This window comes from Streptomyces sp. NPDC017095, assembly GCF_044332325.1.
GTDB lineage: Bacteria > Actinomycetota > Actinomycetes > Streptomycetales > Streptomycetaceae > Streptomyces.
In genome coordinates this window covers 456,416-569,046 of the sequence record NZ_JBIROU010000003.1, presented here as the reverse complement: position 1 = coordinate 569,046, position 112,631 = coordinate 456,416, and the positions used below count along the sequence as shown (strand labels likewise).

102 protein-coding genes, 4 tRNA genes, 1 pseudogene and 1 riboswitch (2 of these 108 running past the window's edge) are annotated in these 112,631 nt (G+C 71.8%); of the genes and pseudogenes, 56 read left to right on the top strand and 51 right to left on the bottom strand.

Features of this window, described 5'->3' with window-relative positions; translation table 11 throughout:
* Positions 1–222, top strand: the 3' end of a protein-coding gene (locus tag ACH4OA_RS08720; RefSeq protein ID WP_365874149.1) for a YceI family protein. Its footprint begins 600 nt before the window's first position; only the last 222 of its 822 coding nucleotides appear in the window; its start codon lies off the left edge, out of view; its stop codon occupies positions 220–222.
* 49 nt (positions 223–271) lie between these two features.
* Complete coding sequence (locus tag ACH4OA_RS08715; RefSeq protein ID WP_397968285.1) at positions 272–742, top strand: PPOX class F420-dependent oxidoreductase; 471 nt, start codon at positions 272–274, stop codon at positions 740–742.
* Positions 743–758: 16 nt separating this feature from the next.
* On the opposite strand, the gene ACH4OA_RS08710 is transcribed toward ACH4OA_RS08715, so the two are convergent.
* From ACH4OA_RS08710 to ACH4OA_RS08670, 9 genes are all read right to left on the bottom strand, one after another.
* Positions 759–1,514, bottom strand: a complete 756-nt coding sequence (locus ACH4OA_RS08710) for a TetR/AcrR family transcriptional regulator (RefSeq protein WP_397968282.1) — start codon at positions 1,512–1,514, stop codon at positions 759–761.
* A gap of 95 nt (positions 1,515–1,609) precedes the next feature.
* Positions 1,610–2,995 (bottom strand): MFS transporter, encoded by a 1,386-nt coding sequence (locus tag ACH4OA_RS08705; protein ID WP_397968280.1) that lies wholly within the window; start codon positions 2,993–2,995, stop codon positions 1,610–1,612.
* A gap of 63 nt (positions 2,996–3,058) precedes the next feature.
* Positions 3,059–5,284 carry an ArnT family glycosyltransferase gene (locus ACH4OA_RS08700; protein WP_397968278.1) on the bottom strand — a complete coding sequence of 742 codons (2,226 nt, stop codon included), beginning with the start codon at positions 5,282–5,284 and terminating at the stop codon, positions 3,059–3,061.
* Positions 5,281–6,714: a glycosyltransferase gene (locus ACH4OA_RS08695; RefSeq protein WP_397968276.1), complete on the bottom strand. Its 1,434-nt coding sequence runs from the start codon at positions 6,712–6,714 to the stop codon at positions 5,281–5,283. The genes ACH4OA_RS08700 and ACH4OA_RS08695 overlap by 4 nt, the downstream gene beginning before the upstream one ends.
* Before the next feature lie 13 nt (positions 6,715–6,727).
* Entirely contained in the window at positions 6,728–8,410 is a 1,683-nt protein-coding gene (locus tag ACH4OA_RS08690; RefSeq protein WP_397968273.1) for an ATP-binding protein, read from the bottom strand.
* The gene (locus ACH4OA_RS08685) at positions 8,407–9,147 is read right to left on the bottom strand and encodes a response regulator transcription factor (protein WP_365883510.1); all 741 of its coding nucleotides are present in this window, start codon (positions 9,145–9,147) and stop codon (positions 8,407–8,409) included. Before ACH4OA_RS08685 ends, ACH4OA_RS08690 begins: the two co-directional genes overlap by 4 nt.
* 115 nt (positions 9,148–9,262) lie before the next feature.
* Complete coding sequence (locus tag ACH4OA_RS08680; protein WP_397968272.1) at positions 9,263–10,135, bottom strand: DUF2797 domain-containing protein; 873 nt, start codon at positions 10,133–10,135, stop codon at positions 9,263–9,265.
* A gap of 81 nt (positions 10,136–10,216) precedes the next feature.
* Complete coding sequence (locus tag ACH4OA_RS08675; RefSeq protein ID WP_397936785.1) at positions 10,217–10,351, bottom strand: PT domain-containing protein; 135 nt, start codon at positions 10,349–10,351, stop codon at positions 10,217–10,219.
* A gap of 127 nt (positions 10,352–10,478) precedes the next feature.
* A complete protein-coding gene (locus ACH4OA_RS08670) occupies positions 10,479–10,847 on the bottom strand; it encodes an HGxxPAAW family protein (RefSeq protein WP_397936687.1) in 369 nt (122 codons plus the stop codon).
* An 89-nt stretch (positions 10,848–10,936) separates the two neighbouring features.
* Between ACH4OA_RS08670 and ACH4OA_RS08665 the strand changes: the two genes are divergently transcribed.
* From ACH4OA_RS08665 to ACH4OA_RS08655, 3 genes are all read left to right on the top strand, one after another.
* Entirely contained in the window at positions 10,937–11,428 is a 492-nt protein-coding gene (locus tag ACH4OA_RS08665; RefSeq protein WP_397968269.1) for a MarR family winged helix-turn-helix transcriptional regulator, read from the top strand.
* 139 nt (positions 11,429–11,567) lie between these two features.
* A complete protein-coding gene (locus ACH4OA_RS08660) occupies positions 11,568–11,843 on the top strand; it encodes a hypothetical protein (protein WP_365941657.1) in 276 nt (91 codons plus the stop codon).
* Positions 11,844–11,855: 12 nt separating this feature from the next.
* Positions 11,856–12,731, top strand: a complete 876-nt coding sequence (locus ACH4OA_RS08655) for a DUF2637 domain-containing protein (protein ID WP_397936684.1) — start codon at positions 11,856–11,858, stop codon at positions 12,729–12,731.
* Here ACH4OA_RS08655 and ACH4OA_RS08650 read toward each other — a convergent pair.
* Together ACH4OA_RS08650 and ACH4OA_RS08645 are read right to left on the bottom strand one after the other, a co-directional pair.
* A complete protein-coding gene (locus ACH4OA_RS08650) occupies positions 12,710–13,042 on the bottom strand; it encodes an antibiotic biosynthesis monooxygenase family protein (protein WP_397936683.1) in 333 nt (110 codons plus the stop codon). The genes ACH4OA_RS08655 and ACH4OA_RS08650 overlap by 22 nt on opposite strands.
* Positions 13,043–13,195: 153 nt before the next feature.
* Positions 13,196–13,873, bottom strand: a complete 678-nt coding sequence (locus ACH4OA_RS08645) for a GAP family protein (RefSeq protein ID WP_397968268.1) — start codon at positions 13,871–13,873, stop codon at positions 13,196–13,198.
* Positions 13,874–14,314: 441 nt separating this feature from the next.
* Here ACH4OA_RS08645 and ACH4OA_RS08640 point away from each other — a divergent pair, with 441 nt between their 5' ends.
* From ACH4OA_RS08640 to ACH4OA_RS08620, 5 genes and pseudogenes are all read left to right on the top strand, one after another.
* Complete coding sequence (locus ACH4OA_RS08640) at positions 14,315–14,893, top strand: hypothetical protein (protein WP_397936680.1); 579 nt, start codon at positions 14,315–14,317, stop codon at positions 14,891–14,893.
* Between the two features lie 133 nt (positions 14,894–15,026).
* Positions 15,027–16,379, top strand: coding sequence for a Dyp-type peroxidase (locus tag ACH4OA_RS08635; protein ID WP_397968265.1), 1,353 nt, complete (start codon positions 15,027–15,029; stop codon positions 16,377–16,379).
* Positions 16,380–16,433: 54 nt separating this feature from the next.
* On the top strand, positions 16,434–17,564 hold the full coding sequence (locus tag ACH4OA_RS08630; RefSeq protein ID WP_397968263.1) for a catalase family protein: 1,131 nt from the start codon (positions 16,434–16,436) through the stop codon (positions 17,562–17,564).
* 353 nt (positions 17,565–17,917) lie between these two features.
* Positions 17,918–18,278, top strand: a pseudogene (ssb, locus tag ACH4OA_RS08625) (single-stranded DNA-binding protein); the annotation flags it as partial.
* A 51-nt stretch (positions 18,279–18,329) separates the two neighbouring features.
* Complete coding sequence (locus tag ACH4OA_RS08620; RefSeq protein ID WP_397968369.1) at positions 18,330–18,548, top strand: hypothetical protein; 219 nt, start codon at positions 18,330–18,332, stop codon at positions 18,546–18,548.
* Between the two features lie 1,017 nt (positions 18,549–19,565).
* Here the strand turns inward: ACH4OA_RS08620 and ACH4OA_RS08615 are convergent.
* The 4 genes from ACH4OA_RS08615 to ACH4OA_RS08600 all read right to left on the bottom strand — a co-directional run bounded on the left by ACH4OA_RS08615 (position 19,566) and on the right by ACH4OA_RS08600 (position 21,533).
* Positions 19,566–20,222 (bottom strand): class I SAM-dependent methyltransferase, encoded by a 657-nt coding sequence (locus ACH4OA_RS08615; RefSeq protein WP_397936675.1) that lies wholly within the window; start codon positions 20,220–20,222, stop codon positions 19,566–19,568.
* Positions 20,223–20,293: 71 nt separating this feature from the next.
* A complete protein-coding gene (locus tag ACH4OA_RS08610) occupies positions 20,294–20,794 on the bottom strand; it encodes a hypothetical protein (RefSeq protein ID WP_397936673.1) in 501 nt (166 codons plus the stop codon).
* 114 nt (positions 20,795–20,908) lie between these two features.
* Positions 20,909–21,130, bottom strand: coding sequence for a hypothetical protein (locus ACH4OA_RS08605; RefSeq protein ID WP_397936671.1), 222 nt, complete (start codon positions 21,128–21,130; stop codon positions 20,909–20,911).
* A 202-nt stretch (positions 21,131–21,332) separates the two neighbouring features.
* Positions 21,333–21,533 carry a hypothetical protein gene (locus ACH4OA_RS08600; protein ID WP_397968261.1) on the bottom strand — a complete coding sequence of 67 codons (201 nt, stop codon included), beginning with the start codon at positions 21,531–21,533 and terminating at the stop codon, positions 21,333–21,335.
* Between the two features lie 175 nt (positions 21,534–21,708).
* Here ACH4OA_RS08600 and ACH4OA_RS08595 point away from each other — a divergent pair, with 175 nt between their 5' ends.
* Both ACH4OA_RS08595 and ACH4OA_RS08590 read left to right on the top strand, forming a co-directional pair.
* Positions 21,709–22,461 carry a DUF6879 family protein gene (locus tag ACH4OA_RS08595; protein WP_397968258.1) on the top strand — a complete coding sequence of 251 codons (753 nt, stop codon included), beginning with the start codon at positions 21,709–21,711 and terminating at the stop codon, positions 22,459–22,461.
* Positions 22,462–22,473: 12 nt separating this feature from the next.
* On the top strand, positions 22,474–23,325 hold the full coding sequence (locus ACH4OA_RS08590) for a DUF5753 domain-containing protein (protein ID WP_397968256.1): 852 nt from the start codon (positions 22,474–22,476) through the stop codon (positions 23,323–23,325).
* Between the two features lie 86 nt (positions 23,326–23,411).
* Here the strand turns inward: ACH4OA_RS08590 and ACH4OA_RS08585 are convergent.
* Positions 23,412–23,484, bottom strand: a tRNA-Arg gene (locus ACH4OA_RS08585).
* A 200-nt stretch (positions 23,485–23,684) separates the two neighbouring features.
* Positions 23,685–23,775 (bottom strand) — tRNA-Ser (locus ACH4OA_RS08580).
* 166 nt (positions 23,776–23,941) lie between these two features.
* On the opposite strand from ACH4OA_RS08580, the gene ACH4OA_RS08575 reads away from it, so the two are divergent.
* Complete coding sequence (locus ACH4OA_RS08575) at positions 23,942–24,412, top strand: SSI family serine proteinase inhibitor (protein ID WP_397968254.1); 471 nt, start codon at positions 23,942–23,944, stop codon at positions 24,410–24,412.
* Between the two features lie 247 nt (positions 24,413–24,659).
* Positions 24,660–29,408, top strand: coding sequence for a PAS domain-containing protein (locus ACH4OA_RS08570; protein ID WP_397968252.1), 4,749 nt, complete (start codon positions 24,660–24,662; stop codon positions 29,406–29,408).
* Between the two features lie 128 nt (positions 29,409–29,536).
* Here ACH4OA_RS08570 and ACH4OA_RS08565 read toward each other — a convergent pair whose 3' ends face one another.
* Positions 29,537–30,118, bottom strand: coding sequence for a TetR family transcriptional regulator (locus tag ACH4OA_RS08565; RefSeq protein ID WP_365873231.1), 582 nt, complete (start codon positions 30,116–30,118; stop codon positions 29,537–29,539).
* Positions 30,119–30,253: 135 nt separating this feature from the next.
* Here ACH4OA_RS08565 and ACH4OA_RS08560 point away from each other — a divergent pair, with 135 nt between their 5' ends.
* A complete protein-coding gene (locus tag ACH4OA_RS08560; protein WP_365941774.1) occupies positions 30,254–31,489 on the top strand; it encodes an MFS transporter in 1,236 nt (411 codons plus the stop codon).
* Positions 31,490–31,735: 246 nt separating this feature from the next.
* Here the strand turns inward: ACH4OA_RS08560 and ACH4OA_RS08555 are convergent, their stop codons facing one another.
* The gene (locus ACH4OA_RS08555) at positions 31,736–33,391 is read right to left on the bottom strand and encodes a long-chain fatty acid--CoA ligase (protein WP_397968250.1); all 1,656 of its coding nucleotides are present in this window, start codon (positions 33,389–33,391) and stop codon (positions 31,736–31,738) included.
* An 87-nt stretch (positions 33,392–33,478) separates the two neighbouring features.
* On the bottom strand, positions 33,479–34,063 hold the full coding sequence (locus ACH4OA_RS08550) for a SigE family RNA polymerase sigma factor (protein WP_397936657.1): 585 nt from the start codon (positions 34,061–34,063) through the stop codon (positions 33,479–33,481).
* A gap of 244 nt (positions 34,064–34,307) precedes the next feature.
* On the opposite strand from ACH4OA_RS08550, the gene ACH4OA_RS08545 reads away from it, so the two are divergent.
* Positions 34,308–35,198, top strand: a complete 891-nt coding sequence (locus ACH4OA_RS08545) for a bifunctional DNA primase/polymerase (RefSeq protein ID WP_397945867.1) — start codon at positions 34,308–34,310, stop codon at positions 35,196–35,198.
* A gap of 45 nt (positions 35,199–35,243) precedes the next feature.
* Positions 35,244–35,486, top strand: a complete 243-nt coding sequence (locus tag ACH4OA_RS08540; protein ID WP_397936651.1) for a hypothetical protein — start codon at positions 35,244–35,246, stop codon at positions 35,484–35,486.
* A 100-nt stretch (positions 35,487–35,586) separates the two neighbouring features.
* On the opposite strand, the gene ACH4OA_RS08535 is transcribed toward ACH4OA_RS08540, so the two are convergent.
* Positions 35,587–35,673, bottom strand: a tRNA-Ser gene (locus ACH4OA_RS08535).
* Between the two features lie 69 nt (positions 35,674–35,742).
* Positions 35,743–37,236 (bottom strand): S1C family serine protease, encoded by a 1,494-nt coding sequence (locus tag ACH4OA_RS08530; RefSeq protein ID WP_397936645.1) that lies wholly within the window; start codon positions 37,234–37,236, stop codon positions 35,743–35,745.
* 238 nt (positions 37,237–37,474) lie between these two features.
* Here ACH4OA_RS08530 and ACH4OA_RS08525 point away from each other — a divergent pair, with 238 nt between their 5' ends.
* From ACH4OA_RS08525 to ACH4OA_RS08515, 3 genes are all read left to right on the top strand, one after another.
* Entirely contained in the window at positions 37,475–38,302 is an 828-nt protein-coding gene (locus ACH4OA_RS08525; protein WP_397936643.1) for a glycerophosphodiester phosphodiesterase, read from the top strand.
* 72 nt (positions 38,303–38,374) lie between these two features.
* Positions 38,375–39,067, top strand: a complete 693-nt coding sequence (locus tag ACH4OA_RS08520) for an ATP-binding protein (RefSeq protein WP_397945871.1) — start codon at positions 38,375–38,377, stop codon at positions 39,065–39,067.
* Positions 39,068–39,344: 277 nt separating this feature from the next.
* On the top strand, positions 39,345–40,307 hold the full coding sequence (locus ACH4OA_RS08515; RefSeq protein WP_365873256.1) for a DUF5926 family protein: 963 nt from the start codon (positions 39,345–39,347) through the stop codon (positions 40,305–40,307).
* A gap of 297 nt (positions 40,308–40,604) precedes the next feature.
* Here ACH4OA_RS08515 and ACH4OA_RS08510 read toward each other — a convergent pair whose 3' ends face one another.
* Entirely contained in the window at positions 40,605–41,309 is a 705-nt protein-coding gene (locus ACH4OA_RS08510; protein ID WP_397968248.1) for a hypothetical protein, read from the bottom strand.
* A gap of 55 nt (positions 41,310–41,364) precedes the next feature.
* Positions 41,365–42,030: a bifunctional DNA primase/polymerase gene (locus tag ACH4OA_RS08505; RefSeq protein WP_397968246.1), complete on the bottom strand. Its 666-nt coding sequence runs from the start codon at positions 42,028–42,030 to the stop codon at positions 41,365–41,367.
* Between the two features lie 502 nt (positions 42,031–42,532).
* Here ACH4OA_RS08505 and ACH4OA_RS08500 point away from each other — a divergent pair.
* Positions 42,533–44,059: a PP2C family protein-serine/threonine phosphatase gene (locus ACH4OA_RS08500; RefSeq protein ID WP_397936783.1), complete on the top strand. Its 1,527-nt coding sequence runs from the start codon at positions 42,533–42,535 to the stop codon at positions 44,057–44,059.
* Between the two features lie 156 nt (positions 44,060–44,215).
* Entirely contained in the window at positions 44,216–45,700 is a 1,485-nt protein-coding gene (locus tag ACH4OA_RS08495) for an aminopeptidase P family protein (protein ID WP_397936637.1), read from the top strand.
* Positions 45,701–45,777: 77 nt separating this feature from the next.
* Here ACH4OA_RS08495 and ACH4OA_RS08490 read toward each other — a convergent pair whose 3' ends face one another.
* A complete protein-coding gene (locus tag ACH4OA_RS08490) occupies positions 45,778–46,221 on the bottom strand; it encodes an ATP-binding protein (RefSeq protein ID WP_365873264.1) in 444 nt (147 codons plus the stop codon).
* A gap of 206 nt (positions 46,222–46,427) precedes the next feature.
* Here ACH4OA_RS08490 and ACH4OA_RS08485 point away from each other — a divergent pair, with 206 nt between their 5' ends.
* The 9 genes from ACH4OA_RS08485 to ACH4OA_RS08445 all read left to right on the top strand — a co-directional run bounded on the left by ACH4OA_RS08485 (position 46,428) and on the right by ACH4OA_RS08445 (position 56,400).
* On the top strand, positions 46,428–47,285 hold the full coding sequence (locus ACH4OA_RS08485) for a hypothetical protein (RefSeq protein WP_397936635.1): 858 nt from the start codon (positions 46,428–46,430) through the stop codon (positions 47,283–47,285).
* A 195-nt stretch (positions 47,286–47,480) separates the two neighbouring features.
* Positions 47,481–48,209: a YcnI family protein gene (locus tag ACH4OA_RS08480; RefSeq protein WP_397968244.1), complete on the top strand. Its 729-nt coding sequence runs from the start codon at positions 47,481–47,483 to the stop codon at positions 48,207–48,209.
* 104 nt (positions 48,210–48,313) lie between these two features.
* Positions 48,314–48,967, top strand: coding sequence for an SCO family protein (locus ACH4OA_RS08475; protein WP_397936631.1), 654 nt, complete (start codon positions 48,314–48,316; stop codon positions 48,965–48,967).
* Complete coding sequence (locus ACH4OA_RS08470; protein ID WP_397936629.1) at positions 48,964–49,431, top strand: copper chaperone PCu(A)C; 468 nt, start codon at positions 48,964–48,966, stop codon at positions 49,429–49,431. The genes ACH4OA_RS08475 and ACH4OA_RS08470 overlap by 4 nt, the downstream gene beginning before the upstream one ends.
* Before the next feature lie 13 nt (positions 49,432–49,444).
* A complete protein-coding gene (locus ACH4OA_RS08465; RefSeq protein ID WP_397968241.1) occupies positions 49,445–51,466 on the top strand; it encodes a copper resistance protein CopC in 2,022 nt (673 codons plus the stop codon).
* Positions 51,467–51,475: 9 nt separating this feature from the next.
* Positions 51,476–52,762 (top strand): iron uptake transporter deferrochelatase/peroxidase subunit, encoded by a 1,287-nt coding sequence (gene efeB, locus ACH4OA_RS08460; protein ID WP_365872889.1) that lies wholly within the window; start codon positions 51,476–51,478, stop codon positions 52,760–52,762.
* An 80-nt stretch (positions 52,763–52,842) separates the two neighbouring features.
* The gene (pheA, locus tag ACH4OA_RS08455; RefSeq protein WP_365872891.1) at positions 52,843–53,775 is read left to right on the top strand and encodes a prephenate dehydratase; all 933 of its coding nucleotides are present in this window, start codon (positions 52,843–52,845) and stop codon (positions 53,773–53,775) included.
* Between the two features lie 553 nt (positions 53,776–54,328).
* On the top strand, positions 54,329–55,606 hold the full coding sequence (serS, locus tag ACH4OA_RS08450; protein ID WP_365872893.1) for a serine--tRNA ligase: 1,278 nt from the start codon (positions 54,329–54,331) through the stop codon (positions 55,604–55,606).
* Positions 55,603–56,400 carry an HAD family hydrolase gene (locus tag ACH4OA_RS08445; protein ID WP_397936621.1) on the top strand — a complete coding sequence of 266 codons (798 nt, stop codon included), beginning with the start codon at positions 55,603–55,605 and terminating at the stop codon, positions 56,398–56,400. The genes serS and ACH4OA_RS08445 overlap by 4 nt, the downstream gene beginning before the upstream one ends.
* 75 nt (positions 56,401–56,475) lie before the next feature.
* On the opposite strand, the gene ACH4OA_RS08440 is transcribed toward ACH4OA_RS08445, so the two are convergent.
* The 5 genes from ACH4OA_RS08440 to ACH4OA_RS08420 all read right to left on the bottom strand — a co-directional run bounded on the left by ACH4OA_RS08440 (position 56,476) and on the right by ACH4OA_RS08420 (position 60,340).
* Positions 56,476–56,563 (bottom strand) — tRNA-Gly (locus ACH4OA_RS08440).
* Between the two features lie 278 nt (positions 56,564–56,841).
* Positions 56,842–57,561 carry an ABC transporter permease gene (locus ACH4OA_RS08435; RefSeq protein ID WP_365872897.1) on the bottom strand — a complete coding sequence of 240 codons (720 nt, stop codon included), beginning with the start codon at positions 57,559–57,561 and terminating at the stop codon, positions 56,842–56,844.
* 10 nt (positions 57,562–57,571) lie between these two features.
* Positions 57,572–58,483 (bottom strand): ABC transporter ATP-binding protein, encoded by a 912-nt coding sequence (locus tag ACH4OA_RS08430; RefSeq protein ID WP_365872899.1) that lies wholly within the window; start codon positions 58,481–58,483, stop codon positions 57,572–57,574.
* Positions 58,480–59,388: an ABC transporter permease gene (locus ACH4OA_RS08425; RefSeq protein ID WP_397936618.1), complete on the bottom strand. Its 909-nt coding sequence runs from the start codon at positions 59,386–59,388 to the stop codon at positions 58,480–58,482. The genes ACH4OA_RS08430 and ACH4OA_RS08425 overlap by 4 nt, the downstream gene beginning before the upstream one ends.
* Positions 59,378–60,340: an ABC transporter ATP-binding protein gene (locus tag ACH4OA_RS08420; protein ID WP_397936782.1), complete on the bottom strand. Its 963-nt coding sequence runs from the start codon at positions 60,338–60,340 to the stop codon at positions 59,378–59,380. Before ACH4OA_RS08420 ends, ACH4OA_RS08425 begins: the two co-directional genes overlap by 11 nt.
* Positions 60,341–60,580: 240 nt before the next feature.
* On the opposite strand from ACH4OA_RS08420, the gene ACH4OA_RS08415 reads away from it, so the two are divergent.
* The 4 genes from ACH4OA_RS08415 (at position 60,581) to ACH4OA_RS08400 (ending at position 65,319) form a co-directional block, all read left to right on the top strand.
* Positions 60,581–61,423 (top strand): M24 family metallopeptidase, encoded by an 843-nt coding sequence (locus ACH4OA_RS08415; RefSeq protein ID WP_397968237.1) that lies wholly within the window; start codon positions 60,581–60,583, stop codon positions 61,421–61,423.
* Complete coding sequence (locus ACH4OA_RS08410; protein WP_397968235.1) at positions 61,420–63,174, top strand: SDR family oxidoreductase; 1,755 nt, start codon at positions 61,420–61,422, stop codon at positions 63,172–63,174. Before ACH4OA_RS08415 ends, ACH4OA_RS08410 begins: the two co-directional genes overlap by 4 nt.
* Positions 63,175–63,374: 200 nt before the next feature.
* Positions 63,375–64,277, top strand: coding sequence for an LLM class flavin-dependent oxidoreductase (locus tag ACH4OA_RS08405; protein WP_397968232.1), 903 nt, complete (start codon positions 63,375–63,377; stop codon positions 64,275–64,277).
* A 169-nt stretch (positions 64,278–64,446) separates the two neighbouring features.
* Positions 64,447–65,319 (top strand): HAD-IIB family hydrolase, encoded by an 873-nt coding sequence (locus tag ACH4OA_RS08400; RefSeq protein ID WP_397936612.1) that lies wholly within the window; start codon positions 64,447–64,449, stop codon positions 65,317–65,319.
* Between the two features lie 154 nt (positions 65,320–65,473).
* Here ACH4OA_RS08400 and cydD read toward each other — a convergent pair whose 3' ends face one another.
* The 3 genes from cydD to ACH4OA_RS08385 are packed head-to-tail and all read right to left on the bottom strand — an operon-like array spanning position 65,474 to position 71,633.
* On the bottom strand, positions 65,474–69,028 hold the full coding sequence (cydD, locus tag ACH4OA_RS08395) for a thiol reductant ABC exporter subunit CydD (RefSeq protein WP_397968229.1): 3,555 nt from the start codon (positions 69,026–69,028) through the stop codon (positions 65,474–65,476).
* A gap of 59 nt (positions 69,029–69,087) precedes the next feature.
* The gene (gene cydB / locus ACH4OA_RS08390) at positions 69,088–70,107 is read right to left on the bottom strand and encodes a cytochrome d ubiquinol oxidase subunit II (RefSeq protein WP_397968227.1); all 1,020 of its coding nucleotides are present in this window, start codon (positions 70,105–70,107) and stop codon (positions 69,088–69,090) included.
* Positions 70,108–70,124: 17 nt separating this feature from the next.
* Complete coding sequence (locus tag ACH4OA_RS08385) at positions 70,125–71,633, bottom strand: cytochrome ubiquinol oxidase subunit I (protein ID WP_397968225.1); 1,509 nt, start codon at positions 71,631–71,633, stop codon at positions 70,125–70,127.
* 209 nt (positions 71,634–71,842) lie between these two features.
* On the opposite strand from ACH4OA_RS08385, the gene ACH4OA_RS08380 reads away from it, so the two are divergent.
* Positions 71,843–72,220, top strand: a complete 378-nt coding sequence (locus ACH4OA_RS08380; protein ID WP_397968222.1) for a cyclophilin-like fold protein — start codon at positions 71,843–71,845, stop codon at positions 72,218–72,220.
* A 109-nt stretch (positions 72,221–72,329) separates the two neighbouring features.
* Here ACH4OA_RS08380 and hisC read toward each other — a convergent pair whose 3' ends face one another.
* Entirely contained in the window at positions 72,330–73,409 is a 1,080-nt protein-coding gene (gene hisC, locus ACH4OA_RS08375) for a histidinol-phosphate transaminase (RefSeq protein WP_397936604.1), read from the bottom strand.
* Positions 73,410–73,864: 455 nt separating this feature from the next.
* On the opposite strand from hisC, the gene ACH4OA_RS08370 reads away from it, so the two are divergent.
* From ACH4OA_RS08370 to ACH4OA_RS08360, 3 genes are all read left to right on the top strand, one after another.
* On the top strand, positions 73,865–74,977 hold the full coding sequence (locus ACH4OA_RS08370) for a LacI family DNA-binding transcriptional regulator (protein WP_365872919.1): 1,113 nt from the start codon (positions 73,865–73,867) through the stop codon (positions 74,975–74,977).
* A gap of 304 nt (positions 74,978–75,281) precedes the next feature.
* The gene (locus ACH4OA_RS08365) at positions 75,282–76,361 is read left to right on the top strand and encodes a metallophosphoesterase (protein WP_365872921.1); all 1,080 of its coding nucleotides are present in this window, start codon (positions 75,282–75,284) and stop codon (positions 76,359–76,361) included.
* 182 nt (positions 76,362–76,543) lie between these two features.
* Positions 76,544–77,395 (top strand): hypothetical protein, encoded by an 852-nt coding sequence (locus tag ACH4OA_RS08360; RefSeq protein WP_397936600.1) that lies wholly within the window; start codon positions 76,544–76,546, stop codon positions 77,393–77,395.
* Between the two features lie 152 nt (positions 77,396–77,547).
* Here the strand turns inward: ACH4OA_RS08360 and thiC are convergent, their stop codons facing one another.
* Positions 77,548–79,332: a phosphomethylpyrimidine synthase ThiC gene (thiC, locus tag ACH4OA_RS08355; RefSeq protein ID WP_397968219.1), complete on the bottom strand. Its 1,785-nt coding sequence runs from the start codon at positions 79,330–79,332 to the stop codon at positions 77,548–77,550.
* Positions 79,325–79,502, bottom strand: a riboswitch (TPP riboswitch). It overlaps the preceding gene by 8 nt.
* Positions 79,503–79,583: 81 nt before the next feature.
* Between thiC and ACH4OA_RS08350 the strand changes: the two genes are divergently transcribed.
* A complete protein-coding gene (locus tag ACH4OA_RS08350) occupies positions 79,584–81,089 on the top strand; it encodes a YibE/F family protein (protein ID WP_397968365.1) in 1,506 nt (501 codons plus the stop codon).
* Between the two features lie 151 nt (positions 81,090–81,240).
* Here the strand turns inward: ACH4OA_RS08350 and ACH4OA_RS08345 are convergent, their stop codons facing one another.
* From ACH4OA_RS08345 to ACH4OA_RS08330, 4 genes are all read right to left on the bottom strand, one after another.
* Positions 81,241–81,678, bottom strand: a complete 438-nt coding sequence (locus ACH4OA_RS08345; RefSeq protein WP_365872927.1) for an SsgA family sporulation/cell division regulator — start codon at positions 81,676–81,678, stop codon at positions 81,241–81,243.
* A 99-nt stretch (positions 81,679–81,777) separates the two neighbouring features.
* Positions 81,778–82,569 (bottom strand): IclR family transcriptional regulator, encoded by a 792-nt coding sequence (locus ACH4OA_RS08340; RefSeq protein WP_397968363.1) that lies wholly within the window; start codon positions 82,567–82,569, stop codon positions 81,778–81,780.
* A gap of 365 nt (positions 82,570–82,934) precedes the next feature.
* The gene (locus ACH4OA_RS08335; protein ID WP_365872929.1) at positions 82,935–83,147 is read right to left on the bottom strand and encodes a DUF5326 family protein; all 213 of its coding nucleotides are present in this window, start codon (positions 83,145–83,147) and stop codon (positions 82,935–82,937) included.
* Between the two features lie 131 nt (positions 83,148–83,278).
* On the bottom strand, positions 83,279–83,596 hold the full coding sequence (locus ACH4OA_RS08330) for a cupin domain-containing protein (RefSeq protein WP_397936596.1): 318 nt from the start codon (positions 83,594–83,596) through the stop codon (positions 83,279–83,281).
* A 104-nt stretch (positions 83,597–83,700) separates the two neighbouring features.
* Between ACH4OA_RS08330 and ACH4OA_RS08325 the strand changes: the two genes are divergently transcribed.
* The 5 genes from ACH4OA_RS08325 (at position 83,701) to ACH4OA_RS08305 (ending at position 87,457) form a co-directional block, all read left to right on the top strand.
* Complete coding sequence (locus tag ACH4OA_RS08325) at positions 83,701–84,078, top strand: phage holin family protein (protein ID WP_365872933.1); 378 nt, start codon at positions 83,701–83,703, stop codon at positions 84,076–84,078.
* 6 nt (positions 84,079–84,084) lie between these two features.
* Positions 84,085–84,576: a low molecular weight protein-tyrosine-phosphatase gene (locus tag ACH4OA_RS08320; protein ID WP_365872935.1), complete on the top strand. Its 492-nt coding sequence runs from the start codon at positions 84,085–84,087 to the stop codon at positions 84,574–84,576.
* On the top strand, positions 84,573–85,721 hold the full coding sequence (locus ACH4OA_RS08315) for a cystathionine gamma-lyase (RefSeq protein WP_397968217.1): 1,149 nt from the start codon (positions 84,573–84,575) through the stop codon (positions 85,719–85,721). Before ACH4OA_RS08320 ends, ACH4OA_RS08315 begins: the two co-directional genes overlap by 4 nt.
* Before the next feature lie 195 nt (positions 85,722–85,916).
* On the top strand, positions 85,917–86,399 hold the full coding sequence (locus ACH4OA_RS08310; protein WP_365872939.1) for an NUDIX hydrolase: 483 nt from the start codon (positions 85,917–85,919) through the stop codon (positions 86,397–86,399).
* A gap of 191 nt (positions 86,400–86,590) precedes the next feature.
* Complete coding sequence (locus tag ACH4OA_RS08305; protein ID WP_397968215.1) at positions 86,591–87,457, top strand: GNAT family N-acetyltransferase; 867 nt, start codon at positions 86,591–86,593, stop codon at positions 87,455–87,457.
* 67 nt (positions 87,458–87,524) lie between these two features.
* On the opposite strand, the gene ACH4OA_RS08300 is transcribed toward ACH4OA_RS08305, so the two are convergent.
* Both ACH4OA_RS08300 and ACH4OA_RS08295 read right to left on the bottom strand, forming a co-directional pair.
* On the bottom strand, positions 87,525–87,944 hold the full coding sequence (locus ACH4OA_RS08300; protein ID WP_397968212.1) for a heme-binding protein: 420 nt from the start codon (positions 87,942–87,944) through the stop codon (positions 87,525–87,527).
* Positions 87,945–88,050: 106 nt separating this feature from the next.
* Positions 88,051–89,259, bottom strand: coding sequence for an MFS transporter (locus ACH4OA_RS08295; RefSeq protein ID WP_397945886.1), 1,209 nt, complete (start codon positions 89,257–89,259; stop codon positions 88,051–88,053).
* Positions 89,260–89,398: 139 nt separating this feature from the next.
* On the opposite strand from ACH4OA_RS08295, the gene ACH4OA_RS08290 reads away from it, so the two are divergent.
* Together ACH4OA_RS08290 and ACH4OA_RS08285 are read left to right on the top strand one after the other, a co-directional pair.
* Positions 89,399–89,857: a MarR family winged helix-turn-helix transcriptional regulator gene (locus tag ACH4OA_RS08290; protein ID WP_397968210.1), complete on the top strand. Its 459-nt coding sequence runs from the start codon at positions 89,399–89,401 to the stop codon at positions 89,855–89,857.
* Positions 89,858–89,866: 9 nt separating this feature from the next.
* Complete coding sequence (locus ACH4OA_RS08285) at positions 89,867–90,319, top strand: GNAT family N-acetyltransferase (protein WP_397968208.1); 453 nt, start codon at positions 89,867–89,869, stop codon at positions 90,317–90,319.
* Positions 90,320–90,379: 60 nt separating this feature from the next.
* On the opposite strand, the gene ACH4OA_RS08280 is transcribed toward ACH4OA_RS08285, so the two are convergent.
* Both ACH4OA_RS08280 and ACH4OA_RS08275 read right to left on the bottom strand, forming a co-directional pair.
* Positions 90,380–91,765, bottom strand: coding sequence for a serine hydrolase domain-containing protein (locus tag ACH4OA_RS08280; RefSeq protein WP_397968206.1), 1,386 nt, complete (start codon positions 91,763–91,765; stop codon positions 90,380–90,382).
* Positions 91,766–91,905: 140 nt separating this feature from the next.
* Positions 91,906–92,586, bottom strand: coding sequence for a TetR/AcrR family transcriptional regulator (locus tag ACH4OA_RS08275; protein WP_397968204.1), 681 nt, complete (start codon positions 92,584–92,586; stop codon positions 91,906–91,908).
* Between the two features lie 53 nt (positions 92,587–92,639).
* Between ACH4OA_RS08275 and ACH4OA_RS08270 the strand changes: the two genes are divergently transcribed.
* The gene (locus ACH4OA_RS08270; RefSeq protein WP_397968202.1) at positions 92,640–93,749 is read left to right on the top strand and encodes an FAD-dependent oxidoreductase; all 1,110 of its coding nucleotides are present in this window, start codon (positions 92,640–92,642) and stop codon (positions 93,747–93,749) included.
* Between the two features lie 49 nt (positions 93,750–93,798).
* Here ACH4OA_RS08270 and dnaB read toward each other — a convergent pair whose 3' ends face one another.
* Positions 93,799–95,277 (bottom strand): replicative DNA helicase, encoded by a 1,479-nt coding sequence (dnaB, locus tag ACH4OA_RS08265; protein ID WP_365877397.1) that lies wholly within the window; start codon positions 95,275–95,277, stop codon positions 93,799–93,801.
* 481 nt (positions 95,278–95,758) lie between these two features.
* On the opposite strand from dnaB, the gene ACH4OA_RS08260 reads away from it, so the two are divergent.
* Positions 95,759–97,096: an MATE family efflux transporter gene (locus tag ACH4OA_RS08260; RefSeq protein WP_365877399.1), complete on the top strand. Its 1,338-nt coding sequence runs from the start codon at positions 95,759–95,761 to the stop codon at positions 97,094–97,096.
* Positions 97,097–97,234: 138 nt separating this feature from the next.
* Here the strand turns inward: ACH4OA_RS08260 and rplI are convergent, their stop codons facing one another.
* From rplI to rpsF, 4 genes are all read right to left on the bottom strand, one after another.
* Positions 97,235–97,681 (bottom strand): 50S ribosomal protein L9, encoded by a 447-nt coding sequence (gene rplI / locus ACH4OA_RS08255; protein WP_365877401.1) that lies wholly within the window; start codon positions 97,679–97,681, stop codon positions 97,235–97,237.
* Between the two features lie 18 nt (positions 97,682–97,699).
* On the bottom strand, positions 97,700–97,936 hold the full coding sequence (gene rpsR / locus ACH4OA_RS08250) for a 30S ribosomal protein S18 (protein WP_003949403.1): 237 nt from the start codon (positions 97,934–97,936) through the stop codon (positions 97,700–97,702).
* 81 nt (positions 97,937–98,017) lie between these two features.
* On the bottom strand, positions 98,018–98,599 hold the full coding sequence (locus ACH4OA_RS08245) for a single-stranded DNA-binding protein (protein ID WP_397968199.1): 582 nt from the start codon (positions 98,597–98,599) through the stop codon (positions 98,018–98,020).
* 81 nt (positions 98,600–98,680) lie between these two features.
* Positions 98,681–98,971, bottom strand: a complete 291-nt coding sequence (gene rpsF, locus ACH4OA_RS08240) for a 30S ribosomal protein S6 (protein WP_365877405.1) — start codon at positions 98,969–98,971, stop codon at positions 98,681–98,683.
* A 275-nt stretch (positions 98,972–99,246) separates the two neighbouring features.
* Between rpsF and ACH4OA_RS08235 the strand changes: the two genes are divergently transcribed.
* From ACH4OA_RS08235 to ACH4OA_RS08225, 3 genes are all read left to right on the top strand, one after another.
* Positions 99,247–99,561 carry a hypothetical protein gene (locus ACH4OA_RS08235; protein WP_365877407.1) on the top strand — a complete coding sequence of 105 codons (315 nt, stop codon included), beginning with the start codon at positions 99,247–99,249 and terminating at the stop codon, positions 99,559–99,561.
* 119 nt (positions 99,562–99,680) lie between these two features.
* A complete protein-coding gene (locus tag ACH4OA_RS08230) occupies positions 99,681–100,799 on the top strand; it encodes a peptidoglycan bridge formation glycyltransferase FemA/FemB family protein (protein ID WP_365877409.1) in 1,119 nt (372 codons plus the stop codon).
* A gap of 86 nt (positions 100,800–100,885) precedes the next feature.
* Complete coding sequence (locus ACH4OA_RS08225) at positions 100,886–101,917, top strand: alanine racemase (RefSeq protein WP_365877411.1); 1,032 nt, start codon at positions 100,886–100,888, stop codon at positions 101,915–101,917.
* A 100-nt stretch (positions 101,918–102,017) separates the two neighbouring features.
* Here the strand turns inward: ACH4OA_RS08225 and ACH4OA_RS08220 are convergent, their stop codons facing one another.
* The gene (locus tag ACH4OA_RS08220; protein ID WP_397936572.1) at positions 102,018–103,574 is read right to left on the bottom strand and encodes a glycosyltransferase family 87 protein; all 1,557 of its coding nucleotides are present in this window, start codon (positions 103,572–103,574) and stop codon (positions 102,018–102,020) included.
* A gap of 153 nt (positions 103,575–103,727) precedes the next feature.
* Entirely contained in the window at positions 103,728–106,445 is a 2,718-nt protein-coding gene (locus ACH4OA_RS08215; protein ID WP_397936571.1) for a transglycosylase domain-containing protein, read from the bottom strand.
* 396 nt (positions 106,446–106,841) lie between these two features.
* Between ACH4OA_RS08215 and ACH4OA_RS08210 the strand changes: the two genes are divergently transcribed.
* The 3 genes from ACH4OA_RS08210 (at position 106,842) to ACH4OA_RS08200 (ending at position 110,035) form a co-directional block, all read left to right on the top strand.
* Positions 106,842–107,525 carry a helix-turn-helix transcriptional regulator gene (locus tag ACH4OA_RS08210; RefSeq protein WP_365877417.1) on the top strand — a complete coding sequence of 228 codons (684 nt, stop codon included), beginning with the start codon at positions 106,842–106,844 and terminating at the stop codon, positions 107,523–107,525.
* 44 nt (positions 107,526–107,569) lie between these two features.
* Entirely contained in the window at positions 107,570–108,652 is a 1,083-nt protein-coding gene (locus ACH4OA_RS08205) for an inositol-3-phosphate synthase (protein WP_397936568.1), read from the top strand.
* A 99-nt stretch (positions 108,653–108,751) separates the two neighbouring features.
* On the top strand, positions 108,752–110,035 hold the full coding sequence (locus ACH4OA_RS08200) for an MFS transporter (RefSeq protein WP_397968196.1): 1,284 nt from the start codon (positions 108,752–108,754) through the stop codon (positions 110,033–110,035).
* 68 nt (positions 110,036–110,103) lie between these two features.
* Here ACH4OA_RS08200 and ACH4OA_RS08195 read toward each other — a convergent pair whose 3' ends face one another.
* Positions 110,104–111,546 carry a CCA tRNA nucleotidyltransferase gene (locus ACH4OA_RS08195; RefSeq protein ID WP_397968193.1) on the bottom strand — a complete coding sequence of 481 codons (1,443 nt, stop codon included), beginning with the start codon at positions 111,544–111,546 and terminating at the stop codon, positions 110,104–110,106.
* 253 nt (positions 111,547–111,799) lie between these two features.
* Between ACH4OA_RS08195 and ACH4OA_RS08190 the strand changes: the two genes are divergently transcribed.
* On the top strand, positions 111,800–112,631 hold the beginning of the coding sequence (locus ACH4OA_RS08190; RefSeq protein ID WP_397968190.1) for a DUF6049 family protein. Its footprint extends 1,541 nt past the window's final position; the window shows 832 of its 2,373 coding nt (coding positions 1–832); the start codon lies at positions 111,800–111,802; its stop codon lies beyond the right edge, outside the window.

The following is a 112,631-nucleotide window of genomic DNA, read 5'->3' as shown; positions in this document are numbered from 1 at the left end:
GTCGTACGGCCGGTCGACCTGGACCTCGCCTACCTCGGCACCGGCGCCGACCCGTGGGGCGGCACCCGCGCCGCGTTCCGGGCCACCGCCGAACTGCGCCGCGAGGACTTCGCGATGAACTACAACCAGGTCCTCCAGGCGGGCATCGCCGCCATCGGCACCACGCTGAAGGTGGAGCTGGACATCCAGGCGGTGCAGGGCGACTCGCTGCCCCAGGCGTAGGCACAGCAGGGTCAGCCACGAGCGGGCCGGTTGCCCCTAGGGTGCTGGTATGGCACCGAACATCGCTACCACCACCCGAGTGTCGCCGGCCGAGCTGCTGGACTTCGTACGGCCCCGCCACCGGGCCCTGCTGATCACCCGCAGGGCCGACGGCTCCCCGCAGGCGTCCCCGCTGACCTGCGGGGTGGACGACTCCGGCCGGATCGTCGTCTCCACCTACCCGGAGCGGGCCAAGACCCGCAACGCCCGGCGCGATCCGCGGGTCGCCCTGGTCGTCCTCAGCGACGACTGGAACGGCCCGTGGGTGCAGATCGAGGGCACGGCCGAGGTCATCGACGCCCCCGACTCCGTGGAACCGCTGGTCGAGTACTACCGGAACATCGCCGGCGAGCACCCGGACTGGGACGAGTACCGCGCGGCCATGCTCCAGCAGGGCAAGTCCCTCATCCGGGTGCGGCCGGAGCGGTGGGGGCCGGTGGCGACCGGCGGCTTCCCGGCCCGGCTGGTGGCGGAGGAGTAGCCGGCCCGGGGCGCGGTCAGCCCCGGGCGACCATCGCCTCGATGCCGGCGACCAGCAGGTCCAGGGCGAAGGTGAAGTCGCGGTCCATCATCTCCGCGACCGTGTCACCGCCGCGGGCGTCCATGATCCGCTCGGATTCCTGGAGGTACGCCGCGGCCCCCGGGTCCTGCCGGACCGACCGCATCGCCTGCGCGTGGTACTCGTCCGGGGTCAGCCCCGAGTCCGTGATCCGGGACAGGAAGTGGGCCTCGATCGTGCCGTAGCCGTACACGAACTGAAAGACGGCCGAGATGGCGCTCATCACCCGCTTCTCCGGCAGCCCGGCCCGGCCGACGACCCGCTGCACCGTGCGGGAGAAGACCAGCGCGTGCGGCCCGATGTTGAGGTAGCGCCCGGCCAGCGGTGACAGCCAGGGGTGCCGCACCAGCAGCGCCCGGTACTCCGCGGCCAGCGCCCGCAACTGCTCCCGCCAGTCGGCGGTGTCCTCCTCGTCGGGCAGCCGCAGCTCGCCGAAGGCCGCGTCCAGGGCGAGTTCCAGCAGATCGTCCTTGGTGTCGACGTACCAGTACAGGGACATCGCCGTCACGTTCAGCTCGCCGGCCAGCCGGCGCATGGAGAACCTCGCCAGGCCCTCGGCGTCCAGCAGCCGCACCGACGCCTCGGTGATCCGCTCCCGGTCGAGCCCGGAGGGCTGCCCGCCGCGCCCGCCGCGCCCGCTCTTGCCCGACAGCCACACGCTGTCCCGCGCCGACCGGCCCGCTGCCTTCGTCACCGGCGCACCTTTCTCGATTCCGGCCACTGTCCCCGCCTGTTCCCGGCCACGGACCCAACTTAGGGCGTCCCGGCGGGAACGGGTGCCCAGGGTGGTCAGGCCGGCACCCGCTCCGCCCGCCGCAGCAGTCCCGCCGCCAGGAGACCGCCCAGCAGCACGGCCGCCGCGCCCACCAGCTGACCAGTGCCCAGCCCGTCGGCCAGGGACTTCCCCGACGCCACCGTAGAGCTGAGCACAGCACCGAGGACGGCGACACCAAGACCGTTCCCGAACTCGGCCAACGTTCCGTTGATGCCGGCGCCCACGCCCGCCTTCTCCGGCGGGATCGCGCTCATGATGGCGTGCGCCATCGCCGGATTCGCCACCGCGCACCCCGCGCCGATCAGCAGCAGCCCCAGCAGCGTGCCGGCATAGCCGTGGCCGCCGGTCTCGGCGATGGCCACCAGGCCCGCCGCCATCAGCGCCATCCCGAGCGCGATCGACACCGGGGTGCCCAGCCGCGTCGCCCACTTCGCCGAGACGCCCGTGAAGTTGAGCAGCACCACCGTCAGTGCCAGCGGGGCGGTCCGCAGACCCGCCTCCAGCGGGCCGTAGCCGAGCACGGACTGCAGGTGCTGGGTGAGCAGGAACAGCGCGCCGCCCATGCCGAACGTGATGAGCACCGCCCCGGCGACCGCGCCCGTGAACCGCCGGTCCCGGAAGAAGTACAGGTCGAGCATCGGCTCCCCGGCCCGGCTCTCCCACCAGGCGAAGGCGGCCAGCACCAGCACCGCGACGGCCGCCGTGGCGAGCACCCGCGCCGAGGTCCAGCCGTGGCCGGGGCCGGAGATGATCGCGTAGACGAGCGCGGCCATGCCGATGGTGGACAGCAGCGCGCCGGGCAGGTCGGGGCGGTCGCCGCGCGGGTTGCGGGACTCGGGCACCAGGGCGGCCACCGCGGCCAGGGCCAGCGCCACCACCGGGAGGTTGATCAGGAAGATCGCGCCCCACCAGAAGTGGTCGAGGACGAAGCCGCCGATCAGCGGGCCGCCGGCGAAGCCCAGCGCGTTGACCGCGCTCCACACGCCGATCGCCTTGGGCTGCTCATCGGGGGCGAAGATCTGCATCGCCACGGCCAGTGTGGTGGTCAGCAGCAGGGCACCGCCGATGCCCATGCCGGCCCGCGCGGCGACGAGCCGTCCGGTGCTGTCGGCGAGTCCGGCCACCAGGGAGCCGGCGCCGAACAGGGCGAGCCCGGTGAGCAGCATCTTCTTGCGGCCGTAGCGGTCGGCGGCGCTGCCCGCGGTGAGCAGCAGGCCCGACTGGACCAGGGAGTAGGCGTTGATCATCCACTGGATGTCGGAGGTCGTCGCGCGCAGCTCCCGGGTGAGCGAGGGGATGGCCACGTTCAGGACGGTGTTGTCGAGCAGCACGGTGAGCTGCGCGAGGCAGATGACGCCGAGGATCAGCCAGCGGCGGGGATGACCATGCGATACGGGCATGCCGTACACCGTATAGGGGTCGCTATACGGTGTACAGCATGTTTTCCGGACGGGAGGCCCGCGCTACTTCTTCTGCGTGAGGTCGTAGAAGGTCGCCGATCCCACCGTGACCTTCTTGAAGGTGTCCTGGACCCAGGAGCTGATCGCGGAGGCGGTGCCGCCCCCGCCCATGCCACCGCCGCCCATACCGCCGCCGGCGATGAAGTAGTGGATCCGGCCGTCCGCGACGTACTTCTTGAACCCGGTCAGGGTCGGGGACGGGTCGGTGCCGTTGAAGCCGCCGATCGCCATCACCGCCTTTCCGGTGGCGAGTTGGTAGCTGGCCGCGTTCTGCGAGCCGACGGAGGCCGCCGCCCAGGTGTAGTGCGAGGCGTTGCGGGCCAGCAGCCGCCGGGCCTCGGCCGACACGTCCGCGCCGTTCAGCAGGCCGCCGACACCGCCTCCGCCGCCCTCGCCCGCCCGGCCGCCGGGGAAGCCGAAGCCGCCGCCGTTCCGCTGGCCGGTCCCGTCGCTCCCGCCCTGGCCCGGCAGACCACCGCCGCCCGGGAAGCCGTTGCCCTGCGGGCTCTGACCGCTCTGACCCCCCTGACCCCCCTGTCCTCCCTGTCCGCCCTGCGGGTTCGGCTGCCCCTGCCCGGGCAGGCCGCCGCCGAAGCCGCCGCGCGGGCCCATGCCGCCGTCCCCGCCGGGACCGCCGGGGCCGCCCCGGCCGCCCATCCTGCTCGCGCCCGCCGGTCCCGCCGTGACGATCGACCCGGTGTGGCCCTGCCGGAGCGTGCTCAGGGTGTACGCCGCCGGTCCGGCCAGCGCGGCCACGAGGCCCGCCGCCGCCGCCGCGTGGGCCAGGCGTGGGGAGATCCGGCCGGCGAAGACCAGTCCGAGCGCCGCGGCCAGCCCGCCGGTCAGGACCAGCCACTTCAGCCACGGCAGGTAGTCGGGGGTGCGGTTGAGCAGGACGTAACCCCAGGCCGCCGCCGCGACCACGGCCGCGGCGAGCGTGACCGCCGCCCGCCAGTCCCGGCGCCGCTGCCACAGCAGCGCGGAGCCCATGCCGGTCACGGCCGCGAGGTAGGGCGCGAGGGCCACGGTGTAGTACTGGTGGAAGATGCCCGCCATGAAGCTGAAGACCGCCATCGTCATCAGCAGCGACCCGCCCCACACCAGGAACGAGGCCCGGGTGACGGACGTCCGGCGGGCCCTGCGCGTGGCCACCAGGCCGGCCGCCAGCAGGATCAGCGCGGCGGGCAGCAGCCAGGAGATCTGGCCGCCGATGTCGGAGCCGAACATCCGGTCCCAGCCGGTCTCGCCCCACATGCCGGTGCCGCCCGCCCTGCCACCGCCGCCGACGCTGCCGCTCTCCTCGCCGTTGAGCCGGCCGAGCCCGTTGTAGCCGAAGGTCAGCTCCAGGAAGCTGTTGTTCTGCGAGCCGCCGATGTACGGGCGGGAGGAGGCCGGCCACAGCTCGACCACGGCCACCCACCAGCCGCCCGAGACGACCAGCGCGAGCGTCGCCGCTGCCAGTTGCCCGAGCCGCTTGCGCAGCGGCACCGGCGCGCAGACCGCGTACACGGCCGCCAGGGCCGGCAGGATCAGGAACGCCTGGAGCGTCTTGGCGAGGAACGCGAAGCCGATCGCGACGCCGGCCCACACCAGCCACTTGGTCCGGCCGTCGGCCACGGCCCGGACGACGAGGTAGCAGGCCACCGTCATCAGCAGGGCCAGCAGGGCGTCGGGGTTGTCGAACCGGAACATCAGCGCGGCGACCGGGGTGAGCGCGAGGACCGCGCCCGCGATCAGGCCGGCCCCGGGGCCGAACCGGCGGCGCACGGCCGCGTGGACGACGGCGACGGTCGCCACGCCCATCAGCACCTCGGGCGCGAGGATCGCCCAGGAGTTCAGGCCGAAGAGCCGCACCGACAGCGCCATCGGCCACAGCGCGGCCGGCGGCTTGTCGACCGTGATGGCGTTGCCCGCGTCGAGCGAGCCGAAGAAGAACGCCTTCCAGGAGGTGCTGCCCGCCTGGACGGCCGCCGAGTAGAAGGAGTTGGCGTAGCCGGAGGCGCCGAGGCCGTACAGGTAGAGCAGGAGGGTGGCGGTCAGCAGGGCGAGGAGAGCCGGGCGGGCCCAGCGGGGGTCCTCGGGCCGGCCGCGCCACAGCCGGTGCGGGAACGCCTGCCCCGGCTGGTCCGACTGGTCCGTTCCGGGCGTCCCGGGCGGTGCGGCCGGTGGCTCCTCCCCGGCGGTCGTGCCGTTGTGCCGGGCGGCCGGCGGGTCGTAGTGGGCGGTCATCGGGCATCCCCCGGGTCGGTGTCGTGCGGGCGCGCCGAACGCGGCCGCAGGGTGGTGTCGGTGCCGGTCCCCGGCTCGTACGCGGTCCGCTCGCACGTCCGGCCGTACGTCCGGCCGGCCCCTTCCCCGTACGTCCGCTCGCGGGCCCGGTCGTCCGGGCGCGGGGAATGGGCGCGGGGCAGCGGGGTCCGGGGGCGGTCCGGGAACACCCAGGCGCGGAAGAGCAGGAACCGCAGCACGGTCGCCGCGAGGTTGGCGGCGATGAGCACCGCCAGCTCGGTGGAGTGCGCCGGGCCGGCGGAGGCCGTGTGCAGGGCGGCGAGCGAGCCGCTGGTCAGGGCGAGGCCGATGCCGAAGACGACCAGGCCCTGCGCCTGGTGCCGGGCCGCGCCGCCCCGGCCGCGCACCCCGAAGGTGAGCCGGCGGTTGGCGGCCGTGTTGGCCACGGCGGAGACCAGCAGCGCGAGCGCGTTGGCGGTCTGCGAGCCGGCGAACTGCCGGAAGCCGCTGTACAGCAGCAGGTAGCAGAGGGTGGACAGGGCGCCGACCACGCAGAAGCCGGCCAGTTGGCGGGCCAGGCCGCCGGGCACGCCGGTCAGCTCCCGGTCGCGCGGGTCGTCGCCGAAGGGCCGGGCCAGCCGGTCCAGCGGCAGCGAGCCGGTGGCCAGGGCCTTGCCGATCCGCCACACGCCCTTGAGGTCGTCGGTGGCCGTCCGCACGAGGTGCACGGTGGAGTGCGGGTCGTCGACCCAGTCCACCGGCACCTCGTGGATCCTCAGGCCCGCCCGCTCGGCCACCACCAGCATCTCGGTGTCGAAGAACCAGCCGGTGTCCTCCACCAGCGGCAGCAGCACCCGGGCCACGTCCCGCCGGATCGCCTTGAAGCCGCACTGCGCGTCGGAGAAGCGGGCCTGGAGCGAACCGCGCAGGATCAGGTTGTAGGCCCGGCTGATGAACTCCCGCTTGGGGCCGCGTACGACCCGGGAGGCACGGGCGAGCCGGGAGCCGATCGCCAGGTCCGAGTGGCCGGAGATCAGCGGGGCGACCAGCGGCAGCAGGGCGTTGAGGTCGGTGGACAGATCGACGTCCATGTAGGCGAGGACCGGGGCGTCCGACGCCGACCACACGGTCCGCAGCGCCCGCCCCCGTCCCTTCTGCTCCAGCCGGACGGCGGTGACCTCGGGCAGCTCGGCCGCCAGGCGTGCCGCCACCAGCGGGGTGGTGTCCGTGGAGGCGTTGTCCGCCACGGTGATGCGGAACGCGTACGGGAAGGTGCGCGCGAGGTGCTCGTGCAGTCCCCGGACGCACGGCTGGAGGTCCTTCTCCTCGTTGTAGACGGGGATCACTACGTCCAGGACAGGCGTTCCGGCGGCCGCGGCCGGGAGGTGCTCCCGCGCCGGCAGGGTGCCGGGAGAAGAGTCGGTTGGCATGACCCGACTCTCCTCAGGCGCCCTGTTCCACCCGTGTGCTGACGCTGTGCCAGGCCTGTGAATGCGGTGCTGGGCGCGTGTTCGGCGCCGGGTGCGTGCGGGGGGCGGGGTGCGTGCGGTCGGTTGGCGGGCCGCCGCCCGGTGCCGGCTCCGGGGCGGCCGCGATGAGTGCCGGCTCCGGGGTGGCCGGCGTGAGTGCCGGCAGGCGCACCGTGAACACCGTGCGCCCCGGGACGCTGTCCACGGTCACGGCACCGCCGTGCGCCCCGGCCACCGCCTGCACGATGGCGAGCCCCAGGCCCGTCGACCCGGTGGCCCGGGAGCGCGCGGAGTCGCCGCGGGCGAACCGCTCGAAGACGTGCGGCAGCAGCTCCGCCGGGATGCCCGGCCCGTCGTCCTGCACGTCGACGCACACCCACGGCCCGCGCCGCCGCACCCGCGCGGTGACGGTCGTACCGGGGGGCGTGTGCTTGCGGGCGTTACCCAGCAGATTGACCAGCACCTGCTGGAGCCGTGCCGCGTCCGCCGAGACCAGGGCCGGCGCGTCGGGCAGGTCGAGCCGCCAGTCGTGGTCCATGCCCGCCGCCCGCGCGTCGCTGACCGTGTCGACCACCAGCGGGACCAGATCGGTGGGCTCGAACCGGAGCGGGCGCCCGGCGTCGAGCCGGGCGAGCAGCAGCAGGTCCTCGACGAGCAGGGTCATCCGCCCGGCCTCGGACTCGATACGGCTCAGCGCGTGCCGGGTGTCGGGTCCGACCCGCTCGTGTCCGCGCCGGGTCAGCTCGGCGTAGCCGCGGATGGAGGCGAGCGGGGTCCGCAGTTCATGGCTGGCGTCGGCCACGAACTGCCGTACCCGCGTCTCGCTGCGCTGCCGGGCGTGCAGGGCGCCGTGCACGTGGTCGAGCATCCGGTTGAGCGCGGCGCCGACCCGGCCGACCTCGGTGTGCGGGTCGCACTCCGCCTCCGGGACCCGTTCGCTGAGGTGCACCTCGCCGCTGTGCAGGGGGAGTTCGGAGACCCGGGTGGCGGTGGCGGCGACCCGGCGCAGCGGGCGGGTGGCGACGCCGACGAGCACATGCCCGGCGATACCGGCGGCGACGAGACCGGCGGCGGTGACACTGACCTCGACCAGGATGAGCGTGTCGATGTTGTCGTCGGTCTCCCGGGTGGGAACGCCGACGTAGTAGCCGCCGCGGAAGCGGACGCGGTACGTGCCCAGCCCCGGCAGCCGCGCGGTGTGCGCCCGGTCGTCCCGGACGACCGCGCCGAGAGCGCTCTTCTGGGCGGCGGTGAGGTCCACGGCGCTCATGGCGAACGTGGCCGCGGACTGCTTGCCGACCTTGCCGCCGGTGACGGTGGTGCCGGTGACGACGGCCACGAGGGAACCACTGGGCTGGGGACCGTACTTGACGAAGGCGCCGAGGTCGATCGGCTTGCGCCGCGGGAGCCGCCGGCCGTCCTCGCCGGGCAGGCCCGCGTCCGGGCCCGGCGGCGGGAAGGCGCCCGACGCCCGCGCCGTGGCCTCTCCGAGCTGCTGGTCCAGCTGGTCGTACAGATGGGAGCGCAGCGCCAGGGTCGTCACCGTCCCGATCACCGCGCACACCACCGCGACCAGCGTGACCGACGCGAAGACGAGCCGTGTCCGCAGGGTGCGCGGCTGCCCGGTCCGGCGCCGCCGCGGACGCCGGCCGCTCATGACACGGCGGGCTTGATCAGGTAACCGGCCCCCCGCCGGGTGTGGATCATCGGCTCGCGGCCCGCGTCGATCTTCCGCCGCAGGTAGGAGATGTACAGCTCGACGACATTGGCCTGGCCGCCGAAGTCGTACGACCACACGCGGTCCAGGATCTGGGCCTTGCTCAGCACCCGCCGGGGGTTGCGCATCAGGAAGCGCAGCAGCTCGAACTCGGTGGCGGTGAGGTGGATGGAATCCCCGCCCCGCGTGACCTCGTGGCTGTCCTCGTCCAGCGTCAGGTCGCCCACGACGAGCACCGATTCGGACCGCCGGTCCGCGGCGCCCGCCCGGCGGATCAGGCCCCGCAGCCGGGCGACGACCTCCTCCAGGCTGAACGGCTTGGTGACGTAGTCGTCGCCGCCGGCGGTGAGCCCGGCGATACGGTCCTCCACCGCGTCCTTGGCGGTGAGGAAGAGCACGGGCACCTCCGGCAGTTCGCGCCGCAGCCGGCCGAGCACGGCCAGGCCGTCCATGTCCGGCAGCATCATGTCGAGCACGACGGCGTCGGGCCGGAACTCGCGGGCCGCCTGCACGGCGCCCTGCCCGTCCCCCGCACTCCTGATCTGCCAGCCCTCGTAACGAAGGGCCATGCTGAGCAGTTCGGTGATCGACAGCTCGTCGTCCACCACGAGCACCCGGACGGGGCTCCCGTCCGGCCTCAGCAGTTCGGTGCGCCCCTGGGGCGAGGTCGTGGTCATGGGGGACACCTTGGCGGCGTCCGGTGAGAAGACGCTTTCCAGAATCTGTGATTTCTCTGAGAAACCCTTGGGAACCTCCCGGGGACCTCCGGTGTCCCGCCTCCGGCGCCCCGGGTCAGAACAGCGCGTCCGGCGCCCGGCCGAACTCCCGTACCGGAAAGGAGTGTCCGGCCGCCGCGGTCCCGGCCGGCAGCAGCTCCCAGCCGGTCATCAGCCGGGTGTCCAGGACGACGACCCCGCGGTCGCCGGCCGCCAGGTGGAGATCGGGCCCGGCAGCCGCGACCAGTTCACCGCGCACGGCCCCGCCCGGCACCAGCTCCACGATCGCGCCGGCCGCACCCGGAGCCGCGTCGATCCCGAACGCGCGGACGTGATCGACCACATGGCAGGGTTCCGGCCGCAGCGACTGCGGCCACCCGGGCAGCGCGACGGCCCGCGCGTGCAGCTCCCGCACCTCGGCGGCGCGCGCCGCCTCCGTCTCCGGCAGCGCCGAGCGCACCGCCCGCTTCTCGGCGTACGGCACCCGGTCCGGCACCCGCAGCGCGGCCCGCAGCAGCTCCTCGGTGCGGCGCGCGGCCATCAGCGGACCGGTGCCGAGCCAGCTGAAACAGACGGCGCCCTGCTCCAGCAGCCGGGCCGGGCCGCGCTCGGCGGCGGTGATGCCGACCTTCGGCAGCCCGGGCCCGAACCACGCCAGATACACCCGGTACGGCCGCGGGTCGTCCGCGAGCGTGTCGGCGGCCACCGAGTGCGCCCGGTCCAGCCGCGCGCACTCCTCGCACCGGGCCCCCGTGCTCCGCCCCGGCACGGCGGCCCGCACCGGACAGGGGTTCCCCCGCGCCCCCACACACCGGCGCACGCTCCCCTCCGGCACGGCGAAGGCGACCCGCTTCCCCCACATGAGCGCGCTGCGCCGCTCGCCGTCCCAGACCAGCACCGGCCCGTCCGGCGACCAGCGGAGCCCCGCGCACTTCCACACCTGTGCCATCACCGACGAGGGTAGGGGGCGGGACTGACAACGGGCTCAGCGGCGGGAGCGCGTCCGGCGCGGAGGGGGACGGGAGTGCGCTCACTCGGCCGGTCGACTGGTCCGACGGTCCGTTGGTACGACAGTCGGCTCGTCCGCTGGTCTGACGGTCAACTGGGCCGCTGGTCCGACGGTCGGCTGGCCCGACAGGCTGACTCGCTCAACCGGTCCGCACATTCGACCGGGCCGCGCGCTCAGCCGGTCCGCACACTCGACCGGGCCGCGCGCTCAGCCGGTCCGCACACTCGACCGGTCCCTCACTCGACAGTCCCGCTTACTCCCCAGGCGCACTCCCCAGGCTCGCTCACTCCACAGGAGCCAGCGGCGCCTCCGCAGGCGTCGCCCCGGTCACCGCCACCGGCACCGCCGCTTCGGCCCGCCGTCCCCGGCCCGCCAGCCGGCAGCTCACGCACCCGGCATGGCCGTGGCGGGCCCGCGTGTCCCGGGCCCGCAGCCCCCACTGCTCCCGCGGCCGTATCCCCGGCGGCTTGCCCCAGCCGGCCAGATGCAGCAGCCAGGTCACCAGCACGCTCGCCGCCACGACGGCCAGTCCGCCGACGACCAGCGGCAACGAGGCCGCGCACACTCCCCACCCCGCCACACCGCTCCCCACGGTCGCGATGGCGAAGCCGGTCCAGCCGGCGATCGTGTGACCCTCGTCGTACAGACTCATGGAGCCGCCTCCAGGGAACGCAGCACAGTTCTCTCACGGACTAAGCAATTAACAGCCCGAATATCTCACGGACTAAGGGAACGCGAAAGATGCACGGCACGCCGCGCCGGTCCGCCACCCCCGCCCAGGCACTGGCGGCGATGGACCACCTGATCGCCGCCCACCTCATCGGACAGCAGGAGCTGGCACGGCGGCTGGGCCTGACCGTCACCGACCTGACCTGCTTCGCCTTCGTCCTGGAGGCCGGCGACGACCTGCTGGCGGCGGGCGACCTCGCGGCCCGCGCCCACGTCACCACGGGCGCGGTGACCGGCATCCTCAACCGCCTGGAACGCGCCGGCTACGTCACCCGCCGTCCGGACCCAGCCGACCGCCGCCGGGTGCGCGTGGCCGCCGTACCGGAGGCCGTCACCCGGGTCGAGGCGGTGTACGCGGGCCACCACAAGCGCCTGACGGCCCTCTTCTCCGCCTACCCCCCACAGGAGCTGGCGATCATCACCGACTGGCTGACCCGCACCACGGACCTGGCCCACGAATACCTGGAGAAACTCAACCGGAACGACCCCGCCGAGGAGTGCTGAGCGTCCGCGCCCCACGACCTGCTTTTCATAACTAATAAGGACGCACGAGACCGGTCGATAATAGAAAAGGACGACCATTCCGGCCAACCTTCACCCGTTCGCCGCGCACCCAAGCCCCAACAGGCACGTTACTTCGGATATGAGGAAGGCAACCAGGGAGCAGGCGTTCGAATCCCTCCCGGAGCGGTCACACAGTCCCGCCGGGCGAGCTACGCGCCTGGGCTCCTACACCTACATGCCCGCACCGGCCCGCGCCACCGAGGCCAAGGGGCGGCTGGTGAAGGGAGGCCTTCCCGTCAGCCTCGAGGTGTCCGAGGAAATCCTCCGGGATTTCATGGAGGCCATGAGCCGCCTGGAAAAGGACCTGGCGAGACGCTGGGTCGGTGTCGATTCCCGTGGCACGTCGGCGGAATGACGAAGCCACATCATGTACGATGAACCAACGGGACATTATCCGGAATTCCCCGACTATCCTTACGGATACCGCGGTGGTGGCGGCAGGCACCGGGCGACCGTCGACGCCTTCCAGTCCCCCCTGGTGCCGCCGGACTCCGGCTGGGACCCCGCCGAAGAGCTGGCCTTCATGCTCCAGGACGCCATGGAGGAACAGCAGCCCGGCGTCCCGACGGCGCGCAACGGGGAGTTCCCCACCGGCGAGGAGCAGAAGACCCCGCACGAAGCCCTGGTGGAGATCACGGCGGAACTCCCGCCGGTGCGGGGCCGGCGGCACAACCACCGCAGGGTCCGGGAGCGGCGGGACCGGGACGCGATCCGCATCGCCAGCTATGTCGCCGCCGCCCTGGTCACGGTCATCGCGTCCGCCGTCAGCACGTTCGGCGGCTTCGTCTCCTACGACCCGCTGCGGTTCGTGGCGGAATCCCGGATGCAGAGCGACGCCGGCTCCGTGTGGCCCCTCCTCGTCTTCGGCCCGTGGCTGGTGGCGTCGCTGTCGATCCTCCGCGCGGCACTGCACCAGCGCCGGGCCTTCCACTCCTGGTGCGTCCTGGTGCTGTTCACCGGCTTCGCCATGACGCTGTGCGTCGCCCAGGCGCCGAAGCAGATCATCGACATCTCGGCCGCGGCCCTGCCCAGCTTCGCGTCCCTGGCCTGCTTCCAGCAGGTGGTACGGCAGATCACCCTCACCCGGCCGCCCCGGCGCACCCTCCCGAGGCACCGTTTCCAGCGCGCCGACACCCCCGCCGACCCCGCCCCGCCGCCCTCGCGTGACGGCCTGGCAGGGGGTGCCGCGCGTCCCGGCAAGACCACTGCGGCCCCGGCCGCTCAGTCCCGGCTGAAGGAGTAGGCGCGCTCCACCCGCGCGACCTCCACGCGGTACGAGGCGTACCACTGCTCCCGCCCGAGCCGCTGCGCCTCCAGGTGTTCAGGGTGGGCCTTCCACGCCGTTATCGACGCCTCGTCCCGGTAATAGAGGACGACGAGGTCCCGGCCGTCCTCGTCCGTCAGCGACTCCCGGCCGAGATAACCCGGCTGTGCCGCGCCCAGCTCGCCCATGCGCGCGTTCATCTCCGCATAGCCTTCGAGGTCCTCGGTGGGCCGGGTCGTGATGATCACGGCGTAGTACGGCGGTTCCGGACGAACGAACGGCGTGGTCATACGAGAGTCCTCCGTCGGTGAGAAGCAGGTGCGGCCAGGCTAGGGCCTGGGGACACACCGCCGCGATGACCACCGAGTGGGACACCCGGGCCCGGCTGTCCGACCCTCCGGCCGTTCGTCGAGGAGGCGAGGGCGGGGCCGTACCCCGCCCGGTCAGGAGGTGAGGACGGAGACGCCGTCGCCGATCAGCTTCAGCCCGAGGACGAAGAACAGGACGGCCATCACCGCGACGTTGTGCTGAGCCGCCCAGTCCTTCCAGTTCACGAGCGTGGTCCGGGCCCGTTCGCCGCCGAGGAGGTAGACGCCGAGCGGGACCAGCAGGCCGAGCGTGGCGATCACGACGAAGACCGCCAGCGAGGCGGCCTGCTGACCGGCGGGCAGTCCGGCCGAGCCGATCGCGGCGCCCGCGGCGATGGTCAGCGGGGCGTTCTTGGCGTTGAGCGCGGCCAGGCCCGCGCCGAGCCCGAAGACCTTGACCGGCGCGAGGCGGTCGATCGCCCCCATCCACTTCGGCAGTTTCGCCTGCGAGGGGTCCTCCGGGCGCCGCCGCCACTGCCGGGCGCCGAAGACCAGCAGGACCAGGCCGAGAGCCAGCTTGAGGGCGCCCACCCAGGTGGCCGGATGCTTGTGGGCGGAGGCGCCCGCGGGCGAGGCGATCAGGAGCATCACCGTGCCCAGCGCCGCCAACCCCAGGATCCAGCCGACGGTGAAGAGAATGCCGTTCAGGCGTCCCCGGGGCGTGGCCAGGATGAGGATGACGGCGATGATCGGAAGCGGGCTGACCGCGACACCGGCCGCAAAACCCAGCACGTCACCGAGAACTGCGCCCATGGTTGCCTCCTGCGAGGTGGGGGTGGCGATGCCCCGCGCGCGGGCAACGGCCGGTGAAGGCGGGCGCCCCGGCCGCCCGGACGGCGGGTCCTCCCGCGCCGAATGCGTCGCGGGGGCACGGCGGCGCGGAAGCGACCGACCGGGTCGGTGACGACCCCGTGCCCGGCACGCACGGGCCTGTCCCATCTTCCTGCTTCCGATCCGATCTGTCCTCGGCAGCCGCACCGGACGCGAGGTTCCGGAGGCACGGGTTCCGCCGTACCCGTGCCTCCGCCGTCCCGCGGACGCCACCGCGAGCCGGCGGCCGGGTCCCGGAGACCGGACCGCCCGTCGGCCGAGGTGCGTGGCGGCGCGGCCACCGCGAGGATGGAGAGGTGAGGGCGACGGCGCCTCCTACCCGGGCGTCTGGCGACCCGCGCACCGATGGCAGGGAGTCCCAGGATGACTGCAACGGCAGGAGCGGCCCAGTCGGCCCACCCCGAGCGCCCCGGCAGATCGGACGGAGTCTGCAGCGAGTTCACCGTCTTCACCAAGATCAAAGAGGGCCACGCGGAGGCCCTGCGCAAGGACCTCGCCGAGATCGCCGGCGGGGAGGACCGTTCGGCACTGAAGCAGATCGGCACCCTGCACGACGCACGGCACGTCCTCTTCGACCATGACACCCGGTTCATGTTCGCCAGCGTCTTCGACGGCTCCTGGGACACCTACATCGACGACTTCGGCAAGACGGTGGTCGGGACGAACTTCGACAGGATCTTCGCGCACAGCGAGGGCTTCCCCGGCGTCACCGATCCCGGGGTGAAGGACTGGTTCGTCGCCCACCAGGAGCCGGCAGGGGTCTTCGTCAGCTCCTATCCCGATCTGACCGTCCAGCAGATCTGGAAGGACCAGCGCGTGAACGAGGCGTTCCAGGAGGTGCTGGACACCCCGGAGTTCCGGGCGGCGCTGGACGACCCGGCCAACGCGCGGCTGGTGGCCACACCGGCCTTCCAGCGGCTGCTGGAGGAAGCCTCGGCCTAGGGCCTCTCGTGTGGATCACGCCGGGCTCGCGGGCCTCGGAGCCGGCGCCACGTCGGCGGACCCTGCCGGCGGGTACGGAGCGACCGCCGCAGGCCGGCCCGGACAGAGGCCCGATGCGGAGGCACGAGCGATCATGAACACGACGGCAACGAACAGCGCCGCCAGCGTGCACATCGAGATCGAGGACGTCCAGAGCGGGGCGCTGCGCCCGCGGCCCGTGCCGTACGAGGGGAAGTTCATCTTCCTGCGCGTCGACGACCGCCACGCCGGACGCGCCCTGCTGCGGCGGCTGCTCCCGTTGACCTCGGGCGGCCTGCCGAGCGTGGACCCGAGCCAGGACGCCTGGGTGGCCGTGGCGCTCACCTACCAGGGGCTGGTGGCCCTGGGGCTGCCCCAGGAGTCGTTGGACAGCTTCCCGCGGGCGTTCCGCGAGGGCATGGCCGCCCGGGCGGAACTGATCGGCGACGTGGGCGAGAACGCGCCGGACCACTGGGAGAAGCCCTTCGGGACGGGCGACGTCCACATCGCGCTGAGCGCCCTGTCCTCCGACAGCGGGAAGCTGGAGGCGGAACTGGAACGGGCCCGGACCGCCTACCGGGAGACCCCGGGCGTCGAGGTGATCTGGCAGCAGGACGTCCACCAGCTCCCGACCGGACGCACCACCTTCGGGTTCCGCGACGGCATCAGCCATCCGAACATCGAGGGCGTCGGACTGCCCGGCTCCAACCCGCAGGAAGCGCCCATCAAGGCCGGTGAGTTCATCCTCGGCTACCCCGACGAGACCGGGAACCTGCCGCCCATGCCCAGCCCCGACGTGCTGGGGCGCAACGGCACCTACGTGGCCGTCCGCAAGATCCGCACCGACGTGGCGGCCTGGCGCCGGTACCTGCGCGCCAACAGCTCCGGTGCCGAGGAGGAGGAACTGCTGGCGGCGAAGATGGTCGGGCGCTGGCCGAGCGGGGCGCCACTGGCGCTGGCACCGGAGCGCGACGACCCGGAGCTGGCGGCCGATCCGCAGCGCGTCAACAACTTCATGTACCGGGAGAACGACGACCGCGGCCTGCGGTGCCCCGCCGGAGCGCACATCCGCCGCAACAACCCCCGGGACGCCACCATCGTCGGCGACGCGCGGATGCACCGGCTCATCCGCCGCGGCACCACCTACGGCCCGCCGCTGCCCGAGGGCGTACTGGAGGACGACGGCGCCGACCGCGGCCTGGTGGGCGTGTTCATCGGCGCCCACCTGGAGCGGCAGTTCGAGTTCATCAAGGCCGAGTGGGTCAACGACGGCAACTTCATCGGCTACCCCGGGGAGAAGGACCCGGTGGCCGGACACCACGACGGGACCGGCAGCGCCACCATCCCGGAGAAGCCCGTCCGGCGCCGCCTGCGCAACCTGCCCAGCTTCGTGGTCACGCGCGGCGGCGAGTACTGCTTCGTACCGGGTCTGCGTGCCCTGCGCTGGCTCGCCGCATGGGAGGACTGAGGCCATCCCCACCCTCCCGAGGTCCGAGCACGCTCTGACGAAGAGGTCGAAGCCATGGCAGCACAGTTCGTCCGCTACACGCCCGACGTCGAGGACGACGACCCCGACTTCGACCGGCATGTGCAGACGGTGATCGAGAAGACCGAGAACTACATCACCGATTCCGTCGAGGCCGGCGGCACCGGCCAGGCCCTGCGCGACGCCCACGCCAAGGGCTACGGCCTGATCCGCGCAGAGGTGGAGATCCTCGGCGGGCTGCCCCCCGAGTACGCCCAGGGCATCTACGCCACGCCGCGGACCCACGAGGCGCTCATCCGCTTCTCCAACGGCTCGCCGCACGCCGGGGCCGACGCACGGCTGGGCGCCGCCACCGGACTGGCGCTGAAGCTGTTCGGCGTCCCCGGTCCGACCCTGCTGGACGACGAACCCGACACGGGCACCTTCGACTACGCCAACATCAACGGGCCGGTCTTCTTCTGCAACACGGTCGAGCACTACCTGTTCATCCAGGAACTGTTCCTGGACGCGCCGGCCTACTTCTCCCAGGGCCGGCCCGGCGCGCACCGCTTCTTCACCGAGTTCGTGACCGGAAAGGGAACGCTGGACCGGGACGACTGGGCGTGGGACGAGTTCCTGGCCTTCCTGCGCCTGTCCAGGACCAAGCCCCTCAACGTCCTGCTGTCGAGCTACTGGACCATGGGCGCGGTCAGGCACGGCGACTACATCGCCAAGGTGCGCATCACCCCCGACCCGCAGTGCGCGGCGGCGGTGGTCCGGCGCGACATCGACCCGGCCTCCGCACCGGAAGTCTTCCGGCCGGCCCTGGAGGCCGAACTGCGCGAGCGGCCCTACGCCTTCGACATCCAGGTCCAGCTCTGCACGGACCTGGCGCGCATGCCGGTGGAGGACACCACCGTGGAGTGGCCCGAACGGCTCTCGCCACCCGTCACCGTGGCCAGACTGCGGCTCCCGCGGCAGGACATCTCCGGCCCGGAGAACCTGGACCGGATGGACTCGCTGTCCTTCACCCCCTGGCGGGTCACCGCCGAGCACGCCCCCCTCGGCAACATCATGCGGGCCCGCAAAGAGGTCTACCGCCAGTCCTCCATCCAACGCCACAAGCTCAACCGGCAACCGCGCACGGAGCCCCGAAGCGCCGACGAGGTATTCGCCCCACCCGGATGACAGGGAAAACGCAAGAGGCCCCGGAGTGATCCGGGGCCTCTCGTCTGTGTGCACTCGGCAGGATTCGAACCTGCAACCTTCTGATCCGTAGTGCAATGAAGGGGTTCCTGGCCTTCCATGTGGTCCACGTGGAAGGCCAGGGGAGCCCTACGCGTCGCCGTCCGGCCGTCCTTTCTCAGCCCGTCCGTGAGACGTGTCTGAGACGCACGTGAGTCGACAAGAGGCCCTGATCGCCAGTGAGGCGTTCGGGGGTTCCCTCGTCCGCGAACCCGCCCGGAAGGTAGTGCAGGTGGTGGGCGAACGTGGCGCACCCTTGGCCACGCCCGCCACAGGGAAGAGACAGGCCAGCGCCGTTGCAGCCCGAAGCGGCAAGCCAGAACGTCATCACGGTCATCGGCAATCTTGTCGAGGAGCCAGAGCTGCGCTTCACCCCGTCCGGTGCGGCGGTCGCGAAGCTCCGCGTCGCGTTCACTCTCCGCACCTTCGACCGCCAGACCAACGAGTGGAAGGATGGCGAGAACCTCTTCCTCACCTGCGCCCGGTCTGGCGCCAGGCGGCGGAGAACGTCGCCGAGTCGCTCCAGCGAGGCATGCATGTCATCGTGCAGGGCCGACTGAAGCGGCGGTCCTACGAGGGCCGTGAGGGCGTCAAGCGCACGGTCCAGGAGCTGGACGTCGGGGAGTCGGCGTCGGCCTGCGTAAGGCTACGGCCAAGTACCGCGAGTGCCACGACGAGATGGGCGACGTGCAGTACAAGGTGAACGACGTGCTGCGCAAGATCGATTTGTTCGCCGAGTTCGGCATGCACATCAAGAAGAACGTGAAGGTCGACTACAAGGGCGACAAGTTCCTTGCGTACGCCATCTTCCACCACGTACAGCTACAGCGAGGCGCGGCCATCCGCGTCAAGTTCGACTACGGCGGGAACAACCTCCCTTCAAGAGCTCCGCTGTTTCACGTGAAACATGCATGCGAATCGACCTGACCTGCAGGCATCCGGCGTCGCATACGTCGAGGGCTACACCGACATGCAGCGTTCGAAAGGTCGGTCTCGGTGACCAACTCCACCCGCTGCTGGCCAGGACCCGTGAGTGACGGCCAGTCAACGATGCGCGTCTGGAGCTGCATTGAGGTGTTCTGGGGCCGCACCTGCTGCCAGTGTCGTGCGTCAGAATGGTCCACGCGGCCACGGCCCCCTCCGGAAACGGCGGGGCCCTCCTGGTCCTAACGCAGGTCCATGGCCTCCTCCGGAAACGGCGGCGGCCCCCTGGTCCTACGCAGGAGGCCGCCAACACCGTCAGAGACGCCAACCGAAGGAGGTCGACATCTCCAGCACCAGAAAGTGTAGGTGCAGGGTCTGTCATCGCCCCACCTACACGACCACCCACCCGCCCGTAGGCGGGACGGCATACGTACCCGCATCGCAGAACGGCAAGCGCAACGCCACTTCCGCCGCCTTCTGAGCTCTGCCGCGGATGAGCTCGTGCGGGCTGGCGTGAAAGCCAGCTTGAGCGGGGTTGCAACCTTCGCGCTCTACTGGTGGCATCACCACCACTGATCGACCTGGTGGTGGGTTGTTCCCGGGGTTGCACGCCTGTGCGTCCCTTCAGCAACCCACCACTTTTCCCAGCTCCCAGCCCGTTCGCCGTTGACCCCCACGCCGTGAAGCCGGCGTGGTCCATGACGTCCAGGTGGAGGGCGCCACTGTAGGAACAATCTCGGCGCCATGGGACCGCGTCTGCTCGGATCTGCCTGGGTCGACGCACGTTGCGAGGCCGGTACCGCTACGGCAGGGGAAGGCCCTGGCGCAGCCGCGCGGCCATCTCAGCACCCGCCTCGGTCACCATGAACATGTGGTACATCTCGAAGCCGGGAAAGGACCCGAGTACACGAGCATCCATAACGGCCTAGGAGGACGGCCCTCTGGCATGTCCGGGAGCGTACCCGTGGGCAACAAGTGGAGCCCGATCCGGCGAAGACTGAGCTGCATGTACACAGTGGGTCACGGTGCGACTGCGCGAACAAGGAGCGTTCCGATGTGACCAGGGCGCGGGGCATCGAGTACCTGGGCATCGGCAGTGAGGAACCCGGCCCGGGTCAGCAGGCGCTCCCACACGGCCGGGCGGTAGCTGTAGCGGTAGGTGAACATCGCCTTGCCGGCGAAGCCTCCCTTGTACATGCCCTGGGGCCCGTAAGCGCCGGGGATGGCGGGAGGCTGTGAGAAGACGAAGGCGCCGCCGGAGTTGAGCCGCTGACGGACAAGGGGGAAGAGGTGGCTCGGGTCAGTGAACCAGGCGGCTCCGAAGATCGAGTAGACGGCGTCGTACGTGTCCTCGTGCTCGCCCAGGTACTCCAGGACCTCGGAGCACACGAACTCGGCGCCAGTGCTGGCCCACTTCGTGGTGATCTTCTTGACCATGACGGGAGACAGGTCCACGCCCCGAGCCGTGATGCCGTGCTGAGCGAGGTGGGCGAGGGCGCGGCCGGTGCCGCAGCCGATCTCCAGAACGGAACGCGGGTCGCCGAGTAGTTCCGGACCCGGTCCGTGACCGGCGTACTGGGTCCAGCAGAAGCTGGGCTCCGCGTCGTCCTTGAAGGCGGACGCGGCGAAGGTGTCCCACAGCTCCGTCTCGGCGGCGATGTCGTGTTGTGCGGGCAAGGCGGTTCCTCTTCACCAGGGCTGGCCCCTGACCTCCGGGGGACCGAGGACAGGGGCCAGAGTAGGGCTGTTCAGTGGCTGTCGGGGACCTTGTTGTCGCACGGCGAGCAGTCCGTGCCGTCGATCGCCCACAGCTCCTCGTCGACGCCGAAGCCGATGGACTTCAGGAAGTCCGCCGTGCGCAGGCACAGACCGTCACGGCGGCGCTCGATGAACGGGGCGTGGTGCTTGTAGCTGCCCCCGTTGTACACGTCGCACAGGGCCCACCACACCGGTGTGTCGAGGATGAGCTGGTGAACGCCGATGTCGACGAGCTTGCCGACGCCCAGGTGGACCTCGGGGTGCTCCATGCAGCCGATGGTGTACATGACGGCGTTGCCGAGGATGCGCTCGACCATGTCGCGGACCATCGTGTGGTCACGCAGCAGCAGGGCGACCTCACGGTCCCAGAGGGTCATGCCGCTGTCCAGGACGTTGATCGTCAGGTGCTTGATGTGGGGCTGGACGGCGTTGAGGAGTTCCTTCGGGTCCCGTGTGCGGGTGCTCGTAGGTCGGTCGAGAGTGACGGTCATGGGCTACTCCTTCGGACACAGGTCGTGCCGTACCGGTTCGAGCCCGCCCCGTCTCAGCCTGTCCAGGCCTTGACGCGCGGTGCGGTCGCCTTGCGGATCCCGTCCCAGCGAGAGCTACTGGGTGATCTGGCTGGAACGGGCGACTCGGGTGGTGCCCTGGCGGTTGTAGGCGTGGCACAGGCAGGTACAGCGGTGCACGAGCAGGAGGCCGGTGGCGTAGGGCAGAGGAACGTCCTCTGTCTGGCGGCACTGTGCGTGCAGGTCCTCGTAACCGGGGCGGAGAGCGAGAGCACACTCCGGGGACCACGAGGCGGTGTCGGTGGTGGGGGCGCTCATCGCACTGCCCTCATGGCCCGGTGGTGAGGGCACGCACAGGGAGGGAACTCCTGCCCAAGGCTTGTGGCCGTCTCGGCTTCGGCGCCCTCGAAGCCGTGGATGCCGGAGTCGCTCGTGACGCGACCTTGGCGGTCCACGGTGTAGACCCGCAAGGTCATCCGAGGCGGGAGACCACCGTCCTCGCCGGGCCCACCCTCGCCGCTCACTCGTCGCCGCCGTGTCGGAGCGCCTCTGCCAGTCGCATGGCCACGTCGGCGCGTACACGCCCCAGTTCCACGAGCTTAAGAGCGGGCGAGCCGGCATCGACTCCGAGCGATGGCAGCACGATGCGTGCCTGATCGAGAGCCGCTCGTAGGGACTCTATGGCTGCGAAGGGATCGACATCGTCGCGTGCTGTGGCCATGGACAGGACGGTAAGGACGGGGAGTTACTGGTTGCGATGCGATGTTCTCGAATGTTCTCTCAGTCTGACTGAATGTTCTCGTGTGGTCTCACGCGAGGGGGTGCACGCTGTGGTGCGGGCGCATCAGCGCCGGTGAAGCTGATGGCGACAGGGCCCCACACCATGGGAGGCAACCGTGGCACGACGACTGCGCTTCAACGGCACCGACAGCAAGAACGGTGGCTGCCCCGCCGTTCACGAGGATCTCGACTCCGGTGAAATCATCATTCAAGGAACGCCGCTCACCGACCCCGAGGACATCGCCCAGCTTCAGCACTTCGGCCCCGGAGATGCCGCAGTGATCGTGCCGCGTGAACTCCTCGTCAAGCACGGGCCCAAGGAGGTCACCCGCGTGCCCAAGCTGATCGACCTGGAGGAGTTCGGGCGGCTCTTTGAAACTTTCGAGCACTCGGCTTGGCACCTGGAGACACGGCGGGGCTACGCATCAGACCGGGAGGATCCTGGGTACGCGGAGTTCCTCTCCACCGGCACGGCCCCGTGCGATCTCGACAGCGGGTGGTGCGCGAACATCCGCCAGCAGACGGCCGGCGGCAAGTACGTCGGACGGGTGCGCGTCGTCGACAACCCGCCGACCGAGGGACAGTTGTTCCTACTCGACTATGCGAAGTGCAACGCGGCGACGGGTGAGGACGTGCGGAACCTGTGGCGCGAGAACGCGGAACGGCTCCGGCTGCCCGCGGAGGACTTCTGGATCTTCGATAGTCGGCTGGTGGCCGTGCTGCGCTTCAATGACGAGGACGCCTTCCACGACGTCGAGATCATCACGGAGCCTGCCGAGGTCTTGCGGTACTGCCAGGTCCGTGACGCCGCGGTGCACGGGTCAGTCCGGTACGACGAGTTCGCGGCGCTCCTCGGCGCCGACCGCTAGCGAGCGGAACCAGTGAGCACAGACTTCCAGCAGGCCAGGGAGGCCCTCGGGCTGCGCTTGAGGGAACTCCGGCTGTCGGCCCCGGGAGGACGGCTCACCGGCACGCAGCTGGCACAACGACTCGGCTGGCCCCACTCCAAGATCTACAAGCTGGAAAACAGCCAGCAGACCGCCACCAGCGAGGACCTGCGGGCCTGGGCCGGAGGTGTCGGCCAGCCGGAGGTCTTCGGTGAACTGGAAGCCCGGCTCAAGGGCTTCGAGTCCCACATCCGCTCCTGGCGCCGGCAACTGGCCGCCGGGCACAGGCCCGTGCAGGACAGTTGGAACCTTGAAGTCGGGCGGTCCCAGGCCATCTACGCCTGGGAGGAGTCTGTCATCCCTGGCATGCTGCAGACGGCCGACTACGCACGGCACATCTTCCTGCGGTACGCGGACCTTCTGGGCTCGGTCCGCGACACAGATGCTGCCGTCCGCGCCCGCATGCGGCGCCAGGAGTGGTTGTACGAGGCAGGCCGGAAGTTCCACGCCCTGGTGTGGGAGGCGGCCCTTCATGCCCTGGTCTGTCCCCCGTCCGTCCTCGCCAGCCAACTCGACCGACTCGCGGGCATCATCGGCATGGACACCGTAGAACTGGGGATCATCCCGCTCGGCGCCTCGCTCAAGATCCCGGCAGCCAACGGTTTCTGGATCTTGGACGACAGGCTCGTGATCGCAGAGGACTGGCATGCGGAACTGTGGCTGGACGACGCCGGGAGCGTGGCCACCTACCTGCGGGTCTGGCACACGCTCCGGGAGTCCGCCGTGTACGGCGTTGACGCTCAGAACCTCATCAGCGCAGTACGACGGACGTTGCGCTCGCACTGAACCCGATTTCATGGACGGTGACGCGTGAGATTCAGTGAGACGCCAACGCAAGAGGCCCCGGAGTGATCCGGGGCCTCTTGCCTGTGTGCACTCGGCAGGATTCGAACCTGCAACCTTCTGATCCGTAGTCAGATGCTCTATCCGTTAAGCTACGAGTGCTTGTTCTTTTGTTTTGCCTCCGCTCCCGGCCCTTTCGGCCCGCTCGCGGCGACAGGAAGAACATTACATGACTGCCGCCGTCATGTGAAATCCGCCCCGCATACCCCTTGTGACCTGCGGAAACGTCGACAGCGGGCTAGGGAGCCGCGTGGGCGGGGAACGACGAAGCCCCGGTCCTGGGGACCGGGGCTTCGGTGGAGCGGAGGCGGAGGGATTTGAACCCTCGATGGGCTTTAAGACCCAAACCGCATTAGCAGTGCGGCGCCATAGACCGGACTAGGCGACGCCTCCAGCACAACCGTTCACGCGAGCGCGCGATCGGTGCGTGCAGATGATGACACAGGCGAGCGCCCTGTCACCAATCGCCCCCTACGGTACTAGGCAGGCGGGCCGCAGGGCAAAGGGCTTCCCCGGCGGGGCGGCGCAACGTCTCGGCGGCTCCGGCGTTGGACAGCGCATGGTCTCCGTACTGCCGGCGCCCGCGCGCCGCCTCCTCGCCGCTGCCTGTGCCGCCGCCGCCTCCCTCGTCCCGCTCACCGCCGTCCCCGCCGTCGCGGGTGCCGCCCTGCCGCCGCCCGTCCGGTCCGAGGACCAGCGCGATCACCTCACCGTGGTGGTCCGGCACGCCGGGGAGGGACGGGATGGGACGTACGAGGTGTACTGCCACCCCGGCGCCGGCCGGCACCCGGACGCCGCCGGGGCCTGCCGGGTGCTCGACGAGAACACCCGCTGGGGCCGCGACCCCTATGCGCCGGTGCCCGAGGGCACCACCTGCACCCTGCTCTACGGCGGCCCGGCCACCGCCCGTGTCACGGGTACCTGGGCCGGGCGCCCGGTTGACGCTTCGTACGACCGCAGGGACGGCTGCCAGACGGCCCGCTGGGACCGGATGGTGCCCCTGCTGCCCCGTCCCGGCGCCTCCGCCTGACCGTGGTGACAGCGGATGACCTGGGCGTCTGGACGGACGCACCGGTTCCGTGCAGGTCCCGGGGAGGTGGTGCGGAGCCGGGGCCTCGGTCACACGTTCCCCGTCACTTCCCCGTGGGACCTCCCGGTCATCCGGCGCCGCTACGGCGACCCGTGCCCTTAGACTCCCTCGCGTGACACGTCGCGGGCCCCTTGGCAAGATGGCCCGAGCGGTCGGCAAGGTGCGGTAACAGGGAGGAAGGCGTCTCGTGAGCAGCAGGCCATCCCGAGGCGCTGCTCGCCTCGCAGCCATACTCGACGCGCTGCCGGACGCGTTGGTCCTGGTCAACGCCAACGGAACCGTCGTCAACGCCAACACCATCGCGCTGGAGGCGTTCGAGACGCCCGGCACGGCTCTCGTGGGGCGCGGGCTGCTCGATCTGCTGCCGCAGTTCGACTCCCGGCTGATCCCCGGCTCCATGCGGCGGCCCGACCACATGGACCCCCGCGGCCGCACCAAGCCGGCCCGGATGGTCGCGCGGCGGACCGACGGGACGGAGTTCCCGGTCGAGGTCACCAGCGCGAACCTGGAGAACGGGCAGCAGGCGTACGACGCCTACGGCTACACCGGCGACGAGCTGCTGATGATCGTGGTCCGGGACCTGTCCGGGACCGTCGACACCGAGGCGGAGCTGGCCCGCTCGCAGCGGCAGACCGAGATGATCCTGCGGGCGGCCTCGGAAGGCGTCGTAGGCACCGACACGGACGGGCGGATCGTGCTCGTCAACCCGGCCGCCGCCCAGATACTGGGATACCGGGCCGGCGAGCTGGGCGGCAAGGAGCTGCACGCCCTGGTGCTGCACTCCCGCGCCGACGGCACGCCGTTCCCGTACGAGGAGTCGCCGCTCGCCGACACCCTGCGCTCCGGGCGCAAGCACCGGGTGCGCGGGCAGGCGCTGTGGTCCAAGGGCGACCGCAGGGTGCCGGTCGATCTGACCACCGCGCCGGTGCGCGACGGGGACCAGCTCGTCGGCGCCGTGATGACCTTCACCGACCGGCGGCCGTACGACGCCCTGGCGGAGGAGAAGGCCGCGCTGGAGCAGGCGCACGCCGAGGAGCTGGAGCGGCTCGCCGAAGAGCACGCCTCCGACCTGACCGCCCTGCGCCAGCGGCATGTCGCCGAGATCGAGGAACTGCGCGAGGAGCACGCGGAGGAGCTGGCGGCCGGCGAGGAGCGCTACGCCGCGCTCGCCGAGCGGGAGAAGGACCGCTACGAGGCGCTCGCCGGGCGGCACGAGCAGTTGCTGACCCTGCTCGGGCAGTCGCTGCGCGGGCCGCTGGACGAGCTGCGGCACGAGCTGTCCGCGCTGGCGGCGGACGACGCCGGTCAGCTGTGGCCCGAGGCGAACCAGGTGCTGCACCACCTGTCCGCCGGGTACTCGCGGATCACCACCCTCATCGACAACGTCCTCGGCTACCAGCGGCTGGACGCGGGCAGCGAGGACATCACCCGTACGAAGGTGATGCTGGACGCCGTCGTCGCCGCCGGTGTGGACGGGGCCGTGGAGCTGATCGGGCCGGGCCGGGTGCAGTTCGCCGTGCACGCGCCGCCCATCGAGGCCGAGGTCGACCCGCGGCGGCTCGCCGTCGCGCTCGCGCACCTGGTGGCGGACGTGGCCGGCGTCGACGCCACCGGCAACACGCCCGTGTCGGCGGGCGGTTACCTGGACAACACCGTCGTGATCGCCGCCGCCCAGCGCGGTGAGGTGACCCGGATCGAGGTGCGCGGGCCGTACGCCGGCGGAGACCCGGTGCACGAGCCGATCGTGCGCGGGATCGTGCGCGCCCACGGCGGGGTGCTCCAGACACACGAGGTGCCGGGCATGAGCGGCAGCGCGTACGTCCTCGAAGTGCCGCTCGGCGGCGGGGCGGGCGCGGTCGCCGCGCGGGCCCCGCAGGACGCGGCGGCCCCCCGGGGCGGAGCTGCCGCGGGCACCGCACGGCTCCCGGACACGACGGCCGGCGCACTGCCCCCGGCCGCCGCGGCCGGCGCGCGGCCGAACAGTGGTGAGTCCGGCGCGGAGGACGCCGGCACGGACGGACAGGGCGTCGGGGGCGGCCGGCGGCGGGCCCGGCGGGGCTCCACGGACGCCTTCCTGGAGACGGACGCGGGCGACACCGGCGAGTTCGAGGCGCCCACGCCCACCGGGCGGCGCAGGCGGCGGGCCGCCGCGCCCGTCGAGGAGAACGACGCGGTCCTGGCCGAGGGCGCGGAGGAAGCGTCCGGCGGCACCGGACGGCGCCGTGCCCGGCCCGCCGACGGTGGTCCCGCGGGTTCCGGTGCGGGTGTGACCGAGGGCGCCGTGGTGACCGCGGCCGAGCAGGGCGCGGGGGCCGCCGCGTCGAACACGGGGCTCGGCGGCACCGTGCCCCCGCAGGGCATGCCCGCGCCCACGGGCCGGCGCGCCCGCCGGGACACCGACGCCCCGCAGGCCGCCCTGCCGCCGGCCCTGCCCGCGGCAGGCGGCGCACCGGCACCGGGCGCGCAGGGTACGCAGGGGCTTCCGGGCGCGCAGGGACTTTCGGGCGCACAGTCGCTTCCGGGTGCGCAGGCGCTCAGGAGCGCGCGGGCCGTTCCCGCGCAGGAGGGTCAGGCGGTTCCGGCGCAGGGCGGTGAGGCGGTGGCCGCCGAGGGCGCGCAGCCGACCGGACGGCGCCGGCGTGCGCTGGCCGCCGCCGCGGAGCGAGCCGCGGCACAGGAGGCGAGCGGCCCGCGTACGGTGTTCGCCCTGCCCCCGGCCGAGGCCGACCGGACCCCCGGCGGCGAGACCCCGGCGACGAGCACGGTCCCGACGACGGGCACGGCTCCGGGCACGAGCACGGCTCCGGGCACGGGCGTACCGGCTCCTTCCGGTGCCGGTGCCGACGCTGGTACGGACGCGGTGGCTCCGGGTGCCGGTACGGCCGGGCCGGTGGCGCCGGGTGCCGGGCCGCTGCCCGGTCAGGTGCGGATGCCCGCGCGGATGCCGGTGTCCGTCGAGGGCCGGCACGACGCCGTACCGCTCGACCAGGGCGAGGACCACACCCCGCCGCAGCCGCATCCCACCAGTGCGCCGACCGGCCGCCGGCGCCGGGCCGTGGCCCAGCCGCCCGAGGCATCCCAGGCGACGGCACCGGGCACCGTGCCCGGCCAGGCCCCGCAGGGGACGGCCGTACCGCCCGCTCCCGGACAGGGCGTTCCGGCCCAGGCCGGCTCCGTGGCGCCCGGCGGACAGCCGACGGCACCGACGGCACCGCCCGCCCAGGGGACCGCCGCGCAGCCCGCTCCCGGGCAGGCGCCGCAGCCCACGCCCGCCGCGCGACCGGGTGTCCCGCCCGCCGGCACCCCGGTGGCGGCCCCCGGTCCGCTCCCGCTTCCCGCCGAGACGGCACCCGGTAGCGGGGCGGCCGGTCAGGTTCCGGTGCCGCCCGCCGGCGGCCCCACGGCCGGTGTCCCGCACCAGTGGCCGGGTACCGGTGACACCGGCGGGGCGGGCATCCCGGCCGCCCCCGCGACGGCAGCCCCCGGCACGCCGGCGCACGGCACGCCTGCTCCCGGTACGGCTCCTGTTACGACGGCGCCGCACACCCCCGCGCCCGGCACCGCGGCGCCCGCCGCCCCGGCACCGGGCGCCCCGCTCGCCCCGGGAGCCGCCGTACCCCCGGCGCCCGCCGCGCCCACTCCGCCCGCCGGCACCCCCGGTGTCCGGCCGCAGCGTGCCGCGCAGCCCCTGCCCGCCGAGGCCCTGGGCGGCGGGCCGGTCGATCCCGACTCCACCCAGGGACGGGCGATCTCCGTCCGCACGCTCGGGCAGGGCGTGCCGTTCGCCCGGCAGGCGGCCCAGGTGCAGCAGCCGACGCCGCCGCCGCACGCGCCCGGCGGTTCCGGCCGCCGGCGCAAGCTGGGCACGCCGCCCGACCCGGCCGGCCGCCCGGACCAGGGGGCCCGGCCGCACCCGGCGTCCGAACCGGCGCCCGCGCACCCGGCGCCCGGCGGGCAGCAGGCCGTACCGCAGTCCCCGCTCGCCGGGCAGAGCGCCGTACCGCCGCAGTCCGCGCCGGCCGGGCAGGCGCCCGGGCCGCAGGTGCCGCTCGGCGGGCCGGCCCGGCCGGTGCCGGGCACCGAGGGGGTCGGGCGGTCGTACGCCATAGGCGCCCCGGAGCCCGACGCCGCCGAGGGGCCGGAGCCGCTGGACGGTCCCGGCGGGGCCGTGGAGGTGGCCGACACCCCGCGCCCGCAGCCGCTGGACGACGAGCTGCCCCCGGAGCCGCTGGACAACCCGCGCCGGCTGCTGGTGTGGCCCGCGCCGGACGTGACGACCCAGCAGGCGCTCAGCGACCGTGGCTACCGGCCGGTCATCGTGCACTCGCGCGAGGAGGTCGACGCGCAGATCGCGGCCTTCCCCGCCGCGCTGTTCGTGGACCCGCTGACCGGGCCCATCACCCGGACGGCTCTGCAGTCGCTGCGCCAGGCCGCGGTGGCCGCCGAGGTGCCGGTGCTGGTGACGGCCGGGCTCGGCCAGGCGTCGCGCGAGGCGGCGTACGGCGCCGATCCGGCCGTCCTGCTGAAGGCGCTGGCCCCGCGGGACAGCGAGCAGCATCCGCCGCGGGTACTGCTCATCGAGGAGCACGCGGAGATCGCGCTGGCGCTGACCTCGACGCTGGAGCGACGCGGGATGCAGGTGGCGCGGGCCGCGAGCGACAACGACGCGGTGGCGCTGGCGGGACAGTTCCGGCCGAACCTGGTGGTGATGGACCTGATGCAGGTGCACCGCCGACGGGCCGGGATCGTGGACTGGCTGCGGGCGAACGGTCAGCTCAACCGCACTCCGCTGGTCGTCTACACCGCCGCCGTCGATCAGGTGGAGCTGCCCCGGCTGGCCTCGGGCGAGACCGTGCTGTTCCTCGCCGAGCGGTCCACCAGCACCGAGGTGCAGAGCCGGATCGTGGACCTGCTGGCCCGGATCGGCACCAACTAGGGGCTCCGGGGCCGGATCAGGGCCTCTCCGTCCGGGTCAGGGCCTCTCCGTCCGGGTCCGGCCGGATCAGGGCGTCTCCGGCCGGGTCCGGCCGGATCAGGGCGTCTCCGGCCGGGTCCGGCCGGGTGTCAGCGGGCGACGAGCCTGCGGGCCGCCTCCTTGACGGAGGCCCGCAGGCGGTCCTGGTCGGTCTCGCGGGTGCCGGCCAGGATGCGCCGCATCTGCGGGACGACCGTCATCCAGTTGGTCAGCGCGGTCAGCAGGATGAGCAGGTCGCCGGCCGGGATGGCGTCCGTGATGACGCCCCGGGCCTGGCCGTCCTGGAGGGTGGCGACCTTGCGGGCGTAGTGGTCCTGGCGGGCCGGCTCGTCGGGCAGCTCGGCGCTGCCGTACTCCATGCCCTCCCAGAAGAGCAGGCGCAGCAGTTCGGGGTGGGCGGAGTGGTAGTCGAGGAGGCGGTCCACCCAGCCGTCGATGTCGTCGGGGTCGACGGGGACGGCCGAGGCCAGGTCGACCATGCACCGGCCGAGGACCTGGCCGAACAGGTCCGCTTTGTTGCCGAAGTAGGCGTAGATGAGCTGCTTGTTGGCCTTGGCGGCGGCGGCGATGCGGTCGATGCGGGCGCCCGCGATGCCATGCCGGGAGAACTCGGCGACCGCCGCCTCGAAGATGCGGGCCTTGGTGGCCTCGGGATCCCTCACTGTTGCCATGAGCACCAGGGTAGGGGCCCACAGGGCGGTAACCAACTATTTGGTTGACGGGAATGCGCCAGCCGGTGCACGCTGTTGGAGCATTGCAACCAACCAGTTAGTTGTGTGAGTCGGCTCTAAGGAGTACCTCCACTCATGCCGTCAGCCACCACCACCCGCCGCACCTCGCACGACCAGGCCCCCGCCCGCGTGCGGCCGGCCTCCGGCACCCTCTTCCTGCTGCTCATCGCCGTCTGCACCGCCGTCACGGCCGCCAACATCTACCTCGCGGCCCCGCTGCTCCCGCTGATCGCGCGCGACTTCGGCACGACCGCGCCGGCCGTCGCCTGGATCGCCTCGGTCGCGCAGCTCGGCTACGCGGCGGGCCTGCTCTTCTTCGCGCCGCTCGGCGACCGCGTCGACCGCCGGCGGCTCGTCGGCGGGCTGTCCGTCGTCACCACGGCGGCCCTGCTCGCGGCGGCCGTGGCACCGGGCACCGCGGCGCTCGCCGCCGCCGTGTTCGTCGCCGCCGCGGCGACCGTCATACCCCAGTTGCTCGTCCCGCTGGTGGCCGCGCGCGCCCCGGCCGACCGGCGCGCCCGGCACGTCGCGGCCGTCATCGCCGGGCTGTTCACCGGCATCGTCGCGGCCCGCGTGCTCGGCGGTCTGGCCGGGCAGGGCTTCGGCTGGCGCTGGGTGTTCGGTGGCTCCGCCGTCCTCACCCTGGCCCTCGGACTGGCCACCGCGCTGGCCCTGCCGGCCGAGCCGCGGGTACGGCGCGGCGGGCTGTTCTCCGGCATCGCCGAGCTGCCGGGACTGCTGCGCGGCTCGCCCGAGCTGTGGCGGGCGTGCGTCCGGCAGGCGGGCATGTTCGGCGCCTGGAGCGCCCTGTGGACCTCGCTGGCCCTGCTGCTGACCGGCCCGGCGTACGGCCTGTCCACCGCGACCGCGGGACTCTTCGGCCTCTTCGGGCTGACCGCCACCGTGGTGGCGCCGCTGGCCGGTGGCCTGGTGGACCGGTTCGGCGCGGGGCGGGTCGTCGGCACCGCGTATGCGCTGGCCGCCGTCGCCGTACCGCTGTTCTGGCTCGGCGGGCAGGTGCTGCCGGCGCTGTTCGCCGCCGCGATCGCGATCCACGCGGCCCTGGTCGCCTCCCATGTGGCCAACCAGACCCTGGCCCTGACCACGACCGCCACCCCGGCCACCGCGAACACGGCCTACGTCGTCTCCGGTTTCGCCGGCGGCGCCCTCGCCTCGGCCGCCGCCGGTCCCGCCTTCGGGCACTGGGGCTGGGCCGGGGTGTGCACGGTGGCGGGCGTGTGGCTGATCCTGGGCTGGGCCACGACGGCACTGCCCACGCAGACGGGCCGGACGGGGGCCGCAGGGCGGTGAGTACGGGGGTCTCACGGCGGTGAGGCCGGGCCTGCGGCGGTGAGGCCCGGGGGCCTTACGGCGGTGAGGCCCGGGGGTCTTACGGCGGTGAGCGGGCCGGCGGTACGGCGCGACCTGCCCAGGTCAGCGATCCACTGGACCCGCTCGGCGGCTCCCGCCCGGCGCGACAGCCAGGTGACGGCCGCTCGACGGCCCCCGCCCGGCGCTACAGCCAGGTGACGGCCGCTCGACGGCCCCCGCTCGGCGCTACAGCCGGGTGACGTCCAGGTGGCCGTCCGCGTACTGCCGGCGCAGCAGCTTCTTGTCGAACTTGCCCACGCTCGTCTTCGGCACCGACTCCACGGCCGTCCAGCGCTCGGGCAGCTGCCAGCGGGCGATCCCGCCCTCCGCCGCGAGGAACGCGCGCAGGGCCGTGAACTCCGCGGCGGCGCCCGGCCGGCGGACGACCACGGCCAGCGGGCGCTCGCCCCACTTCTCGTCCGGTACGGCGACCACGGCGGCCTCGGCGACGTCCGGGTGGGACATCAGCGCGTTCTCCAGCTCGACCGAGGAGATCCACTCGCCGCCGGACTTGATGACGTCCTTGGCGCGGTCGGTGAGGGTGAGGAAGCCGTCCGGCGAGATGATGCCGACGTCACCCGTCCTCAGCCAGCCGTCCGCGGTGAACTTGTCATCGGGACGCAGGGGTTCGGCGCCGGGGCCGTTGTAGTAGCCGCCCGCGATCCAAGGGCCGCGCACCTCCAGCTCGCCGGCCGACACGCCGTCCCAGGGCAGGCGCTGGCCGGCGGGGCCGGTGAGCCGGGCCTCGACGCCGGCCGGGAAACGGCCCTGGGTGACGCGGTAGCCGAACTCCTCGTCGGTGCCCAGGGCGTGGGCCGGCGGGCAGGCCACCGTGCCCAGCGGGGAGGTCTCGGTCATGCCCCAGGCGTGGCGGACCCGCACGCCCAGCCCGTCGAAGGCCGCCATCAGGGACGGCGGACAGGCGGCGCCGCCGATCGTGACCTGGGCGAGGCAGGAGATGTCCCGGGGGCGCGCGGTGAGTTCGTCGAGGAGCCCCTGCCAGATGGTCGGGACGGCCGCCGCGTAGCTGGGCCGTTCCCGCTCGATCAGCTCGGCGAGCGGGGCCGGCTGGAGGAAGCGGTCCGGCATCAGCATGTTGACGCCGGTCATGAAGGTGGCGTGCGGCAGGCCCCAGGCGTTGACGTGGAACTGCGGGACGACGACGAGCGCGGTGTCCTGGTCGGTCAGGCCCATCGACTGGGTCATGTTGACCTGCATGGAGTGCAGATAGACCGAGCGGTGGCTGTAGACCACGCCCTTGGGCTCACCGGTCGTGCCGGAGGTGTAGCACATGGCGGCGGCCCGGCGTTCGTCCAGCTCCGGCCAGTCGTAGTGGCCGGGCCGGCCGGCGATCAGCTCCTCGTACTCGTGCACCCGGGCGCCGGCGCCGGCGAGCGGGGCGCGGTCGCCGGGACCGGAGACGACGATGTGCTCGACCGCCGGCAGGTTCGGCAGCAGCGGCGCGAGCAGCGGGATCAGCGAGCCGTCGACGAGGAGGACCTTGTCGGCCGCGTGGTTGACGATCCACACCAGTTGTCCGGCGGGCAGCCGCAGGTTCAGCGTGTGCAGGACGGCGCCCATGGAGGGGATCGCGAAGTAGGCCTCGACGTGCTCGGCGTTGTTCCACATGAGCGTGGCCACCCGGTCGTCGTCCCGCACGCCGAGTTCGTCCCGCAGGGCGTGCGCCAGCCGGGCCGAGCGGGTGCCGATCTCGGCGAACGTGCGCCGGCGCGGCTCGGGCTCACCGGTCCAGGTGGTCACCAGCGATGATCCGTGGACCGTGGACCCGTGGGTCAGGATCCTGGAGATCAGCAGCGGTACGTCCTGCATGGTGCTCAGCACGGAGTCCTCCTGGCGACATGGCCCGTGGCGTTCCTACCCGGTAGTAGGGGGTGCGCTGATTCTGCGCACATACCACGCGGTATGTCACTAGGAACGGGTCAGAACATGTCCCTGAGAGCGGGCCGGCACCAGCTCGGGGTCCTCGCGCAGCTTGCCGAGCGCGCGGGACACCGCCGACTTCACCGTGCCCACCGACACCCCGAGCACCTCGGCGGTCTGCGTCTCGCTGAGGTCCTCGTAGTACCGCAGGACGACCATCGCCCGCTGCCGCGCCGGCAGCCGCAGCACCGCCCGCCACATGGCGTCGTGCAGCGCCTGCCGCTCGGCCGGGTCGTCGCCGCCGGTCGCGGGCTCGGGTTCGGGCAGCTCGTCGCAGGCGAACTCGTCCACCCTGCGCTTGCGCCACTGGGAGGTCCGGGTGTTGACCAGCGCCCGGCGCACATAGCCGTCCAGCGCCCGCTTGTCCTCGATCCCCTCCCAGGCGGCGTAGGTCTTGGCGAGGGCGGTCTGCAGCAGGTCCTCGGCGTCGCTCGGGTTCGCGGTCAGCGAGCGCGCGGTGCGCAGCAGGACCGGCTGGCGCGCCCGCACGTACGACGTGAAGGACGGGTAGGCGGGGGTCTGCCGCCCGGGTGCGGCGGCGGCCGAGGCGCTGGTGCAGACGGGTGTGGTCATGCCGTCCACGCTAGGAGCGGCCCGTGCGGCGGGGATCGGCCGCAGGTCCCGAAGCGGAGTCCCCCTCAGGTTGTAGGGGTGGGGCCTGCCCCACCTCCTGAAGGTGGAGTGCGCCTGCGTCCGGCTCCGGGTAACGACCCTGAGGCCCCGCCGCCCACCGGGCTCGGGGCGGCCTACAACCTACGGACCTGCACCCTCACCCTTCACCCTTCCCTTTCTCGAACATACGTACGACCATGAACTCATGGCCACCACCGACCGGCAGGCCACGACGCTGGCCCTCGCCCACGCCCTGTCCGCCGCCGAACGCGGCCTGGCCGTCCTTCCGCTGTCCCGGACGAAGCTGCCGGCCCTGCGCTCGCCCCACCAGACCGCGGCGGCACCGGCCGGGCCGCCCTGCCACGGCGCATGCGGCCGCTTCGGCCACGGTGTCCACGACGCCTCCGCCGACCCGGACCGCGTCCGCGCCCTGTTCGCCGCCGCGCCCTGGGCCACCGGCTACGGCATCGCCTGCGGGCTGCCGCCGTACCACCTGATCGGCGTCGACCTGGACACCAAGTCCGGCACCGACGCCCCGGCCGCCCTGCGCGAGCTGGCCCTGCGCCATCTGTTCACGATCCCGGAGACGGTCGTCGTCCGCACGCCCAGCGGAGGCCGCCATCTGTGGCTGACCGGCCCGCCCGGCACCGTCGTCCCCAACTCGGCCGGCCGGCTCGCCCCCGGCATCGACATCCGGGGCGCCGGCGGCTATCTGGTGGGCCCCGGCTCCCGCACCGACCACGGCGTCTACACCGCCGTACCCGGCACCGCCGAGCTGCCCCCGGCACCCTGCCCGCCGTCCCTGCTGCACCTGCTCCTGCCGCCGCCCCGGCCCCACCGGCCGGCGCCGCCCGCGACGGGCGACCACGGCCGCGGCCTGATCCGGTTCGTCCTGGCCGCGCACGAGGGCCAGCGCAACACCCGCCTGTTCTGGGCGGCCTGCCGCGCGTACGAGAACGGCATCGGACCCGCCCTGGCCGACCCGCTGACCGAGGCGGCCCGGCACACCGGCCTGCCGGAGAGCGAGGCCCGCGCGACGATCGCCTCGGCGGCCCGGATGACGGGCCACACCCCGCCTCCCGGCTCCCCGCCCTGACGGTCCCGCGCGCGCGGCGACGCGAAGCCTCCTACGATCCGAAGCGTGACGGACATACCCGACGAACTGATCAGACTGGAACACATCGCCGAACAGGAACGCGCCCGCCTCGCCGGCCTCACCGGTGCCGCGTACGACGAGCAGCGGCGCCGCTTCTGCGTGGCCTCGGACGCGGTGCACGAGGCGATCACCGCCCGCGCCGAGGCGACGGGCACCGACCCGCACGAGGTCGAACGAGCGGTACGCACAGCCGTACACCAGTCCCAGGAGGACCCGGCCATCGAGTGACAGCCCCGCCGGCCACTCCCCGTACACCACGACAGCCCATGCCAAAGGGGTGCCCCTCGTGCGGGAGCACCCCTTCTGACGTGCGCGTTCAGGATCTGCGCGGAGGCGGTGGGATTTGAACCCACGGTGACATCGCTGCCACGACGGTTTTCAAGACCGTTCCCTTCGGCCGCTCGGGCACGCCTCCCCGCGTCGCCGGAGATCGACGGCGCGGGTACAGATTACCGGCCCGGCGCCGGGCCGGGGACGGGCCGGGTCAGCTGTCGCCCTCGCGGGCGCCCAGGGTCAGGTCCACCGTGTGTTCCTGACCGCTGCGCTTGTAGGTGATCGCCACCTTGTCGCCCGGCTTGTGGGTCCAGATCTCGCCGATCAGGGTGGGCCCGCTGTCGATCACGTGGTCGTCCAGCTTGGTGATGACGTCGCCGGGCTTGAGGCCGGCCTTGTCCGCCGGGCCGCCCGACTCGACCGGGGCGGCGCCGTCCGTGCCCTGGTCGGTGATCTTCGCGCCGTCGCTGGAGTCCTCCAGGGAGACGGAGGCGCCGATGCGCGCGTACACCGGCTTGCCGGTCTTGATCAGCTGCTGGGCGACGTACTTCGCCTGGTTGATCGGGATGGCGAAGCCCAGGCCGATCGAGCCGGACTGGCCCGAGCCGAAGCCGCCGCTGCCCGTGGACTGGATCGCCGAGTTGATGCCGATGACCGCGCCGGAGGCGTTCAGCAGCGGGCCGCCGGAGTTGCCCGGGTTGATGGACGCGTCGGTCTGCAGGGCGCTCATGTACGACGCCTTGCTGCTGGAGCTGCCGTCGCTGGAGGCCACCGGACGGTCCTTGGCGCTGATGATGCCCGTCGTCACCGTGTTGGACAGACCGAACGGCGCGCCGATCGCGATGGTCTCGTCGCCGACGGCCACCTTGTCCGAGTCGCCGAGGGCGAGCGGCTTGAGGTCGGACGGGGCGTTCTTCAGCTTGATGACCGCCACGTCGTATCCCTGCGCGTGGCCGACGACCTCGGCGTCGTACTTCTTGCCGTCCGGGAAGGTGGCCGTGAGCTTGCCGCCGTCCACCGCCTCCGCGACCACGTGGTTGTTGGTGACGATGTGGCCCTGGGTGTCGAAGACGAACCCGGTGCCCGTGCCGCCCTCGCCGTTGCTGCCCTCGGCCTGGATCGTCACCGTGCTGGGCAGCGCCTTGGTGGCCACGTTGGCGATCGTCCCCGGCGCGCGCTTGATCTGCGCCGCGCCGTCGGAGGCGGAGACGGTGGTGGAGACGTGGTCGTCGCGGTCCTTGGCCAGTGTGTAGCCGAGGCCGCCGCCCAGGCCGCCCGCGACCAGCGCGGCCACCAGGACCGCCGCCACCAGGCCGCCGCGTCCGCGCGGCTTGGGCGCGGGCTGGTGGTACGCGGCTCCCCAGCCGGTTCCCGGGCCGCCGTGGCCGCCGTCGCCGTACGCCGGGCCGCCGCCGTTGCCGTAGGCCGCGCCGCCGTCGCCGTAGGCCGGGGTGACCGGCGGCGGAGGCGGCCAGGAGCCGTCGGGCGCCGGGCCGGACGGACCCTGCCCGTACGCCGGGCCCTGGTCGGACGCGGGGGCGGCGGGCGGGGCCGCGGGGCTCTCCTGGGGCGCCGGCGGCACCGGTGCCGCCGGTGTGCTCGCCTCGGCCGCGGGGCTCTGCGGGGAAGCGGCGGGAGAGGCCACCGGCACGGGAGGTACGGACGGCGCCGGGGGTACCGCGTTGCCCTCGTTCTCGGTGCTCACAGCTCTTCTCCTCGGTCCACGCCTGTTGTCGTCGGTCGCACTGTTGTCGCAGCCAGCTTTTCCCACGGCCCGTCAGAGCACCATAAGCGGTGCCTGTGGGTCCGACGGTCTTCTTTATATAGGATCTATTACGACCTTCATCGCGTTAGTTATATAAGCGATCAGGGGGTATCCGCCTGTCCGCCCGGCGCGGGCACCCCCGCCCCCGCCTACCCGGCGGCGGTGGCACCATGACCCGGTGACCCACGCACCACAGCGCTCCCTCCAGGTCGTCGCCCACCGGGGCGCCTCCGAAGACGCCCCCGAGCACACCCTCGCCGCCTACCGCAAGGCGATCGAGGACGGCGCCGACGCCCTGGAATGCGACGTACGGCTGACCGCGGACGGCCATCTCGTCTGCGTCCACGACCGGCGGGTGAACCGTACCTCCAACGGCCGGGGCGCGGTCTCGGCGCTGGAACTCGCCGACCTCGCCGCCCTCGACTTCGGCTCCTGGAAGACCGGTGAGGCCTGGCACGGGCGGGACGAGGAGCCCGACTGGGAGCACCGGCCGGAGGACCGCGAGGAGACCTCCGTCCTCACCCTGGAGCGGCTGCTGGAGCTGGTCGCGGACGCCGGGCGGCGGGTGGAGCTGGCCATCGAGACCAAGCACCCGACGCGCTGGGCGGGCCAGGTCGAGGAGCGGCTGCTGGCCCTGCTGAACCGGTTCGGCCTGGACGCGCCGGCCACGGCCGCCGAGTCACCGGTGCGGATCATGAGCTTCTCGGCCCGTTCGCTGCACCGCGTGCGGGCCGCGGCACCGGTGCTGCCGACGGTCTACCTGATGCAGTTCGTGTCTCCCCGGCTGCGCGACGGCCGGCTGCCCGCGGGCGTGCACATCGCTGGCCCCTCGATGCGCATCGTGCGCAACCACCCCGCCTACATCGAGCGCCTGAAGCGGGCCGGGCACCAGGTCCACGTGTGGACCGTGAATGAGCCGGAGGACGTCGACCTCTGCGTGGACCTGGGCGTCGACGCCATCATCACCAACCGCCCGCGCGAGGTGCTGCGCCGGCTCGGCCGCTGAGCGGCGGGCCGCCCGGCCCGGACCGTCACAGGGAGTGCACCGGCGCGTTCATCGCGTGTCCGGACGGGACGAATGCGTCACCGGAAGACGATGGGCCGGTTTCCGGTACAGGCCAACAGGGCATCCACACCCTGGCGTGGGGCGAAGGAGGTCTCGGGGGTGGCGTTGGTGGTGGCACAGGAAGTGCCCACGTCGTCGAGCATGGCCGTACCCCATGGCCCTGCGGGCGTGGGCGAGGCGAGGCGCCGGATGCGGGCGCAGCTGCGGGGCGGGGGCGTGGCGGAATCGGTCATCGACGATGCCGTACTGATCCTTTCGGAACTGTTGAGCAATGCCTGCAAACACGGGCGGCCGCTCGGGGGCGCACCGGCCGGGGACGGCGACGTGCGCGCCGCGTGGCGGGTCGACACCGGCGGGCGGCTCATCGTGGAGGTCACGGACGGCGGCGGACCGACCCGCCCGGCGCCGGCCACCCCCTCGGTGACCGCGCACGGCGGCCGGGGGCTGAACATCATCACGGCGCTCGCCGACGACTGGGGCGTCCGGGACGAGGCGCGGGGCGAGGTGACGGTCTGGGTGGTGGTGCACGGGGACGTGCACGATCCCGATGCCGGCTGCCGCCGCGACGCGTTCGCTACGCGCGTCACCCGGCCCAGGACACCGGACACCCCGCTCCCGGACCTCGCGCTGCCGGCCCTGGCGGAGGTGGCGCTGCCGGACCTGTCCGGCCTGGACTTCGCGGAGGCGTTCGAGGACCTGGACTGACCGGGCATAGGGCGACGGGCACGGATACGGGCACGAACACGGGTTCGTCCGGCCGGTGTCGCGCGCGGGCGCCGGCCCGCGGAGCCAATCGGCCGGTGTCGCGCGCGGGCGCCGGCCAAGGGTGCACGTTCATCCGGCCGGTCACGGGTCCGCCACCGCGCCGTTCCGGCACCGCCGGCCCCGACCGCCGCACGTCGTCCACAGGTTCCCGTCGGTCACGGCCCGAACGGCTAGGCTCCCGCCGTACGAGAAGAGCCGTAACCGGGAGACACCCACCATGGCCAAGAAGCGACCCCAGACGAAGGCCAAGCCGCCGCTGACCGACGGGGAGATCCCGGTTGTCGGCGCCCGCGAACCCTGCCCCTGCGGCAGCGGCCGGCGCTACAAGGCCTGCCACGGCCGGGCCGCCGCGCACGCCGCGACCGAGCTGGTGCAGCGCCCGTTCGAAGGACTGCCCGGCGAGCGCGACTGGGTCGCGCTGCGCGAGCTGGTCCCGGCCGCCACCGCCGTACTGACCCTGAAGGACGGCCTGCCCGAGGGCGTCCCGTCGGTCACGCTGGCCACGGTGCTGCCGATGGCCTGGCCCGCGCTGCGCCGGGACGACGGCTCGGTGCTGATCGGCCTGCAGAACGACACGGCGTCCGGTGACATCAGCCGCGACCTCGCCGACACGCTGCTGCGCGCGCTGGAGGCGGAGCCGGGCACCCCGGTGCAGGGCCGCCGCGCCCCCGCCGAAGGCCCGCGCCTGCAGGACCTGCTGGACCCGGAGAGCGCTTTCGAGCCGGTCGTGCACAGCGGCTTCGAGTTCTGGGTGCCGGACGCGGAGAACGCCACCCCGGAGGTGGCCGCCTCCCTGGAGCGGGCCAACGCCGCCGCCATCCCGACCGTGCGGCTGGCCGGCGTGGACGCCGCCTACTGGTGCGAGACCCCGGAGAAGAACCACCTGCGCTGGGTCATGCCGCATCCGGAGGAGCAGCTTCTGGACGCTCTCGCGCGACTGCACGCGGCGGGCCGGTCCCGCCTCGGCGAAGGCACCCGGCTGGTGGGTTCCTTCCGTGCTCACGGCCTCACCGTGCCGGTCTGGGACCTGCCGAGCGGGGTCTCGGCCGAGGACGTGGAGAAGCCGGCCGCCGAATTCGCCGAGCGTCTCGCCGCCGCCCTCGCCGTCCGCGAACCGCTCACGCCGGAGGAGCGCCGGGCGCGCGGCGGGCTGACCAACCGGCAGGTCACGCTCAGCTGACGCGCTCCGGCACGGGTGTCACGGCTGACCGGTCGGTCAGCCGTGGCGCCGGACCACGCGGCAGGTGACTCCTGTCACAACTCGGCTTTTTGACAGGGAAATCGGTGTCCGAATCGCCAAGTCGGAATTTGCGAACCGCCGATCTCTTGTTACCGTTCCAGTAGCCCGGTTGCTGGTGCATCCCCCGTCGCCAGCAACCGGGTCTTTCCATGTCCGCACGCGCCCCGCCGCGGCCGCGGGACACCCCGCCGCCCGTGCTCTACGGCGCGTTGCGAAGAGTCAACTCCCCGGTACGGCTCAGGAGTTGCTGCCCGACCGGAGCAGCAGCGCCCCGCTCGCGCCGTGCGCGGCGAACTCGGTGACGGCCGTGTAGGCGTCCGGCCCGCCCCGGTTGCGCTCGCGCGGGGTCTCACAGGTGGCGGGCGCGTCGTCGGTCCCGGTGACGCAGCGCGTCTGCACGGTCCGGCCGCCCGGACCCATCAGGCTCAGCACCGAGTCCAGCGACCCGCCGGTGGCGTTGCGGTAGTAGGTGCGCGCCCAGGTGTCCTCGCCCTGCCTCAGCACACAGGTCTGGGCCTCGATGCCGTCCGGCGAGGTGAGTTCGGGACCGCAGCGGGCGGCGGTGGCGAGCCCGACACCGAGCAGGAACGGCGCGCGACGAGCGGAGTCCGCACCGGCCGCACCAGCCCCGCCGACCCCATGGGTCCCGGCAGCACCAGAGCCGCCGACCGCACCCGTCCCGCCGGACTCGCCACTCCTGCCCGCCGAACCGGTCCCACCGGCCTCATCAGCCCCGCCGCCCCGGCCGGTCTTGGCGTCGCCGAGGGGAGCGGCCGGTACGGCGGTCCGGCCGGCGTCGCCCACCTGGCCCGCGGACGCCACGGCCAGCGGCAGCGCGGCCACGGCCGCCACGACGGCGCCGAGAGCGAGCAGACGCAGCCGTTGCGGCCGGCCGCCGGCGGGCGGGGCGGAGGCTCTGTGGCCGCCGGAATGACGCAGCATGTCCGGACGATAACGAGCGGACGGCCCGCGACCGCCCCGGCCGCGCCCGACACCCTTACAACTCGGGCGCGCTCACACCCGTACGAGTGAGGGCGTCGACCACGGCGTCCACCACGGCCTCCACATCGGGCACCCAGGGCGCGGCCGAGCCGGGCAGCGGGGCCCGCTCCCAGCGCACGGCGCCCTCGCCCGTCTCGGACGGCGGCAGGGCGACATAGCCGCCCGAGCCGTGAAAGCGCAGGGAGCCGGGGACGAAGTCCTTGGCGTAGAGCAGTTCGCCGAGCTGCTCCATGGAGTACGGCTTCACCAGCAGCGCCCAGCGGCTGGGCGTGGCGATCACCGGGCCCAGCCGCATGCCCCGCCGGTCGAGCAGGGCGAGGGCCCGGGCGGCGGCGAGGGCCGGCAGGCTGACCGCGCAGGGCGCGCCGCCTCCGGTCGCCAGGATGATGGGGGCGCTCGGCCGGTTGGTCCACCACCAGCGCACCATGCGCGCGTCGGTGGTGGCCGCGAGCAGCCCGGGGTCGAAGGGATGCGCACCGGGCACCGTGCACTCGGGGTCGGGGCAGGCGCAGCGGGCCCGCCCCCGCGGAGCCGGCCCCACACCCGGGAGAACCGGCCACTGCCACTGCGCCGCGAAGGTCTGGGCCGCGCCGATCAGCTCGGGCTTCCCGCCGTTCCGCCTGGACAGGAGCCTGCGTCGCCTTCCGAGGATCTCGCGCATGAGCGCTCGTTCCTTTCCGTTGCACCGCTGGCAACACCGTGGGCTACATCACACCATGTGTCGATCACTTCACTGTGCGTATCTGATGGCGCATCACACCCCCGCGTACGGCAGGGGGAACCCCAAAGGGTCGAGCGTGGCCGCTTCCGCGTCCGATAGTCCGTTGGTCCGTCTATCAAAAGCACGATCGCGGTGCGGGGTGGCGAAGTCTGGCGTTTTGCCGTCGCGCGTGTTTCTCTCCGCCTCCGCCACGGGAGGATGGGGCTCGGCCGTCGGTGGCTATGACGCCCGGGTCCGCCGCCAGGTTCCGGGTGGCCCCCAACCACCCCTGGCCTTCTCCGAGTACGTACCCATCACGACCGTTGTGACGCTCCGTGGAACAGGGCCAGTCGACCGCAATCGACCGATACCTAAGGCAGTTTTTAGCCAACTTGGCGGTAAGGCAAGGGGTTCGGACAAAAACGTCGCGTGTCCCATGGACACCAGGAATCCCCGCAGGACAATGCTGGACATCCCCTCACGAGTGCGTGTACATGTGGAGACACTGCTAGCGGCGCAGAATGACATGGGGGTTTGCGATGCTTTTCAGCAATACGCACCGGTCTGGAAGCCGGACGCCATGAACGCCCCGCACCCTCCGAAAGTGGCCGGAATCGATCCCACAGTTCCCACCCCCGCACACACTGTCGCATCCGCCTCCGCCGTCTCCGGGGCCCCGTCCGTCCCGGGCGCCGCCGCCGTTCCGGCCCCCCACGCCCCCGCTCCGGGCGCGCTGCTCCAGGACCGGCTGGCCGGCTGGGTCTCCGACCTGACGACCCTGCACGAACTCACCGAACGCCTCTCCCGCACCAGCACGCTCGACGCCGCCCTGCACGAACTGCTGCGCGCCGGAGCCGCCCTGGTCGGCGCCCGCCGCGGCCTGGCCGTCCTGGAACCCGCCGACGGCCTCGGCCCCCGCACCACCCTCGGCCTCGGCCTCGGCCGCGCCGACCTCGGCCACCTCGAGACCGTGCCGCGCGGCGCCCTGCCGTACGACACCCGCGGCGGCGCCGAGATCCTCCACCCGGACCTGTTCGCCGAGGACGGCCTGGACCCGCGCCACCGCGAGGTGGCCGCCCGCCTCGGTTACTCCGCCAGCTACGCCCTGCCCCTCGCGACCGAGTCCGCCGGCCGGCTCGGCGCGGCGGTCTGGCTCTACGACCAGCCGGCCGAGCCGCACGAGCGCCGCCGCCACCTCGCCGGCCTGTACGCCCGGCACGCCACCGAGCACCTGGCCCGGCTGCTGGAGGTGGAGCGCACCCGCGCCCGGGTGGCGGCCATCACCGACGGACTGCTGCCCGCCCGGCTGCCCCGGGTGCCCGGCGTCCAGCTCGCCGCCCGGCACCACACCGGGCCGTGCGGCGGCGGCGACTGGTACGACGCGCTGCCGCTGCCGGACGCCGCGCTCGGCCTGTCCGTCGGCTCGGTCACCGGCCGCGGGCCGAGCGCGGTGGCCGCCATGGGCCGGCTGCGCGCCTCGCTGCGCGCGTACGCCGTGATGGAGGGCGAGGACCCGGTCGCCGTCCTGTCCGACCTGGAGCTGCTGCTGCGGCTGACCGAGCCCGCCCGCTCGGCCACCGCCCTGTTCGCCTACTGCGAGCCCGCCCTGCGCAAGATCACCCTGGCCGGTGCCGGGCACAGCCCGCCGCTGCTGACCGGCGAGCGGCGCACCGAGTTCGCCGAGACATCCGTCTCCGCCCCGCTGGGCATGCTCGCCTGCTGGGAGGCGCCGAGCGCGGAGGTCCAGGCGGAGGCCGGGGAGACGGTCCTGCTCTACACCGACGGGCTGCTGCACCGTACCGGCGATCCGGCGGACCGGGCCTTCGCCCGGCTGCACGCCGCCGCCGCGAGCGTCCCGCGCGCGCTGCGGCACGATCCGGGCGCCGTCGCCGACCATGTGCTGCGCACGGTCCTGCCGGACGGCCCGGACCGCCCGGACGCCGCCGGCGGCACGGAGGACGTGGTCCTGCTGGCGGCCCGTTTCGACTGAGCGCGGCGGCGCGGCCGGCCGGTATGACCGGGCATAACAGGTCATCCGCCCCCGCCCGCTCTCGGTACGACCGTACGATGATGGTGGTCCCCGCCCGGCCACAAGCGGGAGCGCGCGGGCCCCGGGGGAGATCACTGGCGTATCGAGGAGGATCACGTGTCCGACGAGCTCAACCCGGCTGTGCCCGACTCCGCTACCGCGGAGGGCCCGGAGACCGAGGCCGAGGAGACCGTCAAGCAGCGGAAGAACGGCCTGTACCCGGGCCTGTCCGACGAACTGGCCGAGAACATGAAGTCCGGCTGGGCCGACACCGAGCTGCGTGACCTGGAGCCCGTCGAGCAGGCCGCGCACACCGCGCGCCGCCGCGCCGCGCTCTCCGCCCGCTTCCCGGGCGAGCGCCTGGTGATCCCGGCGGGCAACCTGAAGACCCGCTCGAACGACACCGAGTACCCCTTCCGCGCCTCCGTGGAGTACGCGTACCTCACCGGCAACCAGACCGAGGACGGCGTCCTGGTCCTGGAGCCGAAGGGCGACGGCCACGAGGCGACGATCCACCTGCTGCCGCGCTCGGACCGGGAGAACGGCGAGTTCTGGCTCTCCGGCCAGGGCGAGCTGTGGGTCGGCCGCCGCCACTCCCTCGGCGAGTCCGAGGCGCTGTACGGCATCCCGGCCGCCGACGTGCGCGAGCTGGCCGCGAGCCTGCGCGAGGCCACCGGCCCGGTCCGCGTGGTGCGCGGGTACGACGCCGGCGTCGAGGCGGCCCTGACGGACAAGGTCACCGCCGAGCGCGACGAGGAACTGCGCGTCTTCCTCTCCGAGATGCGGCTGGTCAAGGACGAGTTCGAGATCGGCGAGCTGCAGAAGGCCGTCGACTCCACCGTGCGCGGCTTCGAGGACGTCGTGAAGGTCCTCGACAAGGCCGAGGCGACCTCCGAGCGTTACATCGAGGGCACGTTCTTCCTCCGGGCCCGCGTGGAGGGCAACGACGTCGGCTACGGCTCCATCTGCGCGGCCGGCCCGCACGCCTGCACCCTGCACTGGGTGCGCAACGACGGCCCGGTCCGCTCCGGCGACCTGCTCCTGCTGGACGCCGGCGTGGAGACGCACACGCTGTACACCGCCGACGTCACCCGCACGCTGCCGGTCAACGGCACGTACAGCGAGATCCAGAAGAAGATCTACGACGCGGTGTACGACGCCCAGGAGGCCGGTATCGCGGCCGTCCAGCCGGGCGCCAAGTACCGCGACTTCCACGACGCGGCCCAGCGCGTGCTGACCGAGCGGCTCGTGGAGTGGGGCCTGGTCGAGGGACCCGTCGAGCGTGTCCTGGAGCTGGGCCTCCAGCGCCGCTGGACCCTGCACGGCACCGGGCACATGCTCGGCATGGACGTCCACGACTGCGCCGCCGCGCGCACCGAGACGTACGTGGACGGCACGCTGGAGCCGGGCATGGTCCTCACCGTCGAGCCGGGTCTGTACTTCCAGGCCGACGACCTCACCGTGCCGGAGGAGTACCGCGGCATCGGCGTGCGGATCGAGGACGACATCCTGGTGACGCAGGACGGCAACCGGAACCTGTCCGCCGGGCTGCCGCGCCGGTCCGGCGAGGTCGAGGCGTGGATGGCCGCCCTGAAGGGCTGAGACACCGAGCGGACGGCCGGGCACCGGGAAGGTGCCCGGCCGTCCGTCCGCTACGCCGTGGGGAGGGAGGGATCTCTCTACGCCGTGAGCAGTGAGGGGTCCCTCGTCCACTTCAGGATCTTGTCGAAGCTGACCACCGTCCCGTCCCGGCCGGGCTTCGCCCCGATGTGGACGTGGTCGGCCAGTTCCCGGATCAGGAACAGACCGCGTCCGTGCTCGGCGTCCGCGCGGGCGGGCCGGAAGTCCGGGACGGGCACCGGACCGGGCCCGGAATCGGACACTTCGATCCGGCACTTCTCGCCGTCGAGGTACGCCGTCACCCGGTACGCCTCCGAGGCGCCGGACGCGGGGCCCCCGCCGTGCTCGACGGCGTTCGCGCAGGCCTCGCTCAGGGCGACCGAGAGGTCGTAGGAGATCTCCGGGTCGACGCCCGCCGTCTCCATCGTGCCGATCAGCAGCCGGCGCGCGAGCGGTACGCTCGCGGCCTCGCGGCGCAGATGGAGTGACCACCAGATGCTCATGCTCCAGCCTCCTGGCCGCGGCTCGACATACCGTTACGTATTGCCGCCCGTAGGCGGCCGTAAGCACTCCGTCGGCGTGACCGGGCCCATATGGCCGATGCGCCCGGGCGCTGATCGGTGTATGGGCGCCAGGTGCCGGCCGGGAGGGACGGCTCGGGCGACCTGCCGCAGCGCACCGGCACGGGCAGTGGGATGATGAGCCCGCCATGACTGCCCCCCACGCGCGCACGGCGCCTTCCGGAGCCGGGCTCCGGACCCTGCGGGCCGCGGTGTTCGCCGCGGTCTGCGTCGCGCTGGCCGCGTGCGGGCACACCCTGGCCTCCTGCGCGGGCGTGCCGCTGTGGACGCTCGGCGCGGGCTTCCTCGGCTCCCTGCTGCTCGTGGCCCCGCTCGCCGGCCGGGCCCGCACGCTGCCCGGCATCGCCGTGCTGCTCGCCCTCGGACAGACCGTGCTGCACACGCTGTTCGGGCTGGGCCAGCACGGGGCCATGACCGGCGGCGCGCCGATGGGGCCGATGGCCGCCACCGGGTCCACGCCGGCGGCGCTGAGCGACCACGCGCTGGTCGAGCAGGCCGCCCGGCTGGTGTGCGGGTCGAGCCCGGCGTCCCTGACCCCCGGCCACGCCTTCCGGCTGCTGTTCGGCGCCCGGCTCGTGGACCGGGCCGGGCGGCCGACGGCGACCCTGGACTCGCTGGGCGCCCTGGGGCACGCGCACGACGCCGCGGGCGCCTCGGCCGGGCTGCTGCCCTCGCTGCCGATGCTGCTCGGCCACGTGCTCGCGGCCGTGGCCGCGGGCTGGCTGCTGCGCCGCGGCGACCTGGCCGTGCTGCGGCTGATCGAGCTGTCGGCGCACGGAGTCGCGGAGGGGGCGCTCGTACGATCCCTGCGCGCCGCTCTCGCGCTGGTACGCGTCCTGTGCGCCGGGCTGCTGCCCCTCGCCGGGCCCGGGCCGCGCGGCCGTCGTCCCGACCGGGACGAGCACCCCGCCCCGCACACCGCCGTACTCCAGCACACGGTGATCCGGCGCGGTCCGCCCGCGGCCGCGTTCCTCCTCCCCGCCTGACACGACGCGACGACCACTCCGGCCGACCGGGACCGGCTCCAGCCACACACGGAGCCGGCCGCCGGACGGGAGGGCCGCCGTCGTGCGGCACACGCGCGTGCGCACCTCCCTCCGGGGCACCACGAGTGACACGGCCACGCGCGCGCGTACTCCCGATCAGCAACGGATCTCACACCCAGTGGAGTGGTTCGCGCCATGAAGGCTTCCCGTATCACCGCCGCCGTCCTCGTCGCCGGCTCGGCCGTCCTCGCCCTGTCGGGCCCCGCGTTCGCGCACGTCACCGTGCAGCCCGAGGGCACCGCGGCCAAGGGCGGCTACGCCGTCGTGGACTTCAAGGTCCCCAACGAGCGTGACGACGCCTCGACCGACAAGCTGGAGGTCACCCTGCCCGCCGACCACCCGATCGCCTCGGTGATGCCGCAGCCGGTGCCCGGCTGGCGGGCCACCGTCACCAAGTCCAAGCTGGACAAGCCGCTGACCATGCACGGCGAGAAGATCGACGAGGCCGTCACCAAGGTCACCTGGACCGCCGACGGCAAGGGCATCGAACCCGGCTTCTTCCAGAAGTTCCCGCTCTCGCTCGGCGCCCTGCCCGACAACGCCGACCAGCTCGTCTTCAAGGCGATCCAGACCTACTCCGACAAGGAGGTCGTGCGCTGGATCGAGGTGCCGCAGCAGGGCCAGGACGAACCGGAGAACCCGGCCCCGGTCCTGGAGCTGTCCGCCGCCGCCGACGACGAGCACGGCGCGGCGAGCGCCGCGGACACCGGTGACAAGACCGGCGCGGCCGAGAAGACGGCCGCCGGGGACTCCGACGGCGGCGGCGACACCACGGCCCGCGTGCTCGGCGTGGCCGGCATCGTCGTGGGCGTCGTCGGCGTGGCCTACGGCGTCCTCGCCGGCCGTCGCCGCACCGCCGCCTGAGCCTCTCGGTCCGCGGCGCGCACCGGGCGTCACACGGCCGTCCGACAGGGCGGCCGGGGTGACCCCGGTGCGCGCCGGAGTTCACACATCTGGGACATTTTCCTATGCGCAAGAAGACGTTCGCCGCGGCCGCGCTGCTCGCCGCCGCCACCCTGACCCTCTCCGCCTGCGGTGGCGGGGACGACGGCGACTCGCCGATCGCCGTGGTCTCGGGCGGCTCCGACGCGAAGAAGGCCGCCACGGTGCTGGACCAGCCGTTCGACAAGCCCGGCCTGGTCCTCACCGACACGCACGGCAAGAAGTACGACCTCCGCAAGGAGACCGCGGGCCACCCGACCCTGCTCTACTTCGGTTACACCCACTGCCCGGACATCTGCCCCACGACGATGAGCAACCTCGCCGTCGCCAAGAAGGCGCTGCCGAAGGCGGAACAGGACGACCTCAGGGTCGTGTTCGTCACCACCGACCCCGGCCGCGACACACCCGCCGAACTGGGCAAGTGGCTCAAGGGCATCGACCCGCAGTTCATCGGCCTGACCGGTGACTTCGCCAAGATCCAGGCCGGCGCCCGGTCGGTCGCCATCGCCGTGGAGCCGACGAGGAAGGACAAGAACGGCAAGCTGGTCTCCATGCACGGCACGCAGGTCGTCGCCTTCTCGCCGAAGACCGACGCCGGTTACGTCCTCTACGGCGAGAACACCACGGTCGGCGAGTACACCCGGGACCTGCCGAAGCTGGTCGAGGGAGCCGCACCGTGAGGCGCCGTACCGCCGGCCTGGCCGCGGGCGCGCTCGCCGGTGCCCTGACCCTCGCGGGCTGCTCGGACTCCGGTTCCAACGCCCCGGACCGGGCGGACCTGTCCGTCGCCTCTCCCTACATGCCCCAGCCCGTCTCCGCGGACATGGCGGCCGGTTTCCTGACGATCACCAACGAGGGCGGGGCCGGCGACGAGCTGACCGCGGTCAGCAGTGACGTCGCCGGCCAGGTCACCATGCACAGCACCAGCGGCGGCGCCATGGCGGAGGAGTCCTCCTTCGGCATACCGGCGCACGGCCGGCTCGTGTTCCGCAGCGGGGGCAACCACCTGATGTTCGAGAAGCTGAAGCGGGCGCCGAAGCAGGGCCAGACGGTCACCGTGAAGCTCACCTTCGCCAAGTCCGGGCCGCTCACCGTCGAGATGCCGGTGAAGGCCGCCACGTACACCCCGTCGACCGGACACTGAGGGAGGGACCACCGTGACCCGGACCACCGCCCCCCGCCTGCGGGTCCTGCTGCTGCTGTTGCTCGCCGTCACCGGCGCGCTGCTGGCGGGCGCCGGACCGGCCTCCGCGCACGCGGCGCTGACCGGCAGCGACCCCGCGCAGGGGGCGGTGGCCGACCGCGCGCCCACCCGGGTGTCGCTCACCTTCTCCGAGAAGGTGGCGTTGAGCGACGACTCCGTGCGCGTCCTGGACCCCCGGGGCAAGCCGGTCCAGACCGGCGGCCCCGCCGGCGTGGGCGGGACGACGTACGCCGTGCAACTGAAGAGCGGCCTGGCCAAGGGCACCTACACCGTCACCTACCAGGTCGTCTCCGCCGACAGCCATCCCGTCGCCGGCGCCTACACCTTCTCCATCGGGGCGCCCTCGCCGACCGTCGTCTCCGGCACCGGACCGGTCGCCGGCGGCGGAGTCGTGGGCGGCCTCTACGCGTTCGGCCGGTACGTGTCGTACGCCGGCTTCATCGTGCTCGCCGGCGGCGCGGCCTTCGTGCTCGCCTGCTGGCAGCGCGGCGCGGGCGTGCGGGCCCTCCAGCGGCTGGTCGTCGGCGGCTGGGTCGCGCTGACCGCGGCCACCCTGTGGCTGCTGCTCCTGCGCGGTTCCTACACCGGCTCGGGCCGGTTCGCCGACGTCTGTGACCTCGACCTGCTCGGCCAGGTCCTCCAGACCAAGACCGGCGCCGCGCTGGTCTCCCGGCTGCTGCTGCTCGCCGCCGCCGCGCTGTTCGTCGCCGTCCTGTTCGGCACCTACACCCGGCGCGAGGACGGCACCGAGAAACGCGACCTGGCCTTCGGGCTCGCGATCGGCGGAGTGGTCGTCGCGGCCGGGCTCGCGACCAGCTGGGCCATGGCCGAGCACGCCTCCACCGGACTCCAGCCGGGCCTCGCCATGCCGGTGGACGTCGTCCACCTGCTGGCCGTCGCCGCCTGGCTGGGCGGCCTGACGGCCCTGCTGACCGCGCTGTACCGGGCGCCCGCCGAGACCCCGGTCGAGGCCGCCGCCGTCCGCCGCTTCTCCCGGCTGGCTTTCGGCTCCGTCCTCGCGCTCGTCGCCACCGGCGTCTACCAGTCCTGGCGGCAGCTCGGCTCCTGGACGGCGTTCACCGAAACCCGGTACGGGCAACTGCTGCTGGTCAAGATCGCGCTGGTGGCGGTGCTGGTCGGCATCGCGGCGCTGTCCCGGCCCTGGGCGGCCCGGCTCACGGACCGGGTCCCGGGCCCGGGGAAGGCCAGGCGGACCGAGGCGGGCAGGGACCAGGTCCCGGCGGCGCGGGCGACCGGCGAGAGCGGGGGCACGGGCGGCACGGGCGGCGCAGGCGGCAAGGGCGGCGGCACCGGGAAGGGCAAGGACGACCGGGACGGCAACGCGGCCGGAGCCGGTGCCCGTACCGGCAAGGGTTCCGGCACCGGCGACGCCCGGCGTGCCGCTCAGCTCGCCCGGCAGCGCGCGGCCGTCGACGCCGCCCGGCAGAAGCGGCTGCGGGACGCCGACGCGCACCGCTTCGGGCTGCGCCGCTCGGTGCTCGCCGAGGCCGGCGTCGCCGTCGTCCTGCTCGCCGTCACCACCGCGCTCACCCAGACCGAGCCGGGCCGCACCGAACAGGAAGCCAAGGCGGCCACCGCGGCCACGACCGGCTCCGGCACGGCGCAGGCGTCCGGCGCGCTCACCCTGGACATGCCGTTCGACACCGGCGGCACCGGCGGCAAGGGCGTCGTCAGCATCGACCTGGACCCCGCGCGGGTGGGCGCCAACGAGATGCACCTGTACGTCCAGCGGTCCAACGGCCAGGCCTTCGACGTCCCCGAGGTGAAGGTCTCCTTCACCCTGGAGGCGAGGAAGATCGGCCCGCTTCCCGTGAACCCCGACCACATCACCACCGGCCACTGGTCGGCGAGCGGGGTGCAGCTGCCCGTGGCCGGCGACTGGAAGGTCGCCGTCACGGTCCGCACCTCCGACGTCGACCAGGTGACCGTCTCCAAGAACGCGCAGATCGGCTGAACCACACCCATGCCCGACCAGTCCCTCTCCCAGGTCCGTACACCCGACGCGCCGGCCGCGGAGCCCGGGTCCACCGCGGCGCGCGGCGGCGTCTCGCGGCGCGCGCTGCTCGGCACCGCCGGTGCCACCGGGCTCGTCCTCGGCGCGGCCGGCGGGGCCGCGGGCTATGCCGCCGCGCCCGCCCAGGCCACCCCGCTGACCTCGGTGGGCGCCGGGCGGGCGATGTTTCACGGGAAACATCAGCCCGGCATCACCGAGGGCCTCCAGGCGTGCGGCCATCTCATCGCCTTCGACCTGGCGGCGGGCGCGGGCCGCAAGGAGGCGGCGGCCCTGCTGCGCCGCTGGTCGGCGACGGCCGAGCGGCTGATGGCGGGCGAGCCCGCGCCGCACGACGACACCGGCGTGGCCCGGGACGCGGGCCCCTCCTCGCTGACCGTCACGTTCGGCTTCGGGCACAGCTTCTTCACCCGGACCGGACTGGAGAAGCAGCGGCCGGCCGCGCTGGACCCGCTGCCGGACTTCTCCTCCGACCGGCTCGACAAGGCCCGCAGCGACGGTGACCTCTGGGTGCAGATCGGCGCGGACGACGCCCTGGTCGCCTTCCACGCGCTGCGCGCGATCCAGAAGGACGCCGGTTCGGCCGCGCGGGTGCGCTGGCAGATGAACGGCTTCAACCGCACCCCGGGCGCCACCGCCCGCCCCATGACGGCCCGCAATCTCATGGGCCAGCTCGACGGCACCGGCAACCCGAAGCCGGCCGACGCCGACTTCGACCAGCGCGTCTTCGTGCCCGCCTCGGGCGAGCCGGCGTGGATGGCGAACGGCTCCTACGCGGTCGTACGGCGCATCCGCATGCTCCTGGACGACTGGGAGAAGCTGTCGCTCACCGCCCAGGAGCAGGTCATCGGGCGCCGCAAGGCCGACGGGGCGCCGCTGTCCGGAGGGGACGAGACGACCCCGATGGACCTGGAGAAGACCGACGCCGGGGGCGGTTACGCCGTCCCGCTGAACGCGCACGCCCGCATCACCCGGCCCGACCGGAACGGCGGCGCGGCCATGCTGCGGCGGCCCTTCTCCTATCACGACGGCATCGACGCGGACGGCACCCCGGACGCGGGCCTGCTCTTCGTCTGCTGGCAGGCGGACCCGGTGCGCGGCTTCATCCCGGTGCAGCGCAAGCTGGACCGGGGCGACGCGCTGTCGCCGTTCATCCGGCACGAGGCGAGCGGGCTGTTCGCGGTGCCGGGCGGCGCGGCGAAGGGCGAATACGTCGGCCAGCGGCTGCTGGAAGGATGAACCGCGCTCAAACCACCCGGTCGAGTGGCATTCCTGAGACACACGCGTCGGGGCCCTCTACGGCCATTAGGGTGAGGAGCATGCCAGCGAGCTATGCCTATCTCGGCCCGGAGGGCACCTTCACGGAGGTCGCCCTGCGCACGCTTCCGGAGGCCGCCACCCGGGAGCTGATCCCGTATGTGTCGGTGCAGTCCGCGCTGGACGCGGTCCGGGCCGGCGAGGCGGAGGCCGCGTTCGTGCCGATCGAGAACTCCGTCGAGGGCGGCATCACCACCACCCTGGACGAGCTGGTCGCGGGCGAGCCGCTGACGATCTACCGCGAGGTGCTGCTGTCGATCACCTTCGCGCTGCTGGTCCGGCCCGGCACCACGCTGTCGGACATCAAGACGGTCTCCGCCCACCCGGCGGCCCAGCCGCAGGTGCGCAACTGGCTGCGCGCGCATCTGCCGGACGCCCGGTGGGAGTCGGCCGCCTCGAACGCGGACGCCGCCCGCCTGGTCCAGGAGGGCCGCTACGACGCCGCCTTCGCGGGCGAGTTCGCCGCCGCCCGGTACGGCCTCGAAGCGCTGGAGACCGGGATCCACGACGCGGAGAACGCGCAGACCCGGTTCGTGCTGGTGGGCCGCCCGGCCCGGCCAGCCGCGCCCACCGGGGCGGACAAGACCTCGGTGGTGCTGTGGCAGCGGGACGACCACCCCGGCGCCCTGCGCGATCTCCTCGGGGAGTTCGCCTCGCGCGGCATCAACCTCATGCTGCTCCAGTCCCGGCCGACCGGCGCCGGCATCGGCAACTACTGCTTCTGCATCGACGCCGAGGGCCATATCGCCGACCGGCGGATGGCGGAGGCGCTGATGGGGCTGCGGCGGATCTGTCTCCAGGTGCGTTTCCTGGGCTCGTATCCGCGGGCCGACATCGCCCTGGAGGAGGCCCGGCCGACGCCGCCGGGGATGTCGGACGAGGAGTTCATGGCGGCGGCGGACTGGGTGGCGCGCTGCCAGGACGGCCGGTTCTGACCAGTCGTACCTGCACACGAACGTTATCCACAGAAGTTATCCACAGGGACCCTTCTCGACCTGGGGACAAGTCGACAGGACGGGGCGATCGGGTCGACAAATCGGCCTGTGGGTCCCCGCGCGGGCCACTACCCTCCGGGTCACCCTTCGTGCATCTGTTTCCTCTGGTTCATCTTTTGGGACGACCGTTTTCCACCCGAAAGTGGGTGTCGATCGGGTTTGACCCGGGAATTCATCGGTGCAGTCACGGTTTCCGAGGTGATCATTTCCGAAGTCCACAGATCGTTCCCACAGCCTGTGGATAACTCTGCGCGAGGTGTGGATCTCTGTGGACAACCGGTCCGCCAAATCCCGCTCTCCACAAGGGAATCCGGTCAACCGGGCGCCGAGCACCTGCTCCGTCCCAGGGAGTGAGACACTTTCACCTTGACGCGCGAAGCGAAAGATCAGAACACACCCGGCAATTACCGCATAACGGAACGTACGGAGCGAATCCGAACTCACCGGAATAGTGATTCGTGGGCCGCGACCCCGCACCGGTAGCCTTGGGCCCGTGATTGACCTTCGCCTGCTCCGTGAGGACCCCGACCGTGCGCGCGCGTCCCAGCGTGCCCGTGGAGAGGACGTCGCGCTCGTCGACTCCCTCCTGTCCGCCGACGAGCGGCGCAGGTCCTCCGGCGTCCGCTTCGACGAGCTGCGAGCCGAGCAGAAGCAGCTCGGCAAGCTGATCCCCAAGGCCGCCGCCGAGGAGAAGGCCGAGCTGCTCAAGCGGGCCGAGCAGCTGAAGGCCGACGTCAAGGCCGCCGACGCCGAGCGCGACGCGGCCGACGCCGAGACCCAGGAGCTGCTGCTCCGGCTCGGCAACCTCGTCCACCCCGACGTGCCCGTCGGCGGCGAGGAGGACTTCGTCACGCTGGAGACGCGGGGCACGATCCGGGACTTCGCCGCCGAGGGCTTCGAGCCCCGCGACCACCTGGAGCTGGGCCAGCTGCTCGGCGCCATCGACGTCGAGCGCGGCGCCAAGGTCTCCGGCTCCCGCTTCTACTTCCTCACCGGCGTCGGCGCCCTGCTGGAGCTGGCCCTGGTCAACGCGGCGATCGCGCAGGCCACCGCGGCCGGCTTCACGCCGATGCTGACCCCGGCGCTGGTCCGCCCGCAGTCCATGGCCGGCACCGGCTTCCTGGGCCAGGCCGCCCAGGACGTCTACCACCTCGACAAGGACGACCTGTACCTGGTCGGCACCTCCGAGGTCCCGCTGGCGGCCTACCACATGGACGAGATCATCGACGCCGACCGGCTGCCGCTGCGCTACGCGGGCTTCTCCCCGTGCTTCCGCCGCGAGGCCGGTTCGCACGGCAAGGACACCCGGGGCATCTTCCGCGTGCACCAGTTCGACAAGGTCGAGATGTTCTCGTACGTCGCCCCCGAGGACTCCCAGGCCGAGCACCAGCGCCTGCTGGAGTGGGAGAAGCAGTGGCTGACCTCGCTGGAGCTGCCGTTCCGCGTCATCGACGTCGCCTCCGGTGACCTCGGCTCCTCGGCCGCCCGCAAGTTCGACTGCGAGGCGTGGATCCCGACCCAGGGCAAGTACCGCGAGCTGACCTCGACCTCGGACTGCACCGAGTTCCAGTCCCGCCGGCTGTCCATCCGGATGCGCGACGGCAAGCAGGTGAAGCCCCTGGCCACCCTGAACGGCACGCTGTGCGCCGTACCGCGCACCATCGTGGCGATCCTGGAGAACCACCAGCAGGCCGACGGCTCCGTCCGCGTCCCCGAGGTGCTGCGCCCGTACCTGGGCGGCCGGGAGGTCCTGGAGCCGGTGGCCCGGTGACCTTCCCGTACGGACTGGTCGCCACCGACCTCGACGGAACACTGCTGCGCCCGGACGGCTCCGTCTCGCGGCGCACCCGTGACGCGCTCGCCGCGGCCACCGCGGCGGGCGCGGTGCACATCGTCGTCACGGGCCGCGCGGTCTCCCGGACCCGGCACGTCCTGGACGACCTCGGCTACGACGGCCTGGCCGTCTGCGGCCAGGGCGCCCAGGTGTACGACGCCGGCGCGCACCGTCTGCTGACCTCGGTCACCCTGGACCGGCAGCTGGCGGGCGTGGCCCTGGCCAAGATCGAGGCCGAGGTGGGCCCGCTGTACCTGGCGGCCACCCGGGACGGCCTGGACGGGGACGTGCTGGTGGGCCCGGGGTACGCGCTCACGGGCAGCCTGCCCGGCACGCCCTTCGGGGACGTCTCCGACCTCTGGGCGGCTCCGCTCAACAAGATCTACATACAGCATCCGACGATGGATGACGACGAGCTGGCGCAGGCGGCCCGGCAGGCGGCCGGCGGCTTCGTCACGGTGACCATGGCGGGTGCGGGCATCGTGGAGCTGCTCCCGCTCGGCCTGTCCAAGGCGACGGGTCTGTCGCTGGCGGCCCGCCGGCTGGGCCTGAAGGCCGCCGACACGATCGCCTTCGGTGACATGCCCAACGACATCCCGATGTTCGCCTGGGCCGCCCGGGGCGTGGCCATGGCCAACGCGCACGCGGAACTGAAGGCGGTGGCCGACGAGGTCACGACCTCCCACGAGGACGACGGCATCGCGGTGGTACTGGAGCGACTGCTCGCCTAGGGCCTCTCGTTTGGATCATGCCGGACAGGCACGGGTCCGTCCGGGGCCGGAAGGCTCCCGGACGGCGACGGATCGCGGAGGATGCACGGATCGAACGTGCGCGGGCGTGTCACGGCCCGACACGGCTCGGTGAGCCGGTGCCTTACCACTCGGCCAATCCCCCGGGTGGGCGGTCCACGTGAGCGAAGAGGCCCACGTGCTCGAAGCGACCGCCCCGGGCAGCTCCCTGGGCCCTACGGAGCAGTGGTGCTCACTCCGGAGCCCGCCTCAGGCTGCCCTGTCGGGAGCCGGACGCAGTGCCGTGCATGGACATCGCCCGCCTCCACTCCCGGTACGCGGCGCCGGGACGTTCCCGGCGGATCGGTACAACCACTGTGCACCTCTGCCGAGTTGGACGCCACCGAATAAACCGGGCGCCCCGCCACCGGCGCCGCCCGCCGGCTACTCCTCGCCGGCCAGCGTCAGCGACCGCAGCTTCTGGCCGGCGTACCAGGTGGCCAGGACGGTGACCGCGACCAGCAGCGCGGTGGCCGTCGGCAGGCTCACGTCGGAGGTCACCAGATCGGTGCCGGACACCTTGTGGGCGACGGCCAGCGACCACTGCTGGACGCTCAGCGTGCGCGCGCCCGGCACCAGCGAGCCGAACAGCGCCTCCCAGACCAGGGCGTACACGAGCCCGAAGACCACCGCGTGCCGGGAGACCGTGCCCAGCAGCAGGAACAGTGCCGAGTAGGCGATGGAGGAGACCAGCGCGGCGACCGTGTAGGCGACGGCGATCTGCTGGCCGTTGCCGTTCAGGATCAGGCCCGCGATCAGGGTCGGCACCGCGGAGAAGACCATGGTCACGGCGATGGCGACGATGAGCTTGGTGTAGATGATCGTGGGCCGCTTGAGCGGCTTGGACAGCAGGTACACCACGGAGCCGTCGTCGATCTCCGGGCCGATCGCGCCCGTGCCCGCGATGACGCCGATGAGCGGCACCATGGTGGCGAGCGCGAAACCGCCGAGGACGTCGGCCGCGGTCTGGTCGTCGGCCCCGGTCAGGGCGCGCACGGCCACGGAGATCACGAGCAGCAGCAGGGGCAGCGCGCCGAGGATGAGCGCCCGGCGGCGGCCCAGCAGGGCCCGGTAGGTGAGTCGGGCGACGGTGGGGTCGTACATCTTCGGCCTCCTACGCCGCGACCAGGTACGAGAAGACTGACTCCAGGGACTCGTCGGACGGCGAGACCGTGAGCAGCCGGATGCCGTGGTCCCTGGCGACCTTCGGCAGCAGGGCGGTGAAGCGGCCGAAGTCGACGGCCTGGACGCGCAGCGCGCCCTCGGTGACGTCGACCTCGATGCCGGCCGTGGACGGGTCCGCGATCAGCGCCGCCGCGAGGGTCCGGTCGTCGCTGGACCGCACCAGGTAGCGGTGCGGGCGGTCGGTCATCAGGCGGCGGATGCGGCGGAAGTCGCCGCTGGCCGCGTGCCGGCCGGCGACGACGACCTCGATGTGCCGGGCGAGCTGCTCGACCTCTTCGAGGATGTGCGAGGAGAACAGCACGGTGCGGCCCTCGTCGCCCATCGTGCGCAGCAGGTCCATCAGCTGCATGCGCTGGCGCGGGTCCATGCCGTTGAACGGCTCGTCCAGCAGCAGCAGCGACGGGTCGTGCACCAGGGCGCTGGCCATCTTCACGCGCTGGCGCATGCCCTTGGAGTACGTGGCGATCTTCCGGTCCTGCGCGTACTCCATCTCCACGGTGGCGAGGGCGCGCCGGGCGGCCTTGTCGCCGAGGCCGTGCAGCTCGGCGTTGGCGAGGACGAACTCACGGCCCGTCAGGAAGTCGTACATCGCCTCCCGCTCGGGGACGACGCCGATGTGCCGGTAGACGGACTCGTCGCGCCACACCGGGCGGCCGTCGAGGGTGACCGTGCCGGTGGAGGGGGCGAGGAAGCCGCCCATCATGTTGATCAGGGTGGACTTCCCGGCGCCGTTGGGGCCGAGCAGGCCGGTGACGCCGGGGCCGATGGTCATGGTGATGTCGTTGACGGCGACCACGTTGCCGAACCAGCGGGAGACGTGGTCGATGCTGAGGACGGTCACAGTCCCACCTTCCGGTAGCGGCGGATCAGGATGCCGTAGCAGGCGGCGGTCACGCCCAGCGCGCACAGGACGTACACCACGCCCTCGCCGCCGGACGGGCCGAAGCCGCCGGGGAAGGCGGAGGTGCCGCCGAGGAACGCCGACTGCACGCCGTCGATCAGCGTGATCGGGGAGAACAGGCCGATCCAGGGGACCGCGCCGGCGCTGCCCTGGGTGTCGGCGATGGCCTGGAGCGTGGAGACCGCGCCGTAGGAGATGGTCAGCACGGCGATCACGGCGGCGATGCCGAAGCCGCGGCGCGGGGTGAACGCGGCGATGACCAGGCCGATACCGGCGAAGAGCAGGGAGAGCAGGGCCACGGCGACCAGTCCCTGGGCGAATTCCTTGGTCTGGTGGGCGAAGCCCATCTTGGACAGCAGCGCGCCCGCGTACATCACCAGCAGCGGGGCGGCGGTGAGGACGAACAGCGCGGAGGCGAGCGCGGCGAACTTGGCGCGGACGTAGTCGGCGGTCTCGATGGGCCGCGAGAAGTACAGCGGCACGGTCTTGAAGCGCAGGTCGCGGGAGACCGCCTGGGGTGCCTGGGAGGCGATGTACAGGCTGATCACGGCCTGCATGACGATCGCGTACCGGGTGTAGGACAGCGGAAGTTCGTGCGCCTTGGTGACGACGGCGACGGCCACCATGATGGCGGCCGGCACGCACATCACCGCGAACAGCAGCATGGGCAGCACCTTGGACTTGACCGAGCGGCCGAGGCCGTAGGCGCCGCGCAGGGACTGCGAGTACAGCGAGCGGCGCGCGTAGGAGCGGCCGAGGCGGGGGCCGTCGTAGCCGCGGTAGCCGATGTCGTGGATGCGGCTCTGGTCGCCGGCCGGCATGGCCGGGGGATGCTCAACCGCCATGTCCGACGGCCTCCTTCCGCTGCTCTTCGCTGGTGAACACCTCGGAGATGTGGTGCCGGCGCTGCTCCATGCGGACCAGGCCGAGGCCGAGGTCGGCGACCGTGTCCCGGACCAGGTCGTACGTCTCCTCGCCGGTGGCGGTCAGCAGCAGGATGTGTCCGGCGCCGGGCAGTCCGCCGGCCTCCGCGTGCGTCTCGGCCCCGCGCGCGTGCAGCGCCTCGCGGAGCGCGCGGGTGCCGTCCGGGTGGGCGTCGCTGTCGGTGACCTCGATCGCGAGGGTGGTCGTGGTCTGGGTGAAGTCGGTGGTGGAGCTGGAGCGCAGCAGCTTGCCGCCGTCGATGACGACGACGTGGTCGCAGGTGCGCTCCAGTTCGCCCAGCAGGTGTGAGGTGACCAGGACCGAGATGCCGAAGTCGGTGTGGATGCGGCGGATCAGGCCGAGCATGTCGTCCCGGCCGACCGGGTCGAGGCCGTTGGTCGGCTCGTCCAGGAAGACCAGCCGGGGGTCGTGCACCAGGGCCTGGGCCAGCTTCACCCGCTGCTTCATGCCGGTCGAGTAGCCGCCGATGGGGCGGTAGCGCTCCTCGTACAGCCCCACGTGGCGCAGGGTGTCGGCGGTGCGCTCGCGGGCCGCGGCGGGCGGCAGGCCGGACATGCGGGCCATGTGGACGACGAACTCGGTGGCCGATACGTCCGGCGGCAGGCAGTCGTGCTCCGGCATGTACCCGACGCGCTCACGGATGGCGGCGCCGTCGGTGGCGACGTCGAGGCCGAGCACCCGGGCCCGGCCCTCCGTGGCGGGGGCCAGCCCCAGCAGGATCTTGATCAGGGTCGACTTGCCGGCGCCGTTGGCTCCGACGAGTCCGGTCACACCGGGCCCGATGTCCACGGACAGCCGGTCGAGCGCGGTCACCCGGGGGAACCGCTTGCTCAGGCTTTCGGTCGCGATCACAGTCACGTCTTCAGACGGTAGTGATCCGGACCACGTCCGTCGTCAGACCTCAGAGCCGTTTGCGTCTCAGTCCCAGGTAGTACGGGTGTCTCGGGGTTCCCCACCCAGGGGCCCCCGGGGGCGCCGGACGGCCGTCGTCCACAGCCCTTGATCCCGCCTATTGACGCCGCCTCTAACAAGCTGCGAGATTCACCCGTGTCAAGTTACGGACGCGTAGCGCGCTCGACGGGACGGGGCGGTATGACGACGGCAGTGAGCAGCGGACCCTCCGCGGACCTGCGGGGGTTCAGACGGGTGCAGCGCCTCGCCTACGAGTGCGCGGAGGCGGTCGCGGCCCGCCTCGCACCGGGCGTCACCGAGCGCGAGGCGGCGCGGATGCAGCGGGAGTGGCTGCGCGGGCGGGGGGTGCGCGACTGGTTCCATCTGCCCTTCGCCTGGTTCGGGGACCGCACGGCGTTCGTGGACTTCCGCCTCCCGCTCCAGTTCTTCCCGACCGACCGGGCCCTGGAGCCGGGCATGCCGTTCATCCTGGACATGGCGCCGGTCTACGAGGGATACACGGCGGACATCGGCTACTCGGGCTCGCTGGGCGTGAACCCGGTGCAGGACCGGCTCATGGCCGATCTGGAGGCGCACCGGGAGCTGATCCTGCGCGAGGTGCGCGAGCGGCGCCCGCTGCGGGAGATCTACCAGGACGTGGACCGGCTCATGGTCCGCCAGGGCTACGCCAACCGGCACCGCGCCTACCCCTTCGGGGTGATCGCCCACAAGGTGGACCGGGTGAGGCCGCGCCGCTTCTCCCCGCGCCTGTTCGGGTTCGGCACGCAGTCGCTGAAGGGCCTGGCCGCCGACGCGCTGCACGGCCACCGCGAGGGCTGGTCGCCGCTGTGGTCGCCGTACCGCTTCTCGGACCATCCGCCGCGGCCGGGCCTGTGGGCGGTCGAACCGCACCTCGGTTTCCGCGGCACGGGCGCGAAGTTCGAGGAGATCCTGGTGGTGACCGATTCCCGGGACGCCGAGGAGAGCGCGTTCTGGCTGGACGACGACTTGCCGCACGTGCGGCGCTGGGCGGAGGCGAAGTGACACGGGAAGACGCGCGCGAGCGCCGGGTGACGACCGGCGGGGTCGAACTGTGCGTGGCCGAACTGGGCGACCCGGCACAGCCGACGGTCGTCCTGGTGCACGGCTACCCGGACAGCAAGGAGGTCTGGTCACCGGTCGCCGCCCGTCTGGCGGACCGGTTCCACGTGGTGCTCTACGACGTGAGGGGCCACGGCCGCTCCACGGCGCCGCGGCCGCTGCGCGGCGGCTTCACGCTCGCCAAGCTCACGGACGACTTCCTGGCCGTCGTGGACGCGGTCAGCCCGGACCGGCCGGTGCATCTCGTCGGGCACGACTGGGGCTCGGTGCAGTCCTGGGAGTTCGTCACGGCCGCCCGCACGGAGGGCCGCATCGCCTCCTTCACCTCGATCTCCGGTCCGTCCCTGGACCACTTCGGGCACTGGATCAACGCGCGGCTGAAGCGTCCGACGCCCCGGCGGATCGGCCAGCTGCTCGGCCAGGGCGCCAAGTCCTGGTACGTGTATCTGCTGCACACGCCCGCCCTGCCCGAGCTGGCCTGGCGCGGCCCGCTCGGCAAGCGCTGGCCCGGGATCCTGGAGCGGGTCGAGCGGGTGCCGGCCGGTGACTACCCGACCGCCTCCCTGGCCGCCGACGCGGCGCACGGCGCCTGGCTCTACCGGGACAACGTCCGCGCCCGGCTGCGCCGCCCACGCCCGGACGCGTACGCGCACGCGCCCGTGCAGCTCATCACCCCCCAGGGCGACGCGTTCCTCTCGGAGCGGCTCTACGACGACCTGGACCGCTGGGTGCCCCGGCTGACCCGCCGGACGCTGCCGGCCCGGCACTGGGTCCCGCGCACCCGCCCCGACCAGGTGTCCTCCTGGATCGCGGAGTTCGTCCGGTCCGTGGAGGGCGGCCGGCCCGCCGAGCGGCCCGCGGGCCGGCACGCCGAGCGGTTCGCGGGGCAGCTCGTGCTGATCACCGGCGCGGGCGGCGGCATCGGACGGGCGACGGCGTTCTCCTTCGCGGAGGCCGGCGCGCGCGTGATCGCCGTCGACCGCGACGCCGAGGCGGCGACCCGCACCGCCGAGCTGTGCCGGCTGGCCGGTGCGCCCGAGGCGTGGGCCGAGCCCGCCGACGTCTCCGACGAGCAGGCCATGGAGAAGCTGGCGGAGACGGTCCACCGCGCGTACGGCGTGCTGGACGTGCTGGTCAACAACGCGGGCATCGGCCTGTCGGGCTCCTTCTTCACCACGACGGCCGACGACTGGCGCAAGGTGCTGGACGTGAACCTGTGGGGCGTGATCCACGGCTGCCGCCTCTTCGGCGCCCGCATGGCCGAGCGCGGCCAGGGCGGCCACATCGTCAACATCGCCTCGGCGGCGGCATACCAGCCCTCCCGCGCCCTGCCGGCCTACAGCACCTCCAAGGCGGCCGTGCTGATGCTCTCCGAGTGCCTGCGCGCCGAGCTGGCCGGCCAGGGCATCGGCGTCACCGCGGTCTGCCCGGGCTTCGTCAACACGGGCATCACCTCCACGGCCCGCTTCACCGGCGTCGACGAGGCGGAGCAGCACCGCCGGCAGCAGCGGTCCGCGCGGCTGTACGGCCTGCGCAACTACCCGCCGGAGAGGGTGGCCGACGCGATCCTGGACGCGGTGGTTCACGACAGGCCGGTGGCGCCGGTGACCCCGGAGGCCCGGGGCGCCCATCTGCTGTCGCGGTTCGCGCCGGGACTGCTGCGGCGGATCGCGCGGGTGGAGCCGCGGCTGTGAGCGAGCCCGCGGGCGCGGCTCGCCGCCCGCCCGCGGTCCACCGGTTGTCCACAACTTCGCCACATAGCCTGTGGATAACCGGGCTTGGCTGTGGATCAAACCCGGGTCCGGGAAAACCGGTGTGATCTGCGTCTCCCGTGACCGGGGCCGGTCGTCCGGACCGGCCGGTTCCGTCCGTGGGTCCGCTTACGCTCGGACGCATGAGTCTGCGTCTGAGCACCGTGATCCTCCCGTACCGCCGCTGGCACGAAGGTGCCCGTTCGGCGTGGATGCGCGCCGAACAGCTCGGCTTCCACACGGCGTACACCTACGACCACCTGTCCTGGCGCAGCTTCCGCGACGGCCCCTGGTTCGGTGCCGTCCCGACGCTGACGGCGGCCGCGGGGGTCACCGAGCGGCTGCGCCTCGGCACGCTGGTCACCTCGCCGAACTTCCGCCACCCGGTCACGCTCGCCAAGGAACTGATCACCCTGGACGACGTCTCCGGCGGCCGGGTCACCCTCGGCATCGGCGCGGGCGGCACCGGATTCGACGCCACCGCCCTCGGCCAGGAGCCCTGGACACCGCGGGAGCGCGCGGACCGCCTCGCCGAGTTCGTGCCCCTGCTGGACCGGCTGCTCACCGAGGACGCGGTGTCGTACGAGGGCCGGTTCTACTCGGCCCACGAGGCACGGAACATACCGGGCTGTGTGCAGCGCCCCCGGCTGCCGTTCGCCGTGGCGGCCACCGGCCCGCGCGGTCTGCGGCTCGCCGCGCGCCACGGTCAGGCGTGGGTGACGACCGGCGACCCGAAGCTGTACGAGACCGGCACGCCGGAGCAGTCCGTCGCGGCCCTGCGCGGACAGCTCGGCAAGCTGGCCGAGGCGTGCGAGGCCACCGGGCGGGACCTGGCCGGGCTGGACAAGGTCCTGCTCACCGGCTTCACCCCGGACCGCGGCCGGCCGCTGGCCTCCCTGGACGCGTTCGTGGACTTCGCCGGGCGCCACCGGGAACTGGGCTTCACCGAGATCGTGCTCCACTGGCCCGTCCCGGACTCCGTGTTCGCCACGGACGAGAAGGTCTTCGAGCGGATCGCCATGGAGGCCCCCGCCCAGCTCGCCTGACCAGCGGCCGGCGCCTCCCGCCCAGTTCGCCTGACCGGCGGCCGGCGCCTGCCGCCCAGCTCGCCTGACCAGCGGCCGGCGCCTGCCGCCCAGCCCGCGGAACGCCGGCCGCGTCTCATCCGTGCACACCCCCGCACGACCGTGCGGACCCCTGCGGGAGAATGGCCGGGTGACCTCAGCGACCAGAGAGCCCGGGACCCCTGCCGCCGCCCTGCCGGCGCGGCTGATCGCCACCGACCTCGACGGCACCCTGCTGCGCGACGACCAGTCGGTCTCCGCACGGACCGTCGCGGCGCTGGCCGCCGCGGAGGAGGCCGGGATCGAGGTCTTCTTCGTCACCGGCCGGCCCGCCCGCTGGATGGACGTGGTCAGCGACCACGTCCACGGTCACGGCCTGGCCATCTGCGGCAACGGCGCCGCCGTGGTCGACCTGCACGGCGGCCCCGGCTCCCACCGTTTCGTGAAGGTGCGCGAACTGGCCCGGCACCATGCCCTGGACGCCGTACGGCTGCTGCGCGAGGCGGCGCCCGGCACGGTGTTCGCGGTGGAGCAGACCTACGGCTTCCACCAGGAGCCGGACTACCCCAAGCTGCACATGGAGGTGCCCGGCACCCTCCTGCCCGCCGAGGAACTGCTCTCGGCCGACGGCCCGGACGCCCACCAGCCCGTACTCAAGATCCTCGCCTACCACCCCACCCTCGACCCCGACGCCTTCCTCACCCTGGCCCGCCTGGCGGTCGGCGACCACGCCAACGTCACCCGCTCCAGCCCCAGCGCCCTGCTGGAGCTGAGCGGCTCCGGCGTCTCCAAGGCCAGCACCCTCGCCCTGTGCTGCGCCGAGCGCGGCATCTCGCACGAGGAGGTCGTGGCCTTCGGTGACATGCCCAACGACGTCGAGATGCTGACCTGGGCCGGCCAGTCGTACGCGATGGGCAACGCCCACCCGGACGCCGTCGCCGCCGCGTCGGGCCGCACGGTCGCCAACAACGACGACGGTGTGGCCGTGGTGATCGAACGACTCCTCGCCGGCGGCCTGCCGTAGGCCGCACACGGCCCACGGGGCATCCGCCCGTCCCGCCCGGCACTCGTGGCCCAGGGCGCGGGTGGCCCGCCCGGCACCCGTGGCCCGGGGTGCGGGCGTCCGGCGTCAGCGGTGGCCGGGAGCGGGCGTCCGCGGTGGTCGGGGGCGCCGGGCCTCAGCGCGCTCCGGCCGGTGCCGTGGCCGCGGCCTCGCGCGCGGCCATGTCCCGCAGCGGCCCGTCCTCGGCGCTCAGCCGCGCGTAGGGCCCCCGCTGCACCACCCGGCCCGCGTCGAGCACGATCACCTCGTCCACCGCGTCGAGTCCCGCCAGCCGGTGGGTGATCAGCAGCGTGGTGCGGCCCTGCGTGGCGGCCAGCAGATCGGCGGTGAGCGCGTCCGCCGTGGCCAGGTCCAGGTGCTCGGCGGGCTCGTCCAGGACCAGCACCGGGAAGCCGGCCAGCAGCGCGCGGGCCAGTGCCAGCCGCTGCCGCTGCCCGCCGGAGAGCCGGGCCCCGTGTTCGCCGACGAGGGTGTCCAGGCCGTCGGGCAGCGAGTCCACCCAGTCCAGCAGCCGGGCCCGGGCCAGCGCTCCGCGCAGTTCGGCCTCGGTCGCGTCCTTCCTGGCCAGCAGCAGGTTCTCGCGCACCGAGCTGTCGAAGAGATGCGCGTCCTGCGCGCACAGCCCGACCAGCCGCCGCACGTCGTCCCCCGCCAGGGCGCCCGCGTCCACACCGGCGAGGGTGTACGAGCCCGCCTCCGCGTCCAGGAACCGCAGCAGCACCTGCGCGAGGGTCGTCTTGCCCGCACCGGAGACTCCCACCACCGCGATGCGGCGCCCCTGCTCCAGCGTCAGGTCCAGCCCGGCCAGCGCCCCCCGCCGCTGCCCCGGGTACCGCGCGGTCACGCCCTTGAGGACCACCGGGAACGGCGAGGCGGGCGCCTGCCGGGGCGCGTCCGGCTCGCGCACGGGGTCGGCGGCGTCCAGGATCTCGTACACCCGCTCCGCGCTGCGGCGCACCCGCTGCCGGTAGCGCACGGCGAGCGGCAGTCCGAGTACGGCCTCGAAGGCGGCCAGCGGAGTCAGCACGACCACGGCCATCGCCACCCCGCCCAGCCGGCCGGCCGCCACCGCCTGCGCGCCGCACAGCGCGGTGGCCGTGACGGTCAGCCCGGCGATCAGCGCGGTCAGGCCGTCCCCGAGTCCGGTGACGGCGGCGGCGCGCGCGGCGATCCGGGTGAGGGTGCCGTCGGCCCGCCGGGCCGCGTCGGCACGGGCCGGCAGCGCACCGGCGACGGTCAGCTCGGCGGTACCGGTGAGCAGGTCGGTCACCCGGGTCGCGAGCACTCCCCGGGCGGGCGCGAGGCGCCGTTCGGTCCGCCGGGCCGCGGTCGCGGTCAGCGCGGGGACACCGGCGCCGGCCGCAAGGAGGCCGGCCGCGAGGACCGCGCCGGCCTCGGGCAGCAGCCAGGCCGTGAAGCCGACCGAGGCGGCGCAGACGGCGAGGGCGGCTCCGGCGGGCAGCAGCCAGCGCAGCCAGTAGTCCTGGAAGGCGTCCACGTCCGCGACCAGCCGGGTGAGCAGATCGCCGCGCCGGGCACCGCGCAGCCCCGCGGGAGCCAGTCGTTCCAGCCGCCGGTACACCGCGACCCGGGTGCCGCCCAGCATCCGCAGGACGGCGTCGTGCGACACCAGCCGCTCGGCGTACCGGAAGACGGCCCGCCCGATCCCGAAGGCCCGGGTCGCGGTCACGGCCACCATCAGATACAGCACCGGCGGCTGCTGCGCGGCCCGGGAGATGAGCCAGCCGGAGGTCGCCATCAGCCCGACGGCGCTCCCCAGCGCCAGCGCGCCCAGCAGCAGGGCACCCAGCAGCCGCCCCCGGGAGCCCTGGCCGAGCTCTCGGACCCGCGCGAGCACATCCCGCTCGCGCCCGCCGGGCCGGGACCCGCCCGGTTCGTCCTCCGGCCGGCCGGGTGCGGCTACGGCCGGTCGCGGGCCCGGTTCGTCTGCGGGCCGGCCGGATGCGGCGACGGCCGGTCGCGGGCCGGGGTCCAGGGACAGGTCCCGGACCGGCCGGCCGTACTCCGGGTGCTCCGGGAGCCCGGCGCCGTCCAGCCGTACGATCCGGTCGGCCACGTCCAGCAGCGCGGGCCGGTGCACGACGAGCAGTACGGTCCGCCCGGCGGCGAGCCTGCGCACCGCCGTCACGACGTCCGCCTCCGTCGCCCCGTCCAGCGCGGCCGTCGGCTCGTCCAGCAACAGCACGGGCCGGTCCGCGAGGAACGCCCGCGCCAGCGCCAGCCGCTGCCGCTGGCCCGCCGACAGCCCGGCGCCGTCCTCCCCGAGCACGGTGTCCGCGCCCTCGGGCAGCGCCGCCACGAACTCCCACGCACCCGCGTCCCGCAGAGCCCGGTGTACGGCGCTGTCGTCGGCCCCGGGCCGGGCCAGCCGCACGTTCTCCGCGATGGTGCCGGCATACAGGTGCGGCCGCTGCGGCACCCAGGCGATCCGTGACCGCCACCGCGCCAGGTCGAGGCCGGCGAGATCCGCGCCGCCGATCCGCACCCGCCCCTCGGTGGGCCGTACGAAGCCCAGCACCACGCTGAGCAGGGTCGACTTGCCCGCTCCGCTCGGCCCGACCAGGGCGACGGTCTCACCAGGCTCGACGGTGAACGACACACCGCTCACCGCGTCCGAGGAGCGCCCGGGATAGCGGACGCCCACGTCTTCGAAGGCAAGGGCGCCCGCGGGCACCGCTCCGCTGCCCGTGGCCGGCACCGAGGTCTCCAGCACGGAGAAGATCTCCTCCGCCGCGGCCAGTCCCTCCGCCGCCGCGTGGTACTGGGCTCCCACCTGCCGCAGCGGCAGATACGCCTCGGGCGCCAGCACCAGGATGACCAGCCCGGTGTACAGGTCCATGTCGCCGTGGACGAGTCGCATTCCGATCGTCACGGCGACCAGCGCGACCGACAGCGTGGCCAGCAGTTCCAGCGCGAAGGAGGAGAGGAAGGCGATCCGCAGCGTCCGCAGCGTGGCCTGCCGGTACTCGTCGGTGATCCGCCGGATGGACGCGGCCTGCGCCTTGGCCCGGCCGAACACCTTGAGCGTCGGCAGTCCCGCGACCACGTCCAGGAAGTGACCGGACAACCGGGACAGCACCTTCCACTGGCGGTCCATCCGGGACTGGGTCGCCCAGCCGATCAGCATCATGAACAGCGGGATCAGCGGCAGGGTGCCGACGATGATCGCCGCCGACACCCAGTCCTCGGTGACGATCCGGGCCAGCACCGCCACCGGCACGACCACGGCGAGTCCCAGCTGCGGGAGATAGCGCGAGAAGTAGTCGTCCAGCGCGTCGACCCCGCGGGTGGCCAGGGTGACCAGCGAGCCGGTCCGCTGCCCGCTCAGCCAGCCCGGGCCGAGCGCCGTCGCCCGGTCGAGCAGCCGTCCGCGCAGCTCCGACTTCACGGCCGCGCTCGCGCGGTGGGCCGTGAGTTCGGTGAGCCACGCGACCATCGACCGGCCCACGGCCACGCCCGCCAGCAGCAAGGGGGTGCGCAGATCGGCGGCCGACTGTCCGTGCTGGAAAGCCCCGACGACGATTTCGGCGACGAGCATCGCCTGAGCGATGACCATTCCGGCCCCGACGGCTCCCAGACCGACGGCGGCCACGAGGAAGACACGGGTGGCGCGGGCGTATCGCAGTAGACGGGGATCGATGGGTTTCACGTGAAACATGCCCTTCGGCCCAGAGGGTGTGTTTCACGTGAAACGCACCCTCGGCGGACTCAGTGCGCGGTTCCGGCGGCAGCGTCGGGAGCGATGTGCTGCGTGCCGATCCGCTTGCGGAATACCCAGTAGGTCCAGCCCTGGTAGAGCACCACGAGCGGGGTGGCGATCGCCGCCAGCCAGGACATGATCTTGAGGGTGTAGGGGCTCGACGAGGCGTTGGTGACCGTCAGATTCCAGTCCCCGTTCAGGGTGGAGGGCATGACGTTCGGGAAGAGGGAGAGGAAGAGCATCGCCACGGCGGCCACGATGGTGACGCCGGACAGCGCGAACGCCCAGCCCTCCCGCCCCGCCTGGTTGGCCACCAACGCGGCGACCAGGGCGGCGACGGCCACGACCAGGGCGATCAGGCTCGCGCCGTCACCGCTGTCCGCCTGGGTCCACAGCAGGAAGGCGAGCGCCACGAGGGCCGCGGCCAGGCCCGCCCACCGGGCCAGCTTCCGGGCCCGCGCCCGGATGTCCCCGACGGTCTTGAGGGCGGTGAACACCGCTCCGTGGAAGGTGAACAGCGTGAGCGTCACCAGGCCGCCGAGCAGGGCGTAGGGGTGGAACAGATCCCAGAGGCTGCCGGCGTAGTCGAAGTTCCGGTCGATCTTCACGCCCCGCACGATGTTCCCGAAGACCACGCCCCACAGGAACGCCGGGATGAGCGAACTCCAGAAGATCGCCCTCTCCCAGTTCCGCTGCCAGCTCTCCTCCGGCCGCTTGGCCCGGTATTCGAAGGCCACACCCCGGAGGATCAGGCAGACCAGGATGACCAGCATCGGCAGATAGAAGCCGGAGAAGAGGGTGGCGTACCACTCCGGGAAGGCGGCGAAGGTGGCGCCGCCCGCGGTGAGCAGCCAGACCTCGTTGCCGTCCCAGACCGGGCCGATGGTGTTGATCAGCACCCGGCGCTCGGGCCGGTCGCGGGCCAGCAGCGTGGTGAGGATGCCGACTCCGAAGTCGAAGCCCTCCAGGAAGAAGTAGCCGGTCCACAGGACGGCGATCAGGACGAACCAGACGTCGTGAAGTTCCATGACTGTTTTCCTCCGGCCTAGTACGAGAAGGCCATCGGCTTGTCGGCGTCACGCGTGTCGCCGCCGAGCTTCGTGGGCGGATTGAGGTCGGCCTCGCTCAGCTCGGGCGGGCCTGCCTTGACGTACTTCGTGAGCAGCTTGACCTCGACCACGGCGAGGACCGCGTACAGCGCCGTGAAGACGGCCATCGAGATGAGGACCTCGGCCTGGGAGACACCGGGGGAGACCGCGTCCCGGGTCCGCAGCACGCCGTAGACGACCCAGGGCTGGCGGCCCATCTCGGTGAAGATCCAGCCCCAGGAGTTGGCGATCAGCGGGAAGGCCATGGTCCAGGTCGCGATGCGCCAGAACCAGGGGGTGAGCCCGGGGCTGAGCGCCTTGTTCTTGAACAGCACCAGGTGGGGCACCTCGTCCTCGCCGGTCCTGAAGTGCTGCGGCAGCATGAACTTCTTGCGGGTCAGCCAGAGGCCGGCCAGGCCGATGGTGAAGGAGGCCATGCCGAAGCCGATCATCCAGCGGAAGCCCCAGAAGGCGACGGGGATGTTGGGCCGGTAGTCACCGGGCCCGAACTTCTGCTGCTCGGCCTTGTTGACGTCGTTGATGCCGGGGACGTACGAGGTGAAGTTGTCGTCGGCCAGGAAGGACAGCAGGCCCGGGATCTCGACGGCCACGCTGTTGTGGCCCTTGTCCACATCGCCGTAGGCGAAGATCGAGAACGGTGCCGGCTGCTGACCGTCCCACAGCGCCTCGGCGGCGGCCATCTTCATCGGCTGCTGCTTGAACATCACCTTGCCGAGCGTGTCGCCGCTGATCGCGGTGAGCAGTCCGGCGATGACGACGGTGATCAGGCCGAGCCGCAGCGAGGTCTTCATCACCCCGATGTGCTTCTTGCGGGCCAGGTGGTAGGCGGAGACGCCCACCATGAAGGCCCCACCGGTCAGGAAGGCCGCCGAAAGGGTGTGGAACGCCTGGCTGAGGGCGGTGTTCTGGGTCAGCACGGCCCAGAAGTCCGTCAGCTCCGCCCGGCCCTTCGCCTGGTCGATCCGGTAGCCGACCGGGTGCTGCATCCAGGAGTTGGCCGCGAGGATGAAGTACGCCGACAGGACCGTGCCGATCGAGACCATCCAGATGCAGGCCAGATGGATCCGCTTCGGCAGCCTGTCCCAGCCGAAGATCCACAGCCCGATGAACGTGGACTCGAAGAAGAAGGCGATCAGCGCCTCGAAGGCGAGCGGGGCGCCGAAGATGTCACCGACGAAGCGCGAGTAGTCCGACCAGTTCATGCCGAACTGGAACTCCTGCACGATGCCGGTGACCACACCCATCGCGATGTTGATCAGGAAGAGCTTGCCCCAGAACTTGGTCGCCCTGAGGTACTTCTCCTTCTCCGTGCGCACCCAGGCCGTCTGCAGCCCGGCCGTCAGCGCGGCCAGGGAGATCGTCAGCGGAACGAACAGGAAGTGGTAGACGGTGGTGATGCCGAACTGCCAGCGCGCAAGTGTCTCCGGCGCCAAAGCCAGGTCCACGTCGGCACTCTCCTTACTACGGCGTCGTACAGCGGCGGTTTGCCCCTTTTACCATCCACATACAGGAGCAAACGGGACGCGCTTGTGAACGCGTTCACATTCACAAGCCATTATGACCCACTGATTTTCAGTCGCGACAGGGGGGTCCCCCCTTCGCCGCTGCGTCAAGGTCTTGGCAGCGCCTTCAACATCTTGTTGACTTGCGCGCCATGCGGATACGGATCTCCTGGTCTGCGGGCAACCTCACCGCGACCCTTGACGCCGACACCCCGACCACGCGGGCCCTCGCCAAGGCCCTGCCTCTCGCCTCGACGGCGCGCACCTGGGGTGAGGAGGTGTATTTCGGCACAGGCGTCTCTGTTCCACGTGAAACAGACGCACGTCAGGTCGTGGAACCGGGCACGGTGGCCTTCTGGACGGACGGAGACGCCCTCGCCCTGCCCTACGGCCCGACGCCCCTCTCCCAGGGGACCGAGTGCCGTCTCGCCAGCCCGTGCAACATCCTCGGCAGCCTGGACGGGGACGCCGGCCTTCTGGCGACCGTGCGGGACGGCGACCCCGTCCGGGTGGAGCTGACCGAGGAGTAGAGCCGACGCCGGCCGGCTCTTCACCTTCGGACCAGGCCGGACCAGACCCCGTGGTCCCGGCCCGGTCCGGACATGGCTCGGACGGCCCCGCCCAAGCCGTTCAGAGGTCCTAGATCTCCTTGCGGAACGCTTCCGCCACCTTCAGGAAGATGTCGTTCGCCTCGTTCTCCCCGACCGTCACCCGGACACCCTCGCCCGGGAACGGCCGGACCACGACCCCGTGCTCCTCGCAGGCCTGCGCGAACGCCGCCGCCCGCTCCCCCAGCCGCAGCCAGACGAAGTTGGCCTGCGTCTCGGGCACCTGCCAGCCCTGGGCCCGCAGCGCGTCGACCACGCGCGTGCGCTCGCACACCAGCGAGCCCACCCGGCCCAGCAGCTCGTCCTCGGCCCGCAGCGAGGCGATCGCCGCCTCCTGCGCCAGTTGGCTCACCCCGAACGGCACCGCCGTCTTGCGCAGCGCGGCCGCCACCGGCTCATGGGCGATCGCGAAACCGACCCGCAGCCCGGCCAGCCCGTACGCCTTGGAGAAGGTCCGCAGGACGCAGACGTTGGGCCGCGTCCGGTACAGCTCGACACCGTCGGGCACCTCGGGGTCGCGGATGAACTCCCGGTAGGCCTCGTCCAGCACCACCAGCACATCACCGGGCACCCGGTCGAGGAACCGTTCCAGCTCGGCCCGCCGCACCACCGTGCCGGTCGGGTTGTTCGGGTTGCAGACGAAGATCAGCCGCGTCCGGTCGGTGATCGCGTCCGCCATCGCGTCCAGGTCGTGCACATCGTCCGGCGTCAGCGGCACCCGCACCGACCGGGCCCCGCTGACCTGCGTGATGATCGGGTACGCCTCGAACGACCGCCAGGCGTAGATCACCTCGTCACCGGGGCCGCTGGTGGCCTGGACGAGCTGCTGGGCGACCCCCACCGAGCCGGTCCCGGTGGCCAGGTGGGAGAGCGGCACCCCGAAGCGCTCGGACAGCTCCTCCATCAGCCCGGCGCAGGCCAGGTCCGGGTAGCGGTTGATGTCGCAGGCCGCCGCGGTCACGCTCTCCAGCACACCCGGCAGCGGCGGGTACGGGTTCTCGTTGGAGGACAGCTTGTAGGCGGCCGGTCCGCCGGCCGCGGCGGGCTTGCCCGGCTTGTAGGTGGGGATACCCTCCAGCTCGGCGCGCAGCTTCGGGCTCGTCTCGCTCACCGCAGTCCTCCTCGCGACCACCGGCGGACCGTCGACACCGCCGGCATCCAATACTCCTCACCTTATGAGGATTCCGCCCCGCTGCGTACAGGTCCGGCAAGGGCGGAGCACGCGGGCGCCGGAACCGGAGGAGAGGCGGCCCCCGCCGCCCGGGAAGGCATCACGGGCATCCCTGTACGAAGGCGTACGTTTCGGGGGCGCACCGTACATATATCTATGCGCCGGTAGCTTGCGCCGTGGCGCGCGTCCCTCGTGAAGGTGAGTTGAGACCTCTTCGAGACCTCGGACAGTTGGCAGGCCCATCCGCATTGACAAGGCATGTCTTATCACTAATGGGCTCAACTACCTTGTTTTCTAAGGCTGTTCACCCCATACGGCCATGCAGAAACGTGCCTGCCAATGCGTGCATATGCGTCCGCACTACCCCACCGCATGAGCCCTACTATCGGCTCGCCATGACAGCAGCAGGGAAGCACCAGGTGAGCCGCGCGGAAACCTCACGTCGAGGCAGTCGGCCGGGCCGGGCGGGCATCAGAGACGTCGCCGCCGCCGCCGGGGTCTCCATCACGACCGTCTCCGACGCCCTCAACGGCAAGGGCCGTCTCCCGGATGCCACCCGGCGCCATGTCCGCGAGGTCGCCGACCGGCTCGGATACCGCCCCTCGGCCGCCGCCCGCACCCTCCGTACCGGCAAGTCGGGTTTGATCGGCCTGACCGTGACGACGTACGGGGATGAACCTTTCACCTTCACCGAGTTCGCGTACTTCGCCGAGATGGCCCGGGCCGCCACCTCCGCCGCGCTCGCCCGCGGCTACGCCCTGGTCATCCTGCCCGCGACCTCCCGGCACGACGTCTGGTCCAACGTGGCCCTGGACGGCACGGTCGTCATCGACCCCTCCGACCAGGACCCGGTGGTCAGCGAACTCGTCCGGCAGGGACTGCCGGTCGTCTCCGACGGCCGCCCGGCCGGCTCCATCCCCGTCACCGCCTGGGTCGACAACGACCACGAGGCCGCCGTACTCGGCATCCTCGACCACCTCGCCGACGCCGGCGCCCGCCGTATCGGCCTGCTGACCGGCACCTCGACGGACACCTACACCCACCTGTCGACCACCGCCTACCTGCGCTGGTGCGAACGGGTCGGCCAGGACCCGGTCTACGAGGCGTACCCGGCACACGATCCGTGCGCCGGCGCCGTCGCCGCCGACCGGCTGCTCGCCCGGCCCGACCGCCCCGACGCGGTGTACGGACTCTTCGACCCCAACGGCACCGACCTGCTCGCCGCCGCGCGCCGCTACGGCCTGCGCGTCCCGGACGACCTGCTGCTGGTGTGCTGCAGCGAGTCGATCATGTACGCCAGCACCGAGCCGCCCATCACCACGCTCTCGCTGAAGCCGCGCCGCATCGGCACCGCCGTCGTCCAGCTCCTCATCGACGCCATCGAGGGCGTCGAGTCCGAGCAGCCGGTCGAGCAGGTGATACCGACCGAGCTGATCGTGCGCACCTCCTCGCAGCGGCGGTCCCCGCGCACGACGGTCAGCCCCCCGCGGACACCGGACGACAGATAGCGCCCCGGCTGCGCGTGCCGCACCGTCCGGTGCGACACGCCTCCGGAGCGGCGCGTGTCCGGCACGCGCCCGGCCGGTGCGATACGGTGACCGGCCGGTCCGGGGATCGATCGGCCGAAAGCCGGTCGAACATCTGCTCAAACGGGACGAAAGCCGCGGTGAACTGGAGTCTTGTTCCGATTCACCACCCCTGGGTCATCACACGGCGCGACGCGCGTTCCTATGATGGGCCCACGACACCGCGGACCGCTGCGACCAGGCAGTCCGAAGCGGTGCAGATGCGGCGCGATGGTGGAGGGGTCTGATGACTCAGGGGGCCGGTCAGGGACCCGAGGCGGAGCGGACGGCGACGCTGCGCGACTTCCGGGTACCCGCGTACGTGCACGAGACCGGTCCGTACGTCCACGGCGTCCACCCCGGTGACGCCCTCCCGGCCGGCGACGAGGCGTACCCCGACGGCTACACCCCCACCCAGCGCGACCTGCCGGTCATCAACCGCGGCGACACCCTCCAGGTCCCCGTCGAACCGGCTCCCGCCGCCCCGGCCCCGCAGCCCGCGGCCGGCCCCGGACCGCTGTACGTCGTCGGTGACGTCCACGGCTATCTCGACGAGCTGCTGGCCGCCCTGCGGGAACAGGGCCTGATCGACGCCTCGGGCCAGTGGTGCGCCGGCACCACCCGGCTGTGGTTCCTCGGCGACTTCACCGACCGCGGCCCGGACGGCATCGGCGTCATCGACCTGGTCATGCGGCTGTCCGCCGAGGCCGCCGCGGCGGGCGGCTACTGCAAGGCCCTCATGGGCAACCACGAGCTGCTGCTGCTCGGCGCCAAGCGATTCGGCGACACGCCCGTCAACTCCGGCGCGGGCACCGCCACCTTCCAGGCGGCCTGGCTGCTCAACGGCGGCCAGAAGACGGACATGGACCGTCTCCAGGACCACCATCTGCAGTGGATGGCCCGGCTGGACGCGGTCGAGATGGTCGACGGCTATCTGCTCATCCACTCCGACACCACCGCCTACCTCGACTACGGCGACTCCATCGAGGCGGTCAACGACACCGTCCGCGAGGCTCTGACCCGTAACGACGCCGACGAGGTCTGGGACCTGTTCCGCAAGTTCACCAAGCGCTTCTCCTTCCGCGACGAGGGCGGCGCCGACGCCGTGCGTGCCCTCCTGGATACGTACGGCGGCACCCGGGTCGTTCACGGGCACAGTCCCATTCCCTACCTGCTCGGCGAAGTCGGCTCCGAGGACGGCGAGGAGAGCACGGGCCCGGTGGTCGAAGGACCGCACGTCTACGCGGGCGGACTCGCCATCGCCATGGACGGCGGAGTGACCATGGCCGGAAAGCTGCTGGTCCAAGAGCTTCCCTTGGAGAACTGACCGGTCCTCAGGCGCACCGCCCGCCGGTCGCGTCCGCGCAGGCCGGACGGCAATTTCCGGCAATCCCCTGTCACCGCGCGCCGTCCCGGCTCTACCATCGCCTTACCCGTAGCAGGCTCCCCTCCGTTTCTGCCCGACGGGCCCGTCACCGTGCGGGTCCCAGCCCTACGGAGCATCGGGGGATGCACATGAACAGCCTTCCGCAGCACCTGCGGAGCGAGGACCACCAGGAGTTCGAGCGGCTCCTCGGCGAGGCGCTGCGCTCCGCTCCGCACCGGCCGGAACTGGCCGCTGTCGGAGACCGGTTCGACGCCGGACAACTGCGCACCATGGCGCTCGACGCCTCGGCCCTGATCACGGCAGCCGCGGCGGCCGAATACCAGCGCTACGTCGGACTCCGCGACGCGCTGCGCCAGCCGGCGCTGTCCGTTCCGTCCGCCACCGCCGTCCCCGCCCCTGGTTCGCCCGGCACCGACCTCTCCACCGCCCTCGGTGAAGCCGCCGGGAGCACCGGCGCGGGCGCCGTCGCGGTGATCGCGGTCCTGGCGCCGCTGCTCTCCGGGACGGCGGCGGTCATCTTCCTGCTCGTCGGCTACATCCTGAAGGTGCTGGACCCCGGGCAGGCCCTCGCCCGGACCCTGCTCACCACCGGCTGGGTGTTCGGTGCCCTCACCGCGGTGACGATCCTGGTCGCCGCCGTCGGACTGCTGCTCGCCGCGCTGCGCAACCGCGCCCCGGCGGACGCCCGGGCCCGGGACACGGCACACGAGGAGCTGGCCAGAGCCAGAGAGGCCTGGCGGGACGCCCTGCTGGAGCGCGGCATCCTGCCCTTCCTCCGGGAGGCGCTGGCCGGGGCCGGTCCCGCCGCACACCACCCGGCGCCGCCCGCACCGACCGGCCGCATGCCGCGACTGGGCTACGGCCGGCCCGGCTTCAGCAGCCCCGCCGACGGCACCGGGTCCGACCGCCCCGGCTACACCAGCCCCGATTACACGAGCCCGGACTTCGGCGGCCCGGAGCACCGGCCCGAGTGACCCGACCGCCCACCCGGCCAGGAGACCGCGGCGCACGGCCGTCCCACCAGGAGCCCGAGGGGCCTGTGGCGCGGGAGACGGTCTCCAGGAGAACGCCCTCCGGGGCGGCCGCCGCGCCGCCCCGGGTAGCTCAGCGTCCGGAAGGCCGCGGGTCAGTCGGCGATGGGCAGATACACCCGGTTGCCGGAGGCCGCGAACTCCTTCGACTTCTGCGCCATGCCCTCCTCGATCTCGGTCCGGCTGCCCCCGTGCTCACGCCGGATGTCCTGCGAGATCTTCATGCTGCAGAACTTCGGACCGCACATGGAGCAGAAGTGGGCCGTCTTGGCGGGCTCGGCCGGCAGGGTCTCGTCGTGGAACTCACGTGCCGTGTCGGGGTCCAGGGCGAGGTTGAACTGGTCCTCCCACCGGAACTCGAAGCGGGCGTCGGACAGGGCGTCGTCCCACTCCTGGGCACCGGGGTGCCCCTTGGCGAGGTCCGCCGCGTGCGCGGCGATCTTGTAGGTGATGACACCGGTCTTGACGTCGTCCCGGTTGGGCAGGCCCAGGTGCTCCTTGGGCGTGACGTAGCAGAGCATCGCCGTGCCCCACCAGGCGATCATCGCGGCACCGATACCGGAGGTGATGTGGTCGTACGCCGGCGCGACGTCGGTGGTCAGCGGGCCGAGCGTATAGAACGGAGCTTCATCGCAGATCTCCTGCTGGAGGTCGATGTTCTCCTTGATCTTGTGCATCGGGACGTGCCCGGGGCCCTCGATCATCGTCTGTACGTGGAACCGTTTGGCGATCCGGTTGAGTTCCCCGAGCGTCCGCAACTCGGCGAACTGCGCCTCGTCGTTGGCGTCCGCGATCGACCCCGGCCGCAGTCCGTCGCCCAGCGAGTAGGTGACATCGTAGGCGGCGAGGATCTCGCACAGCTCCTCGAAGTTCTCGTACAGGAACGACTCCTTGTGGTGCGCCAGGCACCACGCGGCCATGATCGAGCCGCCGCGCGAGACGATCCCGGTCTTGCGGTTGGCGGTGAGGGGGACGTACGCGAGCCGGACGCCCGCGTGGACGGTCATGTAGTCCACGCCCTGCTCGGCCTGCTCGATGACGGTGTCCTTGTAGATCTCCCAGGTCAGCTCCTCGGCCCTGCCGTCGACCTTCTCCAGGGCCTGATAGAGCGGCACCGTGCCGATGGGGACGGGGGAGTTGCGCAGCACCCACTCGCGGGTGGTGTGGATATTGCGCCCGGTGGACAGATCCATGACCGTGTCGGCGCCCCAGCGGGTCGCCCAGGTCATCTTGTCGACCTCCTCTTCGATGGAGGACGTCACGGCGGAGTTGCCGATGTTGGCGTTGACCTTCACCAGGAACCGCTTGCCGATGATCATCGGCTCGATCTCCGGATGGTTGACGTTGGCCGGCAGCACCGCCCGGCCCGCCGCGATCTCCTCGCGGACCACCTCGGGAGAGACGTTCTCCCGGAGGGCCACGAACTCCATCTCCGGCGTGATGTCGCCCCGGCGGGCGTACGCGAGCTGCGTGACCGCCTGGCCGTCGCGGCCCCGCCGAGGCTGCCGGGGACGTCCGGGGAAGACCGCGTCCAGGTTCCGCAGTCCGCCGCGCGGCGAGGTGTGCTTGATCCCGTCGTCCTCGGGACGGACCGGACGGCCCGCGTACTCCTCGGTGTCGCCACGGGCGATGATCCAGTTCTCCCGCACCGGTGACAGCCCCCTGCGGACGTCCGTGTCGACGAGTGGATCGGTGTACGGGCCCGAGGTGTCGTACAGCGTGACCGACTGCCCGTTGGTGAGATGCACCTGACGGACCGGTACGCGCAGGTCGGGGCGCGAGCCTTCGACATACGCCTTGTGCCAGCCGATGGACTTCCCGGCCTCCGGGGACTTCTCGTCCTGGACGGAGGCAGGCGTGCGTGCGTCCTTGTTGGTCATGAGACCTACTCCCTACGCCGGCATTACCCGGTAACAGGTTCGGCGGTCGACGCAGCGGTTCCCGTCTGCCGACATTCCCCGTGGACCATCGCTCGTTCCACGTGAAACATCGCGTCTACGGAGGTCAGCGCCCTCTCAGCCCGGTGCTCCGAGCTCCCGCGTGTGCAAAGGTGCCTCCACGCTAGCGTCATGTGTGGCGCGCTGAACAGTGGGCCCCCACCCGTTCTTGGGATGATCTGGCGGTGACCAGGATGGAGCAGTACCCGCACCAGCCGCCCGGGCCGCGCCGTCAAGACGGCTCGGAAGGGGGCGCCGGCCCCGGCCACGGAACCCCGGAGGGCGGCCGTGCAGCCGGGGAAGGCGGCGGTGAAGCCTTTGACGGGGGCCGTGACGTCTTCGCCGGGGGCCATGGAGCCCCCGTCGACGGCCGTGAAGCCGGTCGTGCGCACGGTCACTCGCACGGGCACAGCCACAGCCACGGTCCTGCGGCCCCGGTCTCCCAGCACCTGCGCAAGGTGATCGCGGCGATCCTGGTGCCCTTCACCGCGGCGGTGCTGGTCGGACTCGTGGTGCTCTGGCCCGGAGACGCCCCGTCCCACAAGCGCACCGGCGTCGGCTTCGACCGGCAGACCCAGCAGGCCACGGTCACCCGGGTCACCGAACTGAGCTGCACGGCGGCGAATGCCTCCGGTGTCCCGCCGACCGGCGACACGTCCACCGCCGAGGGCAGTTCGGCGCAGCAGCAGGCCGACGGGACCTGCAAGAAGGCGACCATCCGGGTGGACACCGGCAAGGACAAGGGCCGTACGTTCACCGAGATCGTGCAGCCGGACCAGCCGCGCCAGCTCCACCAGGGCGAGAAGGTCGTGGTCGCCTACGAGCCCTCGGCCCCGAAGAACCTGCAGTACGCGGTGACCGATGTGAACCGGACGTTCCCCATGGCCCTGCTCGCGGGTGTCTTCGCGGTGGCCGTGGTCGTGGTGGGCCGGCTGCGCGGTGTCATGGCCCTGGTCGCGCTGGCCGTCAGCTTCCTGGTGCTGACGCTGTTCATCCTGCCGGCGATCCTCCAGGGCGGGGACCCGCTGCTGGTGGCCGTGGTCGGGTCGAGCGCCATCATGCTGATCGCCCTGTACATGTGCCATGGCCTGTCGGCCCGTACGTCGGTGGCGGTGCTCGGCACGCTGATCTCGCTGTCGCTGATCGGCGGGCTCGGCTCGCTCTTCATCGGCTGGGCGGCGCTGACCGGCAACACGGACGACAGCACCGGTCTGATCCACGGTCTGTACCCGTCGATCGACATGAGCGGCCTGCTGCTGGCCGGTGTCATCATCGGTTCGCTCGGCGTCCTGGACGATGTGACGGTCACCCAGACCTCGGCCGTCTGGGAACTGCACGAGGCGAACCCGTCGATGGGCTGGCGCGGGCTGTACCGGGCGGGCATCCGGATCGGCCGTGACCACATCGCGTCCGTGGTCAACACCCTGGTGCTCGCCTACGCCGGCGCCGCGCTGCCGTTGCTGCTGCTGTTCTCGATCGCGCAGAGCAGCGTCGGGAGCGTGGCCAACAGCGAGCTGGTGGCCGAGGAGATCGTGCGCACGCTGGTGGGCTCGATCGGCCTGGTGGCCTCGGTCCCGGTCACCACGGCGCTGGCCGCCCTGGTCGTCTCGGCCGACCGGTCCCGCCCGGACGCCCTGGCCCCTGCCGGGGCGCGGCCCGCATCCGCACGCGGCGGCCGGGGCCGACGCCGCAAGCGGTGAACGCGGGCCTGCGCCGGAAGCCGTGAGCGCGCGTGAGCCCGTCCGGAACGGAAGCGACGCGGCTGCATGCGGGCCGCGGGCCTACCGCAGAAGCGTTCCTGCAGCACGCCCCACGGGACGGCGGAGCGCCCGCGCTCCGAGCCGTAAGGCTTCAGCCGGCGCTCTGCTCCTCGGCCAGGATGCGGTCCAGGGCCTCGTCGAGATGCGCGTCGAAATCGGCCAGCGCGGCCTCCTGACCCAGCGGCACCAGCTTGTCCGTGCGGTCGAGGAAGGCCACGAGCGGAGGCGCCGACGAGCGGAACAGGGCGTGGTCGCCGCCGACCTGAAGCCGGATCAGCACCTCGCCCAGCACCTCGGAATCGGCGGGAGCGATCCGCACGTCCCCCTCCCCGCACGGACGGCCGACGCCGTCGATCAGCAGTTCGCGCCCGAACGCCCAGGTCACCGGAGCGTCGCCGGGCAGATGGAAGGTGAGGCGGATGGCATAGGGATCACTGGTCTCGTAGCGCAACTCCACCGGGATGCGGAAGGAGAGCTCCTCCGACACGAGAAAGCTCATCATGACTTCTGCCTGTACGGACTCGCGCATCGCCTACCCCGTCGTAAGACGTCGACTGGCCGGGATTAACCCCTCTGACCGTGTTCAAATCTTGCTGAAAGTACACAGTGAATCACAAGGAGTAAGTTTTCAGATACTGATAGCGAGAGTGAGCGATTCCAGATGCCGCCCGATCTCCGTATGCAGCCGGCGGGCCGCGGGCAGCAGCCGGTCGGCCTGGTGGGTGGGGAGCGAGATGGCCACCGTGGCCGCGGTGGCGCCGGCCGTGATGGGGACCGCCGCGCAGACCGTGCCGACCGCGTACTCCTGGCGCTCCACCACCGGTTCCATCCGGCGCATCCGGGCCAGCCGGCGCAGCAGCGTGTCGTTGTCCCGCACCGTGTACGGCGTGAGGGCGCGTACGGGGTACCGCGCGAGATGGTCGCGCCGGGCGTCCTCGTCCAGTTGGGAGAGCAGGCACTGCCCGACGGCGTGCGCGTGGCCGGTCTCGCGGAAGTCCGCCCACTCCTCGACCGCCGGTGCCTGGCGGGACTCGGAGACGCACAGGATCTCGATCTCGCCGTCCCGGTACATCGCGTAGTACACCGGCGCGCCAAGAAGGTCGCGCCAGTGCGCGAGGGTGTCCGCCATCGTGCTGCGACGTTTCTGCTGCGCTCCGCCGCGGGCCAGCCGCTCGGCGGCGTCCCCGAGGAAGAACAGCCCCTTCTCCCGGCGCAGATAGCCCTCGTGCACCAGGGTGCGCAGCAGGTGGTACGCCGTGGGCAGCGCGAGACCGGTCTCGCGGGCGAGTTGTTTCGCGGGGGCGCCGTAGGGGTGCGTGGCGACGGTCTCCAGCAGGCGCATGGCGCGCTGGACGGAACCGATCAGCGTGACGGCGGGCGGGGCGGCGGACGGGGGTCCCGGCGGGCCGGCGGAGCGCACCGGTCCGGAGGCTTCGACGGCGCCGGCGGAGCCGGAGATGTCCACCGTGTGCACCGAGAGCTGGGCGGGGACGGTGAGGGGGGCGGGTCGAGGGAAAGGGGGCGCGCAGGAGCGCGGTGCGACGGCACGGGCTTGGGGATCGGCGAGGGCGGTGTCAACCGTGGGCAAGGGGTCACTCCCGAAGCGCGAGGGGGGAGCCCGTGCGGCGGGAAGGGCACGGGGGGATCTGCGCCACCCACGGAGCCGGGGCCCCGCGGGGAGTTCCGGACTCTAACCGTCCACCGCCGTGCCCGGACGGCTCGCGGTGAAACTTCCCTCCCCCGAGGGACGGGGCTCACCTCACCGCTGACCGGTGCCCCGGCGCCTCACCAGTCGCTGCGCGACGAGGAGCTCCCCATGAACTTGCGCACGACGTAAATCAGTCCAGCGACCAGGGCGACGAAGACCAGCGCCTTGAACAGCAGCCCGATCACGAATCCGACCACGGTCGCTATCAGGCCGCCGAACACGACCAGGGCGATGACCGGCACCGCGACCCACTTCACCCACCACGGCAGTCCCGCGAATATCTCTCGCATCGCCCTCGTCCTCTGTCTCGTGCGTTGTTGATGTTCCGCACTCGATGCTAGGGCCGCGAGGGCTCTCTACGAGGGTTCCGCACCCCTTGTCCTCCCCTGATCCGTCCCCTAGGGAACCCCGAGAAGCGGGCTCACGCCTCGGGCGGAGAGAACACGACGAGCACCCTGAGGTCCTCGCTGACGTGGTGGAACCTGTGAGTGACCCCGGCGGGCACGTAGACGACGCTGCCCCGCGCCACCTCGGTCGTCTCCGCACCGACGGTGAGGGAGGCCCGCCCGCTGACCACGAAGTACACCTCGTCCTGGCGGTGCGGCTGCTGCGGGTCCCGCTCGCCGGCGTCGAGGGCGTACAGGCCCACCGACATGTTCCGCTCCCGCAGGAACTGCAGGTAAGCACCCTCGTTGGCGACGCGTTCCGCCTCCAGTTCGTCCAGCCGGAATGCCTTCATCGCCCCTGCCGTCCTCGCCTCACCGCTCACGGTTCCCCTGCTCTCCATCGCCCCGCCGGTCGCACGTCCGGCCGGGACCGGCCCGGTCTGCCACGATCAGACACATGAGGAATTTCCTAGTCAAGACGATCGCCAACGCCGGCGCCCTGGCGGTCGCGGTCTGGCTGCTCGACAAGATCACTCTCACCGGTGACGGCACCGCCAAGAAGGCCGGCACGCTGATCGTCGTCGCGCTGATCTTCGGCTTGGTGAACTGGCTGGTCAAGCCGATCGTGAAGGTGCTCACCTTTCCGCTGTTCATCCTGACCCTGGGTCTGATCACCCTGGTGGTGAACGCGCTGATGCTGCTGCTGACCTCCTGGGTGTGCGGCAAGCTGGACCTGAGCTTCCATGTGCAGGGCTTCTGGACGGCCGTCCTCGGCGGTCTGATCATCTCCATCGTCTCCTGGGCGCTGCACATGGTCCTGCCCGACGAGGACTGAGCGCACATGACCTACCGCGTCTGTTTCGTGTGCACCGGCAACATCTGCCGCTCGCCGATGGCCGAATCCGTCTTCCGCGCGCGCGTGGCGGAGGCCGGTCTGGAGGACCTGGTGGCGGCGGACAGCGCCGGCACCGGCGGCTGGCACGAGGGGGAGCCGGCCGACCCGCGCACCGTCTCCGTCCTGGAGGAGCACGGCTATGGCGCCGAGCACACGGCCCGCCAGTTCCTGCCGTCGTGGTTCGCCCGGCTCGACCTCGTGATCGCCCTCGACGCCGGCCATCTCCGGGCCCTGCGCCGTCTCGCGCCCACCGAGGAGGACGCGCGCAAGGTCCGCCTGCTGCGCTCCTACGACCCCGCCGCCGGTGACGACCTCGACGTACCGGACCCTTACTACGGAGGCCGGGAGGGCTTCGAGGAGTGCCTTGAGATGGTGGAGTCGGCGAGCGTCGGTCTGCTCGCCGCCGTACAGGAGGAACTGGAGGGACGGGCCGCATGAGCGATGGCACGAAGGACGAGGGCCGCACCGGCGACGGCACGCGCGCGGTACGGGCCGGGCTGCCCGAGCCGGTCAAGCACGAGCCGACGCTGCCCGGGCCGGTGTTCGCCGCCCACTTCCACCTGCCCGGCGAGGTGACGGGACCGTACTCGTACGGCCGTGACGACAACCCGACCTGGACGCTGCTGGAGCGGGCCATCGGCGAGCTGGAGGCGCCCGGGCGCCAGGACGTGGAGACGCTGGTGTTCGCCTCCGGCATGGCGGCGATCTCCTCCGTGCTGTTCTCCCAGCTGCGCGCCGGGGACGCGGTCGTGCTGCCCTCGGACGGCTATCAGGTGCTGCCGCTGGTCAGTGCCCAGTTGGAGGCTTACGGCATCGAGGTGCGCACCGCGCCGACCGGCGGTGACGCCCAGCTGGAGGTGCTCGACGGGGCGCGGCTGCTGTGGATCGAGTCCCCGTCCAACCCCGGGCTCGACGTGTGCGACATCCGGCGGCTGACGGAGGCGGCGCACGCGCGTGGCGCGTTGGTCGCCGTCGACAACACGCTGGCCACGCCGCTCGGGCAGCGGCCGCTGGAGCTGGGCGCCGATTTCTCCGTGGCCAGCGGCACCAAGCAGCTCACCGGACACGGTGACGTCCTGCTGGGTTACGTCGCCGGCCGCGACGCCGAGGCGATGGCCGCCGTGCGTCGCTGGCGCAAGATCGTCGGTGCGATCTCCGGGCCCATGGAGTCCTGGCTCGCGCACCGCTCCATCGCGACCCTCCAGATGCGGGTGGACCGGCAGAACGCCACCGCTCTGGTGGTCGCGGAGGCGCTGCGGCAGCGGTCTGAAGTCTCCGGTCTGCGCTACCCGGGTCTGCCCGAGGACCCCTCGCACAAGATCGCGGCGCAGCAGATGCACCGCTACGGCTGTGTCGTCTCGTTCACCCTGCCCACGCGGGCGCGTGCCGAGCGTTTCCTCGCGGCTCTGCGTCTGGTGGAGGACGCGACCAGCTTCGGCGGGGTGCGCTCCACTGCCGAGCGCCGCCGCCGCTGGGGCGGGGACGACGTTCCGGAGGGCTTCATCCGGATGTCCGTGGGCGCGGAGGACCCGGAGGACCTGGTCGCCGACATCCTGCGCGCCCTGGACGAGTCCGCCGAGTAGTTCCGCAGGCGCCGGCCGCCGTCGGCGTCAGGACGGTCCGGGCCTCCCTTGCCCGGCTCGGACCGCTTGCGGCTGACGGCTCCGCCCGGCCGCCGCGCCTGGCGGAGCCGTCACCGGAGCGGTGAGCAGGCAACACTGTCGGGTCGTAATGCTTTGCCATGTTTCACGTGGAACCAGCGGGGCCACATTTCTCCCATGACCGTCCGACCCGTGGTCAAGCGCACCGCCCGTGCCGTTCTCCTGGACGGTGACGACCTGATCCTGATCAAGCGCACCAAGCCCGGTGTCGACCCCTACTGGGTCACTCCCGGTGGTGGCGTCGAGCCCGGCGACTCGACCGTCGTGGACGCCCTGCACCGGGAGGTGCACGAGGAACTCGGCGCCAAGATCATCGATGTGGTGCCGTGCTTCGTGGACACGGTCGAGCACATCGGCGAGGACGGCGGCGCGACCGGCGTCAAGGTGCAGCACTTCTTCGTGTGCCGGCTGGAATCCATGGACCCGGCCCAGCGCCATGGCCCCGAAGTGGACGAGCCGGCCGGCGAGTACGAGATCGTCCGCATCCCGTTCACCCGCGTCGGCATCGCCTCCGTCCACCTCGTCCCGCTGTCCCTGCGTCACTACCTGGACGGCAACATCGAGGGAGTGCGCGCCATGCACGCCCCCGACCTCGGCTGACCGGCGGCTGACGGCCGGGTGCGGCCCTGTTTCGCCACGCCGCAGAAGGCCGGGAGCATGGCTCGATGTTTCACGTGAAACACCGGGCAGTTGTCCGTGGGTTGTGTACAGAGCCACGAGATGGCCAAAAGCGCGTGCGTCACATCGAAACGGGTGGACGGCGGGGGCGTCATTCGGACAGCCTGACCTGCGTGCCAACTCCTTCCCTCGCCGCTCTGCCCATCCGTCGTCTGACGCTCCGCGATCTCAGCGCCTGCGCCGACCTGTCCGAAGACCGGGGGTGGCCACGTGAGGAACACAAGTGGGGCTTCCTCCTCACCGCCGGCAAGGGATTCGGCATCGACGACCCCCAGGGCGGTCTCGTCGCCGCCTGCGTGGTCACCGAGTACGGCGCGTGGGGGCAGCCGGATCTCGGAGCCATCGGCATGGTTCTGGTGGCCGGACGCCACGCCCGTCAGGGTGTCGGACGCCGCTTGATGCGACACGTCGTATCGAGCATGGGGACCACTCCGCTGATCCTGCATGCCACACCGAACGGCCGGCCTCTCTACGAGGAGCTGGGCTTCAAGGTGACCGGCCGGGCCGAGATGCTGAGGGGCCGCTTCTCTCCCGGTGGACTGGAGCCGGCGGTCTTCACACGCGCTGCCACCGCGGAAGACCTGCCGGCGATCGTGCGCCTCGACGAGGAGGTGTTCGGCACCGATCGCACGCCCTTGATCACCCGGTTGCCCGCGTTCGCCGATCAGCTACGGGTCGCCGAAGAGGGCGGTCGGCTCATCGGCTACACGGCCGCCTGGCCCAACATGGACACCCATGTCGTCGGCCCGCTGATCGCCCGGGACACCGAGACTGCCAAGGCACTCATCACCTCGCTGGCGGCCCGTACGGAACGTCCTCTGCGCACCGACATCGACGTGCGCCACGAGGAACTGCTGGACTGGGTGAAGGAGCGGGGACTGACCTCCGTGGCCTGTCACTCGGTGATGACCTACGGCATGCCGGACCTGCCGGGGGACTGGAGCCGGAGGTTCGCCCCGCTGACGGTCGCCGCGGGCTGACCGCCCACGCGCGTCGGCCCCGCCGCTCGGGGCGGCGGGGCTGAGGTCACGCGGTCCGGCTACGAGCTCAGGCGAGTGCCTGTACGGCCGCGGCGGCGAAGCCGTGGTCCTGCTCCGGCGTACCGCCGCCGACACCGATCGCACCGATCAGCCGGCCGTCCCGGTGGACGGGGAGGCCGCCCGCGATGAACAGCAGGGGCCGGTCGAGGGCCGTGGGCAGGGTGTGGAAGAGACCGCCGGGCTGGACGGCCTCGACGAGACCGGCGGTGGGCGCGTCGAGCTGGAGGGCCGTGTAGGCCTTGCGGGTGCTGGTCTCACCGGAGATCAGCACGGCCCGGTCGTCCCGGCGAAAGGCGAGCAGGTGGCCGCCGGCGTCCAGGACGGTGACGCTGACGGTGGCTCCGGCGTCCTCGGCCGCCCGGCGGGCCGTGGCGACGAGCAACTCGGCGTCCTCGGTGGTGAGCGGGGTGACGGCGGTGGTGCTCATGGAACTGTCTCCTTGGGTGGTGCCGTGGTGGGTGCTTGCCGTGCCGGGGTGTGTCCCGCACGGACGCCTGGAGGGGAAGTGGCGAGTCGCGCAGGGTGCGGGCGGCTCAGTGGTGGACGGGCGTCCGCCGGTCCGCCGGGTCCCCGGAGGCCACCGCGGTGCCGTGCGCACCGTCCCGGCGCTCCAGGGCGGCGGAGAGGAGGGCGAGGAGCAGGGCGGCGGCGGCGAGGGCGGCGCCGACCCAGTTGGGGGCCGTGTAGCCGAGGCCGGCCGCGATCACCATGCCACCGAGCCAGGCGGAGAGCGCGTTGCCCAGGTTGAAGGCGCCGATGTTCACGGCGGACGCGAGCGTCGGGGCGCCGTGCGCCTGGTCCAGGACGCGCTTCTGCAGCGGCGGTACGGTGGCGAAGCCCAGGGCGCCGATCAGAGCGATGGTCACCGCGGCCGCGACCTTGTTGTGGGCGGTGAGCGTGAAGAGCGCCAGGACGACGGCCAGGGCACCCAGGGACACGTACAGCATCGGCATCAGGGCGCGGTCGGCGAACTTGCCCCCAAGCAGATTGCCGCCGACCATGCCGAGACCGAACAGGACCAGCAGCCAGGTGACCGAGCCGTCGGCGAATCCGGCGACGTGGGTCATCATCGGCGCGATGTAGGTGATGGCCGCGAAGACTCCGCCGAAGCCGAGGACGGTCATCGCCATGGCCAGCAGGACCTGGGCGTTCTTGAAGGCGGCCAGTTCGTGCCGGAGGTGGACGCCCTCCGGGCGGGGCAGCTCGGGCACCAGCTTGGCGATGCCCGCGAGCCCGACGACGCCGAGGCCGGCGACGATGCCGAAGGTGACGCGCCAGCCGACGTGCTGGCCGATGAGCGTGCCCAGCGGGACGCCGACGACGTTGGCGACGGTCAGCCCGGTGAACATCATGGCGATGGCGCCGGCCTTCTTGTGTGGGGCGACCAGTTCGGCGGCGACGACCGAGCCGATGCCGAAGAAGGCACCGTGGGCGAGGGACGCGATCACTCGTCCGACGAGCATGACCGCGAAGGCCGGGGCCACGGCGGAGAGCAGGTTGCCGGCGATGAACAGACCCATCAGCAGCATCAGCATGCGTTTGCGCGGGACCTTGGTGCCGAGCACGGTCATGAGCGGGGCACCGATGACCACGCCGAGCGCGTAGCCGGTCACGAGCAGGCCCGCGGTGGGGATGGAGACCCCGAAGTCGCCCGCCACCTCCGGCAGCAAGCCCATGATCACGAACTCGGTCGTTCCGATTCCGAAGGCCCCGATCGCGAGGGCCAGAAGCGCGAGAGGCATGAGGGGAGTACCTTCCCAAAAGATTGCAGGAGCGCTTTGCCTTCGTTCACAATAGTTGCAGACGCGGGCTACTGGCAAACGCTGACTATTGCGCACGTGCTCTACGCTGGTGTGCAGCCCCGGGACGGAGGAAACGCCCATGACAGCGACGGACCCCGCGCTCACCGCCCTCGCCCAAGGCTGGTGCGCCCTTTCTGCACTGCACGGAAGGATCGAGGCGCACATCGAGCGCGCCTTGCAGGCCAAGCACGACCTGAGCGTGCGCGAGTACTCACTGCTGGACGTGCTCAGCAGGCAGCACGCCGGCGAGGGCGGGCACCTGCAGATGAAGCAGGTCGCCGACGCGGTCGTACTCAGCCAGAGCGCCACCACACGGCTGGTGAGCCGGCTGGAGGCGCGCGGTCTGCTGGAGCGCTATCTGTGCCCCACCGACCGGCGCGGGATCTACACCGACGTCACCGCGGCCGGCCTGCACCTGCTGGACGAGGCGCGGCCCACCAATGACGCCGCGCTGCGCGAGGCCCTGGACGACGCCGCGAAGAACCCCGAACTCGCGCCGCTGGTCCGGGTGGTGGAGTCGCTCAGCGCACCCGCCTAGGCTGCGCGCATGAACGATCTTGAGATACGCGCGGCAACCGCCGACGATCTGCCGGCGATCGTCGAGATGCTCGCCGACGATCCGCTCGGCGCCCAGCGCGAGTCACCCGGCGACCTGTCGCCGTACCGGACCGCGCTGGAACGCCTCGACGCCGACCCGAACCAGCATCTCGTCGTCGCCGTACGCGAGGGCCGGGTGATCGGAACCCTGCAACTCACGGTCATTCCCGGGCTCTCACACCAGGGAGCCTCCCGGGCGCTCATCGAGGCGGTGCGCATCCACGCCGACGAGCGGGGCAGCGGACTGGGCAGCCGGATGATCGGGTGGGCGGTCGACACCGCCCGGGGGCTGGGCTGCCGGATGGTGCAGCTCACGTCCGACAAGACGCGCACCGACGCCCACCGCTTCTACGAGAGGCTGGGTTTCACGGCCTCGCACGAGGGCTTCAAGCTGCGGCTCTGACTGCCCTCCGCAGCACCTTGGGGGGGTGTTTCACGTGAAACACCCCCGGGACGGCTCCGACTAGCCGATGCCGCGCCATCCCTCCGGGTCCACACCGCCGGGCACCGCGGCCTGGGGGTCGTACGGCTGACGGGTGAACACGAACGAGCCGAGATCGAGATGGCTCACAGAACCGTCCGGCCGCCGGACGGGCCGGAGCCGCTCACCGGCGTAATAGCCCTCCAGTCCGGTCCAGGTGCCGTCGCCGTTCGCCTGGAAGCGGGCCCTGCGGCCACCGCCGGCCAGCGGCGCGAGAGAGAGAAGGCCGTCCGCTGTCGCGCGCAGTCCGAAGGCCTGGGTGCCCCAGTACCACTGACCCACCAGTTCCAGCACCGCCGGGTCGACCTGGCGCAGCGGCCGCCAGGGTTCCGGGATGCGGGGCTCCGCCTCGGCGACGATCCGGACGAGGTCCGCTCCCACGGCACCCAGCAGCGGCCCGCTGGTGCAGTTGGCGAGCACCACCGCGGCGACATCGTCCTCCACGCTGAGGGTGAGGTTGGCCAGGAAACCCGGCAGGGAACCGGAGTGGCCGACGAGCAGCCGGCCGTCCCGGTGCTGGATCTGCAGACCCAGGCCGTACGTGACCCCGTCCACCACGTCCGCAGCCTCGGCGGGTGCCGCCGGCGTCCGCATCTCCCCCACCGACCGAGCGCTCAGCACCCGTTCGTCTCCCCGGGCAAGGAACACGGCGAACCGTGCGAGGTCCCCGGTGGTCGACCAGAGCTGGCCGGCCGGCGCCATCCGGCCCAGGTCCTCCAACGGCTCGGACAGCATCGCGTCGGCCCACGGGTGCACGGCCCAGCCCCCCGCGTGCGGCGGCTCGGGCCGGGTGCTCGTCCGGTGCAGTCCGAGCGGCTCCAGGATCTCGCGGCGCAGCACCTCCTCCCAGGGAGCACCACGCAACTCCTCCACCAGGGCGCCGAGCACCGTGTAGCCGGGGTTGGAGTAGTGGTGCCGCCGGCCGACGGGGTGCAGCAGCGGCTGCTCGCCCAGCACATCGCTCAGTTCGGGCCGCAGCGAGCCGGGCGTCCGCTCCCACCAGGGCGCGGGCGACTCGGCCGCGAGCCCCGCGGTGTGGGCGAGCAGTTCCGCGATCGTCGCCTCGCCCGCGCCGGTGCCCGGCAGATGCTTCTCCAGCGGGTCACCGAGGTCGAGCAGCCCTTCGTCGCGCAGCCGCAGCACCAGCACGGCGGTGAAGGTCTTGGTGATGGACCCGATCCGGTACTGCACGGTCTCGTCGGGGGCGTGTCCGTCCACCGAGGTGCGTCCCCCGTGCCACACGGCCCGCCCGTCCCGTACGACGGCGGCGACCAGTGAAGGAGCCCGTCCCTCGGTCTGGGCGACGGCGATCCGGCGCAGCAGGGCACGTTCGGTGCCCGGGAGCAGCGTTTGCTGAGTTGTCGTCATGGGCCCAGTCCACCGGTTGTGCCGGCCGGCGTCGAATGCATTTGCCGCGGCCGTGACCTCGGGGGTCTCCCGCCCGGCCGGCGCCTTCGCCACGCCGAGCCTCCCGCTGTCCAGCGGATCTCCGGTCCCTTCTCCTCGTGTCACCTGGAGAGGCGGGCCTCGATGCCGTCGAGCAGGAAGTCGAGGCCGGTCCGGAAGGTGTGGTCGGCGTCCAGGTGGGCGGCATCGCGCACCACCGTGGACAGCGCGGGGAATCGGCCGGTGGCGAAGGTGCGCTCCAGATAGGGCCCGAGCGCGGCCTGCCAGTGCTTCTCGTCCATCCCGGTGGCCCGCTCGGCACGCCGCTCGGCGATCTCCCGGCGCACCGCGCCGATCACGTACGCGTTGACCGCGGCGACCACCGGCATGACGGCGTCCAGGTCCACGCCGCCCAGGGCGGCCACCACGGTCTCCCCACAGGCCAGCGCGTGCGGCCCGAGCTGCGGCCGGCCACCCAGGAGGTCGGCGAGCCATTCGTGCTCGTGAGCGGCGTGCCGAGTGGCCTCGGCAAGAGACCGGAGCACCTCCCGCCAGCCGTCTCCGGCCGGCCGGATCTCCGCGTAGGCGGCGTCGACCATCAGGTCGAGCAGCTCCTCCTTGCCGGCGATGTAGCCGTACAGCCGCATCGGACGGACGTCCAGCACAGCGGCGACCTTGCGCAGCGACACCGCCTCCAGGCCGTCCGCGTCGGCCAGCCGGATCGCCGCCCGTACGATCCGCTCCCGGCTCAACGGGGCCGGCACAGGGCGATTCGGCGGCTCCGGCCTCTCCCACACCAACATGCGGCTAACGATACGGTGTATCGGTCCATACGCTGTATCGAGGAGAGGCAACCATGGCCATCGCCATCATCGGAGCCGGCCTCGGCGGTCTGGCCCTCGCCCGCGTGCTGCACGTGCACGGCATCGACGCCGTCGTCTACGAACGCGAACCCTCTCGCGGTGCGCGCGCCCAGGGCGGCATGCTCGACATCCACTCCGGCCAACGGGCGCTGCGCGAGGCCGGCCTGCTCGACCGGTTCCACGCGGTGGCCCGTGGCGCGGGCCAGGACATGCGCCTTCTCGAGCCCGACGGCACCCTGCTGCTCCAGGAGGACACACCCGACGACGCCCCGCTGGACCGGCCCGAGGTGGACCGCGCCGATCTGCGCGACCTGCTACTGGACTCCCTCCCCGACGGCGTGGTGCGCTGGGGGCGCGCGTTCGTATCCGCCGACGACGGCCTGCTGCACTTCGCCGACGGCGGCAGTGCGACATATGACCTGCTGGTCGGCGCGGACGGCGCGAACTCCCGGGTCCGCACCCTGCTCACCGACGCCCGCCCGGCGCATACCGGTCAGAACATCATTGAAGTCAGCATTTCCGACATCGACCGCACACACCCCGACCTCGCCGCGATGGTCGGACGCGGCAACTACTGGGTGCTCGGCAACGGGGTGTCCCTGGCGGCGCAGCGCAACGGCGACGGCCGCGTGCGCATCGGCCTCAGCTTCTACAACACCGCCGAGGACTGGTTCGCGGCCAGCGGGATACCGTTCGACGACCCAGCCGCCGCCCGGGCGCGGCTGATCGGCCTGCTCCCCGGCTGGGACCCGCGCTTCACCGCGCTGATCGCGGCCTGCGACGACGCCATCGTGCCGCGGGCGATCACCGCCCTCCCAGTCGGCCTGACCTGGCCGTCGACGCCAGGCGTCACGCTGCTCGGCGATGCCGCGCACCTGATGCCGCCGGTGGGGCAGGGCGCCAACATGGCGCTGCTGGACGGCGCCCTGCTCGGCCTCGCCCTGGCCGCGCACCCGGACGACTTCGCCGCCGCCGTCCACGACTACGAAGACGAGATGTTCGCACGCACCGGCGCGGCCGCCCGGATGTCCGCGGACATGCAGGAATCGCTGGCGTCGCCGGACGCCGCCCGGAACATGCTCGCCTTCTTCCGGCCTGCCTGAAGGTGACGGGCGGCCGAGGCGCCGGCCGCTGTACCGCTCAGGGGCCGGATCAGGTCTGGGCCATGTCCACGAAACGGGAGTAGTGGCCCTGGAAGGCAACGGTGATGGTGGCCGTGGGGCCGTTTCGGTGCTTGGCGACGATCAGGTCGGCCTCGCCCGCGCGCGGGGACTCCTTCTCGTAGGCGTCCTCGCGGTGCAGCAGGATGACCATGTCGGCGTCCTGCTCGATGGAGCCGGACTCACGCAGGTCGGAGACCATCGGCTTCTTGTCGGTGCGCTGCTCGGGGCCACGGTTGAGCTGGGAGAGCGCGATGACCGGGATCTCCAGCTCCTTCGCCAGCAGTTTGAGGTTACGGGACATGTCCGAGACCTCCTGCTGACGGCTCTCGGCACGCTTGGAGCCGCCGGACTGCATCAGCTGGAGGTAGTCGATGACGACCAGCTTCAGGTCGTTGCGCTGCTTCAGGCGCCGGCACTTGGCCCGGATCTCCATCATCGACAGATTCGGGGAGTCGTCGATGTACAGCGGCGCGGCGGACACGTCCGGCATGCGGCGGGCGAGCCGCGTCCAGTCCTCGTCGGTCATCGTGCCGGAGCGCATGTGGTGGAGGGCGACCCGGGCCTCGGCGGACAGCAGTCGCATCGCGATCTCGTTGCGGCCCATCTCGAGCGAGAAGATGACGCTCGGCAGGTTGTGCTTGATGGAGGCGGCCCGCGCGAAGTCCAGCGCGAGGGTCGACTTACCCATGGCGGGACGGGCCGCGATGACGATCATCTGCCCGGGGTGGAGGCCGTTCGTCAGCGAGTCGAAGTCGGTGAAACCGGTGGGTACGCCCGTCATCTCGCCGCTGCGCGAACCGATCGCCTCGATCTCGTCGAGAGCGCCCTCCATGATGTCGCCGAGCGGGAGGTAGTCCTCGCTGGTGCGCTGCTCGGTGACGGCGTAGATCTCCGCCTGGGCGCTGTTGACGATCTCGTCCACGTCGCCGTCGGCCGCGTATCCCATCTGCGTGATGCGCGTGCCGGCCTCGACCAGACGGCGCAGGACGGCCCGCTCGTGGACGATCTCCGCGTAGTACTCGGCGTTGGCCGCCGTGGGGACGGTCTGGACCAGGCTGTGCAGATACGCGGCGCCGCCGACCTTGTTGATCTCACCGCGCTTGGTGAGTTCCGCGGCGATGGTGATCGGGTCGGCCGGCTCGCCCTTGGCGTAGACGTCCAGGATGGCCTGGTAGATCGTCTCGTGCGCCGGCTTGTAGAAGTCGTGTCCCTTGAGGATCTCCACGACGTCGGCGATGGCGTCCTTGGACAGCAGCATGCCGCCCAGCACGGACTGCTCGGCGTCCAGATCCTGCGGCGGCACTCGCTCGAAGGAGGAACCGCCGCCGTCCCAGGCGCCGGACTCCCGGCCCCGGTCGTGCTGCTCGTCACGCCCCCGGCCGCCGTCACCGCGCCGCCGGGAGGACGGCAGGCGATCGCTGGGTCCGCTGTCGGCCCACGGATCGTCCAAGGGCTCGGAAATGCTCACCGAGCCACCTCCTCCCGTCCGCAGGGCGGACCTCGCCGTGGCCTCTTTTGTACGGCACGACACTGACAAATGAGAGGCCCAACTCCGGTTCAGACGCGTCGGGTTTATGACGGTTCCCGGCCCGGACGAAGGACGCGTGCCGGGCCACGAAAAGGAGCGGGCGCCGGACCACGGTAGGCCTGTCGGCACCGTCAGCCAATCTGGTTATCCACAGGTCATGTGGACGACGGCCCGGATGCTGTGGAGAACTCGCCGAAACCTGTGCACGAGCCGGTGGACAGCCCTGTGAACAAGCCCTCGATCTTCTCGACACCAAGCCCCTGACCTGCCGCTTTGTGATCCACCGGCTGTGCAGAAGAAAAACTTCCCCGGTCGGGCCAAGATCGCTTCGAACGGTGCCCGAAAGGACACGGCCCGAGATCAAAAGTAAGGACCACTAGTCGATTGCATCTGTTACCTGTGGACGATTACATTGATGCTCATGACACAGGCTCCAGAGATCCCCCAGGCCACCCGTCGGCGGCACGACCGAGAAATCGTCGCGCTGGCCGTTCCGGCCTTCGGTGCCCTCGTCGCCGAGCCTCTCTTCGTCATGGCGGACAGTGCGATCGTCGGCCATCTCGGGACCGCACAGCTCGCCGGTCTCGGTGTCGCCTCGGCGCTGCTCACCAGCGCCGTGAGCGTGTTCGTCTTCCTCGCCTACGCCACCACGGCCGCCGTCGCCCGCCGTGTCGGCGCCGGTGATCTCCCGGCGGCGATCCGGCAGGGCATGGACGGCATCTGGCTGGCCCTGCTGCTCGGTGCCGCCGTCATCGCCGCCGTCCTGCCCCTCGCCCCCGGGATCGTGGACCTCTTCGGTGCCTCGCCGACCGCTGCCCCGTACGCCACCACCTATCTGCGCGTCTCCGCGCTCGGCATCCCCGCGATGCTCATCGTGCTCGCCGCGACCGGAGTGCTGCGCGGCCTGCAGAACACCAGGACCCCGCTCTACGTCGCCGTCGCCGGCTTCATCGCCAACGCCGTCCTCAACGCCGTACTCGTCTACGGCGCCGGGCTCGGCATCGCCGGCTCGGCCTGGGGAACGGTCATCGCACAGTGCGGCATGGCGGCCGTCTATCTGACGGTGGTCGTCCGCGGAGCCCGTCGGCACGGCGCGTCCCTCCGGCCCGACGCCGCCGGTATCCGGGCCTCGGCCCAGGCCGGTGTGCCCCTGCTGGTGCGTACGCTCTCCCTCCGGGCGATGATCATGCTTGCGACGGCGGTCGCGGCGCGGCTCGGTGACGCCGACATCGCGGCGCACCAGATCATCCTCTCCCTGTGGAACCTGCTGGCCTTCGCACTCGACGCGATCGCGATCGCGGGGCAGGCCATCATCGGCCGCTATCTCGGCGCGGACGACTCCCAGGGAGCGCGTCAGGCCTGCCGTCGCATGGTCCAGTGGGGCATCGCGACCGGCGTCGTCCTGGGCGTGCTCGTCGTGGTGGCACGCCCGCTCTTCCTGCCCCTGTTCACCAGTGATTCCGCGGTCAAGGACACCGCGCTGCCCGCCCTGCTGCTGGTGGCGCTGGCGCAGCCCGTCTGCGGGATCGTCTTCGTTCTGGACGGAGTCCTGATGGGTGCGGGCGACGGGCCGTATCTGGCGTGGGCCATGGTCGTCACGCTGGCCGTGTGCTCGCCGGTGGCTCTGCTGGTCCCCACGCTCGGCGGCGGTCTCACGGCGGTCTGGGCGGTGATGGCCTTGATGATGACCGTCCGCATGCTCACCCTGTGGCTGCGGACCCGCTCGGGCCGCTGGATCGTGACGGGCGCGACCCGCTGACGGTTTCACGTGAAACATGCCCCGGCGGCCGCCCCTGTCACGGGACGCCCGTCATACGCCCGGCCATACGAAAGGGGCCGCACCTTGCGGGTGCGGCCCCTCTCAGCAGCTCAGTCGAGCGCTGCGATCACGCGGCGGTCAGGCCGCGACGACCTCGACGTTGACCTTGGCGGCAACCTCGGGGTGCAGACGCACGGACGTCTCGTGGGCGCCCAGGGTCTTGATCGGAGCGGACAGCTCGATACGGCGCTTGTCGACCTCGGGGCCACCGGACGCCTTGATCGCGGATGCGACGTCGGCCGGGGTGACGGAACCGAAGAGGCGGCCGGCGTCGCCGGAGCGGACGGCCAGGCGGACCTTGACGCCTTCGAGCTGGGCCTTGATCTGGTTGGCCTGCTCGATGGTCTGGATCTCGTGGATCTTGCGAGCGCGACGGATCTGCTCGACGTCCTTCTCGCCGCCCTTGGTCCAGCGGATAGCGAAGTTCCGCGGGATCAGGTAGTTGCGAGCGTAACCGTCCTTGACGTCGACGACGTCGCCCGCGGCACCGAGGCCGGAGACCTCGTGGGTGAGGATGATCTTCATGAGTCGGTCACCCTTCCCTTATCGCGCGGTGGACGTGTAGGGCAGCAGCGCCATCTCACGGCTGTTCTTGACGGCCGTGGCGACGTCACGCTGGTGCTGCGTGCAGTTGCCGGTCACGCGGCGGGCACGGATCTTGCCGCGGTCGGAAATGAACTTCCGCAGCATGTTCGTGTCCTTGTAGTCCACGTACGTGACCTTGTCCTTGCAGAAAGCGCAGACCTTCTTCTTAGGCTTGCGCACAGGCGGCTTCGCCATGGGGTTTCTCCTGTGTGATCAAGAAGTTGGGGTACGACCCACCCTCGCCACGGACCGGCCCGGAAGGGCTGGCCCGACGGTTTAGAAGGGGGGCTCGTCCGAGTAGCCGCCACCGCCGCCGGAGCTCCCGCCCCAGCCGCCGCCCTGGTTGCCACCGGCGGGAGCACCGCCGGCCGCCCACGGGTCGTCGGCCGGAGCACCGCCCTGGCCGCCACCCTGGCCGCCGCCGGGGCCACCGCCCCAGCCGCCGCCCTGGCCGCCACCGCCGCTGTAACCACCCTGGCCACCGCGAGCGCCACCGGCGGTCTTGGTGACCTTGGCCGTGGCGTTGCGCAGGCTGGGGCCGACCTCGTCGACGTCCAGCTCGTAGACCGTGCGCTTGACGCCCTCGCGGTCCTCGTACGACCGCTGCTTCAGCCGGCCCTGCACGATGACGCGCATGCCTCGCTGGAGCGACTCGGCGACGTTCTCCGCCGCCTGGCGCCAGACCGAGCAGGTCAGGAAGAGGCTTTCGCCGTCCTTCCACTCGTTCGTCTGGCGGTCGAAGGTGCGGGGAGTGGACGCGATGCGGAACTTCGCGACCGCCGCACCGGACGGGGTGAAGCGCAGCTCGGGGTCGTCGACAAGATTGCCGATGACCGTGATGACGGTCTCGCCTGCCATGGGGGAACCTCTCGGCGGGTTTGCTGCTCTGGCTGCTTGGTTGCTGCTACTCGGATCCCGGGATCAACCGAGCCGGACGGCTCAGCGGGTCTCGGGGCGGAGGACCTTGGTCCGGAGGATCGACTCGTTCAGGTTCATCTGGCGGTCGAGCTCCTTGACGACCGCAGGCTCGGCCTGCAGGTCGATGACCGAGTAGATGCCCTCGGGCTTCTTCTTGATCTCGTAGGCGAGACGACGACGGCCCCAGGTGTCGACCTTCTCGACCTTGCCACCGCCGTCACGGACGACGGACAGGAAGTTCTCGATCAGCGGGGAGACAGCGCGCTCCTCAAGATCGGGGTCGAGGATGACCATCACCTCGTAGTGACGCATGTGGAACCCACCTCCTCTGGACTCAGCGGCCACGGTCGTTCCGTGGCAGGAGGGTTGTTATGCGTACGCAACGGTATCGGCCGCCACTGACCATCAGGGTTCCCTCAGGGGAGCCGGGCAGTGTGACCTGAGCAGGTCTCGGGCAGACACCAGTGCAGACGGTACAGACTACCCGCACACCCGCTTCCGGTTGAAATCCGGCCGCAGGTACGGACAATCTGTACACATCGGGTGTGCGCGGCGCTACGATGCGCCGCCTTCCGCAGGAGGTGCCCATGGCACAGGCAATGCAGTCCAACACCGCCGGCTCGCTCTTCGCCACGGATGGCAAGGCCCATCCGCTGCAGGACGCCCTGATGGCGGTGACGCTCGCCCTGGGGCTGCTGTCCTTCATCACGGCCTTCTTCCACAGCCTCCACCTGCTCACGTCGTGGGCGGGCCTGGTGGCACTGTGCACCGGTGTGTACGGGCAGTGGGTCTCGGTGACCACGCGGGAGCGGTTCGGCCTGATCCTGGGTCTCGGTGCCGCGGGAGTCGGTTTCCTGATCGGCATGGCCCACGGCGGTCTGTTCGGCGGAGTCATCGGCTGACCTCGCCGGGGCCGAGGCCCGTATGCCCAGTCGGGGCGCTCTCCGGGCGCAGTAGGCTTCGGCGCGAGAGCCGGAGCCCCTGAACCCATGGGGACACACCAGCCCGAGGAGCGCCCCGAATGACCCTGACCCTGAGGACCATCAGTCGCGAGCAGCATCTGGCCTTTATCCAGAGCCTGCCGTCGGCGAGCCACATGCAGGTCCCGGCCTGGGCCGATGTGAAGGCGGAATGGCGCTCGGAGAGTCTCGGCTGGTTCGACAGGAACGGCCATCTGGTCGGCGCGGGTCTGGTCCTCTACCGGCAGCTGCCCAAGATCAAGCGCTACCTCGCCTACCTGCCCGAGGGCCCGGTCATCAACTGGTACGCGCCGAACCTGGACGACTGGATCCAGCCGATGCTCGCGCACCTGAAGCAGCAGGGCGCGTTCTCCGTGAAGATGGGCCCGCCGGTGATCATCCGCCGCTGGAACGCGGACACGATCAAGAGGGGCATCCAGGACCCGGACGTCAAGCGCCTGCGCGACCTGGAGGCGGACTTCATCGAGCCGCGCGCCTTCGAGGTGGCCGACAAGCTGCGCCGCATGGGCTGGCAGCAGGGCGAGGACGGCGGCGCCGGCTTCGGCGACGTGCAGCCGCGCTACGTCTACCAGGTGCCGCTGGCCAACCGCTCCCTGGAAGAGGTCCACAGGAACTTCAACCAGCTGTGGCGCCGTAACATCAAGAAGGCCGAGAAGGCCGGCGTCGAGGTCGTCCAGGGCGGCTACCAGGACCTGCCCGAGTGGCAGCGGCTGTACGAGATCACGGCCGTCCGCGACCACTTCCGGCCGCGCCCGCTGTCGTACTTCCAGCGCATGTGGACCGCCCTCAACACCGAGGACCCCAACCGCATGCGGCTGTACTTCGCGCGGCACAACGGCGTGAACCTCTCCGCGGCGACGATGCTGATCGTCGGCGGGCACGTCTGGTACTCCTACGGCGCCTCCGACAACATCGGCCGCGAGGTGCGGCCGTCGAACGCGATGCAGTGGCGGATGCTGCGCGACGCCTACGCGCTCGGCGCGACCGTCTACGACCTGCGCGGCATCTCCGACTCGCTGGACGAGACCGACCACCTCTTCGGCCTGATCCAGTTCAAGGTCGGCACCGGTGGCCAGGCCGCCGAGTACCTCGGCGAATGGGACTTCCCGCTGAACAAGCTGCTCCACAAGGCGCTCGACATCTACATGTCGCGCCGCTGAGCCGCGCGGACGTTTGATTCCATAGCCTTCACAGCTCTCACCCCTTCTGATTCACCGCAGCCCCGAGAAAGGTTCCAGGTCCGGCCATGGCGCTCACGCTCTACGTCGACACCGCGCGCTGGCGGGCGCACCACAAGCACGTGCAGGAGCAGTTCCCGGGGCTCGTCCCGGTCTGCAAGGGCAACGGCTACGGCTTCGGACACGAACGGCTCTCGGAGGAGGCAACCCGGCTCGGGTCCGACCTGCTCGCCGTGGGCACGACCTACGAGGCCGCGCGCATCAAGGACTTCTTCGGCGGTGACCTGCTGGTGCTGACGCCGTACCGGCGCGGCGAGGAGCCCGTACCGCTGCCCGACCGGGTCGTCCGCTCGGTGTCGTCCGTCGACGGCGTGTACGGCCTCGTGGGCGCCCGTGTCGTCATCGAGGTGATGTCCTCGATGAAGCGGCATGGCGTCAGCGAGCAGGACCTGCCGCAGCTGCACCAGGCCATAGAGAACGTCCGGCTGGAGGGCTTCGCCATCCACCTGCCGCTGGACCGCACCGACGGCTCCGACGCCGTCGAGGAGGTCATCGGCTGGATGGACCGGCTGCGCGCGGCACGGCTGCCGCTGCACACGATGTTCGTCAGCCACCTGAAGGCGGACGAACTGGCGCGGCTCCAGCAGCAGTTCCCGCAGACCCGGTTCCGTGCCCGCATCGGCACGCGGCTGTGGCTGGGGGACCACGAGGCCACCGAGTACCACGGAGCCGTCCTGGACGTCACGCGCGTGGCGAAGGGCGACCGGTTCGGCTACCGGCAGCAGAAGGCCGCCTCGGACGGCTATCTGGTGGTCGTGGCGGGCGGTACGTCGCACGGCGTGGGCCTGGAGGCCCCGAAGGCCCTGCACGGCGTCATGCCGCGCGCCAAGGGCGTCGCCCGGGCCGGTCTCGCCACGGTCAACCGGAACCTCTCCCCGTTCGTCTGGGGCGGCAAGCAGCGCTGGTTCGCCGAACCGCCGCACATGCAGGTGTCGATCCTGTTCGTGCCCTCGGACGCCCCCGAGCCGAAGGTCGGCGACGAGCTGGTGGCCCACCTGCGGCACACCACGACCCAGTTCGACCGCCTCGTGGACCGCTGAGGCCCTTCACCGCGACGAGAAGGCCGTATCCGGAGGACCCGGATACGGCCTTCTGCGTGTCCGCCGGCGGGCGACGGCGACGAGGCGGAGGGGTGTTCGCTCAGAGCGAACGGCCGTCGTGGGAGAGCGTTTCGGGGCGCCCCCAGTCCACCGGCGGGACCTCGGTCTCGACGATGTGCCGGGGCGGACCGGTCACGGTGGCGCCGAGCGTGAACGCGTCCGCCGCGCCGTCGAGCACGCCGCCGGAGGGGTCGTCGTCACCGGACCGGCGCACCACGTCCCGCTCCGGCATGAGGATGTCCCGTACGACGACGGCGCACAGGTACAGCGTGCCCAGCAGGTGCACCGCGATCGCCCAGTGGTAGCCCTGCGTCGGCAGGCCCTTGTGGGCGTCTCCGCTGGTCGTATAGGCGAGGTACAGCCAGATGCCCAGGAAGTACGCCACCTCGCACGCCTGCCACACCAGGAAGTCCCGCCACTTGGGCCGGGCGAGCACCGCCAGCGGCACCAGCCACAGGACGTACTGCGGCGAGTAGACCTTGTTGGTGAGGATGAAGGCGGCGACCATCAGGAAGGCCAGCTGGGCGAAGCGCGGCCGGCGCGGCGCGGTGAAGGTCAGCGCCGCGATGCCGAGGAAGCACAGCACCACCAGGACGGTGGCCGCGTTGTTGACGAAGCCGGTGGTGGGCGGGCTGCTGGAGTTCTGCGCCCAGATCAGCCAGAAGGAGCCGAAGTCGACGCCGCGCTCCTTGCTGAAGGTGTAGAACTTCGCCCAGCCCTCGCGGATGTGGAACCCCGACGCGTCGTGCGCGATCATCACGGGCAGGTTCACCACGAGCCAGGCGGCCACCGCGCCGGCCACGGCCTGGAAGAACGCGCGCCACTTGCCGGCCCGCCAGCACAGCACCAGCAACGGGCCGAGCAGCAGGACGGGATACAGCTTGGCGGCCGTGGCGAGCCCCAGGAGAACACCGAAGGCGAGGGCCCGGCCCCGCGACCACATCAGCATCGCGGCGGCCGTCAGCGCCACCGCCAGCAGGTCCCAGTTGATGGTCGCGGTCAGGGCGAAGGCGGGCGCCAGGGCCACCAGCAGGCCGTCCCAGGGCCGCCGGCGATGAGTGCGGGCCACACACGCGGCGATGACCGCGGCACAGACCATCAGCATCCCGGCGTTGACGAACCAGTACCACCGCTCCTGGTGCTGGATGGAGCCGCTGTGCGGGGTCAGCCAGGATGCCACCTCCATGAACAGCCCGGTCAGCACCGGGTATTCGAGGTAGTCCATGTCGCCGGGGAGCTTGTCGAAGTACGGCACGAGATGGTCGGCGAAACCACGGCCCTGGTACAGGTGCGGGATGTCCGAGTAGCAGGCGTGCGTGTACTGGCTGCTCGCCCCGAAGAACCAGGCGCTGTGGTAGCAGGGCGCCTTCTGGACCAGACCGAGGGCGAACATGCCGATCGCCACGAGCGCCACCACCCGCACGGGGGTCCACCAGGTGGTCCCAGTCAGGGCCCGCCGTCCCAGGGGCCCACCGATCAGCTCACTGCCGGCGGCGGCGACCTCGTCCTCCCGGGTCGGCCACACCGGTTCTGCCGCAGCGGGCCGCACGGGCTCGGGCTCGTGCTGGCTCGCGGGCGTCGTCTCTGCACTGGGCATGGGGCACATCCTGCCGTACCTGTCTGGGAAGCCGTACCTGTCCAGGAATACGCCGAGGGCCGCCGCACCCGTGGGTGCGGCGGCCCATGTTTCACGTGAAACGCCCCCGGCGGGCTATATGCCGCCAAGCGGTCGGCTCAGGGAGCCGGCCGGCTAGCCTTGCTGGCCCCCGAAGAAGGTACCGCCGTTGCCGCTACCGTTGCCGGTGCCGTTGCCATTGCCCCGGGTGTTCCCGGGATCGGTCGGCTCCGTGCCCGTGGGCGTCGGAGTGGTGCCTCCGTCGGTACCGCCTCCCGTGTCCGTGCCTCCGATGCCGTTTCCGTTGCCGGTGCTGTCACCGTCGCAGGTCTGGCCCCAGCCGAGGTCGCAGGACTCGCTCGGCGTGGGAGACGGCGAGGTCGTCGTCTTGGTGGGCGTCGGGCTCGGCGTGTCGCTCGGCGTGGGAGTCGGCGAAGTCGTCGTCGCGCTGGGCGTCGGAGTGGGGGCCCCCACCTCGTCCTGGACCGTGCCGATCTCGGTGGGCTTCGGGAAGCCGGGGTCGTTCTTGCCCTTGAGCGCGGCCTTCATGTACTCGGTCCACACCAGCGTCGGGATGTCACCACCGTGGATGGAGTCGGTGTTCGCCGTGCCGTTCATGGACAGCAGCTTGTGGTCCTTGGGGTTCTCGCGGAACATCGCCACCGAGGTCGACAGCTGCTGGGTGTAGCCGACGAACCAGGCCGACTTGTTCTCGTCGGTGGTGCCGGTCTTGCCCGCCGCCGTCCGGCCGAGGGCCAGGGCCTTGGTGCCCGTACCGTTCTGGATGACGTTCTCCAGGACGTCCGTGACGTTGTTGGCGATGTTCGGGTCCATCACCTCCCGGGGCGCCGGCTTCGGCTTGACGAAGCTGGGCGCGTCCGCGCCGTTGAACTTGACGCCGGTCACCGAGTACGGATCCGCCTGCTTGCCGGACGCGGCGAAGGTCGCGTAGGCGTCGGCCATGCGGATGGCGCTGGGCGTGGACGTGCCGATGGCGAAGGACGGGTTGAGGTCCTGCGACATGCTCTGGGGGAGGATGCCGGCCTCCTTGGCGACCTCCCGGACCTTGGTCATCCCGACGTCAACGCCGAGCTGCACGAACGGTGTGTTGACGGACTGCTCCATCGCCTTGCGCAGGCTGATGTAGCCCCAGGGATGGTCACTCTCGTTGTTCTGGTAGAAGTAGGAGTTGTCCTTGTTGAGGTAGTACGTCCCATCCGGCTTCTGGACCTTGAGATGGTCGTTGCCGTTGTACTTGCTCAGCGGGGACAGGCCCTGCCCCTCGGACTTGTACGTGCCGTGTTCCATGGCGGCGGCGAGCACGAACGGCTTCCAGGTCGAACCCACGGGGACGCCGGAGGTGTCCGCGTTGTTGGTGAAGTGCCCGTTCTCGTAGCCGTCACCGCCGTACAGGGCGACGATCGCCCCGTCCTCGGGCTTCACCGAGGCCGCACCGAACTGGACGTACTTGTCCAGGTCCCGGTGGATCGGGTCGAGACGGTCCTTCTCCACGTTCTTCACGGCCTTGGCCAGCGCCCCGACCTTGTCCTTCTCGAAGGTCGTGTAGATCTGGTAGCCGCCCTTGTCGAACTGCGCCTCCGTGATGTCGGAGTGCGCGAGGACGTACTTCTTCGCCGTGTCGACCAGGTAGCTGATCTGGCCGGTCATGCCCTTGGTCGCCTTGCGGCCGTCGGGCTTGGGGTACTGCGCGATGGCCTCCCGGTACTGGGCGTCGGTGAGGTGCTTGTCCTTGTGCATCTCGCCGAGGATCCAGGCCCAGCGGTCCTTGGAGCGCTTCTCGTTGGCCTGCGGGCTCGCCGACTTGTCGAGGTCCTGGTTGCCCGCGGGGTCGTAGTACGTCGGGCCCTTGAGCAGCGCGGCCAGGACGGCGCACTCGCTCGGCTTGAGGTCGACCGCGTTCTTGCCGTAGTAGGTCTGGGCCGCGGCCTGGATGCCGTACGCGCCCCGCCCGAAGTACGAGGTGTTCAGGTAGCCCTGGAGGATCTTGTCCTTCTTCAGCTTGGCACCCACCTTGATGGAGATGAACATCTCCTTGAACTTGCGGGTGACCGTCTGCTCCTGGCTCAGGTACGTGTTCTTCACGTACTGCTGGGTGATCGTCGAGCCACCCTGCGTCTGGCCGCCGCGCGCCATGTTGACCACGGCGCGCGCGATGCCCATGGGGTCGACGCCCGAGTCCTGGTAGAACGACTTGTTCTCGGCGGAGATCACCGCGAACCGCATCGCCTCGGGGATCTGGTCGATGCTGACGTTCTGCCGGTTGACGCCGGTGCCCGTGGCCACCATCTGGGTGTTGTCGGCCCAGTAGTAGACGTTGTTCTGCGACTTGGCCGCGTCGTTCTCGTTCGGGATGGAGACCATCGCGTAGCCGATGCCGACCATCACCACCAGGCTGCCGACGAAGCCGATGAACAGCCCGCTGACCAGCTTCCAGGACGGCACCCACCGCCGCCAGCCGCCCATGCCGGCCCGGGGGTAGTCGATGAACCGCTTCTTGCCGGGTGCCGTCGTCGCACGGCCCCTGCCGCGCCCGGGGCCGGTCCCGCCCGGACCGCCGCGCCGGCCGCCGGGGCCGGCGGTGTCGGGCGTTCGGCGCCGGCCGCCTTTCTGCGCCGCGCGGCGGGCCTCGGCACGGCCGCCGTAGGGACGCTCCTCGGCTCCCGGTCCGGTGGACTCCGGCCCATAGGACGGGGACCCATAGGAGTCGGCAGGGGACCCGGTGGCGCCTCGCGGTGCCGCACGGCGGCCGGAGGACGAGCCGGACGGGCCGCGTCGGGCCGCGGCACGTCCGCCTCCCTGCGGCTGCGGCGGTTTGCGACGGTGCTCGCTCATCGAACGATTACTCCTCGGGCAGGCGCACCCGTGCGCGCCTGGAACGGCGGCTGGTTTCCGGTCCCCCCGAAGTACGGATGTGGTCGGTTCCGCATTCACCCGTACTGCACCGGGGACGTGGACGCTCCCCAGGCGTCACGCGGTTCCCGGTGGCGTCCACGCCGCACAGACTACGCACCACCAAAACCCGCCGAGCCCCGAAGTTCACCCCAAAACAGGCAACTTGCCTCGTACGAATCGGTGATGTGATCCCGTTCACCGCCGTTCCCCTTGTCGCGTACGACGGGCTGTTCTATCGTCACGATGTATCGAACCGATACATCAGCGCGAGATAAAGACGCTGACAGGCACTGCGAGACCTGCGGGACCGAACCGCGGGGCCGGGAGGAGGCGACGATGAGCCGGCGCTCCGGCATCCTCGAGTTCGCCGTCCTCGGCCTGCTGCGGGAATCCCCGATGCACGGCTATGAGCTGCGCAAACGACTGAACACATCGCTGGGTGTGTTCCGTGCGTTCAGCTACGGGACGCTGTATCCCTGCCTCAAGACACTGCTTGCCAACGGCTGGCTGGTCGAGGAGCCCGGGAACACCCACGAGGACGCGCTCGCCGCTCCACTCGCCGGACGCCGCGCCAAGATCGTTTACCGGCTGACGGCGGAAGGCAAGGAACACTTCGAGGAACTGCTCTCGCAGACCGGCCCCGACGCTTACGAGGACGAGCACTTCGCCGCCCGGTTCGCCTTCTTCGGGCAGACCTCGCGCGATGTGCGCATGCGCGTCCTGGAGGGCCGGCGCAGTCGCCTGGAGGAGCGCCTGGAGAAGATGCGCGCCTCGCTGGCGCGCACCCGGGAGCGCCTCGACGACTACACGCTTGAGCTCCAGCGCCACGGGATGGAGTCCGTGGAGCGCGAAGTGCGCTGGCTGAACGAGCTCATCGAGAGCGAGCGGGCCGGGCGGGACGTGAAGGGTTCCGCGACCGGGGGGCCCGCTCAGCAGGACACCACCACTGGATCGACGGGCGGCCTGCCCCGTCGCGGGGACACTCCCGCCACGGATACGCCCGACGACACCGCCACGTGAGAGCCCAGTCAGGGCCTCACTCGTACACACAGGGAGCAACCGGAATGGGTTCGGTTCGCGTAGCCATCGTCGGCGTGGGCAACTGCGCCGCGTCGCTGGTGCAGGGCGTCGAGTACTACAAGGACGCCGACCCGGCGGCCAAGGTCCCCGGCCTGATGCACGTGCAGTTCGGTGAATACCACGTGCGCGACGTCGAGTTCGTCGCGGCGTTCGACGTCGACGCCAAAAAGGTCGGTCTGGACCTGGCGGACGCCATCGGCGCCTCCGAGAACAACACCATCAAGATCTGCGACGTGCCCAGCACCGGTGTCACCGTCCAGCGCGGCCACACCCTCGACGGCCTCGGCAAGTACTACCGCGCCACCATCGAGGAGTCCGACGAGGAGCCGGTCGACATCGTCCGGATCCTCAAGGACAAGCAGGTCGACGTCCTGGTCTGCTACCTGCCCGTGGGTTCGGAGGCCGCGGCGAAGTTCTACGCCCAGTGCGCCATCGACGCCAAGGTCGCCTTCGTCAACGCCCTCCCGGTCTTCATCGCCGGCACCAAGGAGTGGGCGGACAAGTTCACCGAGGCGGGCGTCCCGATCGTCGGTGACGACATCAAGTCCCAGGTCGGCGCCACCATCACGCACCGCGTCATGGCGAAGCTGTTCGAGGACCGCGGTGTCATCCTGGACCGCACGATGCAGCTGAACGTCGGCGGCAACATGGACTTCAAGAACATGCTCGAGCGCGAGCGCCTGGAGTCCAAGAAGATCTCCAAGACGCAGGCCGTCACCTCCCAGATCCCCGACCGGGACCTCGGCGAGAAGAACGTCCACATCGGCCCGTCCGACTACGTGGCCTGGCTGGACGACCGCAAGTGGGCCTACGTCCGCCTGGAGGGCCGCGCCTTCGGTGACGTCCCGCTGAACCTGGAGTACAAGCTGGAGGTCTGGGACTCCCCGAACTCCGCGGGTGTCATCATCGACGCCCTGCGCGCCGCGAAGATCGCCAAGGACCGCGGCATCGGCGGCCCGATCCTCTCGGCCTCCTCGTACTTCATGAAGTCCCCGCCGGTCCAGTACTTCGACGACGAGGCCCGCGAGAACGTCGAGAAGTTCATCCGCGGCGAGGTCGAGCGCTGAGGCGCTGAGAACCGCTCGCACGAGACGCTCCTGCCAGGGCCGTGAGGGTCCCCGGGTCGGCCGACCCGGGGACCTTCCGCATGTGTGAGGCTGTCGCCCATGCCCGCCATCCGTGACCTGCGTCTGCTGTTGCGCCTGCGGCACTTCAGGCGCCTGCTGTGCGTCCGTCTGCTGTCCCAGGGCGCCGACGGCGTCTACCAGGTCTCGCTGGCCGCGTACGTCGTCTTCTCCCCGGAGAAGCAGACCTCGGCCACCGCCATCGCTTCGGCCATGGCGGTCCTGCTGCTGCCCTACTCCCTGGTCGGCCCCTTCGCCGGTGTCCTGCTGGACCGCTGGCGGCGCCGGCAGGTCTTCGTGTACGGCAACCTGCTGCGGGCCCTGCTGGCCGGTGTCACCGCCGTGCTGATGACCGGCGGCGCACCCGACTGGCTCTTCTACGCCTCCGCGCTGTGCGTCACGGCCGTCAACCGGTTCGTGCTCGCCGGGCTGTCCGCCGCGCTGCCCCGGGTCGTCGACGCCGAGCGTCTGGTGCTGGCCAACGCGCTCTCGCCGACGGCCGGCACACTCGCGGCGACCATCGGGGGCGGCCTGGCCTTCGGGGTGCGGGTGGTGTCGTCCGGTTCCGACGCGGCGGTGGTGCTCTGTGGCGCCTTCCTCTATCTGTGCGCGAGCCTCACCGCGCTGTCGCTGGCCCCCGGCCTCCTCGGGCCGGACCGGCATCCGGCGCGTCCCGGCCTCGGTACGGCGCTCGCCGCGACCGCGCGTGAGCTGCCGGCGGCCCTCCGGCACCTGACCGCGCCCCGGCGCGACGAGGCGGCCTGGGCCCTGGCCGCGATGACGCTGATGCGCTTCTGCTACGGAGCGCTTCTCGTGCTGGTGCTCATGCTCTGCCGCTACACCCTCGCCGACACCCCCGAAGAGGGACTGCGGCTGCTCGGGCCGGCGCTGGCGCTGTCCGGCGCGGGATTCTTCGCGGCGGCCGTGGTGACGCCCTGGGCGGCGCGACGGCTCGGCCCCGGCCGCTGGATCGTGGTGTGCTCCGCCACGGCCATGGTGCTGGAGCCCGCCCTGGGTCTTCCGTTCACCACCGGGCCAGTCATGGCCGCCGCCTTCGTCCTGGGTCTGGTCACCCAGGGAGCCAAGATCGCCACGGACACGATCGTCCAGGCGTGCGTGGAGGACGGTTTCCGCGGCCGGATCTTCTCCCTGTACGACGTCCTCTTCAACGTCGCCTTCGTCGGCGCGGCGGGAGTGGCGGCCCTGATACTTCCGTCGGACGGCCGCTCGACGGTCCTGGTGGTTCTCGTCGCCGTCGTCTACGGCGTGGCCGCCCTGACCATGGCCCGCTTCAGGCAACGCGCCGAGGGGCGGTGTTTCACGTGAAACACCGCCCCTCGGCGCCGCTGTACCGGACGCGATGTTTCACGTGAAACATCGCGTCCGGACCCGGCTCAGCCCTGCGTGGCCCACCACTCCTTGAGCGCCGCCACCGCTGCGTCGTGCCCCATCGGTCCGTTCTCCAGGCGCAGCTCCAGCATGTGCTTGTACGCCTTGCCGATGGCGGGACCCGGCCCGACTCCCAGGATCTCCATGATCTGGTTGCCGTCGAGGTCAGGACGGATGGCGTCCAGCTCCTCCTGCTCCTTCAGCTGGGCGATGCGCTCCTCCAGGCCGTCGTAGGCCCGGGACAGTGCCACCGCCTTGCGCTTGTTGCGCGTGGTGCAGTCGGAACGGGTCAGCTTGTGCAGGCGGTCCAGCAGCGGGCCCGCGTCCCGGACGTAGCGCCGGACCGCCGAGTCCGTCCACTCCCCGGTGCCGTAGCCGTGGAACCGCAGATGAAGCTCGACCAGCCGTGAGACGTCCTTCACCAGCTCGTTGGAGTACTTCAGAGCCGTCATGCGCTTCTTCGTCATCTTGGCGCCGACCACCTCGTGGTGGTGGAAGGAGACCCGCCCGTCCTTCTCGAAGCGGCGGGTGCGCGGCTTGCCGATGTCGTGCAGCAGCGCGGCCAGCCGGAGGGCGAGGTCCGGGCTGTCCTGCTCCAGCGCGATGGCCTGCTCGAGGACGATCAGCGTGTGCTCGTAGACGTCCTTGTGCCGGTGGTGCTCGTCGCTCTCCAGGCGCAGTGCCGGCAGCTCGGGCAGGACGTGGTCGGCGAGCCCGGTGTCCACGAGCAGCGTCAGGCCCTTGCGCGGGTGGGCGGAGAGAACCAGCTTGTTCAGCTCGTCCCGGACCCGCTCCGCCGAGACGATCTCGATGCGCCCGGCCATCTCCGTCATGGCGGTGACGACCTCGGGGGCCACCGTGAAGTCCAGCTGGGCGGCGAACCGGGCGGCCCGCATCATGCGCAGAGGATCGTCCGAGAAGGACTCCTCGGGCGTGCCCGGCGTCTTCAGCACCCGCGCGGCGAGGTCCTCCAGGCCACCGTGCGGATCGACGAACTCCTTCGCCGGCAGGGCCACGGCCATCGCGTTGACCGTGAAGTCGCGCCGGACCAGGTCCTCCTCGATGGAGTCGCCGTACGACACCTCCGGCTTGCGCGAGGTGCGGTCGTACGCCTCCGACCGGTAGGTGGTGATCTCGATCTGGTAGCCGTCCTTGTGCGCGCCGACCGTGCCGAAGGCGATACCCACCTCCCAGACCGCGTCCGCCCAGGGCCGGACGATCTTCAGTACGTCCTCGGGGCGGGCGTCCGTGGTGAAGTCCAGGTCGTTGCCGAGCCGGCCGAGCAACGCGTCACGGACCGATCCACCGACCAGGGCGAGCGAGAACCCGGCTTCCTGGAATCGGCGGGCGAGATCGTCGGCGACGGGGGCCACCCGCAGCAGCTCGGCGACCGCGCGCTGCTGCGCCTGGCTCAGGGCGGAGGGAGTGTCTTCGTTGGGGTTCGGCACAACAGAAGAGGGTACGTGCCCCGCGCGCCCGGGGCGCCCTCGGGAAGCGGGGGGACAGCTCCCGGCATACCCCATGCAAGCGCTGCTCTTGCGGCGTACGACCGCTCTCCCCTCGATACTGGATATAGGGGACAGGCAGGCGGCTGTTCTTCGATCTTGTGAAGGAGACCGCGGCACTTCCCTTCGGCGCGCATCGTTACCATGCGTGGACGCACAATCCGACGACCACTGATGACGAGGGACGGGCGAGCGCGTGGCCGAGGCGGCTGACTTCCAGGGGACCAGTGCCTCACCTGCCCGCCGGTGGCTGCGGCGCGCCGGAGCACTGCTCACCGGAGCGCCACTGCTGGCCGGTCTGCTCCAGCTGCCCGCCGCCGCGCCCGCGCAGGCCGCCTCCTCCGACCCGGTGTCCGTCTCCCTGGACTCGCTGAGCCCGAGCGCGCCCACGGACGGCGACACCCTGACCGTGTCCGGCACGGTGACCAACACCGGCAAGCAGCCCGTCACCCACGCCCATGTGGGCCTTCGGGTGGGCCCCTCGCTCACCAGCCGCTCCGCCATCGACTCCGTGGCCAGGAACTCCGACGACGTACAGAGCGCCGCCGACACCGATGCCGGCGACAAGTACGAGGAGAAGTTCGACAGGCTGGCCCCGGGCGTCGCCGAGCACTTCAGCATCTCGGTCCCCGTGGACAAGCTGGACCTCGGCGAGGACGGGGTCTACGAACTCGGGGTCGCGCTCTCCGGGCAGACACCGGCCCAGGGCTGGGACCAGGTTCTCGGCATCCGGCGGACGTTCCTGCCGTGGCAGCCGTCGGACGCCGGCACCAAGACGAAGACGACGTTCCTGTGGCCGCTGCTCTCCACGGTCCACATGACGGCCAAGACGGGCGCGGGCGACCTTCAGACGCCGGAGTTCCTCGACGACGAGCTGGCCGACGAGCTGGCCCCCGGCGGCCGGCTGGGCCAGATGGTCGAGCTGGGCAAGGATCTCGACGTCACCTGGGTGATCGACCCGGATCTGCTGGCCTCGGTGGACGCGATGGCCGGAGGAACCTACCGGATCCAGGGCGCCGACGGCACCA

What these genes read in the sequence shown, in the direction of transcription:
- ACH4OA_RS08715 (WP_397968285.1), top strand. Translation starts at nt 272, where the DNA reads ATGGCACCGAACATCGCTACCACCACCCGAGTGTCGCCGGCCGAGCTG.
- ACH4OA_RS08705 (WP_397968280.1), bottom strand. Translation starts at nt 2,995, where the DNA reads ATGCCCGTATCGCATGGTCATCCCCGCCGCTGGCTGATCCTCGGCGTC.
- ACH4OA_RS08700 (WP_397968278.1), bottom strand. Translation starts at nt 5,284, where the DNA reads ATGACCGCCCACTACGACCCGCCGGCCGCCCGGCACAACGGCACGACC.
- ACH4OA_RS08695 (WP_397968276.1), bottom strand. Translation starts at nt 6,714, where the DNA reads ATGCCAACCGACTCTTCTCCCGGCACCCTGCCGGCGCGGGAGCACCTC.
- ACH4OA_RS08690 (WP_397968273.1), bottom strand. Translation starts at nt 8,410, where the DNA reads ATGAGCGGCCGGCGTCCGCGGCGGCGCCGGACCGGGCAGCCGCGCACC.
- ACH4OA_RS08685 (WP_365883510.1), bottom strand. Translation starts at nt 9,147, where the DNA reads ATGACCACGACCTCGCCCCAGGGGCGCACCGAACTGCTGAGGCCGGAC.
- ACH4OA_RS08680 (WP_397968272.1), bottom strand. Translation starts at nt 10,135, where the DNA reads ATGGCACAGGTGTGGAAGTGCGCGGGGCTCCGCTGGTCGCCGGACGGG.
- ACH4OA_RS08675 (WP_397936785.1), bottom strand. Translation starts at nt 10,351, where the DNA reads ATGTGCGGACCGGTTGAGCGAGTCAGCCTGTCGGGCCAGCCGACCGTC.
- ACH4OA_RS08670 (WP_397936687.1), bottom strand. Translation starts at nt 10,847, where the DNA reads ATGAGTCTGTACGACGAGGGTCACACGATCGCCGGCTGGACCGGCTTC.
- ACH4OA_RS08665 (WP_397968269.1), top strand. Translation starts at nt 10,937, where the DNA reads ATGCACGGCACGCCGCGCCGGTCCGCCACCCCCGCCCAGGCACTGGCG.
- ACH4OA_RS08660 (WP_365941657.1), top strand. Translation starts at nt 11,568, where the DNA reads ATGAGGAAGGCAACCAGGGAGCAGGCGTTCGAATCCCTCCCGGAGCGG.
- ACH4OA_RS08655 (WP_397936684.1), top strand. Translation starts at nt 11,856, where the DNA reads ATGTACGATGAACCAACGGGACATTATCCGGAATTCCCCGACTATCCT.
- ACH4OA_RS08650 (WP_397936683.1), bottom strand. Translation starts at nt 13,042, where the DNA reads ATGACCACGCCGTTCGTTCGTCCGGAACCGCCGTACTACGCCGTGATC.
- ACH4OA_RS08645 (WP_397968268.1), bottom strand. Translation starts at nt 13,873, where the DNA reads ATGGGCGCAGTTCTCGGTGACGTGCTGGGTTTTGCGGCCGGTGTCGCG.
- ACH4OA_RS08640 (WP_397936680.1), top strand. Translation starts at nt 14,315, where the DNA reads ATGACTGCAACGGCAGGAGCGGCCCAGTCGGCCCACCCCGAGCGCCCC.
- ACH4OA_RS08635 (WP_397968265.1), top strand. Translation starts at nt 15,027, where the DNA reads ATGAACACGACGGCAACGAACAGCGCCGCCAGCGTGCACATCGAGATC.
- ACH4OA_RS08630 (WP_397968263.1), top strand. Translation starts at nt 16,434, where the DNA reads ATGGCAGCACAGTTCGTCCGCTACACGCCCGACGTCGAGGACGACGAC.
- ACH4OA_RS08610 (WP_397936673.1), bottom strand. Translation starts at nt 20,794, where the DNA reads ATGACCGTCACTCTCGACCGACCTACGAGCACCCGCACACGGGACCCG.
- ACH4OA_RS08605 (WP_397936671.1), bottom strand. Translation starts at nt 21,130, where the DNA reads ATGAGCGCCCCCACCACCGACACCGCCTCGTGGTCCCCGGAGTGTGCT.
- ACH4OA_RS08600 (WP_397968261.1), bottom strand. Translation starts at nt 21,533, where the DNA reads ATGGCCACAGCACGCGACGATGTCGATCCCTTCGCAGCCATAGAGTCC.
- ACH4OA_RS08575 (WP_397968254.1), top strand. Translation starts at nt 23,942, where the DNA reads ATGGTCTCCGTACTGCCGGCGCCCGCGCGCCGCCTCCTCGCCGCTGCC.
- ACH4OA_RS08565 (WP_365873231.1), bottom strand. Translation starts at nt 30,118, where the DNA reads ATGGCAACAGTGAGGGATCCCGAGGCCACCAAGGCCCGCATCTTCGAG.
- ACH4OA_RS08560 (WP_365941774.1), top strand. Translation starts at nt 30,254, where the DNA reads ATGCCGTCAGCCACCACCACCCGCCGCACCTCGCACGACCAGGCCCCC.
- ACH4OA_RS08550 (WP_397936657.1), bottom strand. Translation starts at nt 34,063, where the DNA reads ATGACCACACCCGTCTGCACCAGCGCCTCGGCCGCCGCCGCACCCGGG.
- ACH4OA_RS08545 (WP_397945867.1), top strand. Translation starts at nt 34,308, where the DNA reads ATGGCCACCACCGACCGGCAGGCCACGACGCTGGCCCTCGCCCACGCC.
- ACH4OA_RS08520 (WP_397945871.1), top strand. Translation starts at nt 38,375, where the DNA reads ATGCGTCACCGGAAGACGATGGGCCGGTTTCCGGTACAGGCCAACAGG.
- ACH4OA_RS08515 (WP_365873256.1), top strand. Translation starts at nt 39,345, where the DNA reads ATGGCCAAGAAGCGACCCCAGACGAAGGCCAAGCCGCCGCTGACCGAC.
- ACH4OA_RS08510 (WP_397968248.1), bottom strand. Translation starts at nt 41,309, where the DNA reads ATGCTGCGTCATTCCGGCGGCCACAGAGCCTCCGCCCCGCCCGCCGGC.
- ACH4OA_RS08505 (WP_397968246.1), bottom strand. Translation starts at nt 42,030, where the DNA reads ATGCGCGAGATCCTCGGAAGGCGACGCAGGCTCCTGTCCAGGCGGAAC.
- ACH4OA_RS08500 (WP_397936783.1), top strand. Translation starts at nt 42,533, where the DNA reads ATGCTGGACATCCCCTCACGAGTGCGTGTACATGTGGAGACACTGCTA.
- ACH4OA_RS08490 (WP_365873264.1), bottom strand. Translation starts at nt 46,221, where the DNA reads ATGAGCATCTGGTGGTCACTCCATCTGCGCCGCGAGGCCGCGAGCGTA.
- ACH4OA_RS08485 (WP_397936635.1), top strand. Translation starts at nt 46,428, where the DNA reads ATGACTGCCCCCCACGCGCGCACGGCGCCTTCCGGAGCCGGGCTCCGG.
- ACH4OA_RS08480 (WP_397968244.1), top strand. Translation starts at nt 47,481, where the DNA reads ATGAAGGCTTCCCGTATCACCGCCGCCGTCCTCGTCGCCGGCTCGGCC.
- ACH4OA_RS08475 (WP_397936631.1), top strand. Translation starts at nt 48,314, where the DNA reads ATGCGCAAGAAGACGTTCGCCGCGGCCGCGCTGCTCGCCGCCGCCACC.
- efeB (WP_365872889.1), top strand. Translation starts at nt 51,476, where the DNA reads ATGCCCGACCAGTCCCTCTCCCAGGTCCGTACACCCGACGCGCCGGCC.
- pheA (WP_365872891.1), top strand. Translation starts at nt 52,843, where the DNA reads ATGCCAGCGAGCTATGCCTATCTCGGCCCGGAGGGCACCTTCACGGAG.
- ACH4OA_RS08435 (WP_365872897.1), bottom strand. Translation starts at nt 57,561, where the DNA reads ATGTACGACCCCACCGTCGCCCGACTCACCTACCGGGCCCTGCTGGGC.
- ACH4OA_RS08425 (WP_397936618.1), bottom strand. Translation starts at nt 59,388, where the DNA reads ATGGCGGTTGAGCATCCCCCGGCCATGCCGGCCGGCGACCAGAGCCGC.
- ACH4OA_RS08415 (WP_397968237.1), top strand. Translation starts at nt 60,581, where the DNA reads ATGACGACGGCAGTGAGCAGCGGACCCTCCGCGGACCTGCGGGGGTTC.
- ACH4OA_RS08405 (WP_397968232.1), top strand. Translation starts at nt 63,375, where the DNA reads ATGAGTCTGCGTCTGAGCACCGTGATCCTCCCGTACCGCCGCTGGCAC.
- cydB (WP_397968227.1), bottom strand. Translation starts at nt 70,107, where the DNA reads ATGGAACTTCACGACGTCTGGTTCGTCCTGATCGCCGTCCTGTGGACC.
- ACH4OA_RS08380 (WP_397968222.1), top strand. Translation starts at nt 71,843, where the DNA reads ATGCGGATACGGATCTCCTGGTCTGCGGGCAACCTCACCGCGACCCTT.
- ACH4OA_RS08370 (WP_365872919.1), top strand. Translation starts at nt 73,865, where the DNA reads ATGACAGCAGCAGGGAAGCACCAGGTGAGCCGCGCGGAAACCTCACGT.
- ACH4OA_RS08365 (WP_365872921.1), top strand. Translation starts at nt 75,282, where the DNA reads ATGACTCAGGGGGCCGGTCAGGGACCCGAGGCGGAGCGGACGGCGACG.
- ACH4OA_RS08360 (WP_397936600.1), top strand. Translation starts at nt 76,544, where the DNA reads ATGCACATGAACAGCCTTCCGCAGCACCTGCGGAGCGAGGACCACCAG.
- thiC (WP_397968219.1), bottom strand. Translation starts at nt 79,332, where the DNA reads ATGACCAACAAGGACGCACGCACGCCTGCCTCCGTCCAGGACGAGAAG.
- ACH4OA_RS08350 (WP_397968365.1), top strand. Translation starts at nt 79,584, where the DNA reads ATGGAGCAGTACCCGCACCAGCCGCCCGGGCCGCGCCGTCAAGACGGC.
- ACH4OA_RS08345 (WP_365872927.1), bottom strand. Translation starts at nt 81,678, where the DNA reads ATGCGCGAGTCCGTACAGGCAGAAGTCATGATGAGCTTTCTCGTGTCG.
- ACH4OA_RS08335 (WP_365872929.1), bottom strand. Translation starts at nt 83,147, where the DNA reads ATGCGAGAGATATTCGCGGGACTGCCGTGGTGGGTGAAGTGGGTCGCG.
- ACH4OA_RS08330 (WP_397936596.1), bottom strand. Translation starts at nt 83,596, where the DNA reads ATGAAGGCATTCCGGCTGGACGAACTGGAGGCGGAACGCGTCGCCAAC.
- ACH4OA_RS08325 (WP_365872933.1), top strand. Translation starts at nt 83,701, where the DNA reads ATGAGGAATTTCCTAGTCAAGACGATCGCCAACGCCGGCGCCCTGGCG.
- ACH4OA_RS08320 (WP_365872935.1), top strand. Translation starts at nt 84,085, where the DNA reads ATGACCTACCGCGTCTGTTTCGTGTGCACCGGCAACATCTGCCGCTCG.
- ACH4OA_RS08315 (WP_397968217.1), top strand. Translation starts at nt 84,573, where the DNA reads ATGAGCGATGGCACGAAGGACGAGGGCCGCACCGGCGACGGCACGCGC.
- ACH4OA_RS08310 (WP_365872939.1), top strand. Translation starts at nt 85,917, where the DNA reads ATGACCGTCCGACCCGTGGTCAAGCGCACCGCCCGTGCCGTTCTCCTG.
- ACH4OA_RS08300 (WP_397968212.1), bottom strand. Translation starts at nt 87,944, where the DNA reads ATGAGCACCACCGCCGTCACCCCGCTCACCACCGAGGACGCCGAGTTG.
- ACH4OA_RS08295 (WP_397945886.1), bottom strand. Translation starts at nt 89,259, where the DNA reads ATGCCTCTCGCGCTTCTGGCCCTCGCGATCGGGGCCTTCGGAATCGGA.
- ACH4OA_RS08290 (WP_397968210.1), top strand. Translation starts at nt 89,399, where the DNA reads ATGACAGCGACGGACCCCGCGCTCACCGCCCTCGCCCAAGGCTGGTGC.
- ACH4OA_RS08285 (WP_397968208.1), top strand. Translation starts at nt 89,867, where the DNA reads ATGAACGATCTTGAGATACGCGCGGCAACCGCCGACGATCTGCCGGCG.
- ACH4OA_RS08280 (WP_397968206.1), bottom strand. Translation starts at nt 91,765, where the DNA reads ATGACGACAACTCAGCAAACGCTGCTCCCGGGCACCGAACGTGCCCTG.
- ACH4OA_RS08275 (WP_397968204.1), bottom strand. Translation starts at nt 92,586, where the DNA reads ATGTTGGTGTGGGAGAGGCCGGAGCCGCCGAATCGCCCTGTGCCGGCC.
- ACH4OA_RS08270 (WP_397968202.1), top strand. Translation starts at nt 92,640, where the DNA reads ATGGCCATCGCCATCATCGGAGCCGGCCTCGGCGGTCTGGCCCTCGCC.
- ACH4OA_RS08260 (WP_365877399.1), top strand. Translation starts at nt 95,759, where the DNA reads ATGACACAGGCTCCAGAGATCCCCCAGGCCACCCGTCGGCGGCACGAC.
- rplI (WP_365877401.1), bottom strand. Translation starts at nt 97,681, where the DNA reads ATGAAGATCATCCTCACCCACGAGGTCTCCGGCCTCGGTGCCGCGGGC.
- rpsR (WP_003949403.1), bottom strand. Translation starts at nt 97,936, where the DNA reads ATGGCGAAGCCGCCTGTGCGCAAGCCTAAGAAGAAGGTCTGCGCTTTC.
- ACH4OA_RS08245 (WP_397968199.1), bottom strand. Translation starts at nt 98,599, where the DNA reads ATGGCAGGCGAGACCGTCATCACGGTCATCGGCAATCTTGTCGACGAC.
- rpsF (WP_365877405.1), bottom strand. Translation starts at nt 98,971, where the DNA reads ATGCGTCACTACGAGGTGATGGTCATCCTCGACCCCGATCTTGAGGAG.
- ACH4OA_RS08235 (WP_365877407.1), top strand. Translation starts at nt 99,247, where the DNA reads ATGGCACAGGCAATGCAGTCCAACACCGCCGGCTCGCTCTTCGCCACG.
- ACH4OA_RS08230 (WP_365877409.1), top strand. Translation starts at nt 99,681, where the DNA reads ATGACCCTGACCCTGAGGACCATCAGTCGCGAGCAGCATCTGGCCTTT.
- ACH4OA_RS08225 (WP_365877411.1), top strand. Translation starts at nt 100,886, where the DNA reads ATGGCGCTCACGCTCTACGTCGACACCGCGCGCTGGCGGGCGCACCAC.
- ACH4OA_RS08220 (WP_397936572.1), bottom strand. Translation starts at nt 103,574, where the DNA reads ATGCCCAGTGCAGAGACGACGCCCGCGAGCCAGCACGAGCCCGAGCCC.
- ACH4OA_RS08215 (WP_397936571.1), bottom strand. Translation starts at nt 106,445, where the DNA reads ATGAGCGAGCACCGTCGCAAACCGCCGCAGCCGCAGGGAGGCGGACGT.
- ACH4OA_RS08210 (WP_365877417.1), top strand. Translation starts at nt 106,842, where the DNA reads ATGAGCCGGCGCTCCGGCATCCTCGAGTTCGCCGTCCTCGGCCTGCTG.
- ACH4OA_RS08205 (WP_397936568.1), top strand. Translation starts at nt 107,570, where the DNA reads ATGGGTTCGGTTCGCGTAGCCATCGTCGGCGTGGGCAACTGCGCCGCG.
- ACH4OA_RS08200 (WP_397968196.1), top strand. Translation starts at nt 108,752, where the DNA reads ATGCCCGCCATCCGTGACCTGCGTCTGCTGTTGCGCCTGCGGCACTTC.